Raw genomic sequence first — 112374 nt, 5'->3', positions numbered from 1 at the left:
CAGGCTCGGTGCTTCGCTGGCCATGGTCTGGATCAGGTAGTCGGGGCCGATTTCCGGTTCGTTGCTGCAAGCCAGCACCACGCCGTCAACGCTGAGCAGTTCGGGCAGGCGACGGAGGACTTTCGGGTAATCCTTGCTCAGCACGAAGCTGCCGCGCTGGAAGGACGGCGGGTCGATGATGATCAGGTCGTAGGGGCCGCACTTGGCCACCTTGCCCCAGGACTTGAACAGGTCGTGGCCGAGAAACACCACCTGGCTCAGGTCGTGTTGATTCAACCGGTGATTGTCGCGGCCACGGCTGAGCGCGGCCCTGGCCATATCCAGGTTGACCACCTGGCACGCGCCGCCGGCCAGCGCCGCCACCGAGAAACCGCAGGTGTAGGCGAACAGGTTGAGCACACGTTTGCCCGCCGCTTGCGCCTGTACCCATTGGCGGCCATAGCGCATGTCGAGAAAAAGCCCGCTGTTCTGCTTCTTACCCAGGTCGAGTCGGTAGCGCAGGCCGTGCTCGCAGATATCCCAATGCTCCACCGGCTCGCCGAGCAGCCACTGGGTGGGGCTTTCCGGCAGGTAGCGCTGCTGCAGCAACAGGCTGTGTGCGCCGCTTTGCTGCCAGGCGGCGGATTGGCCGAGGTCGAGCAGCATCTGCTGCAGCGCGGCCAGTTCGGCATCGCTCACCGGCTTGAACAGCGCGACCAGCAGTACGCCTTGCAGCCAGTCCACGGTGATCTGTTCCAGCCCAGGCCAGCAGCGGCCGCGGCCGTGGAACAGGCGACGGGTTTCACTCGGCGTGCTATTCAGGTCGGTGAGCAGGTGTTGCTGCAGGGTGAGAAGGGCGTCTGGGGTCATGAGCGGCGGTCGATTTGGGAGGCGGCGATTTTAACAGGCGAGCACCTGCAATCGCCTGTGTCGATCATTGTTATCGGTAAAGGCGTTTGGCATTCGCGCTGCCGAGTGCCTAGCATTGCCCTCTTTCACGCCCTGCATATAAGGAATCCCCATGCATATCGACGAAGCCATCCGCAGTCGCCGCGCCGTCAAAGGTTATGACCCGGCATTCAGCCTCAGCCCCGCAGAGAAGGACGAGCTGCTGCAACTGACCCTGCTCGCGCCGTCGGCCTTCAACCTGCAGCACGTACGTCTGGTCGAGGTCAGTGACCCGGCGCTGCGTCAGCAACTGCGCGAAGTGGCTTGGGGCCAGGCGCAGGTGACCGATGCCTCGATGCTGGTGGTGGTGTGCGCCAAGCTCGACAGCTGGCAGGAGGATGTCGGTCGCGTCTGGGATGGCGCGCCGCAAGAAGTGCAGGCCTATATGGCCGGTGCCATCGACACCTATTACCGCGACAAACCGCAGGTGCAGCGCGACGAAACCATGCGCAGTTGCGGCCTGATGGCGCAGACCCTGATGCTCGCCGCGCGCGGCAAGGGCCTGGATTCCTGCCCGATGGACGGTTTCGACTTCGATGCCGTGGCCAAGCTGATCAAGCTGCCAGCCAACCACGTGATCGCCCTGATGGTCGCGGTTGGCAAGAAGACCATCGAGCCGAAGCCGCGCATCGGCAAGCTGCCATTCAATGAAGTGGTGCTGCGCAACAGCTTCTGATTGCTGGGCAGGTTTTTGCGCGCTTCGGTCATTCTTCAGCCATAACTGTGGTCAGCCTGCGGCTGTTCACACCACTAAAGGTTGGATGACAAAAGCGCTGTTGGGGGTGAATCTGGCGGGCATTACGGGTCGACACGTGTTGGCCTGCATGCATAAGAAGAAGCCTGAGGAGCCCCCATGTCTGCCGAACATCTGGACGTATTGATCATCGGTGCCGGCCTGTCCGGCATCGGCGCGGCCTATCACCTGATGAAGCATTGCCCCGGTAAGCGCTTCGCCATCCTCGAAGGCCGCGCGGCCCTCGGCGGTACTTGGGATCTATTCCGCTATCCGGGCATTCGTTCCGACTCGGACATGTTCACCCTCGGCTACAACTTCAAACCCTGGACCAACCCGCTGGCGATTGCCGACGGCCCGTCGATCCGCAGCTATATCGAGGAAACCGCGCAGGAAAACGGCATCCAGGAAAAGATTCGTTTTCAGCACAAGGTGCTCAAGGCCGACTGGTGCAGTGAGCGCGCCACCTGGACCCTGCAGGTGCAGCGTGGCGAGGAAGGCGAGCCGATCAAATTGAGCTGCCAGCACCTGCTGATGTGCACCGGCTATTACCGCTACGAAGCGGGCTACACCCCAGAATTCAGAGGCCGTGAGCAGTTCAAGGGTGAATTTATCCACCCGCAGCTGTGGCCGGAGAACTTCGATTACAGTGGCAAGAACGTAGTGGTGATCGGCAGCGGCGCGACGGCGGTGACCCTGGTGCCGGCCATGGCCGATAAGGCCAAGCACGTGACCATGCTGCAACGCTCGCCAAGCTATGTGGTGAGCCTGCCGCAGGGCGATCCGATTTCCGCCTTCCTGCGCCGTTTTCTGCCGGAAACCTGGGTCTATCGCCTGGCGCGTACGCGCAACGTGGCGGTGCAACTGGGCTTCTACAAACTGTCCAAGGCCTTTCCCAGCCTGGTGCGCAAGGCCTTGCTTGGCCTGGCCAAACATCAGCTGGGCAAGGACTTCGATATGCGCCACTTCAGCCCGCGTTACAAACCCTGGGATGAGCGGGTGTGCGCGGTGCCCAATGGCGACCTGTTCAAGGTGCTGCGCCAGGGCAAGGCCTCGGTGGTCACCGAACACATCGACGGCCTGACGGCCAAGGGCATTCGTTTGAAGTCCGGTGAAGAGCTACCGGCCGATGTGATCATCAGCGCCACTGGCCTGGAGTTGCAGCTGTTTGGCGGTATGCAGGTGGCGGTGGATGGGCAGCCGTTCGAGGCGGCCCAGAGCATGGGCTATCGCGGCATCATGCTGCGCGACCTGCCGAACGCCGCGGTAGTACTGGGTTACACCAATGCCAGCTGGACGCTCAAGGCGGACCTTTCCAGCGAATATTTCTGCCGCCTGATCAACCATATGGACGCCATCGGCATGCGCCAGTGCACCCCGCGTGATACGGCGCGGCAGGTCAAGGACGCGCCGTTCCTCGACCTGGCTTCCGGCTATATCAAGCGCGCCGCCGACAAGATCCCCAGCCAGGGCGACCGCGCGCCGTGGAAGCTCTATCAGAACTACCTACTCGACCTGGCGCTGCTGCGTTACGGCAAGGTCGAGGATGGTTATCTGCAGTTCAGTGCGCCGCAGGTCGACGAATCCGCCGCAACGGTTGCGGCGGTCTAAACTGGATGGCGATGTAAGCCAAACGCTATAGCGGCTTGAGGCGTTATGCCTACAGAGATGTGGCCCTTTGCCGCTTTAGAAGCAGGCATAGGGCCACTATGCTTTGTGACAGCTATCACGGATGAATGGGCCAGGTGCCTTTGGCTGCTGCCACAAAGGAGTCCTCTAGAGGATGAACAGAATGGAATCGCTTCAGCAAGAACAACGCTACCTGCCAGAACTGCGGGCGCACATCGACAAACTGCTGGCCAAGGGCTGGGTGATCGCCGAACGCAGCCCACTGACCCTGCAGTCCGGGCGCAAGACCTATATGGTCATGCATGGCATGTTGATTGGTGATGCCGCGTTCTAGAGTTTGCCCCAAGGTTTTCCCGAGGCCGCTGCCGATCACTCCCTGATCGGCAGCGGCCTTTTTTGTGGCGTGTATCAGCCGGTATGGCGCGGCAGTTGCCACTGGGTGGCGGCCAGCCAGTCGGCAAACGCCGTTGGTGGTAGCGGTTTGCTGAGCAGGTAGCCCTGGGCGATATCGCAGCCGAGTTGATCCAGGCGTTCGAGAATGGCCTCGGTCTCCACTCCCTCGGCGACGATCTTCAGGCCCATGTTGTGCCCCAGTTCGATGGTCGAGCGCACGATGATGTCGTCATCGGGGTTGCTCAGTAGCTCCAGAACAAAGGATTTGTCGATCTTCAGCTCATGCACCGGCAGGCGCTTGAGCTGGGCCATGCTCGAATAGCCGGTGCCGTAGTCGTCGATCGACAGTTGTACGCCCAGCTCGCACAGCTGTTGCAGTTGGCCCATGGCCAACTCCGGGTCGGCCATCACCGCGCTCTCAGTGATTTCCACCACCAAACTGCCCGGCGCGACGCCATGTTCATTCAGCTGCGCGGCGATAAAGCCGGCAAAGCCAGGGTCGGCCAGATCCAGTGCTGAAACATTGACCGCAGTTTTCAGGTCCAGGCCCTGTTCCTGCCAGGCGCGGCTTTGCGCCACGGCGGTGCGCACTACCCAGCGGGTCAGGGCGCAGACGTTGCCGGTCTGTTCGGCCAAGGGGATAAATTCATCCGGCGGAATAAAGCCGTGCACCGGGTGAATCCAGCGCACCAGGCATTCCACGCCGTAGAGGCTGCGTTGGCGGATATTTAGCTTGGGCTGGAAGTACAGGCTGAGCTGGCCGCCTTCCACCGCGCCTTTCAGCTCGCTCATCAAGGCCAGGCGCAGCAGGCTGTGGCGATCCAGCTCCGGGCGGTAGAGGGCGTAAGGCGAGCGCTGCTGTTTGCCCAGGTACATCGCCACTTCGGCGTGTTGCAGCAGGCTGCCGGCGCTTTCACCGTGATCCGGGTGCAGGGCGATACCCAGCGTGGCGTTGAGGGTCATGCTGATGCCGCGCACCGCGAACGGCTCATGCAGGGCGGCGCGGTAATGCTCGGCGGCGGGGATCACCTGGCCGGGCTGGCAGTGGCTGATCAGCAGGGCGAACTCGTCGCCACCCAGGCGCGCCAGTTGTTCACCCGGTCGCAACAGCGCGCTCAGGCGTTCGGCCAGTTGGCAGAGCAACTGGTCACCGGCTTCGTGGCCGAGGGTGTCGTTGAGGTCCTTGAAGTTGTCCAGGTCCATCAGCAGCACCGCTACGCCTTCACCAGGCGGGCAGGCGGCTAGAGCCTGTTGCAGCTCGGCGACAAAGCGGTTGCGGTTGGCCAGTTCGGTTAGCGGGTCGCGGTAAGCGAGGAAACTGATGGTGGTTTCGCGTTCGGCGATACCTTGCTGCATGGCGACGAACTCACGCGCCAGCTGGCCGATTTCGCCACTGGCCTGGGTGGTCGGCACCTGCATTGCTACCTGATAGTCGCCGCCGGCGATGCGGCGCACGCTCTCGACCATCTGGCTGAGCGGGCGGCTGACCGTGTTGGCGATCCACAGTGCCCCGAGGCCAGCGAGCAGCAGGGCGATGGCGAAGATCCCCGCCAGTTGCCATTGCAGCGGCTGGTAATCGGCCAGCTCGGCCGACAGCGAGCGCATCAGCAGCACCTGCAAGGCCCCGCTGGTGCCGGCCAATGGCGCGCGCAGGGCGACTTGTTCAAGGCCTTGCAGCTCGAAACGGAACACGCCGTTGGCATTCGGCAGCTGCTGGCCGGCCAGCTCGGCGCGGGGCAGTGCCTCCAGGTTGCTGGCCAGTACCCGATAGGCCCCGGGCCGGCCATCCAGTAGCGCCACATCGGCCCCGCTGAGTTTGGCCAGATGACTGGCGGCCTGGTCGTCCAGCTCGAAGGCCATCAGCAACCAGCCCATCAGGTTCGGCCTGGGGGCAAAGATCGGTGTGGCGTTGATATGCAGCACCCGCTCGCCGAACACCACCAGGCGCTCGGCACTCTGCGGGTCATCTGGGTCGAGCAGGTCGTTCCAGGGCAGCAGGTTGCCCGGCAGCAGTTCAGCGCTGGTGCCGGCGAGGATCAGCCCTTCGGGGGCGCTGACCAGGGCAAAGCTGGCCTGGCTGCGCGAGGTGAAGGATTCCAGCGCGGCGGACAGCGATTGCGCTTCCTGCTGCGGGCTGGCGACCAGGTCGGCGATCTCGCCGAGCAGGGTGAAGTCCTTGGCGATCAGGTCAGCCAGTGCGCTTTGCGCCTGCCGCCGGCTCTGCAACTCGTTGTCCAGCACCACGTGGGCGAAGTCCAGCTGGCCGGCGACCTGACTCAGGGTGTGCTGGTAGGTGGAGCGGTAGACCAGGCCCAGCAACAGCACCATCACTGCCAGCAACAACAGCAGGAAGAAGCCGAGAATCTTGCCGCGCAGGGTCATGGCGTGTGCCTATGCTTGTGGATAGTCGGCTCGCCCATGGCGAAATGCCTTGAGTATAGAAAGACCCCGGGCGGGCGCAGCATCAGGTATGCACAAGGGGGCGGGATGCGGATAGCACGGGCATGGCGCATGCCCTTGAAGCTGATGGTGCTGGCCGCGCTCAGCGTCGCGCTGGTCGAGTGGGCGGGGCACGCGGGCCTGCTCGACGGCAGCGAGCGCCGCTTGCAGGACCTGCAATTCCAGCTGCAGGGTCGGCGCGACGAGCAGCAACAGGTGGCCATCGTGGCCATCGACGAGGACAGCCTGGCCCGCTACCCAGATGACCCCATGCTGTTCTGGACCGACCGCCTGGCTGTGGCAGTTGAGCGCCTGCGCCAGGTCGGGGTGCCGTTGGTGGGGCTGGATATGCTCTACAGCATCAGCCCCGAGCGCTGGCTGAGCAAACTGGACGCTGGTCATTTTCCGGGTGCCCGGGATTATGACCGGGCCTTTCGCGCGCAACTCGCCAGCGGCCAACTGCTGCTGGTGGCCAGCCGCTCCGGAGCAGGGGCGGCGGTGAGCGACTATCTGTTGCCGAGCCCCGATTACTTGCTGGCGTTGCCTGATTATGATTTGCAGGCGCATGTCGGCTTGGCGGATCTGCTGGTCGAGGGCGATGGTCTGGTCCGGCGCTATCGCGTGATGCCAGTAGCAGCTGCGGCGCGGGCCCAGCTGCAGGATGAGTTGCCGCAACTGAGTTTGCCCGCGCTGTTGGCCGTGCGCGCCGGGGGGCAGGATGTGCGTGCCGCCGCCTGGCAACTGGCGGGGCGTAGCGTATGGCCAGATCAGCCGGCGGCGGTCATTCCTTATCTGGGGCCGCCTGGGACCTTCCACAGCGTGCCCCTGCATCGGCTGTTGGCTGACGACGCCCTGAATGATCCCGAGGTGCAGGCCTTGCGCGGCAAGCTGGTGCTGCTCGGTGCCACGGCCGCCGGGCTCAACGATGCCCACTTCACCCCGTTCAGCAGCGACTGGCTGGGTGGCCGCAGCCTGCTGATGAGTGGGGTTGAGGTGCATGCCAATGTGCTGCAGGCACTACTCAGCGGCAGTTATCTGCGTAGTCCTGATAGCGGCTGGCGGGTGCTCGGTCTGCTGTTGCTGAGCACTATTGCGGTGGCGTGTTTGCTGCGCCCGCCAGTGTGGACGACTCTGCTACTGTGGCTGCTGGGTTTGGTGCTGCTGCTGGTGTTGGCGCAGCTGCTGTTTCGCCTGGGCTGGTTAATGCCGCTGAGCGCGGCGGGGCTGGTGCTGTCGCTAAGCTTTTTCGGCGTCCTGGGGCTGCGCCTGACCGGTGAGGAGCGTGAGCGCAACCGCCTGCGGCAGATGTTCGGGCGTTATGTCTCGGAGCAGGTGGTCGAAGCCCTGCTCCGTTCGGGTGAGCGGCCGGAGCTGGGCGGCCAGACACAGCGGGTGACTGTGCTGTTCTCCGATATCCGCAACTTCACCAGCATCAGCGAGCGGCTCACGGCCAAAGAGGTGGTGGAGATGCTCAATGCCTATTTCGCCCGCGCCTGTGAACCCTTGCTGGCTGAGGGCGGCAGCATCGATAAGTTTATTGGTGATGCGGTGATGGTCGAATTTGGCTCCCCCGTACCGTTGGACGACCACGCCCAGCGTGCGGTTCGTGCTGCGCTAGCCTTGAAGAAGGTTGCCGAGGAGTTCGCCGGCTGGATGCAGCAGCGCTTCCCCGGCCGCGACCTGCCAGCCTTTGCTGTCGGCATCGGGTTGCACAGTGGTGAGGCGGTGTTGGGCAATATCGGCTCGCCGGTGCGCATGGAGTTCACCGCCATCGGCGATACGGTCAACCTGGCTTCGCGTTTGGAGGGCATGACCAAGGAGCTTGGCTGCGCAATCCTGGCCAGTGCCGAGTGCATTGCCGAGGCGGGTGAGCGGGTGCGTTGCGGGCGCAGCGAGGTGATCCGGGTCAAGGGCCGCGAGGCACCGATCCAGGTCTTTGAAGTTATCGGTTGGCATCAGGGAGACCCGGAAAATGCTTAGACAATGCTGTCGCGTGGGGCTGTGTGCACTGGTCTGGCTGCCCGGCCTGGCGCTGGCGCTTGAGGTCGGCTTGGTCACTGGTCTGAGCGGCGCGGTCGTGTTGAGTGGCCCGCAGCAGGCTGAAAGCCGGGCACTGCAGGCATTCAGCAAGCTGCATGACGGCGACCGCCTGATCCTGCCGGAGCAAGCTCGCCTGCAGCTGGTGCTCTTCCACAGCGGCGAGGAGCAGGTCTGGCAGGGGCCGGGCGAGCTGCAGGTGCGCAGCGCTGGCATCACCGCCCAGAGCGCGGCATTGCAGCCTCAGGTGCGCCAGCTGCCGAAGGTGTTGGTCAAACAACTGGCCAAGACCCCGGCCCCGGACGGTCAGGTCAAGGCCGGTATGGTGCGGCTGCGCAGCATGCCGAGTGGCGGCACCCTGGAGTCGCTGGAGAAGAATTATGCGCAGCAGCGTAAAGCCGCCTTGGCGACAGATCGAAATCCGGAGCTATACCTGTTGGCAGGGTATTTCGAATTGCGTGAGTTTGATTTGTTGCAGCAGTTGCTGACGCGGATGGAGAAGAAGTCCCCAGGTGATAAGGAAGTGGCGCTGCTCCGCTCCCTTTATCTGCGCGCTGTGAATAACGCCAAGATGGCAGCCGAGCCGTAGCCAGAACAAGAAGAACTGCACTCGTAGGAGATTCTCGATGAAAGTCACCTCCAGGCTGGCCTTGGCCGGCATGTGTCTAGTATTCCCTTTCGCTGCTTCAGCCAACTGCTTATCTGCGTATTCAAACTATCTTTCTGGCGGCATATTCGCCGCAGATGCCTTGTCCAGCCAGCCTGAGTGTTTTGGCGGTGGGGCGACGACCTCCCAGGTGATGGTCAATGCAACCGCGGGTCAACAGTCCTTGGCAATCTCGGACAACCTGGCGCGGCGTTGGACTGTGCCCGGTGCGCCTGCGGTAGCGGGCGGTGCAGCAGGCCGCGGAATGGCCGCAGGTGATGCCCTGCCGGCCTTGAATCTGTGGACCAGCGCGGCGGATGAAGATACTGACCAACGCTTTGGCAACGTTGCCGGCAACACCACGAAGAATGACTTTGATATCCAGAACTACATTGTCGGTGCTGATTTTGGCCTTTCTCCGGCATTGATTCTGGGGGCTTCCCTGGCCATCGACAAAGGGGACATCTCCGGTATCAGCACTGCCGTAGGTGCAGAAGAGAACGAGCTGAGCAGTAGCGGCTTTATGCTCGCGCCTTATCTCGGCTGGCAGTTGAATGAGCAATGGGCGCTGGATGCCAGTGTGGGTATTGGTGAAGGGGAACTCGACGCCAGCGACAGCAGCCGACAGGATGTTGACCGTTGGTATGCCGGTGCGAACCTCAATTACCAGCGTTGGTTAGGCAGCTGGCAGTTCAGTGGGCGGTTCAGTTACCTGCATGCCGAAGAGTCCTATGACGATATTCGTCTGCGCGGCGAAACCCAGCAGCAGCTCGGTGGGCTGCAGAAACTGCAGGACTCTGACGCCACCAATGAGCTTGATCGAATTCAGTTGGGTGGTCAGGTTGGTTACTGGTGGAATGGCTGGCTGCCCTACGCCGGTCTGCACTATATGGACGATGTGCACCGCTCGACCACGCAGGATTTTGCCCCGTCTGATCCGATTGGACGTGAGGCCTGGATCTGGGCACTGGGGGTCAACTACCTCTCCCTGGCTCACGGGGTCAGCGCCGGTCTGGCCTACGAGCAAGAGGAAGGCCGTGGCAATCAGGATCTGAACACCTGGATGGCCAACCTTAACCTGCGTTTCTGAGTGTGGGTGGACGCAGTGCGCTGGCGCTGGGTGCTGTTGGGTGCATGCGTGAGTTGGCTGAGTGGTTGCGCTCAGCCCATTCACCTACAGGGCTCGCGGCCGCAGACCGAGGCCTGGGCAATGGCGCGGGGCTGGTCGCCGGCTGAACTGGCGGCCCAGCCGTTCAACCTGCTGGGTCTGCTGCGGCAGACTGCTGTCTCGCAGACCCTCGCCCTGTATATCGAGGGCGATGGCGCACCTTGGCCTTCCGCCTATCGACCGCCACAGGATCCAACGCCCATTCGGCCGTTGGCGATGTTGCTTGCTGAGCGAGACACAGCCGCGGCCGTTGCCTACCTGGGGCGGCCTTGCCAGTACCTGAGCACGAGCGAGTTGCGCCAGTGTTCGCCTGTGTACTGGACTGATCGGCGCTTCTCAGCCGAAGTCTTGCAGGCCATGGATCGGGCGGTCAGTGAGCTCAAGCATCAGGCGGGAGCCGAGCGGCTGCGCTTAGTTGGTTACTCCGGTGGTGGCGTATTGGCTACCCTGCTGGCGCAACGGCGTGATGATGTCGAGCTCTTGGTGACGCTGGCCGCCCCGCTGGCGCTGAACGAGTGGAGCAGACGCCTGCAGTTGTCGCCTTTGCATGGCTCGCTGGACCCATTGGATGGGCCGCGTCAGCGGGCGCGGGCGCTGCATTTCAGTGGCGCGGCTGACCAGGTGGTGCCCACCGCTGTCGCCGCACATTTCGTCGCCCGGCATGGCGGGCGTCTGGAGCAGGTACCTGGCTTCGACCATGCATGCTGCTGGCTGCAGCGTTGGCCGGCACTGCTGACGGCTCTGGAGAATGGGCAATGAAAACGACCTATTGGTTGGCCTTGTCGCTGCTGGTACTGGTCGAACCGGTGCTGGCCGATTTTCGCCCGCCGGCTTTTGCTGGCGGTATACCCGGACGTGCACAGATGCAGGCCATTGATCTGCAGCGGCACCAAGCCCGCACCTTGCTGTATCGCGAAGCCCTGGAGGAGTTGCGGCGTAATCCGCGGGTGGTGGATGTGCGCGAATGTACGGCAGCCGATGACGACCAGGCCTACTGCCTGCCCAAAGCCGCATTGGGTGGTGTGCCGACAGCAATTGCCGGGCGGCCGATCGAGCGGCGTGTGGCGCTGCTGATCGGCAATAACCAGTACCAGCTGCCCATTCCGTCTCTGCTCACGCCCGTCCACGATGTCGAACGGGTTGCCGCCACGCTCAAGCAGGTACTGGGGTTTGAACTGCGCGTGCTGAACAACGCCAGCAAGGCCGATATTGTCCGCGCGGTGGCCGCCCTGGCGCGGGAGATGACGCCGGCCGATGCGGTGTTCGTTTATTACGCTGGGCATGGCTACCTGATGGATGACACCGAGATGGGTTACTGGATACCCAGCGATGGCTCGGTCAAGACTGCGGCGCAGTGGATCTCCAATCAAGATATCGCCACCCTGCTGCGGGCGATTCCCGCGCGTCAGGTATTGCTGGTCTCGGACAGCTGCTTTTCCGGCACCCTGGTGCGGGGCCAGACTTATCAGGGCGGGCGGATTGCACCTGGCGAGGTGCTGCGCAAACGTAGCGTGCTGGTGCTGTCTTCCGGTGGCGAAGAGCCGGTATCCGATGAAGGCAAGGACGGCCATTCGATATTCGCCTGGCATTTTCTGCGCAGCCTTCAGGGGCTGAATGCCACCGTGCCGGGTTTCAATCTGTATCAGGTGGTGCGCCGCGGGGTGAGTGAGGATTACCCGCAACAGCCGCAATATGGCGCGGTGACGGTCGCCGGGCATGAGGCGGGCGGCGAGTATCTATTCGAGCGTTTGCCGAATTAGTCCATAGCTTCCGCAGTGCCACGCAGAAGACCGCTGGGCTTGACGTTAAGGCACATAGCCGCCTTTACCTTGGGGGCGTGCGGCCGGGGTCTTCGGCCGAGGGTCACGCTTGAGGGGCGCGTCCAGTTGCCAGGTCAGTGGGCTGGCGCTTGGTAGAGCACGGTTCAGCGGTGCGCTGGCGTCACTCAGGCGCGGGTGCCAGAGCTGCAGTTGCTGGCCGTCGGCGGGCTCGAATTCCAGGCGCGCGTGGCCGTTTGCGTCGGTCTGGGTGAACCAGGGGCTGTCCAGCACCAGGATAAAACCGAGCATCCAGTCGTGGATATTGCAGCCCAGGGTGACCAGGCCGGGCTGATCGAAACGTAGCTCCTGCGGGGCGGCGTTCTGCTGGTGCAGGCGCAGCTCGAAGCGCTTGGCCGGGGAGAAGGAGTAGACGTGATGGTTGATCGGGTCGGAGTTGGGGAAGCTCACCGTGGTGCCGACCTGCACCGGCAGGATATAGGGCGTGAACTGGCGTTTCTGCTGGTCCATCACCACGCGCGCGGTGCTCGCTTGGCCGGGCCCCGGGTCGACCCACAGCACCGCTTCGGCGAGTGGTTTGCCCTGGTTGTCGAGCAGTTGGATATCCAGGCTGGCCGCTTCGGCCGCGCCACCCACCAGTACGCTCAGCAGTAGCCAGCCTGACGTGCCCATCGTTGCCCCCAGTACCGCGCAGTCGTAGCGCTGAGTATAGGAAGGCTTTGTTGTGCTGCCCGCTGTGCGAGATCAGCTCTGGCCGATGGCGATGATCTGCTCGATCAGCCATTGCAGCGCCGGGTCGCGCTGGCGCTGGGCCAGGCTGACGGTTTCCAGGTGGAACGGGCCGAGGGCGAAAGGCAGGTCGAACAGTTGCAGCGGCAGCAGGGTGGCGAAGTGGCGTGCCAGCTGGCTGGGCAGCACCGCCGCCAGTTCGCTGCTGGCGACGATATGCGCGGCCTGCAGGTAATTGGGCGTGGTGTAGAGGATGTCGCGGCACAGGCCCTGTTCGCCGAGCCACTGGTCGACCATGCCGCGGGTCTGGCCGCCGTGCACCCAGAGGTGGCGCAGGTGCAGAAAGCGCTCCAGGTCCATCGGCCCGGTGCCCAGCGGATGGTCGCGGCGCAGCGCCAGTTGCAGGGTTTCACTCATCCAGTGACGGCGGGCGAAGCGGGCGGGAATCTCCTCGAAGCGCCCCAGCACCAGGTCCAGCTCGCCTTTGTCGAGCGCCTCGGCGGGCAGGCTCGGGCTCAGGTGATGGATATCGAGGCGAATGCCAGGGGCCTGCTGGCTCAGCTGTTCGAGCAGGCGCGGCATGCAGATCAGCTCCACGTAGTCGGTCAGCGCGATGCTGAAGCGCTGACGGCTGCTGGCCGGGTCGAACGCCTCGCCGGCATGCAGGCTCTGCTCGATCTGCTGCAGGGCGCTGCGAATCGGCGCTTCCAGGGCCTGCGCCCGGGGTGTCGGCTGCATGCTGCGGCCGACCCGCACCAGCAGCGGGTCGTCGAGCAGTTCGCGCAGGCGATTGAGCGCGTTGCTCACTGCCGGCTGGCTGAGCGACAGGCGGGCGGCGGCGCGGGACACATTCTGCTCGCGCATCAGCGCATCGAACACGCGCAGCAGGTTCAGATCGAAGTTTGAGATATTCATTGGCTGAATACGAAGTATCACAAGACTAAATTTCAAAAATAGTAACGCCTTGCTTATGGTGGTTGGCGAATTTTCTTCAGCTGATCAAGAGGCACCTGCATGAGCCACGTTGCTTTCACCATCGAACAAGCCGCCGTCATCGGTGCGGGCACCATGGGCCGCGGTATCGTCATGAGCCTGGCCAACGCCGGGATTCAGGTGCTGTGGCTGGATAACAACCCGCAGATGCTCGAGCAGGCCATGACCGTGGTGGCCGAAACCAACGCGCATAACGTCAAACTGGGCCGTATCAGCGAAGAGCAGGCCGCCGCACGGCTGGCCTGCGTCACCCCGGTGGGCGAGTACGCCGCGCTGGCGGATGTCGACTTGGTGATCGAAGCGGTGTACGAGAACCTCGAACTCAAGCAGCAGATCTTCCGCACGCTCGACGCGACCCTGAAGCCAGGCGCGATCCTCGCCAGCAACACCTCGGCGTTGGATATCGATGCGATTGCCACCGTCACCCAGCGCCCTGAGCAGGTGCTGGGCCTGCACTTCTTCAGCCCGGCGCACATCATGAAACTGCTGGAAATCGTCCGTGGCGAAAAAACCGCCAAGGCTGTGCTGGATGCCGCCGTCGAGCTGGGTCAGCGCATCGGCAAGGTCAGCGTGGTGGCCGGCAATTGCGACGGCTTTATCGGCAACCGCATGCTGCACACCTATGTGCGCGAGGCGCGCATGCTGCTACTCGAAGGCGCGTATCCGCATCAGGTCGACGCTGCACTGCAGGGCTTTGGTTTCGCCATGGGTCCGTTCCGCATGTACGACGTGGTCGGCATCGACCTGGAATGGCGCGCCCGCGAGCTGGCTGGCAAGGGCCAAGATGACCCGGCGGTGCAGGTGGATAACCGCCTCTGCGGCCTCGGCCGTTTTGGCCAGAAGGCGCGCATGGGTTATTACCGCTACGCCGAAGGCAGCCGCCAGGCCAAGCACGACCCCGAGGTCGATGCGCTGGTGCTGCAGGTCTCCGAGCAGCTGGGTTTTGCCCGCCGCGAAATCGGCCCCGAGGAAATCCTTGAGCGCTGTCTGCTGGCGCTGGTCAACGAGGGCGCGAAGATCCTCGAAGAGAATATCGCCGCCAATAGCCACGACATCGACCTGGTCTACCTCAACGGCTATGGCTTCCCCGCTGATAAGGGCGGGCCGATGAGCTGGGCCGACAGCCAGGGCGCGGCCGACATCCTCGGCCGTTTGCAGGATCTGCAAAGCCACTTCGGCAGCCACTGGCAACCGGCGGCACTGATTGAACAACTGGCCAGCAGCGGCCAGCGCTTCGCCGACGTGCAGGAGGGCCGGGTATGAGCTACCAAGCGCCGCTGCGTGATATGCGTTTCGTCCTGCACGAACTGTTCGATATCAGTGCCCATTGCGAACTGCTCGGCAACGGTCTCGACCGCGAGCTGATCGACGGCGTGCTGGAAGAGGGCGCGCGTTACGCCGCCGAGGTAGTGGCACCGCTCAATCGCAACAGTGATGAGCAGGGTTGCCAGCTGAACGATGGCCAGGTAAGCACGCCGGACGGCTTTGCCGAGGCCTATCAGCAGTATGTCGATAACGGCTGGGCGAGCATGACCGGGCCCAGCGAGTACGGCGGCCAGGCACTGCCGCAGATGCTCGCGTGCAACTTCCACGAAATGCTGATGGGCGCTTCGTTGTCGTTCCGGGTGTATTCCGGGCTGACCGAAGGCGCGGTGCTGGCGCTGTACAAACATGGCAGCGAAACGCTGAAAAACACCTATCTGCACAAGCTGGTCAGCGGCCAATGGACCGGCACCATGTGCCTGACCGAACCGCAGGCCGGTACCGACCTGGCGCTGCTGCGCACCAAGGCCGAGCCGCAGGCGGACGGCAGCTTCAAGGTCAGCGGCAGCAAGATTTTTATCAGCGGCGGCGAGCAGGACCTCTCGGAAAACATCATCCACCTGGTGCTGGCGCGCCTGCCGGATGCGCCGGCCGGGGTGAAGGGCATCAGCCTGCTGCTGGTACCGAAATTTATCGCCGCGGCTGATGGCACACCGGGGGCGAAGAACCTCCTGAGCTGCGGCGCGATTGAACACAAGATGGGCATCAAGGGCGCGTCCACCTGCGTGATGAACTTCGACGGTGCCACCGGCTGGTTGCTCGGTGAGGCCAATCAGGGCCTGGCCTGTATGTTCACCATGATGAACGATGCGCGTTTCCAGGTCGGTTTGCAGGGCTTAGGGATAGGCGAAGCGGCGTTCCAGGGCGCGCTGCGTTATGCCCGCGAGCGCTTGCAGTCGCGGGCGCTAAGCGGCGCGGCCGAGCCGACCAAGGCGGCCGATCCGATCATCAATCATCCGGATGTGCGGCGCATGCTGCTGACGCAGAAGAGCCTGGTCGAAGGCAGCCGCATGCTCGCGGCCTACTGCGCACGCCAGCTCGATCTGGAACATGGTCACCCGGACGCAGCGGCGCGCAAGGCCGCCGGCAAGCGCGCGGCGCTGCTTATCCCGATCGTCAAAGCCTTCTTTACCGATATGGGCCAGGAAGTCGCCAGCCATGCCGTGCAGGTGTATGGCGGCCACGGCTTTATCCGCGAGTGGGGCATTGAGCAGCTGATGCGCGACAGCCGCATCACCCAGCTTTATGAAGGCACCAACGGCATTCAGGCGCTGGACTATATCCGCCGCAAGGTGCTCGGCGACGGCGGTACCGAACTGTCGGCGTTGCAGGCGGAGTTCAGCGAACTGTGCGACGCCCAGGCGGGGCGGCCGGCCCTCGCGGCCCTGGCCACGACAGTGCAGGCGCGATTGGGTGAATGGCGCGAGCTGAGCAGCGAGGTGATTGCCGCCAGCCAGCGCGATGTTGAGGAAATCGGCGCGGTGTCGGTGGATTTCCTCCAGTATTCGGCCTATGTGTTGTTAGCCGGCTTCTGGTTGCAAGCGGCGGCGCGCGCTCAGGATGCGCTGGACGCATCCACTGGCGATGCCGCCTTCTACCAGGCCAAGTTGCAGAGTGCCGATTTCTACCTGCGCCGGGTGTTGCCACGGGCCAGCGCACACCGTGAAGCCCTGCTTGGCGGTGCCGCCTGCCTGATGGCGATGGACGAGGCCAGTTTCGCCTTCTAAGCCGCGCAGGATCAGCCAGGCCGTGCACATTTCCCGGATTGAATCCGGGCTACGAAGAATAAGGAGTCAGCATGCAGCCGTTCAGCTTTGCGACCACCGCGCAGATCCTTTGCGAAATTGGCGCATCCCAGCGCCTGGCTGAGCTGTGCCGCGAGCGCGGCGCGCAGCGGGTGCTGATCGTCACCGATCCGGGCATCAGCAAGCTGGGGCTGCTCAACGAGGTACTGCCTGGTTTTGCCCGGGCCGGCTTGAACGTCGAGGTCTTCGATCAGGTGGTCGCCGACCCGCCGGAGGCGATTCTGCTGGCCGCCGTAGCACAGGCCAAGGCGCTCAAGGCCGAGTTAATCATCGGCTTTGGCGGCGGCAGCTCGATGGATGTGGCCAAGCTGGTGGCCTTGCTGGCGCACGCCGATTGCCGGCAGGCGCTGGCGGAGCTCTATGGCGTCGGCAATGCCCGTGGCCAACGCCTGCCGCTGATCCTGGTGCCGACCACCGCCGGCACTGGCTCGGAAGTTACGCAGATTTCCATTATCACCACCGGTGAAACCACCAAGATGGGCGTGGTCTCGCCGTTGTTGCTGCCGGACCTGGCGCTGCTGGATGCCGAGCTGACCCTCGGTCTGCCAGCGGCGGTGACTGCGGCCACCGGCATCGACGCCATGGTCCACGCCATCGAGGCCTACACCAGCAAGATCAAGAAGAACCCGCTGTCCGACCTGCTGGCGCGCGAGGCGCTGCGCCTGCTCGCCGCCAATCTGGATAAGGTGGTGCAGGACGGCGCTGATCGTGAGGCGCGCCAGGCCATGCTGCTGGGTTCATGCCTGGCCGGTCAGGCGTTTGCCAATGCGCCGGTGGCGGCGGTGCACGCGCTGGCCTATCCGCTGGGTGGGCACTTCCATATTCCCCATGGTCTGTCCAATGCCCTGGTGCTGCCGCATGTGTTGGGCTTCAATGCCAGCGCTGCCGCGCCGCTGTACGCCGAGCTGGCCCCGCTGGTGGTGGGTGCCGCGCTGCGCGCCGGCAGCGTGATGGACCAGACCGAGCAGTTCATCATCGCCCTGGCTGATTTCAGCGAACGCAGCGGCCTGCCGACTCGCCTGCGCGATGCCGGGGTGCCGCAGGGCATGCTCGCGCAACTGGCCCGCGATGCCATGTTGCAGCAACGCCTGCTGGTCAATAACCCACGGGAAATGACCGAGGAACATGCCCTGGCGATTTATCAGGTGGCTTATTAAGGCCGTTTCGCGGCTAAAGCCCCTCCCACAGAAGTGTTGTGCCCCGTGGGAGGGGCTTTAGCCGCGACCTTTCTGCTCTGCCGCCCACTCTAAGGACTCCCGATGACCCCCCCTCAACACCTGCGCAGCGACTACCCGCATTTCCGCCCAATCAGCACACGCTGGCATGACAACGACATATACGGCCATGTGAATAACGTCACCTACTACAGCTTCTTCGACAGCGCGGTGAACACCTACCTGATCGAAGTCGGCGGCCTGGATATCCATAACGGCAACGTGGTCGGTTTCGTGGTCAGCTCCAGCTGCGACTACTTCGCCTCCATCGCCTTCCCCGATGCCATCGAGATCGGCCTGCGGGTCGGCAAGCTGGGCAACAGCTCGGTGCAGTATGAGTTGGCGGTGTTCAAGGCCGGTGAAGACGAGGCCTGCGCGGCGGGGCGTTTTGTGCATGTCTTCGTCGACCGCCAGAGCAACCGCCCTGTGCCGATCCCCGAGGGTTTGCGCGCAGCGCTGGTGCCGTTATTGGTACAGCCGGCCTGATTGACGGGCTATAAAAAAGCCGCTGAATCAGCGGCTTTTTTGCATCTGCACTCAGCACTCAGTGGTGTTTGTGCTTCTTATGTTTTTTGTGCTTTTTGCCGTTGTAGTGGTCACGGTCGTTGTCGTCGCGGTCATTGCCGGCAAACTCGTTACCCAGCGCACCACCGGCGGCACCGCCCAGGCCTGCGCCGATGGTCGAACCGGTGCTGCCACCGACCTTGCCACCCAGTACCGAACCGCCGGCAGCACCCAGGCCGCCACCCAGCGCGGCTTCGGTCTTGTTGCCGTCGCGTGCGGTAATCACCCCACCCGCCGCGCCGCCCAGGCCCGCGCCAATCGCCGCACCGGTGCTGCCACCGACCTGCTGGCCGATCACGTTGCCCAGTGCGCCACCAATGCCACCGCCGATGGCAACTTTGCCGGTGTCACCGGCGTGGGCTGCGGGAATCAGCAACACGCTGAGGGTTAATGCGGAGAGAAGCGTACGCATACTGCAAAACCTCTGTAACAGGGGATGGGATGTGGCGATAAACACTTAGAGGGCGATTTTGCGGAAAAATCCCGCCGTCAGTCGGCGCGGCGCAAGGCAACCGCGCGCAGTGTGATGCAGGGCGCAATTGGCGCAGCCATTGGTCGGCTTTACAGACCTTGCAGCAGCGCGCGGTAATCCTCTACCGCGGCGAACTCCTCGGTGTCCTTCAGTCCGGCCTGGCTATCGGGCTGACGCACGGCGAGCAGATGGCCTACGCCGAACTGCCCGGCACTGCGCAGGATCGGCAGGCTGTCGTCGATAAACAGGCTGCGTGCCGGCTCAAAGGCGAAGTCTGCCTGCAGCGCGTGCCAGAACTGCTGGTCTTCCTTGGGGTAGCCATAGTCGTGGGAGCTGATCAGCCGATCGAAGAACGGTGCCAGTTCGATGCGCTCCAGCTTCAGCGACAGTGAGTCGCGGTGCGCGTTGGTGATCAGCACCACGCGTTTGCCGGCGGCGCGGATGGCAGCGAGGAAGGTGTCGGCGTCCGGGCGCAGGGCGATCAAGTGCGCCACTTCACGCTTGAGGTCGCGGATCGACAGGTTCAGCTCGCGGCTCCAGAAGTCCGTGCAATACCAGTTGAGCTGGCCGGCGTGTTGGCGAAACAGCGGCAGCAGCTCGGCCTCGGCCAGCTCGCGGCTGACCCCATGCAGCTCGGCATAGCGCTGCGGCAGATGCTGCAACCAGAAGTGGTTGTCGAAGTGCAGGTCGAGCAGGGTGCCGTCCATATCCAGCAGGACGGTGTCGATGGCGTTCCAGGGCAAGGCGGGCATGCGCAGTTCTTCAGGCTGATGCGCAGGCTGTCGCGATTTGCGCCTTTGGCGTCGTGATCGCGCAATCTCCTACGCAGATAATAGGAAAAGCCGCGCTATGATAACCCGCTATGTCCTGCCCAGGAGCCGTCCCATGCGTCAGAAACCCACCGTGTTGGCCCGCGAAATCGTCGCCAGCAGTCGCCTGTTCCGTGTCGAGGAGCTGCAACTGCGCTTCAGCAATGGCGTGGAGCGCACCTACGAGCGACTGGTGGGCAAGGGCGCGGGTTATGGCGCGGTGATGATCGTGGCGATGATGGATGGCGAGCACGCGCTGCTGGTCGAGGAATACTGCGGCGGCACCGATGACTATCAGCTGTCGCTGCCCAAGGGCCTGATCGAACCGGGCGAGGATGTGCTGGAGGCCGCCAACCGTGAGCTCAAGGAAGAAGCCGGCGTTGGCGCGCGGCACCTGGAGCTGTTGGCCGAGCTGAGTCTGTCGCCGGGTTATATGAGCCAGAAGATTCAGGTGGTGCTGGCCTGGGACCTTTACGAAGAGCGCCTGCCCGGCGATGAGCCGGAGCCGATGCGCGTCGACCAGACCAGCCTGCGCGAGCTGTCGAGCCTGATCCAGCATCCGCAATTTACCGAAGGCCGCGCCCTGGCCGCGCTGTACCTGGCCCGTGATGTGCTGACCCAGCGTGGCGTCTTCAAACTATGAGCCAAACCATGAGTCATCCCCTGATCCCTGCGGTCATCGAACTGGTGCGCCAGGCCGGCGCGGCGATCCTGCCGTACTGGCGCGCCGATGTGGCGGTCAACGAAAAAGCCGATGCCTCGCCCGTGACCGCCGCCGATCTGGCTGCGCACCATATCCTCAACGATGGCCTGCTGGCCCTCGCCTCGGACATCCCGGTGCTGTCCGAAGAGGCTGCCGCTATTGCCCTGAGCGAACGCGCGCAGTGGAGCCGCTGGTGGCTGGTCGACCCGCTGGATGGCACCAAGGAATTTATCGCAGGCAGCGAGGAGTTCACCGTCAACGTCGCGCTGATCGAGCAGGGCCGCGTGGTATTTGGTGTGGTCGGTATTCCGGCCACTGGCCAGTGCTATTACGGCGGGGCCGGCCTGGGTGCCTGGCGCGCCGATGCAGCGGGCAAGGCTGAATCGATTAGCGTGCGCCTGGCCCCGCAGGAGGCCTTTACTCTGGTGGCCAGCCGTCGGCACTCCAGCCCGGCGCAGGAAGCCTTGCTGTCCGGTTTGCGCGAACGCTTTGGTGAGTTGCAACTGGCCAACGTCGGCAGCTCGCTGAAGTTCTGCCTGCTCGCCGAAGGCAACGCCGATTGCTATCCGCGCCTGGCACCCACCTCGCAGTGGGACACCGCAGCGGCTCAGGGCGTGCTCGAAGGTGCCGGCGGCGAGGTGCTGACGCTCAAGGGCGATGCGCTGACCTATGAGGCGCGCGAATCGCTGCTTAATCCGTACTTTCTGGCTCTGCCGGCTGCAGCCGCCTGGCGCGCCGAGCTGATCGAACTGGCCCACGCGCTGGATTGAGCATCGCGGCATTTTGATGGGTATCGCTGCGCTCCACCCATCCTACGTCGCGGAATAGCCCGCGGCGGTCTAAGTCGTAGGATGGGTTAGCCGCAGGCGTAACCCATCACTGGCGCTTAATCGAGCATATCGCCATAGCGTTCGTCCTTCTTGAACACCAGCGGTTGGGCGAAGCCGGGGATGCGGATCTGCTCGCGGCTGATCTCGATTTCCTTATCGTCGATCAGGTCGTTGCCGAAGTTGTAGATGATCCCCAGATCGCCCAGCAGCGCCTGTGCATCGTAGGCCTGAGCGGCAGTGCGCGTGGTTTCGCGGCGCTGTAGGTAGGCGTTAAACGCCGCTTCGCCATGGCGCTTGCGCAACATGCGCAGGGCCACATGCGGTGCCAGCAGCAGGGCGCTGGCGTTGTTGCCGCCAAAACCCTTGGAGTTGATCACGCACAGATCCAGCTGCTCCGGCGCGCGCGTACGGTCGGTGGTGGCGAAGCTTAGGTGCTGCTGATGCACGTCCTCGGCCACCGCGTCGATGGTCTTGATTCCCGGAATGATGCCGTACTTGAAGCTGCCCAGCGCCGAGATCACCTGGTCGCCGCTGGCGGTGGCCAGGGAGTGGCCGACAAAGGCTTTTACTGCGGTCACCGGCCATTGCTCGATGGCGAAGGCACTGGCAACCCGGTCGAGGATTTCCGATTCGGTCACCCGGTTGGCCGGGGTGCTGGAACCGTGGGCATGCACAAAGCTGCGTTCACGTACCGCGTCGATGCCCAGCAGTTGCACGGCGCTGGCCACGGCCTTGGCCACGGTCAGGTAGTTGCCCGGGCCGGGGGCGGAAATGGATTTCTTGAAGCCGTCGGCATTGATAAACACATCCGGCACCGCGCCATGAATATCCGCGCCCAGCTCCAGGGCCAGCTCATCGTCCATCAGCACCACAAACTGGCAGGCCTCGGCCAGGGTAAAGCCGCAGTTGTCGCCGAATGGGCGGCTGGCGCGGCGGAAGTCGACTTGGTCCTTGCCTTCGATCTGGCGCAGGCCATCCTCGGTGGCCAGCGCGCCCATGGCGCCGTAACCCTCGATGCATTCCTGGTTGATCGGTGCTTCGCTGCTGCCGACGATGACCACCCGTGCCTTGCCCGTGGTGATCTGCTCGATGCCTTTCTGCAGGTTATAGAGGAAGGTCGCGCAGGCCCCGGTGATGGCACCGGTGCTGCCGACACTGCCGAGCACATAGGCGTTGATAAAGTCCGCCGGCATGGTGTTGAGGCCCAGGGCCAGCTGCTTGGCGGTGACGCGGCCGCCCTTGAGGCGTGACTGCATCATGCCGCCGAAGCCGTTTTCATCCAGCTGGCTCATGATGCAGCTGGCAAATACCGCCACTTCATCCGGGGCGACGTGCTGCATGATCGCCTGCCAGTCGATGCCAACGGCGCGCAGGGCGTCGGTGACGCCGACGATGGTCATGGCCAGGCCGCGCGGGTGGAACCGCGAGTTGTACAGCTCGCTGGGGTCGAAGCCAGTGGGCAGCTGGCCGGCGGATTTCACCGGCAGGGCGCGGTAGCTGTCGACCTTGAATTCGCAGTTGTCGTGCAGGGTCACCAGCACTTCGCTGGCATTCAGCTCGTCCACCGCCCAGTCCGAGGGCAGCGGGTCGGGCAGGTGCTTGCGCAGGGTGATAAAGCTCAGTGGATGACCGGCGGTGGCGCTGATGTCGATGGTCTTCTGCCAGTGCGCGGCGTCGGGGTCGAGGTGCTGCTTCTCGATGCGGCGCACCAAGGTCGAGGCGAGAATCTGCTCGGCGAAGCGGCTGTCGATCTCGGCCAGGCTCAGGGCGTTGCCCTCGGCGTCCTGGTAAGCGCCATCGATCACCCGCACCAGCTTGATCATCACCGCCAGGCTGGCGAGGGTCTGCTGGCGCGCCAGGGTGTCCATCGATTCGAGTACGGTGCGGCGGAAGCCATGGTGAAACGAGCTGCGGCCGGCTGCGTTGTAGCCACCAAAACCAACGATCACAGGTAAGCGTGAGGTCACTCGATAACTCCTTGAAAAGATAACGCCAGACAAACCGAGATAAGGCTATGGAGGCTTGTCATGCAGGCTGGAGCGCTCTGTTGCGGCCATTGTGCCGCGAACAGGTGCCCAGCATGGCTGTTCGGATGCCTATGCTGACGTGATTGCTGACTTGCAAGTCACGGTTCTGCCCAAGGTAACGCAGCGTGGCAACCGTACAAACACCTGCGAGCGAGGTTGTCCGTCGCCATGGTGCCGGTGAAGTGACTTGTTACAGCTGCGCCGGGCACTCAGGTTGAGAAGCTAAATGACATTAACTATTATTCGCCGCCTCAACTCGCCTACAAGCAAGAGGCAATAACCATGCAGGTCAGCAAACGTTTGTTCGCCGCTCTCACCCTCAGCGCCTTGGCCGGGGCCACCCAGGCCGCCGATGAAGTGGTGGTTTATTCCTCGCGTATCGATGAGCTGATCAAGCCGGTGTTCGATGCCTACACCGCCAAGACCGGGGTCAAGATCAAGTTCATCACCGACAAGGAAGCGCCGCTGATCGCGCGTCTGAAAGCCGAAGGGGCCAACACCCCGGCCGACCTGCTGATCACCGTAGACGCCGGCAACCTCTGGCAAGCCGAGCAGGAAGGCGTGCTGCAGCCGACCAAATCCGAGCGGATCACTGCCAATATCCCGGCCCAGTACCGCTCCAGCACCGACAGCTGGACCGGCCTGTCGCTGCGCGCGCGGACTATCTTCTACTCCACCGAGCGGGTTAAACCGAGCGAGCTGAGCACCTACGAAGCTCTGGCTGACAAAAACTGGGAAGGCCGTCTGTGCCTGCGCACCAGCAAGAAGGTCTACAACCAGTCGCTGACCGCTACCCTGATCGAAACCCATGGCGCGGCCAAGACCGAAGAAATCGTCAAGGGCTGGGTCAACAACCTGGCCACCGACGTATTCGCCGATGACACCGCGCTGCTGCAGGCCATCGACGCCGGTCAGTGCGACGTCGGCATCACCAACACCTACTACTACGGCCGCCTGCACCAGCAGCAGCCTGACCTGAAAGTGAAGCCGTTCTGGCCGAACCAGAACGACCGTGGCGTGCACGTCAACCTCGCCGGTGCCGGCGTGACCAAGCATGCGCCGCACGCCGAAGCCGCCCGCAAGCTGCTGGAGTGGATGACCACCGCCGAAGCGCAGACCATCTTCGCTGGCGTCAACCAGGAGTTCCCGGCCAACCCGGCGGTCGCACCGTCCAAGGAAGTCGCGGCTTGGGGCACCTTCAAGGCTGACTCGATCGCCACCGAAGTAGCCGGTAAGCGCCAGGCCGAAGCCACCATGTTGATGGATCGCGCCGGCTGGAATTGATCGGCACTCGTAGGATGGGTTGAGCGCAGCGATACCCATCGGATCTCGGCGCGATGGGTATCGCCGCTACGCGCCTCAACCCATCCTACGCCGTTATACTCGACGCCCCGGCTCAGTCCGGGGCGTTGTGTTTTCCAGTTTTGAGGAATCTGCGTGGCCCATCCTGCCCAGCGTCGCTGGTACCCCATCGCCTTTGCCGTCGCCTTGCTGGTGCTGCTGCCGTTGACTGTGTTGCTGTTCAGCTGGCACGACATCGACCAACAGATCTGGGCGCACCTGTGGCAAACCCAGCTGCCGCGCCTGCTCGGCAATACCCTGGTGTTGGTGCTCGGTGTGGGTGTTGGCGTCACGCTGCTGGGCGTCAGCCTGGCCTGGCTCACCAGCCTCTGCGAATTCCCTGGGCGGCGCTGGCTGGACTGGGCGCTGATGCTGCCGTTCGCCATCCCTGCTTATGTGTTGGCGTTCGTGTTTGTCGGTCTGCTGGATTTCGCCGGGCCGCTGCAGACCCTGCTGCGTGAATGGTTCGGCAGCGGCGTGCGTTTGCCCAGGGTGCGCTCCACCGGTGGGGTGATCATCGTGCTGGTGCTGGTGTTCTACCCCTATGTCTACCTGCTCGCGCGCAATGCCTTTCTGGCCCAGGGCAAGGGTTTGATGGAGGCCGCGCGGGTGCTCGGCCTGAGCCCCTGGCGGGCGTTCTGGCGGGTGGCGCTGCCGATGGCGCGGCCGGCGATCGGGGCCGGCCTGGCGCTGTCGATCATGGAGACCCTGGCGGATTTCGGCGCGGTCTCGGTGTTCAACTTCGACACCTTCACCACGGCCATCTACAAGACCTGGTACGGCTTCTACAGTCTGACCAGCGCCACCCAGCTGGCCAGCCTGCTGCTGCTGGCGGTGATGCTGGTGCTTTACGGCGAACGCCGCGCCCGCGGTGCGGTGCGCCCGGTCAGCGAACGGCCGCGCGGCAAGGCGTTGTATCACCTCAAGGGCGGTAAAGCGCTGGCGGCCAGCGCCTGGTGCGGCCTGGTGTTCGCCTGTGGCTTTGTGATCCCGGTGCTGCAACTGAGCGTTTGGTTCTGGCAGCGCGGCCGCTTCGATCTGGATGAGCGCTATAGCGCCTTGATCCTGCACACCCTCTATCTCGGCGGCCTGGCGGCGCTGGTCACGGTCGGCGTGGCCTTGCTGCTGGCCTTCGCCCGGCGCCTGACCCCGACCCGGCTGATGCGCGGCACCGTCGGCGTGGCCAACCTCGGTTATGCCTTGCCCGGTTCGATGCTGGCGGTGGCGATCATGCTGGCCTTCAGTTACCTCGACCGCGAGCTGGTGATTCCGCTGTCCAGCTGGCTTGGCGGTGCGGGCAAGCCGGTGCTGCTCGGCAGCCTCTCGGCGCTGCTGCTGGCCTATCTGATCCGCTTTTTGGCGGTGGCCTACGGGCCGCTGGAAAACAGCCTGGCGCGGATTCGTCCCTCACTGCCGGAGGCCTCGCGCAGCCTCGGCGTCGGCGGTGTCGGTCTGTTCTTGCGGGTCTACCTGCCATTGCTGGTGCCGGGCGCGCTGTCGGCGGCGCTGCTGGTGTTCGTCGATGTGCTCAAGGAAATGCCGGCTACCCTGCTGATGCGGCCTTTCGGCTGGGACACGCTGTCGGTGCGGGTGTTCGAAATGACCAGCGAAGGTGAATGGGCACGGGCCGCATTGCCAGCGCTGACCCTGGTGCTGGTCGGTTTGCTGCCGGTGATTCTGCTGATCCGCCGTTCGGCGCGGCGCATCGGCTAGGGTGGCTTAGTACCGCCAAGCGCAAGATGACCGGCCCCGGCGTTGCGGCTACAATGCGCGCCATTCGCAGCGGCCCGTCATTTCGATAGCCCGTGCCAGTGCCCAGTTTCAGGGGTTCAGCCGGGTTGCCGCTGCACTGCCCAGCCCGCAAGGAGACACTTATGGGACAGCGCACACCTCTCTACGACCTGCACCTCGCCTTGGGTGCCAAGATGGTCGACTTCGGCGGTTGGGATATGCCGTTGCACTATGGCTCGCAAGTCGAGGAGCACCATCAGGTGCGCCGTGATTGCGGGGTCTTCGATGTGTCGCACATGACCGTGGTGGATGTCACGGGCAGCCAGGCCAAGGCCTACCTGCAACACCTGCTGGCCAACGATATCGAGCGCCTGCACAGCGTCGGCAAGGCTCTCTACAGCGGCATGCTCAACGAGCAGGGCGGGGTGGTGGATGATCTGATCGCCTACCTTACGGACTTCGGTTACCGCGTGGTGGTGAATGCCTCGACCCGCGACAAGGACCTGGCCTGGATGCGCCTGCAGAGCGTCGACTTTGCGGTCGAGCTGCATGAACGCAGCGAAATGGCCATGCTGGCGATCCAGGGCCCGCAGGCGCGCAACAAGACCGCCGAGCTGGTCAGCCAGTCGCGCGCCAGCCTGATTCAGCAGCTCAAGCCGTTCGAAGGCCAGCCCGATGGCGACTGGTTTATCGCTCGCACCGGCTACACCGGCGAAGACGGTCTGGAAATCATGCTGCCGGCGGACGAGGTTGTGGCCTTCCTTAATGAACTGGTTGGGGCCGGTATTTCGCCGATCGGCCTCGGCGCGCGCGATACCCTGCGCCTGGAAGCCGGGATGAACCTGTACGGCCAGGACATGGACGAAAGCGTCACCCCGCTGGCCGCCAATATGGCCTGGACCATCGCCTGGGAGCCGGTCAGCCGTGGTTTTGTTGGCCGCGCCGCGTTGCAGAAGCAGAAGGCCGAAGGCGTTGCTTCCAAGTTGGTTGGCCTGGTACTGGAAGAGCGCGGCGTGCTGCGTGCGCATCAGGTGGTACGGGTGGCGGGCGTGGGCGAGGGCGAGATCACCAGCGGCAGCTTCTCGCCGACCCTGGGCAAATCCATCGCCCTGGCCCGCGTGCCGGCGGCGACCAGCGAGCGCGCCGAGGTAGAGATTCGTGGCAAGTGGTACCCGGTACGGGTGGTCAAACCGACCTTTGTGCGCCACGGCAAGGCCCTGATCTGACCAAGGATGGTCGTGAACGCCGGTTTTGGCGGCGTTCGCCAGCTTTTCAAAGACTTTCTTTCGGTATGGCTAACGCCTGCTAAATTTTCCTGACGGCGTGGTCGCCGTCATGTCAGATGAGGAACGACACATGAGCACTATCCCCGCCGATCTGCGTTACGCCGCCAGCCACGAGTGGGCGCGCCTGGAAGCCGATGGCAGCGTCACCGTAGGTATTTCCGACCACGCTCAGGAAGCTCTGGGTGATGTGGTGTTTATCGAACTGCCGGAAGTCGGCAAAAGCCTGGCCGCCGGTCAGGAAGCTGGCGTAGTGGAATCGGTCAAGGCTGCGTCCGACATCTACGCACCGGTTTCCGGTGAAGTGATCGCAATCAACGAAGGCCTGGCCGACAGCCCGGAAAGCGTCAACAGCGATCCGTACGGCAGCTGGTTCTTCAAGCTCAAACCAAGCGATGCCAGCGAGCTGGCCAAGCTGCTCGACGCGGCTGCCTACAAGGCCACAGCGGACAGCGACGCTTAAGCCTAACTGGCGCTGCAAACCAAGCCCCGCCCTGTCGGGGCTTGTTTGTTTCTGCACCTGCCCCTCCCAAAAGCCGCCTACGGGCGGTTTTTTATGGCCTGTACTTCTGTTTTAAAGCGGCTATGTTTTAGTGCGTGGACAGACCTAGATTGGTACTTCTGTACTGAAAAACACCCGCAGGTTCAGAAACTTCTGCGATGCGGGGCCAACTTGCCAGGCTGTTGATCTGGGTCAGTCGAATTCTCACCAGCGCGTGCATAGTCCCCGGGCATTTGCTTTGCCGCGCGGCACTGGGCCTTGAGCCCGCTTCACCATGCGGTCATCTGCGTGGCGCAACACTGACAGTCGTACCGCGTTTCCCGCAAAGGATGAGAGGAGGCAGGTTTTATGATTGGACGTACCAACAAACAACTGAAAATGCGCGTGCTGATGGTCGACGACGACCTCGGCAGCCCGAACAGCATTCGTGGCCGGGTGCTCAACGAACTGGTGGACGAGTTCCACAACCGCAACACCGAACTGGTCAAGGCCACGTCCTATGAGGACGGCCTGGCCGCGGTGATCTCCGATGCGGCGCTGCATTGCATCTGCGTCGACTGGACGTTGGGCAAGAACGACGTCCGCAGCCATGCCCAGGCCCTGGAGCTGCTGCGCACCATTCGCCAGCGCAATGAGCATGTGCCGGTGTTTCTGATGGCCGACCGCAATGCCAAGCGCAGCATCACGGTTGAGGCCATGGAGTTGGCCGACGAATTTGTCTGGATGCTCGAGGACACCGCGCCCTTTGTCGCCGGGCGGGTGGTTGCGGCGATCCAGCGTTACCTGGAACACCTGCTGCCGCCGTTCACCGATGCGCTGATTCGCTACACCATGAAGGACGAGCACTCCTGGGCCGCGCCGGGGCACCAGGGCGGTATCGCCTTTACCAAGTCACCGGTGGGCCGGCTGTTCTTCGACTTCTTCGGCGAGAACCTGTTTCGTGCCGACAGCGGCATCGAGCGTGGCAACCTCGGCTCGGTGCTTGACCACAGCGGCCCGGTCGGCGATTCCGAGGCCTATGTGGCGCGGATTTTCGGTTCCCACGCCAGCTATTCGGTGCTCAACGGCACCTCCGGCTCCAACCGCACGATCTTTATGGCCTGCGTCGGCGAGAACCAGTACGCCCTGTGCGACCGCAACTGCCACAAGTCCATCGAGCAGGGCCTGGTGCTGACCGGTGGCTTGCCGCTGTATATGACGCCGACGCGCAACCGCTACGGCATCATCGGCCCGTTGCTGCCGAGTCAGTTCGATCCGCAGCGTATCGAAGCGGCCATCGCCAATTACCCGTTGAAGGCCCAGGCCAAAGGCAACCAGCCGGTGTATGCGGTGGTCACCAACTGCACCTATGACGGCATGTGCCTGCACGCCGAACGTGCGGAAGGCATGCTGGCGCAGAGCAGCGACCGCGTCCATTTCGACGAGGCCTGGTACGGTTACGCGCGGTTCAACCCGCTGTACCAGGGGCGTTTCGCCATGCGCGGCGACCCGGCCAGCCACAAGGCCGATGGGCCCACGGTGTTCGCCACCCATTCCACCCACAAATTGCTGGCGGCGCTGTCACAGTCGTCGTTTATCCATATCCGCAATGGCCGTAATCCGGTCGAGCACAGCCGCTTCAACGAGTCGTTCGTGATCCAGGCCAGCACCTCGCCGCTGTATGCGCTGTTCGCCTCCAACGAGGTGGGCGCGGCGATGATGGATGGCAACGGTGGCCTCAGCCTGACTCAGGACGCCATTCGTGAAGCGGTGGATTTCCGCCAGGCCCTGGCCCGCACCCATCGCGAGTTCGCCGGCCGTGGCGACTGGTTCTTCCAGCCATGGAATGCACCGCAGGTCATCGATGGCAAAACCGGTAAACAGGTCGACTTCGCCGATGCCGATGCCGAGCAGCTGGCCTCCGATCCTGCCTGCTGGGAACTGGAGCCGGGTGCCGAATGGCACGGCTTCGCCGGCTTAGAAAAAGGCTGGTGCATGCTCGACCCGATCAAGGTCGGCATCATGGTGCCGGGCATGGGCGCGGATGGCCATCTGCAGGCCGAAGGCATCCCGGCACCGATCCTCGGGGCCTTTCTCTACCGTAACAACATCGTGCCGTCGCGCATCACCGACTTCATGGTGCTGTGCCTGTTCAGCATCGGCGTGACCAAGGGCAAGTGGGGCACGCTGATCAACGTGCTGCTGGCCTTCAAGCGTCACTACGACGGCAACGTGGCGCTGGAGCGGGTGCTGCCCGATCTGGTTGCCCAGGCCCCCGAGCGCTACAGCGGCCTGGGCCTGCGTGACCTGAGCACGCAGATGTTCGAGTACATGCGCAGCAGCCGCATGGACGCCCTGCAGGCCGAGGCCTTTGGCAACCTACCGCTGATCGAGAAGACTCCACGCGCCGCCTTCCAGGCCCTGCAGGCCGGTGAGGCGGAGTTGCTGCCGCTCAAGCAGGCGGCGGGGCGGGTCACCGGGGTCGGCATCATGCCGTATCCGCCGGGTATCCCGATCGTTATGCCGGGCGAGAACCTGGGGCCGCTGGATGGCCCGTGGCTTCGCTATATCCAGGCACTGCAGGACTGGGGCAACAACTTCCCCGGCTTCGAGAAGGAAGTGGAAGGCACCGTGCATAAGGACGGCGACTACCACTTCTGGTGCCTTAAGCGCTAAGGGCACGTTCGCGGCGGGGGTTGTACCCCGCCCGGGCAGACAACCAGCCGATTTATTACAAGGAGTTAATCATGAGTCACGCGAAAGTACCCTTGCCGGCCTCCCTGGCGCAGCGCTACCCGGTGTTGATCGTGGTCAATGCCCAGGAACACCCAGACAGCATCGTTTTACGCAGTGCCAAGGAAGTCGGGCAGGCCCTGCAGCAGCATGGCCTCGATGTCGAGCGGGTCAGCTCGCTGGATGATGCCGAAATCGCCTTTCGTGCCGACCCGGCCTACTGCTGTGTAATCCTCGGCTGGGGGCTGTGCGAAGAGAACCTGCCGTTGGCGCTGCACCTGGTCCAGCTGATCCGCCGTCGTACCGCGCAGCTGCCGGTCATGCTGGGGATGAGCCACTCACACCAGAGCCAGGTGCCGCTGGAGTTTGTCGAGAATATCGACGGTTTTATCTGGCAGCCGGAAGACAGCCCGGAGTTCGTCGCTGGGCGCATCGCCGCCGCCGCCCGCCGCTATCTGGACAGCATCCTGCCGCCGTTCTTCGGGGCACTGGTCAACTTCGCCGAAACCCACGAATACTCCTGGCACACCCCGGGCCATACCGGCGGCACGGCTTTCATGAAGACTGCGGTGGGGCGCAGTTTTCTCGATTTCTACGGCGAGCAGATGCTGCGCTCCGACCTTAGCGTGTCGGTCGGTGAGCTGGGCTCGCTGAACGACCACTCCGGGCCGATCGCCGAGGCGGAGAAAAACGCCGCGCGGGTATTCGGTGCCGATTACACCTTCTTCTCGGTCGGTGGCAGCTCGGCCAGTAACGAGATCGTCCTGCACTCGGCGGTGACCGATGGCGATTCCGTGCTGGTCGACCGCAACTGCCACAAATCGTTGAACTACGCGTTGAACATGTCTGGCGCGGTGCCGCTGTACCTGCGCCCGCGACGCAATGCGCGCGGCCTGATCGGTCCGGTGCCACGCAGTGAACTGACCCCCGAAGCGGTGGCGCAGAAACTCGCCGAAAGCCCGCTGGTCAGCAACCGCCAGGCCCTGCCGGTGCTGGCGGTACTGACCAACTCGACCTACGACGGCCTCTGCTACAACGTGCAGACCACCACCCGCGAACTGAGCCAGAGCGTCGATCGCATCCATTACGACGAGGCCTGGTACGCCTACGCGCGTTTCAACCCGTTGTACGAGGGCCGTTACGGCATGCACCGCGGCGAGCGGCATGCCGACGACGCCACGGTGACCGTCACCCATTCCACCCACAAGCTGCTGGCGGCGCTGTCGCAGGCCTCGATGATCCACATCCGCTCGGGCAAGGTGCCGATCAAGCCGGTGCTGTTCAACGAAGCCTTTATGATGCACACCTCGACGTCACCGCAGTACAGCATCATCGCCTCCACCGACGTGTCGGCGAAGATGATGGATGACGCGGGTGAGTACCTCACCGACGAATCCATCGGCGAGGCCATCGCGTTCCGCCAGGCCATGGTTCGCCTGGGTGACGAGGTGCGTAAGCGCGACCCGCAGGACTGGTGGTTTGGCGTGTGGCAGCCGGACGAGGTCAATGGCGTACCCTTTGCCGACCTCGACCCGCAGGTGCTGCGCCATGGTGATGCCTGGGTGCTCAAGCCGACGGCCAGCTGGCACGGTTTCGGCGACCTGGGCCGCGATTACTGCATGCTCGACCCGATCAAGGTCACCGTGCTGACGCCGGGGCAGACCCTCGAAGGGCAGATGGAAGGCAGCGGCATTCCGGCACCGCTGGTGTCGTCGTTCCTCTCCAGCCGCGGCATCGTGGTGGAGAAGACCGAGCCATATTCCATCCTGCTGCTGTTCAGCCTGGGCGTGACCAAGGGTAAGTGGGGCTCGCTGGTCGCCGGGCTGATGGAGTTCAAGAAGCACTACGACAACAACGCCTCGCTGGAGCTGGTGATGCCCGAGCTGGTCACCAGCCATGGCGAGCGCTATGCCGGCATGGGCCTCAAGGACCTGGCCGAAGCCATGCACAAGGACATGCTCGCCTCCAAGCTGCTGCACAACATGGATGCCGCCTTCAGCCTGCTGCCGGATGTCGTGGCTTCGCCGCGCGATACCTTCGCCAAGCTGGTGAAAGGCCAGATCGAGCAGATTGCCGTGCGCGACATGCAGGGTCGCACCGTGGCCGTGCAGGTCGTGCCGTATCCGCCGGGCATTCCGCTGATGATGCCGGGCGAGAAGGCCGGCGCGGACAAGAAGGCGATCATCGACTATCTGCTGGCGATGGAGCTGTTCGACAGCCACTTCCCCGGTTTCGAACACGACAACCACGGTGTCGAGATCGAGCGTGATGGTAAGGATGGACTCACCTACAAGGTCTATGTGGTCAAACAGTAACGCTGAGTCACTCCCGTCTGGCGGCAGGTTGTACTCCGCCGGGCGAGGCTGTGGTTTAAACCGAGCAAGGAGAGGTCGATGGCTGAGTCAAGCAAGAAGATGAGCCTGATGGGGCTCACCACACTGGTGTCGGTCAACATGATGGGTTCCGGCATCATCATGTTGCCGTCGAACATGGCCCAGCTGGGGGCCGTATCGCTGCTGTCATGGATCATCACCGCAGTCGGCTCCATGGCCATCGCCTATTGCTTCGCCCAGTGCGGTATCTATGGCCCGCGTACGGGCGGTATGTCGGCCTATACCGAGGAGGCGCACGGCAAGTCGGCGTTCTTCCTCTGCTCGTTCCTCTACTTCCTGTCGCTGGCGATCGGCAACGTGGCCATCGGCATTTCCGCGGTGGGTTACCTGACGCCGTTCTTCCCCTGGCTGGGCAGCGGTGCCATTCCGCTGTTCATCGGCACGGTGGGGCTGCTCTGGCTGACCACCTTTGCCAACTTCGGCGGGCCGAGCATCACCGGCAAGATCGGTGCGATCACCGTCTGGGGGGTGATCATTCCAGTGGCGGGGCTCTGCGTAATCGGCTGGTTCTGGTTCGATCCTGCGGTATTGAAGGATGCCTGGAACCCGCACAACCTGAAGATCAGCGATGCCGTCGCGCAGAGTATTCCGCTGACCCTGTGGGCCTTCCTCGGCATGGAGTCGGCCGCGCAGGCCTCCGATGCGGTGGAGGATCCCAAGCGCAATGTGCCGCTGGCCTGCCTGTTCGGCACCCTCGGCGCGGCGGTGGTCTACGTGCTGTCGACCACGGTGATCCAGGGCATCGTGCCGAACGCCGAGCTGGCCAACTCCAGCGCGCCGTTCGCTTTTGTCTACGCGCAGATGTTCAACCCCTTCGTCGGCAACATCATCATGGCGTTGGCGGTGATGGCCTGCATCGGCTCGCTGCTCGGCTGGCAGTTCACCCTGGCGCAGACCGCCAAGATGACCGCGGACCAGGGGCTGTTCCCGAAACTGTTCAGCAAGGTCAGTGCGATGAATGCGCCGATCATTGGCATGATCGTCTGCGGCGTGCTGCAGACGTTACTGGCCCTGTCGACCATCTCGCCGAATGCTAGTGCGCAGTTCAGCAAGCTGGTCAACCTGGCAGTGGTGACCAACTTGATCCCCTATGTCACAGCACTTTCCGGCCTGCTGGTGATCATGCACAAGGCCCAGGTCAGCCCAGCGATTTTCAGCCGCAACGTGGTGGCCCTGATGGTGGCGATGGCGTATTCGTTCTACGCCCTCTACGCCTCCGGCAAGGATGCGGTGTTCGGCGCGATGATTGTGCTCGCCGTCGGCTACCTGCTCTACGGCTTTATCGCCAAGAACTTTGTCGATAAGCAGCCTGTGTCCGGACGGGCCTAGGCGTGTCTTCAGGATTGCCAAGACATCTGAATGTGGGGAACAGGATATGAACATGCAACTGCCCAAATCCGTACACCTGCTGCTCGCCTGCCTGGTTCTGTTGCCAGGGCTGGCGAGCGCCAGCTCCAGCACCCTGGAGCGCGTGCGCAGCAGCAATACTTTCACCCTCGGTTATCTGCCGGACATGGCACCGTTTAGCAGCCAGCAAGGCGACAAGCCCGTCGGCTATGCCATGGCGCTGTGCCAGAAGATCGCCGAGCGAGTCCAGACCGAGCTGGGTCTGAGTGACTTGCAGGTGCGTTACCAGGCACTTGAGGATGCCGAGAGCATCTCCGCAGTCAGCTCGGGCAAGGTCGACATGCTCTGCACGCCAACCCCGGAGACGCTGGAGCAGCGCAAATCGGTCAGCTTCTCGTTGCCGGTCTACACCGCCGGCCTGGCGGCGCTGGTACGCGACGATGCCTCGGAAACCCTGCTCAGGGTGCTCAATGGCGAGGTGGCGCATGAAGGCCCGACCTGGCGGGCGACCATCAACCGCGGCCTGGCCAATCAAACTTTTGTGGTGACCGAGGGCGGCGTCACCGAGGACTGGGTGCGTGACAAGATGCGCCTGCTGGGTGTGATCGCCACGCTGGTCACGGTCGACAATCACGAAGAGGGTGTGCAGCTGGTGGCCGAGGGCAAGGCCGATGCCTTCTTCTCCGAGCGCATCCTGCTGAAGAACTACCTGGCGAAGAACAAGGATGCCGGCGACATGATGGTGCTGGAGCGCATCTATGAGTTCGCCCCGGTAGCCATGGCGCTGCCACGTAGCGACGAAGACTTCCGCTTGCTGGTGGATACCGCGCTGAGCGAAACCTACCGCTCGGGTGATCTGGAGAAGATCTACAGCCAGTACCTGGGTGAGCCGGGTGAGATGGTCAAGATGCTGTTCAAGGTTTACGCACTGCCGTAAGAACTTGTTTACGATCTGCTGCGCGTCGGCCCTGCTGCGTTAAAAACAGGCTCGGAATGCTCATTTACAGCTCGTAAACTCCGCTTCCTCGCCTGTTTTTGCCTTGCACGGCTCTAGCTCGCGAGATCGTAAACAGGTTCTGAGGCGTGCTGTCCGACGTACAAACAATCAGGCCGCCTACGGGCGGCCTGATTGTTTGTGCCGGTGATAACCGCCGGATGGCTTACTCGGCTGCCGCTTTGCAGCCCTCGGTCGGCAGACTGTCCAGCGCGCGCTCAAGCAGTGCAGTGCTGCGGGCATTGTTCAGGATGCTGGTATGGGTTTCGTCGAGCAGATACAGCCGCTCGGCTTCATCCTGGGCGGCGGCGCGCAGTTCGCTGGCCAATGGCACCACGCCGTCGTTGGGTTCGGCCAGCATGCGCGTGTTGCCGCCGTAGCTGACCAGCAGCCATTGACGCATATGCGTGGGCAACGGCGTGGCGAACAGGCTTTGCAGGTAGCTGCTGCCCGGTGCCATGTCGCGCCACACCGGAATATCCAGCGGCACATCCGCCCCACTGGCCGCCGAGGGATGGCCATCCCAGGGCGTCGACAGGGTGATAAACAGGCAGAGTTTCTGGCCGTCGTCTGCGCTCAACAATTGCACGGCGCGCCGGGCCACCAGGCCGCCCATGCTGTGGGCGAACACATGCATGCGTCGCGGGGCATGGCGCAGCTGCAGATCGCGCATGCCGACACTGAGCATATAGGCGCTGTTGTTCAGTGGCAGGCCACTGGGGTAGTGGAACAGCACCAGTTGGAAGCGCTGCAGGTCGAGGTTGGCGGCCAGTTCCTGCCAGACGCGCGGTGAGGAGTTGATGCCGTGCACCAGGAATATCGGCTCCTTGTCCTTATCCCAGGGCGCGAGCAGGTACAGGCCATAACCCAGCTCGCGCATAAAGGTCAGGGGTTGCCAGGCACCCAGGCGTACGTTGGCTTCGTTGAAGCGCGGGTCGTCGAAGTTGACCGGCTGCAGGTAGTTGCGTTGCAGGCGCGGCTGTTCGCGGTAGAGCAGTGCAAGGCTGAGGTCGAGCGCTGGAGCCGGCTGCAGGTCGGTGGTGGCGAGGCGCAGTGGATTGAGCCGGCCCAGGCGCGCCCGTTCTTCCGGCTCCGGTTGCACACTGATTGGCGCGCCCTGGGCCTTGGGTAGCCAGTGACGGGGCTCGTCGTGATCGAGGATAAAGTTGCCGTTGCGATCATCGAAGGCCAGCAACTGGTAGCTGGCTGGCGCTTCGGTGAAATAGAAAATTTCGCCGGGGGCGGCGATGCGGTAGTTGACCAGCTTGCCCTGTGCGTCGAGCAGGGTGACCAGTGCGCTGCGCCCGGAGTCCGAGGCTTGCAGCTGGCCGGCGATCAGCAGCAGCTCCTGGCGTGCCTGCTGCATTTCCTTATCCAGCTTGAGCAAGCTGCAGCCGCTGCTGGCCAGCAGCAGAATGGCCAGTGATATCCGTATTCCAGTCATCCTGCTACCTCACAGATAGGTCCTAGTTGGCCGGTTCTGCTTCAACCTTTAGCAGCACGCCGTCCTGGCCGATCACGCGCACCTGCGTACCGACGGGCAGGTCGGCCCCGATCACCAGCCACAGGCTGTCGCCGGCCTTGATCTTGCCGCGTCCGCCGCTGATGGCTTCATGCAGGACGAAGGTGCGCCCAAGCAATTCGCTGCCGCGCTGGTTCAACCCCGGTTGATCGGAGGGTTTTGCCGAACTGCGCTGGCGTTGCCACCAGAACACTGCGGTCAGCACCGAGAGCAGGCCGAACAGGATGAACTGCACGGCCCAGGGCAGCTCGGGGAAGACGAAGGTCAGCAGGCCGACGCTGGCGGCGGCCAGGCCGATCCACAGCAGATAGCCGCCGGCACCGAACACTTCGAGGATCAGCAACAGGGTGCCGAAGGCCAGCCAGTTCCAGTACGACAGGTGCTGTAAAAAGTCCCACATGGCTTAACCCTTCTTCTCACCGAAGGTGGCTTTGACGATTTCGCTGATGCCGCCGACCGCACCGATCACCTGGCTGGCTTCCAGTGGCATGAGGATGACCTTGCTGTTGTTGGCACTGGCCAGTTGGCCGAGGGCTTCGATGTATTTCTGCGCGACGAAGTAGTTGACCGCCTGCACGTTACCCTGGGCGATGGCTTCGGACACCATGCGGGTGGCTTCGGCTTCCGCCTGGGCGGCACGCTCGCGGGCTTCGGCTTCGAGGAACGCGGCCTGGCGCTGGCCTTCGGCCTTGAGGATATCGCCCTGCTTCTGCCCTTCGGCGGTAAGAATCGCGGCGGCGCGCAGGCCTTCGGCTTCGAGAATCTGCGCACGCTTGATCCGTTCGGCTTTCATCTGCCCGGACATGGCGGCCATCAGGTCGGCGGGCGGGCTGATGTCCTTGATCTCGATGCGGGTGATCTTGATGCCCCAGGGTGCGGTGGCTTCATCGACGGTGCGCAGCAGCTTCTCGTTGATCGCGTCGCGCTGGCCGAGCATGGCGTCCAGCTCCATGGAACCGAGCACGGTGCGGATATTGGTCATCACCAGGTTGCGGATGGCGTGCTCGAGGTTGTTCACCTCGTAGGCGGCCTGGGCCGAATTGATGATCTGGAAGAAGCAGATGGCGTCGATCTGCACCGTGGCGTTATCGGCGGTGATCACTTCCTGCGGTGGAATATCCAGCACGTTTTCCATCACGTTGAGCTTGCGGCCGACCTTGTCCATCACCGGCACGATGATGTTCAGGCCCGGCTTGAGGGTGTTGGTGTAGCGGCCGAAGCGCTCGACCGTCCATTCGAAACCCTGCGGCACGACCTTGAAGCCCATAAAGACGATGGCGACCGCGAGGCCGACGAAGAGAAAAATGACACTGCCGATTTCCATGTGGTGGAGCTCCTTGAATGATTGGGGTCTGGTAAATGGACGGTTCAGGTATCTAAGCACAGTTGGCCTTGGGGCCGCTGTCGATGGCGTTGCAGACTGCGCCGATCAACGGTCATGGACGAGCCGTTCAGGGCGATCGTGCGGCCAGGGCCTGGATCAGTTTGGCATCCCAGCCATAGATGTCGGGTAGGTAGCGCAGCTGGCCGCTGGCGCTGGCTTCGACTGTCCAGTAGGCAATTAGCAGGGGCGCGGGGCGTGGCAGGCGGTATTGCTGGGTGTCGCCACTGCCGATGCGTGCATGTACGTCCTCCAGTTGCTCCACAGGCAAAAGCCAGGCGAGCAGGCTGTCGACCGCCTCGATCCTGACACAGCCGGAGCTGAAGGGCCGCGGTGCCTTGCTGAACAGCTGCTGGCTTGGCGTGTCGTGCAGGTAGACCGCGAACGGATTGGCGAAGCGCAGCGCGACCCGGCCGAGCGGGTTATGGCTGCCGGCCGACTGACGCAGCTTGATCGCGCCGGGGTTGTCCCAGTCGACGGTCTGCGGGTCGAGTGGCTGGCCGTCCCGGTCGAACACGCTGAATTGGTGGCGGGCGAGGTAGTCGGGGTCGTCGCGGATTTCCGGCAGCTTGTCCTCGCGCAGGATGGTCGGTGGCACGGTCCAGGTCGGGTTGAGCGTCAGCCGCTCGATGCGCGAGGCCAGTAGCGGGGTCTGCCGTTCCGGGCGGCCGACCTGGGTACGGGTGCGCCAGACCTCCTGGCCGTGCTGCGCAACCATCAGCTCGGCGGCGGCCACGTTGATCAGCACCTCGGCGCTGGCCATGTCATCGGCCAGCCAGCGCAGGCGTTCGAGGTTGGCACGCAACTGCTCGCGGCGTGCCAGCGCGCCGAGGTTCAGCTCGTTGAGGCTGGCCGGGCCGAGCATGCCGTCGGGGTTGAGTCCGTGATCGCTCTGGAAGGCCTGCAGGGCGGCGAGGGTCGCCGAGTCGAATTGCGTGCCTGAGTCGTCTGCCGGTGCGCTCAGATAACCCTCGGCCTGCAGCCGTGCGCGCAAGGCCGGCAGGCGCTCATCCTTGCCCTGTGGGCGCAGCAGCGGCCCCCCGGGCAGCGCCGCCCAGTCGCCCAGCGTCTGCTGCCGTCGTTGTGCATAGGCCTGGCGCAACTGCTGATAGGGCAGTGTTGTCGGGCGGGCGCTGGCGAATGCTTGGGCGGGGTTGTGCAGGTGCAGCAAGGCCAGCGACAAAGTGGCCAGCTGCAGGTCGGGCTGGGTCAGCTCCGGCGCGCGCCAGAGCGGCTCCAGGCGTTGCTGCGAGACGCGGCCGCGGCGCAGGTGGAGCAAGGCCTGCAGGTAGCTGTGGCTGGTCAGCAGGTCGGCGCAGTCGTGGCGTTCGACCTGCACCTTGGCCACCAGGGGCAATGGGTATTCGTTGGGGAACAGGCCATCGTCGGCCAGCTGTTCGATCTGCGCGTGCAGCTGCAACAGTTGCGCGCTGTCCTGCCAGGCGGGCTGACCGCTACGCTGGGCATAGAAGCCCAGCAGGAGCTGCCGGGCGTTTTCGTCTAGGCTTGCAGGTAAGGGCGCGCATTGCTCGTTGAGCTGTTCGAGTAGCGGCAGCAGGTCGGTGCTGGTGGCGAACAGCGAGGGGCTGGCATTCGCGACCAGTGGCAAGGTGAGCAGGGCGGCGCTCAGGTAGAGTGTGCGTTTTTTGAACAATCTACTGCTCCAGTCCTTGGCCTTAGAATCTGTTCACGATGTCGCGAGCTAGAGCCATACAAGGCAAAAACAGGCGAGGAGGCGGAGTTTACGAGCTGTAAATGAGCATTCCGAGCCTGTTTTTAACGCAGTAGGGTCGACGCGCAGCAGATCGTGAGTAGGTTCTAAAAGCGGGTTAGCCGCAGCCAGTATAGGCGGGTCGTTGTTGGATCTTATGACAGGATGTCCCGGGGTAGGCACCTAGAGGTAGTTACGCACATGTTTGGACGTATCGGCCGGCTCTGCCTGGCAGGCCTGTGGCTCTTATCTACGCCATTGTTGGCGGCCACTGCGCAGCAGGATGTGTTGCTGCGCGATCTCGCCCGCGTGGCTCCCGGGCTCAATCAGCAGGCGCTGCGGCATGCCTTGGCGGCGATGCAGTGCGCGCTCAATCATGGTGCCGACCCTGCGCGACGGCTGGCGGTCATTGATTACTCGCGCCCCTCCGCCGAGCGCCGCTTGTGGATCTTCGATCTGCAGCGCAAGCGCCTGTTGCTGCGTGATTTCGTCGCCCACGGGCGCGCTTCCGGGGAGCACATCGCCGCACGCTTCTCCAATCGTCTGGGCAGCCACCAGACCAGTCTGGGACTGTTCCGCACCGCCGAGAGCTACCGTGGCAAGCATGGCTATTCGTTACGCATGGATGGCCTGGAACCGGGGCTGAATGATCTGGCCCGCGAGCGGGCCATCGTCATCCACGGTGCGGACTATGTCAGCCCGCGCCTGGTGCGCAGCCATGGGCGTATCGGGCGTAGTCTGGGTTGCCCGGCGGTGCGCCCGGAAGTAGCGCGCATGGTGGTTGATCAGCTCAAAGGCGGGCAGTTTCTGTTTGCCTGGCATCCCGATAAGCGCTGGTTGCAGGCGTCTACCTACCTGGATTGCAAGCCGCAGCGGGTGGCAAACATCCCCGCCCGCCAGCAGCGTTTGCCTCGCAGTTGAGACTCGCGGACTAAGGCTATTTTTGTTCGCTCTGGGGCGTCACTCGTAGTACTTCTTCGATGGTGGTCAGGCCGGCCGCGACTTTCTGTGCGCCGGACAGGCGCAGGCTGCGCATGCCTTCCTTGAACGCATGCCGGCGCAGGGCGATCAGGTCGGTGTCGGCGGTGATCAGCGGCTTGATGCCGTCGTTCAGCTGCATGATCTCGTACACCCCGGCGCGGCCGCGGTAACCAGTGTCGCGGCACTCCAGGCAGCCGACGGCCTTGTGCGCGCCGGTCGGGGGCGGTGAGCTCCAGGGCTTGGTCAGTGCTTGCCAGTCTTCGTCGACAATCTCCACCGGCACCTTGCAGTGCGGGCACAGGGTGCGCACCAGGCGCTGCGCCATGACCCCGAGCAGGGTGGCCTTGAGTAAGTAGTGCGGCACACCCAGTTCCAGCAGGCGGGTAATGGCGCTGGGGGCGTCGTTGGTGTGCAGGGTCGATAGCACCAGGTGCCCGGTCAGCGCCGCCTGGATCGCCATTTCGGCGGTTTCCAGGTCGCGGATTTCGCCGACCATGATGATGTCCGGGTCCTGGCGCATCAGCGCGCGCACGCCACTGGCGAAGGTCAGGTCGATATTGCTCTGCACCTGCATCTGGTTGAAGGCCGGTTCGATCATCTCGATCGGGTCTTCGATGGTGCACAGGTTGACCTCGCTGGTCGCCAGCTGCTTCAGCGTGGTGTACAGCGTGGTGGTCTTGCCCGAGCCGGTCGGGCCGGTGACCAGGATGATGCCGTTGGGCTGCGACGTCATGCTCTGCCAGCGCTTCAGGTCATCGGGAGAAAAGCCCAATTTATCGAAGCTTTTCAGCAGCACTTCCGGGTCGAAGATCCGCATCACCATCTTCTCGCCGAAGGCAGTGGGCAGGGTCGACAAACGCAGCTCCACTTCGCCGCCGTCCGGGGTCTTGGTCTTGACCCGGCCGTCCTGTGGTTTACGTTTTTCCGCGACGTTCATCCGCCCCAGGCTTTTCAGGCGACTGACGATGGCCATGGTGACTTGGGGAGGGAATTGGTAGACGGTGTGCAGCACGCCATCGATGCGAAAGCGCACGCTGCCCTGCTCGCGACGCGGTTCGATATGGATATCACTGGCGCGCTGGGTAAAGGCGTATTGGAACAGCCAGTCGACGATATTGACGATATGCGCGTCGTTGGCGTCCGGCTCCTGATCCTGGGCTCCGAGGTTGAGCAGCTGTTCGAAGTTGCCGGCCCCGCTGATCTTCATGTCGCCGGTCGAGGCCCCGCTAACCGACTTGGCCAGGCGGTAGAACTCCACGGTGAAACGCTGGATATCCGCCGGGCTGGCCACCACGCGCTTGATCGGGCGCTTGAGCACGTGGATCAGGTTGGCTTCCCAGCTGTTGACCAGCGGCTGGCTGCTGGCGATGGTCACGCTGTCGTTGTCCACGGCCACGGCGAGGATCTTGTGGCGCTGGGCGAAGGCGTAGGACATCAGCGGGGTCACGGCGGCAACATTGATCTTCAGCGGATCGATGCGCAGGAAGGGCTGGCCGCATTGCTCTGCCAGCCAACTGGTCAGGCCTTCCAGATCCAGCTTTTTGCCGGGCCTTTTCAGGTCGTCGAGTTGCTGGGCGGCGAGAAACTCCAGCGGGTGCTGCTGGTTGTTTACCGCGCTGCGGCGGATCGCCAGGCATTGCTCGGCATTGTCCTGATTGGTCCGGCCCTGGGCGACCAGCTCACGCAGCAGGTCGCCAAGGTCAAGCTGGCGATCTTGGGCGGACGAGGCGAATGCGGACATAGAACTCCCTGACGATCCTGATAACGGTTTAACGACCTGCTAAGCAATGCCGGCAGCATGACGCCTAGGGCGCGGACTGTCTGCCGACTTGATCCATTTTTGCACAGCCGCCGGTTCTTGCCGCCCCAGGCGTCAGGCGCGCTTGAGCGTCTTCACGCCCTCGCCGGTGCCGAGCAGCAGCAGGTCGGCCGGGCGTGCGGCGAACAGACCGTTGGTGACCACGCCGACGATGGCGTTGATCTGGCTTTCCAGCTCGGCCGGGTTGGTGACCGACAGGTTGAACACGTCGAGGATGATATTGCCGTTATCGGTCACCACGCCTTCGCGGTACACCGGGTCGCCACCGAGCTTGACCAGCTGGCGGGCGACATGGCTGCGCGCCATGGGAATCACTTCCACCGGCAGCGGGAAGGCACCCAGTACCGGCACCAGCTTGCTGGCGTCGGCGATGCAGATAAAGGTCCGCGCCACGGCGGCGACGATTTTTTCGCGGGTCAGGGCCGCGCCGCCGCCCTTGATCAGGTTGAGGTGTTCGTCACTCTCGTCGGCACCGTCGACATAGAACTCCAGGTCGCTGACCGTATTCAGCTCGTACACCGGAATGCCATGGCCCTTGAGGCGTGCGGCGGTGGCTTCGGAGCTGGCGACTGCGCCGTCGAATTCCATCTTGTGCGTGGCCAGAGCGTCGATAAAGCAGTTGGCGGTGGAGCCGGTGCCGACTCCGATCACACTCTTGGCGTCGAGTTTGGGAAGAATAAAGTCGACGGCAGCCTGGGCGACGGCTTGCTTGAGTTGATCCTGGTTCATCATGGGGCCTGGCGTGGGAGTGAGGAAAGGCGCGAATTATAGCGCGGCTGGGCTGGCGACGTTAAAACCCTGCCTGTCAGGCCGCGTGAGAGCGTAGCGAGCGAAGGTCAGGCAAGGAAAAAACAGGCGAGGAAGCGGAGTGTACTTTTGTACATGAGCATTCCGAGTCTGTTTTTAACGCCGCATCACCGAGCGCAGCAGCTCTCGCGTGGTCTGCTTGTGTGGTCGATCGGCGCAACGCTGGGGTAGACTCGCGAACTCCCTGAAAAGCCGCCTGCGATCACGCCATGCTCGAACAGTACGTCAAGAAGATCCTCACCTCGCGCGTCTATGACGTGGCGGTGGAAACTCCGCTGCAAGCTGCCAACCAGCTTTCCGAGCGGCTGGGCAACCAGATTCTGCTCAAGCGCGAAGACCTGCAGCCGGTGTACTCGTTCAAGATTCGCGGCGCCTACAACAAACTGGCGCAGCTCTCCGCTGAGGAGCAGGCGCGCGGCGTGGTCACCGCCTCCGCCGGTAATCATGCCCAGGGCCTGGCGCTGGCGGCCAAGGTGCTGGGCGTTAAAGCCACCATCGTGATGCCCAAGACCACCCCGGAGATCAAGGTGCAAGGCGTACGTTCGCGGGGCGGCAAGGTGGTGCTGCATGGCGACAGCTTCCCCGAAGCGCTGGCCTATTCGCTGAAACTGGTCGACGAGAAGGGCTACATCTATATCCACCCCTACGACGATCCGCACACCATCGCCGGCCAGGGCACCGTGGCCATGGAAATCCTTCGCCAGCAGCCGGGCAAGCTCGACGCGATCTTCGTGCCGGTGGGCGGCGGAGGCCTGATCGCCGGTATCGCGGCCTATGTGAAATACCTGCGCCCGGAGATCAAGATCATCGGCGTTGAGCCGGACGACTCCAACTGCCTGCAGGCCGCCATGGCCGCTGGCGAGCGCGTGGTATTGCCGCAGGTTGGGCTGTTTGCCGATGGTGTGGCCGTGGCGCAGATCGGCCAGCACACCTTTGATGTGTGCAAGGACTATGTCGACGAGGTGATCACCGTCAGCACCGACGAGATCTGCGCGGCGATCAAGGACATCTACGACGACACCCGCTCGATCACCGAGCCGGCCGGCGCACTGAGCGTGGCCGGGATCAAGAAATACGTGGAGCGCGAAGGCTGCAGCGGCCAGGTATTGGTCGGTATCGACTCGGGGGCCAACGTCAACTTCGACCGCCTGCGCCATGTTGCCGAGCGCGCCGAGTTGGGCGAGAAGCGCGAAGCCATTATTGCCGTGACCATCCCCGAGCAGCCGGGCAGCTTCAAGGCGTTCTGCGAGGCCATCGGTAAGCGGCAGATCACCGAGTTCAATTACCGCTACCACGAAGATAAGGAGGCGCACATCTTCGTCGGCGTGCAGACCCACCCGGAAAGCGATCCGCGTGCGGCGCTGGTGCAGGGCCTGCGTGAGCAGGGTTTCCCGGTGCTGGACCTGACCGATAATGAGCTGGCCAAACTGCATATCCGCCATATGGTCGGCGGTCATGCGGCGGCGGTGCCGGATGAGTGCGTCTACCGCTTCGAGTTTCCCGAGCGGCCGGGCGCGCTGTTCAACTTTCTGCAGAAACTCGGCGGGCGCTGGAATATCTCGATGTTCCACTACCGCAACCACGGCGCTGCCGATGGTCGCGTGGTGGCGGGGCTGCAAGTGCCGCAAGCAGAGCGCCATCTGGTGCCGGCGGCGTTGGAGGCGATCGGCTATCCCTATTGGGATGAGAGCGATAACCCGGCGTACAAACTCTTTTTAGGCTAATCGGCAGGAGCTGATCGATGGAACATTACCAACTGCTGAAAATTCTCCACAGTGCACCGGGCGTGCTGTTGCTGCTGGGCGTATTGGCTCATGTATTTATGCTGTGGAAGGCCGTGCGCGGCGGCGATGGCAGCGTGCTGCAACGCAAGCTCAAGCGCACCCGGCTGATCAGCCTGCCGGTGTTCGGCTTGCTGGCATTGAGCCTGCCGGTCAGTGGCTGGTGGCTGGTCAATCTGGCGGGTTTCCCGCTGGGGCAGACTTGGCTGCTGGCCAGCAGCGTGCTGTTCGGCGTGCTGGTGCTGTTCGGCCTGCTGCTCAATGGTCGTTTGGCGGCCTGGCAGGCCTTGGGCGACAGCCCTGCGCCGGCCAAGTTACTGCGCTTCTGCGCGGCATACACCGGGCTGATCGGGTTGCTGTTGCTGGTGATCATGGGGCTGATGGGTGCCAAACCGGCCTGATCAGTTTCTAAGCAAAGTCCCAAATAAAAACGCCGCCTGATCAGGCGGCGTTTTTGTTATCAGCGCAGGGAAATGATTGGCCAGCCACGCTTCTCGGCTTCGGCACGCAGCTTCGGGTCGGGGTCGACGGCGTACGGGCGGGTCACCTGCTCCAGCAGCGGCAGGTCATTCAGCGAGTCGCTGTAGAAGCAGCTGTCGTCCAGGCTCAAACCGGTCTCGCCGAGCCAGCGGTTAAGGCGGGTGACCTTGCCTTCCTTGAAGCACGGCACGTCAGTGGTGCGCCCGGTGTAGCGGCCGTCGGCCATTTCGCATTCGGTGGCCAGCAGGGTGTCGACGCCCAGGCGCGCGGCAATCGGCGCGGTAACAAAACGGTTAGTGGCGGTGATGATCAGCAGCTTGTCGCCGGCCGCGCGGTGTTCGGCCAGCAGCGCTTCGCCCTTGGCGAGGATGATCGGCTCGACGCAATCGCGCATAAATTCGCGGTGCCACTGCTCCAGTTGAGCCATTTCCGTGCGGCCGAGAATCTCCAGGCTGAAATTCAGGTAGTCGGTGATGTTCAGGCGGCCAGCCAGGTAGTCCTGATAGAAGGCGTCGTTGCGCGCCTTGTAGGCGATGCCGTCGAGGATGCCGCGCTCACACAGGTAGTCGCCCCAGGCGTGATCGCTGTCGCCGCCGAGCAGGGTGTTGTCGAGATCGAATAAAGCCAAACGCACGGGAGCACCTTTGATTGCCAGCTATGAAAGGCGGCCAGAATAGCGGCTTTTAGGGGGCATTCCTATTGCGCGGGCCGCTCGCGTTGCTGCTGCCGCGGCCTTTGTGGAACAATGCCCGCATGTCTTAAATTCAGGCGTTTACGAGGTTGTGTGCCGTGATCGATTCCGATGGTTTTCGCCCGAATGTCGGCATCATTTTGACCAATGATGTCGGCCAGGTGCTGTGGGCGCGTCGGATAAACCAGGACGCTTGGCAGTTCCCGCAGGGCGGGATCAATGACCATGAGTCGCCGGAAGAAGCGCTGTACCGCGAATTGAATGAAGAAGTGGGCCTGGAACAGCAGGATGTGAAAATTCTCGCCTGCACCCGGGGCTGGTTGCGTTATCGTCTGCCCCAGCGCCTGGTGCGTACGCACAGCCAGCCGCTGTGCATCGGGCAGAAACAGAAGTGGTTCCTCTTGCGTCTAACTGGCGCGGAGGATCGGGTGCGCATGGACCTGACCGGCAAGCCGGAGTTCGACGGCTGGCGTTGGGTCAGTTATTGGTACCCGCTGGGCCAGGTGGTGACATTCAAGCGCGAGGTTTACCGTCGCGCCCTTAAGGAACTCGCTCCGCGCCTGTTGGCGCGCGACTGACACAGGCTAGAACCCAGCCATGCTCAATACGCTGCGCAAGATTGTCCAGGAAGTAAACGCCGCCAAGGACCTTAAGGCGGCGCTGGGCATTATCGTGCAGCGGGTGCGCGAGGCCATGGGCAGCCAGGTCTGCTCGGTCTACCTGCTCGACCCAGAAACCAATCGCTTTGTGCTGATGGCCACCGAGGGTCTGAACAAGAAGGCCATCGGCAAGGTCAGCATGGCACCCAACGAGGGTCTGGTTGGCCTGGTCGGTACCCGCGAGGAGCCGCTCAACCTCGAACACGCCTCCGAACACCCACGTTATCGCTACTTCGCCGAAACTGGTGAGGAGCGTTATGCCTCCTTCCTCGGTTCACCGATCATCCACCACCGTCGGGTGATGGGCGTGCTGGTGGTGCAGCAAAAGGAGCAGCGCCAGTTCGACGAGGGCGAAGAAGCCTTCCTGGTCACCATGAGCGCGCAGCTCGCCGGTGTTATCGCCCATGCCGAGGCCACCGGCTCGATCCGCGGCCTGGGTCGCCAGGGCAAGGGCATTCAGGAAGCCAAGTTCGTTGGCGTACCGGGTTCGCCAGGCGCGGCGGTGGGCACCGCGGTGGTGGTATTGCCGCCGGCCGACCTGGAAGTGGTGCCGGATAAAACGGTCGATGACATCGCCGCCGAGCTGACCCTGTTCAACAACGCCCTGGAGGGTGTGCGCGGCGATATGCGCGCCCTGTCGGCGAAGATGGCCAGCCAGTTGCGCCCGGAAGAGCGCGCGCTGTTCGACGTTTATCTGATGATGCTGGAAGACGCCGCCCTGGGTAACGAGGTGGTCAAGGTCATCAGGACCGGCCAGTGGGCCCAGGGCGCGTTGCGCCATGTGGTCAGCGAGCACGTCAACCGTTTCGAACTGATGGACGACGCCTACCTGCGCGAGCGCGCCAGCGACGTCAAAGACCTCGGCCGGCGTCTGCTCGCCTATCTGCAGGAGGCGCGCCAGCAGACCTTGGTGTACCCGGACAACTGCATCCTGGTCAGCGAGGAGCTGTCGCCGGCGATGCTCGGCGAGGTGCCGGAAGGCAAGCTGGTCGGCCTGGTTTCGGTGCAGGGCTCGGGCAACTCGCATGTGGCGATCTTCGCCCGCGCCATGGGCATTCCCACGGTGATGGGCGCGGTCGACCTGCCGTATTCGAAGATCGACGGCATCCAGCTGATCGTCGATGGATATCACGGTGAAGTGTTCACCAACCCCAGCGAAGTGCTGCGCAAGCAATACGCCGATGTGGTCGAGGAAGAGCGCCAGCTGGCCCAGGGCCTCGATGCACTGCGTGCCTTGCCCTGTGAAACCCTCGATGGTCACCGCATGCCGCTGTGGGTCAACACCGGCCTGCTCGCCGATGTGAAGCGCGCCCAGGAGCGCGGTGCCGAGGGCGTTGGCCTGTACCGCACCGAAGTGCCGTTCATCATGAAGGAGCGCTTCCCCAGCGAAAAGGAGCAGCTGGCGATCTATCGCGAGCAACTGGCCGCCTTCCATCCGTTGCCGGTGACCATGCGCAGCCTGGATATCGGCGGCGACAAGGCGTTGAGCTATTTCCCGATCAAGGAAGAGAACCCCTTCCTTGGCTGGCGCGGCATCCGCGTGACCCTCGATCACCCGGAAATCTTCCTGGTACAGACCCGTGCCATGCTCAAGGCCAGCGAAGGCCTGGATAACCTGCGCATCCTGCTGCCGATGATCTCCGGGGTGCAGGAGCTGGAAGAGGCGCTGCACCTGATCCACCGCGCCTGGGGTGAAGTGCGTGATGAGGGCACCGACGTGCCCTTGCCGCCGGTTGGGGTGATGATCGAGGTGCCCGCGGCGGTCTACCAGGTCCGCGAGCTGGCGCGCATGGTGGACTTCCTCTCGGTCGGTTCGAACGACCTGACCCAATACCTGTTGGCGGTGGACCGCAACAACCCGCGGGTCGCCGATTTGTATGACTTCCTGCATCCGGCGGTGCTGCAGGCACTGTGCAAGGTGGTCGAGGGCGCGCATGCCGAAGGCAAGCCGGTGAGCATCTGCGGCGAAATGGCCGGTGATCCGGCGTGCGCCGTGTTGCTGATGGCCATGGGTTTCGACGGCCTGTCGATGAACGCCACCAACCTGCCCAAGGTGAAATGGCTGTTGCGCCAGATCAGCCTGGGCAAGGCCAAGGAACTGCTCGCCCAGGTGATGAGCATCGACAACCCGCAGGTGATTCACAGTACCCTGCAACTGGCCCTGCGCAATCTCGGCCTGGGTCGCATGATCAATCCGGCGTCGGATATCCAGGCGTGAGCGTCAGCGGCGCGTGCTGAACCCCGCCGATAATGTCCTGGCGTTGCGCCAACTCGCCACCCTGCGCCTGTCGGCGGCCAGCGCGCTGGTGTGCCAGGGCCAGAGCTTGTGGGTGCTGGCGGACGATGCGCTGGTGCTGCAGCGTTACAGCCTGAGTGGCGACTGGCAGGCCGAGCTAACCCTGCTGCCCGGCGAGTTACCCAGCGATCCGAAACTGCGTAAACGCCTCAAACCCGACTTTGAGGCGTTGTTGCTATTGCCTGAAGGCAGCCTGCTGGCGTTGGGCTCGGGTTCGACCGAGCGGCGCTGTCGCGGTTGCCTGGTCGAGGCTGGCAGCGTGCGCGTGATCGATCTCAGCCCCTTGTACAGTGCACTCACTGGGCACTTCCAGGACCTGAATATCGAAGGCGCGGTGGTCCATCGTGGGCGGTTGCTGCTGGCGCAACGCGGCAATGGCCGCGGCCGGGAGAATGCCCTGGTGCTGCTCGACCTGGCGCAGGCACTCCACGATCTGCAGCAGGGGCAACTGAGCGCCGCCACGCTGCAGCGGATTGTGCCGCTGCAATTGCCGGAGTTGGATGGTGTGCCGTTGAGCCTGACCGATCTCAGCGTGGCTCCCGGTGGTGCGCTGTATTTCAGTGCCACGGCGGAGGCCACCGACTCCAGTTATCTGGACGGTGCCTGCGTCGGCAGCGTGCTCGGACGGCTGGATGCACAGCTGGCCATCGCCGAGCTGAGCCGCCTGACGCCTGTGGTCAAGATTGAGGGGCTGGCCTTCCAGGCCGACGGCCGGCCGTTGCTGGTCGCCGATGCCGACGATCCGACCATCGCGTCGCCGCTGTTTACCCTCGACGCCCTGAGCGCGTCCGCCGGCCGCTAAGCACCTGGCGTCAACATTCCAGATAAACCTCACTCAGCAAGTTGCCATGGGGGCCGAAGCAGCGTTCGGCCAGCAGGCGGCTGCCATTGGCATTGACGATCAGCGCGGTACTGGCGCGGGTGCCGTAGCTGGCACTGGCGATAAAGATGCTCGACAGCAGGCGCTCGCCGGTCAGGCCGATGCCGGTCTGCGGCAGCTGCTCATCTGCGGCTTGGGTGGCGTCGGCCAGTAGCGCAAGCAAGGCCTCGGGCTGTGGGGCATGCAGGGTTTGGCTGAGCGCGTGCTTGGCCCGTTGCAGCTTCGGCCATGGGGTGTCCAGATCGGCATTCGACAGGCCATGGATGCCGGCCGCCAGCGCAGTGGCGCGGCGCTGTGGGGAGTTGTAATGCCAGAGTTGCTGGCGGTCGCCGAGTAGCAGGTTGAAGCCGCTGTAGTCGCTAGGCCGCTCGGCAAGCTGTTGCAGATAGTCTTCTGTGCTCAGCGTGCTGCGCAGAAAGGCCGCCGGTATTTCGCCCCTGGAACGCGCGCCGGTGGCCTGGCCGGGGTCGCGGATATTGGTCAGGGCGGCAAAGCGCCCGTCGCGGCCAGCCCCCAGCCAGGTGCCGCCGGCCTGCAGGTCACGTCCGGCATACAGCCCGGGCGCATCGGCCCACTCGGCCAGAGGCTGGCTTGGGCGGGCGTAGAACTCATCACGGTTGGCCGCCATCAGCAGTGGTTGCGCATGGCCGGGTCGCCAGGCCAGGACGATCAGGCACATGGGTTAGCTCCTTAATTTCGCCAGTACACCGGCGCTGTCCAGCTCAGCGCCCAGATGCAGGCGCACCTTGCGCGCACCGCAGCCCAGGCCAAGTTCCAACAGAATGCGCTCCTCGATCTGCGACAGGCCGCCCTCCAGGCGCTCCAGCGGCTGGATCAGCAATTGCGGCGGCAGGCTTAGGCGCATAAAGCGCTTGGGTAGCAGCTCGGCGATTGCGCGCTGTAACAGTAGCTGCGCCGCAGTAAAGTCCGCCACCAGCAGGCGTTGGTTGCTGAATGCCGGGTCGGCGTGCAGGCGCAGTTCGCGGCCGCTTTGCAGGTGGCTCAGGTGCATCTGGTTACAACTCAGTTTCAGGTACAGAGTCGGGCGCACGGCAGTCAGATCCATGACGAGTCGCTGGCACTTTACGCAAAGCGCAGGCGGACATCCATCGCCCAAAGTAGAGTCCGGGGCGGTGCATCCGTTACCATGCGCCATTGTTTTGGGGGTGCTGATGGAACTGCTGCTGTATTTGCTGCTGGGCGCGGCGGCCGGAACCCTGGCCGGGCTGTTTGGCGTGGGCGGCGGGATCATTATCGTGCCGGTGCTGGTACTGAGCTTCGCCGCTCAGGGCTTCGATCCGACCATTCTGACCCACCTGGCAGTGGGCACTTCGCTGGCGACGATTATCTTCACCTCGATCAATTCGGTGCTGGAGCATCAGCGCAAGGGCGCGGTGTTGTGGCCGGTGTTTGCCTGGATGTGCCTGGGCATTCTGCTCGGTGCCGGGCTGGGGGCGCTGACGGCCGCGTCGATTCAGGGGCCGCTGCTGCAGAAGATCATCGGCGTGTTCGCCATCGTGATTGCCGTGCAGATGGCCCTGGAATTGAAACCCAAGGCCAGCCGCGTGGTCCCAGGCAAGCCGGCGCTGACCCTGGCCGGTGCAGTGATTGGCTGGGCCTCGGCGATTTTCGGGATTGGTGGCGGCTCGCTGACCGTGCCGTTCCTGACCTGGCGCAGTGTGCCGATGCAACAGGCGGTGGCCACCTCCTCGGCCTGCGGCTTGCCGATTGCCCTGGCCAGCGCCCTGAGTTTTATCTGGCTGGGCTGGGACAAACCCGCGCTGCCGGAGTGGAGCCTGGGTTTTGTCTACCTGCCGGCGCTGCTCGGTATTGCCATCACCAGCATGTTTTTTGCCCGCTTCGGCGCGCGCCTGGCGCACAAATTGTCGCCGCGCCTGCTCAAGCGCCTGTTTGCCCTGCTGCTCTTGGTAGTGGGCGTGAATTTCCTGATCTAAGGAGTTTTTGATGCTGCCTTACCCGCAGATCGACCCGGTTGCGCTGGCCCTCGGCCCGCTGAAAATCCATTGGTACGGCCTGATGTACCTGATCGGCATCGGCGGTGCCTGGTGGCTGGCCTCGCGCCGGGTCAACGCCTTCGCGCCGACCTGGAACAAGGAGAAGCTTTCCGATCTGGTGTTCTGGGTGGCCATGGGGGTGATCCTCGGTGGCCGTCTGGGTTACGTGCTGTTCTACGACCTGGCGGCCTATATCGCCGAGCCGGTGCGCATGCTGCGAATCTGGGAAGGCGGCATGTCGTTCCACGGCGGATTGATCGGCGTAATGCTGGCCACCTGGTGGTTCGGTAAGCGCAATAACAAGAGCTTCTTCGAGCTGATGGACTTTATCGCGCCACTGGTGCCGATCGGCCTGGGTGCGGGGCGCATCGGCAACTTTATCAATGCCGAGTTGTGGGGCAAGGCCACCGACGTGCCGTGGGCGATGATCTTCCCCACCGACCCGCAGCAACTGGCGCGCCACCCGTCGCAGCTGTATCAGTTTGCCCTGGAAGGCGTGGCGCTGTTCACCATCCTCTGGTTCTACTCGCGCAAGCCGCGGCCGACCATGGCAGTCTCGGGCATGTTTGCCCTGTGCTACGGCATCTTCCGCTTTATCGTCGAATTCGTCCGCGTGCCGGACGCCCAGCTCGGCTACCTGGCGGGCGGCTGGCTGACCATGGGTCAGGTGCTGTGCCTGCCGATGATCCTCGGCGGCCTGGGCCTGATCGCCTACGCCTACAAACGCCAGGCTGCTCAGGAGGCCGTGTAATGCAGCAATACCTCGACCTGATGCGCCTGGTGCGCGACACCGGCACCTTCAAAAGTGACCGCACCGGCACCGGCACCTACAGCATCTTCGCCCACCAGATGCGCTTTAACCTGGCCGACGGCTTCCCGCTGGTGACCACCAAGAAGTGCCACCTGAAATCGATCATTCACGAGCTGCTGTGGTTCCTCCAGGGCGACACCAATATCAAGTACCTGAAGGACAACGGCGTACGCATCTGGGACGAGTGGGCCGACGAGAACGGCGATCTTGGCCCGGTCTATGGCTACCAGTGGCGCAGCTGGCCGGCGCCGAACGGCGAGTCGATCGACCAGATCAGCAAGCTGGTCGAGATGATCAAGAAGAACCCGGACTCGCGTCGCCTGATCGTCTCCGCCTGGAACCCGGCGCTGGTCGAGCAGATGGCCCTGCCGCCGTGCCACGCGCTGTTCCAGTTCTATGTGGCCGACGGCAAGCTGAGCTGCCAGCTGTACCAGCGTTCGGCCGATATTTTCCTTGGCGTGCCGTTTAATATCGCCAGCTATGCGCTGCTGACCTTGATGGTCGCCCAGGTTTGTGGCCTGCAACCGGGTGATTTCATCTGGACCGGCGGTGATTGCCACCTGTACGCCAACCACCTCGAACAGACCGACCTGCAACTGAGCCGCGAGCCGTTGCCGTTGCCGGTGATGAAGCTCAATCCTGAGGTGAAGGACTTGCTGGCGTTCAAGTTCGAGGACTTCGAACTGCTCGGCTATCAGGCGCATCCGCATATCAGCGCGCCGGTCGCGGTCTAAGCCGTGTGCCGACCACCTGGCCTGATTGGCAGGTGGCTGGCTACTCAACCGCTATGGGTATTGCTGGCTACTGCCATCAGAACTTGTAGGCCAGACCCAGGGTCAGCTTCTGGCTGCCGCTGTCCACTTCGTTTTTGACCCCGAAGGCCTCGAAAGCCTCGGGGCTCATGGCCCAGAACGAGGTGCTTTGGTAATCGCTGTACTGGTATTCGGCGCGAGCCAGCAGATGTTCGCTCAGGCTGGCTTCCAACCCCAGGCCGGCCGTCCAACCCAAGACGATCTCGTCGTGGCTCTCGTGGCGGGCGGAGGAGAAGGGGCTGCAGGCATAATTGTCGCTCGGGCAATAGGTGCTCGATTCCAGGCGGGTGGCGGCTATGCCGGCGGCACCATAGAACAGCACGCTTGGGGTGATCAGGTAGCCGGCCCGGCCGCGCAGGCTGGCGTCCCAGTCGGACTGCAGGGTGACGCTGGTCTGGTCGTCGCCGAAACCATAGATTGGGCTCAGGTCTAGGTGGTGCTTGTCCGTCTGGCCGTCGGCATAGCCCGCACTCAGCTCCAGCCCCAGCAAGACCCGCTCGCTGATTAGCCAGTTGTAGCCGCCATATAGGCTGAAGTAGCCATTGTTGCTTTTCGATGAATCGCTGGCACCGGAAAGGTCGCCGACATTCAAGGTGTCAGTGGATGGGAGGTAGATGTCGCCCTGCTCCCAATCGATTTGCTGCTCACGGTTACCGGCAGCGGCACCCAGATAGAAGCCGCTCCAGGCGTCGTAGTCGGCCGCTTGCGCCGAGACGCAGGCGAGGGCGGCCAGTGTCGCGCTGGTAGCGATGATTGTTCTGGGGATCCCCATGACGTGCTCCTAAATGCTCGGGCTGAATTTTTGTTTAGCGGACGTGGCAGGCGCAGCTCTGCTGGTGTGCGCGGCCGATCGCGGCGCTAGCTGATAGCAAAAAGCCACGCAGTATACGGGGGCGGGGTGTCGAGTGCTTGGCCTTAGCCGATATGCCCTGGCGAACTGTCCAGGGCCGCACTGAGGAGCGCGATCTGCTCCTGGCGCTGCACCTGCTCCAGCTGTGGCCTTGGGTTGAGCGAAGACCACTCGGGGTGGGCGCGGGCCTTGTGCAGGGCGTCCGGCAGTTTGCCTTCGCGCCAGCTGGCGTCCTGTGGCGTGTTTAGGCTGATGGCATCGACTGCTGCATGGCCGCGGGCTTCCAGCGCCTGCAGTAGCCGCTGCTGACGCAGGGCGAGCAGGCGCAGCACGGCGTTGTCCACGGTCAGCTCGCGCTGGCCCTTGAGTTTGCCTTTTAGTCGCACGCCATAGCCGCGCAGGGTCTGGGCACCGCCACCGAGCACGGCACCGATAAGCGCCGCCGCGCCGAGGGTGATGCCGCCAACCAGCAGGTCGACGCCGACGCCGGTGGCCGCTCCCGCAGCCATACCGCCGCCGATATTGATGCCAAGCTGCTTGAGGGTTTCCGGGTTGAACAGGTCGTCGCCCCAGCGCCCGTCGAGCAAGGGCAGCTCGCCGGCCTGGGCGTCGTCCGGGCGGAAGGCATACAGGCGCAGCAGCGCCTCGACGCAGCGCTGTTCACGCTGACGAATGGCCTGATGCAGTTCGCGGATTGCGCCTTGTTCCAGCGTGGCTTGGGTGGACACGCTGCGGCGACAGGCGGCGCAGTCCAGCAGCAGTTCGGCGATCAGCCGCGCGCCGCTGCTTTTGCGCAATTGGCGTTGCGCTTGGTGATCATCGATCAAGCGTTGCAGCTGCGGCCGGGCTTTTTCCAGCAGCAGGGCCAGGCTGTCGTACAGGCGGCGTTCGCCATCCAGCGGCGGCGCGACACTGTCGAAACACACCAGGGCATGCAGGCCGAGACGGGCCAGGGCGTCGCGCCAATCCTGCTCGCGGTGATGGCTGGCGCTGACGAAGTTCAGCACCGGCAGCAGCGGCCGGCCGCACATGGCCAGCACCGCCAGTTCGTCGCGGTACTTGGCCAGCACCGGTTCGCGCGCATCGATCACATAGAGCCCCGCGTCAGACGCCAGCAGCTGGCGCAGCACCTTGGCCTCCTGCTCGAAACGCTGGCGCGCCTCGCTGGTGTCGAGGAAACGCGCCAGCCGTGCCGGGCCGTCCAGGCGTTCACCGGGGCGCTCCAGGCGCTCTAGATAGTCGAGCAGGGCGATGGCGTCTTCCAGGCCAGGGGTGTCGTACAACTCCAGCAGCGCTTCACCGTTAACCGACAGGCGCGCGCCCTCGACATGGCGGGTGGTGCTGGGGCGATGGGAGACCTCGCCGAAGCCGACATCGCGGGTCAGGGTGCGCAGCAGCGAGGTCTTGCCGACATTGGTGTGGCCGACCACGGCCAGTTTGAGTGCTTTAGTCATGGCCATGCTCCAGCCAGCTGAACGGCGCACTGTCGCTGTAGCTCAGTTGCAGTTGCTCCAGTGCACGGTGCCAGTCGCCCAGGCGCGCGCCGTCGAGGGCCTCGCCGGGCGGTGGTGGCAGCAGCCAGATGCGTGTGCTGCCGGTGCAGCGTGCCAGTTCGCCCAGCAGCGCCAGGCTGCCGCGATCCGGTGAGCGCCGCGGGTCGCAGGCGATCAGCAGGCGTGCTGGCGGAAAGCGGGTGAGCTGATCGAGCAGTTGCCGACGCTGTTCACGGCTGTCGATCACCCCCGCGTCGCCAATTCCGGCCGGCAGGGCGGGCGGCCAGACGCGGTGCGGGTCCAGTTCGATGGCCACCAGCAAGGCACCTTGCGGATCTTGCGCCGTGCTGCCGGCCTGCGCCTGATGCAGCTGCGCCGGGGCGGCGTCGCAGATGCCCAGGCGTTCGCTGCTCGGTTGCAGGCGTTCACGCAGCAGGTCGTAGCCCGGCAAATTGAGCTCCAGTTGCAGGCGCGTCTGGCCGCTGTGCCAGCGCCACAGGCTCAGCAGGCCGAGCAGCAGGCGCGGCAGCAGGCCGAACACCAGCAGCACGCCCATCAGCCAGGCGGCCCAGGCGTGGCGTGCGGCTTCGCTGCTCAGGGCGGTCTCGCCACTGGCGCGGATCAGCTCGGCGCTGGGCACGGCAAAGCCGAGCAGCGCCGGGATTGCGCCCAGCGTCTGGGTCAGGGCGACAAAGGTGTCGCTGCCGAGCAGGGTGGTTTCCCAGATAAAGCCATAACGGCGGGCGGCCAGTAGCGCCAGCATCAGCAGCAGCGCGCTGAGCAGCGCAACCAGCCACAGGCCATGCACCAGCAGACCGAGCAGCCAGCGGTTCAGCCCCTGGCGTTGCAGCAGTAGCGCCAGGGCCGGGCCGAGCTGGGCGGCGCGAGCGTCGCGGGCCAGCTTCTCGCTGAGCCACAACCACAGGCGGCCGAGGGCGCTGGTCGAGTTGCCCGTCAGCAGCAGCGACAGCAGCCAGCCGAGCAGGGCAATCAGGTGCAGGCCAAGCAGGCTGCCCAGGGCCCAGAACACATTGACCGGGCGCTGGCCGTCACCCAGTGCGGTCAGCGCCAGGCCCGCGCCACTCAGCGCCGCGAGGATCAGCAGCAGGCCGATGGCCAGGCGTGCGCCTTGCAGCCAGTGCTGTTGCGCCTGTAACTGGCCGTCGCGCTCAGCCAGCCACAGGGCGCGGGCTTCGATGCGCGCGGGCAGTTGCGTGGCGCTGCGCTGCGCGTGGCGGTTGGCTTCGCTGTCTTCCAGCGGGCCGGCGTGCTCTTCACGCAGGCGCAGGGTTTCGCACAGCCAGAGGCGTTGCAGACGGCTTAATTCAGGTTTTCCGGATGGACTCACGCGGCGTTCCGTTAGTGGGGCAAGTTCAGAGCATAACCGCCCTGATTGCGGCATGGCATAACTGCACGCCGTTGTACGGCGCAGGCAGGCCGTCTAGGCTAGTTGCAGTCGCGTGGTTGTCGCCTGTGCATCTGCCGCGTGCCGACGGCTTGATATAAAAATAATAAAGCGGGTGATGCCTTGAAATTACCGCATCTGGAGTGGGTCAATCAGGACTCGCCGTACCTGCGTCAGCATCAGCAGGGTTTTCGTGCGCTGCGCTTTGACGTTGAGCTGGAGCAGGCGTTCAAGCGCTATCACGCCAATGTGTTCCTGCGCCGCATGCGCTGGGCGTTGTTGGTGGCCACGCTGCTGGCGCTGCTGTTTGTGTTGCTGGATGCAATCAACCTGCCGGCCCCCTTGCGCGGTCAGATACTCGCCCTGCGCCTGGGGGTGATTCAGCCGCTGCTGCTGCTGGCCTGGGTGGCCACCTATCGGCCTGGGTTGCGTGATCACCTGCAGCTGATCGGCGGCGTCGTTGCGCTGTTCTCCGGGCTGGCGGTGGCGGGCATTATCGGTTTGGCCCGCTATCACAGCTTTGCGCTGCCCTATGAGGGCATCATCCTGGTCACGGTGTTCTTCTATTTCCTCACCGGCCTGCGCTTTACCACCGCGGTGTTGTGCGGCTGGCTGACTTTCCTGGCGTATCTGGCTATGGAAATGAGCACGGGTCTGTCGGGCGAGGCGCTGCTGAACAATGCCTTGTTTCTGGCCCTGGCCAATATCATCGGCTCGGTAGGCTGTTATTCCCTGGAATATGCCACGCGGCAGAATTTCCTCGCCCATGGCCTGTTGCAGGACCTGGCCGAGAAGGACTTCCTCACCGGGCTGCTCAATCGTCGCGCCTTTACCGAACGGGCCGAGCGCAGCTGGCGTCAGGCACAACGGGAAAAGCAGACCCTGGGCGTGGTGATGATGGATGTGGATTTCTTCAAGCGTTACAACGACCACTATGGCCATGCGGCCGGCGACGAGGCGTTGCTCCAGGTTGCCCGGGTGATTGGTGAACATGCACGGCGGCCGCTGGACTGCACGGCGCGTTACGGCGGTGAGGAGTTTGTCGGCGTCTGGTATGGCCTGGATGAAGCGCAGCTACTGGCGATTCTGCAGGACATCCGCAGTTCTATCGAAGCCCTGGGCCTGGCGCATGCCCATTCGGATGCAGCCGGTGTTGTCACGCTGAGCATCGGCATGGCTTACCTGTCGCCGTATCCCCATCAGAGCCTGGGCGAAGCCTTGCGCCTGGCCGATGTTGCGCTCTACCTGGCCAAGGAGCAGGGGCGCAACCGCGTGGTGGGCAAGCGCCAGGACGGTTAAGCAGACTCAACTGAGGGAAGGCTTCAATGATCGCCACGCAGACGGTATTCTCGCGCCTATGAAAAATTCCCTGCCCCTCTGCCTGATCGCCGCCCTCGCGGAAAACCGCGTGATTGGCCGCGACAACCAACTGCCCTGGCACCTGCCGGCGGACCTCAAGCACTTCAAGGCGCTGACCCTGGGCAAGCCGATCATCATGGGGCGTAAGACCTGGGATTCGCTCGGCCGGCCGTTGCCAGGGCGGCTCAACCTGGTGGTCAGTCGTCAGCCCGGTTTGCAGCTGGAGGGCGCGGAAGTGTTCACCAGCCTCGACGCTGCACTGGAACGTGCGGATGCCTGGGCCCGTGAAGAGGACGCCGAAGAGCTGATGCTGATCGGCGGCGCGCAGTTGTACGAACTGGGCCTGGCCCAGGCCGAGCGCCTGTACCTGACTCGCGTTGGCATCAGCCCGCAGGGCGATGCGCACTTCCCTGAGGTGGAGGAAGCCGATTGGCATCTGTCCTCGGCCATCGAGCATTCGGAAGGGATGGAGACGCCGGGCTATGTGTTTGAGGTGTGGGATCGCCGCTGACTCTGCCAGAACCTGTTCATGATCTGCTGCGCGTCGGCTAAACGGCGTTGAAAACGACCTCGGAATGCTCATTTACAGCTCGTAAACTCCGCTTCCTCGGCCGTTTCGCCGCCGTTTATCTCTAGCTCGCGAGATCGTGAACAGGTTCTGCGACCAATAAAAAAGCCCGGCACTCAGTGCCGGGCTTTTTTATGTGTAGCGACGCCGGTTATGGCATCAGCTTGTCCAGCATGGCCTTGTCGCGTACCGCGCCCTTGTCGGCGCTGGTGGCGAGCAGGGCGTAGGCCTTCAGCGCCGTGGTCACTTTGCGTGGGCGGCTTTCTACTGGCTTCCAGCCCTTCTTGTCCTGCTCGTGGCGGCGATGGGCGATTTCTTCATCGCTGACCAGCAGGTTGATGGTGCGGTTGGGAATGTCGATCAGCACCTTGTCGCCGTCACGTACCAGGCCGATGGCACCGCCGGCGGCGGCTTCCGGCGAAGCGTGGCCGATCGACAGGCCCGAGGTGCCGCCGGAGAAGCGGCCGTCGGTGAGCAGGGCGCAGGCTTTGCCCAGCCCCTTGGATTTCAGGTAGGAAGTCGGATAGAGCATTTCCTGCATACCCGGGCCGCCTTTCGGGCCTTCGTAGCGGATGATGACGATGTCGCCTTCCTTCACTTCGTCGGCGAGGATGCCGCGCACGGCGCTGTCCTGGCTCTCGAAGATCTTCGCGTTGCCTTCGAAGACGTGGATCGACTCATCGACGCCGGCGGTTTTCACCACGCAGCCGTCGAGGGCGATATTGCCGTACAGCACGGCCAGGCCGCCTTCTTGCGAATAAGCATGCTCGACGCTGCGGATGCAGCCGTTTTCGCGGTCGTCATCCACGGTGTCCCAGCGGGTGCTCTGGCTGAACGCGGTCTGGGTCGGGATACCGGCTGGGCCTGCGCGGAAGAAGGTATGCACGGCTTCATCGTCGGTCTGGGTGATGTCCCATTTGGCGATGGCTTCGGCCATGGACTTGCTGTGTACGGTCGGCAGGTCGGTGTGCAACAGACCGCCACGGGCCAGGGAGCCGAGGATGGAGAAGATGCCGCCGGCGCGGTGCACGTCTTCCATGTGGTACTTCTGGATGTTCGGCGCGACTTTGCACAGCTGCGGCACTTTGCGCGACAGACGGTCGATATCACGCAGGTCGAAATCGACTTCGCCTTCCTGGGCGGCGGCTAGCAGGTGGAGGATGGTGTTGGTTGAACCACCCATGGCGATGTCCAGGGTCATGGCGTTCTCGAACGCCTTGAAGTTGGCGATGTTGCGCGGCAGCACCGACTCGTCGCCTTCACCGTAGTAGCGTTTGCACAGCTCGACGGCAGTGCGCCCGGCTTGCAGGAACAGCTGCTCGCGGTCGCTGTGGGTGGCCAGGGTCGAACCGTTGCCCGGCAGGGCCAGGCCCAGTGCTTCCATCAGGCAGTTCATCGAGTTGGCGGTGAACATGCCAGAGCAGCTGCCGCAGGTCGGGCAGGCGCTGCGCTCGTATTCGGCAACTTTCTCGTCAGAGGCTGAATCGTCTGCGGCGATCACCATGGCGTCGACCAGATCCAGGCCGTGGCTGGCCAGTTTGGTTTTGCCTGCTTCCATCGGCCCGCCGGAAACGAAGATCACCGGAATGTTCAGGCGCAGCGAGGCCAGCAACATGCCGGGGGTGATCTTGTCGCAGTTGGAAATACACACGATGGCGTCGGCGCAGTGGGCGTTGACCATGTATTCGACGGAGTCGGCGATGATCTCGCGGCTCGGCAGCGAATAGAGCATGCCGTCGTGGCCCATGGCGATGCCGTCGTCGACTGCGATGGTGTTGAATTCCTTGGCCACGCCGCCGTGTTTCTCGATCTCGCGGGCAACCAGCTGACCCATGTCCTTCAGGTGCACGTGGCCCGGCACGAACTGGGTGAAGGAGTTGGCGATGGCGATGATCGGCTTCTTGAAATCTTCGTCCTTCATCCCTGTGGCGCGCCATAGGGCGCGAGCGCCGGCCATATTGCGGCCGTGGGTGGAGGTCTTCGAGCGGTAATCAGGCATGGCGATAAATCCTGCAAAGGCTATTCAGGTCACGCGTGCACAGGCGAGGGGGCTGTGCGGGCAACGGGCTGTTGGTGCGTATGTTGAGCCGGGTTCAGGCCCAAGGCAAACGCATGTGCGCATTTACCGGGCCGGGGCGCTGCCTGGCGCGGGGTGGGCGCTGGCGTGGCTGGGCTACAAAGTCCGCCTGGATAGGGCAGGAGAGCGCCGATTCTAATCCTTCGGCGCGCTCGCAAGGAAGGCCGGTATGCCCAGCGGTGTGGGTCTTGTCAGTCGCTGGCGGCGATCCGCCAGCGCGCGGCGCTGACGCTGGGTTCCAGGCTGAGGCGGCCGACGCTGCGCTCAAGCAGTTGATCGCTACGCTGTGTCGACAGCAGCAGGGCGCTGACTTCGACGCGCTCGCCGCCTTCGATATCCTGGCTTTCCAGGCGCTGCAGGCGTAATCCACCGCCGCTGGCGCTTTGCAACAACAGCGCGCGGATATGGGCTTCCTGCTCGGCGCGGCAGACCACGGTGATCAGATACTGCTGGTCGTCTTCGCGGTGGGCCTCGGGCTGGCGGTTGATAAACCCCGCCAGTGGCCGTAGCAGCACATTGGCAATGAGGATCAGCGCGCTGACCAGGGCAGCGACCAGCAGCTGCCCTGCGCCGGCCAGCAAGCCGACGGCGGCCGCGCACCAGAGCGTGGCCGCAGTGTTCAGGCCGCGAATATGCAGGCCCTCGCGCATGATCACGCCGGCACCGAGAAAACCGATACCGGAGACCACCTGGGCGGCGACCCGAGAAGGGCTGGCATCGCCCGGGTTAAGACTGGCAAACACCGTAAAGCTGGCAGCGCCCAGGGCCACCAGGGCGTTGGTGCGCAGTACGGCCAGACGCTGACGCCACTGCCGTTCGATGCCGATCAGTGCGCCGAGCAGCAGGGCCGCCAGCAGGTTGGCGACTATAAAAAGGTTGTCCATGCAGTTCTCCCGCATGCCGCAGGGCATGCCAAGGCAGGCGGCCAGCCGATTGCGGCTCACCGCCTGGGGGCTCAGTTGAGGCTCAGCACCTGGCTGGCGATGGCGAAGTACACCAGTACCCCAGCCGCGTCGGCGATCGAGGTGATCAGCGGAGCGCTGGCGGTGGCCGGGTCGAGGCCCAGGCGGTTGAGTACAAAAGGCAGGCTCATGCCGATCAGGCTGCCGATCAGCACAATCACTACCATGCTGCTGGCGACCACCAGGGCGATCTCCGGGCCGCCGCGCAGCAGGCCGAGCAGCGATACGGCAACCGCCATGGTGATGCCCAGGGCCAGGGCCACCAGGCATTCGCGGCGCAGCAGGCCGAGCCAGTCGCGCAGCACCACCTCGCCGGTGGCCAGGGCGCGGACCATCAGGGTGGCCGATTGCGAGCCGGCGTTGCCGCCGCTGTCGACCAGCAGGGGCAGGAAGAACACCAGGGCGATGTGGGCGGCGATCACGTCTTCGAAGGCGGCGATGCCGGCCCCGGAAAACAGGTTGCCGAACACCAGCAGCACCAGCCAGAACACCCGCTTGCGGTAGAGCAGGCCGATGCTGGCGTCCTTCAGGTTGCCGATCAGGGTGCTGACGCCCGCGCCCTTGTGGAAATCCACGGTGGCCTCTGCGGTGACCACGTCCATGGCGTCGTCGTAGGTGACAATGCCGACCAGTTGTGCGCCGCCGTTGGTGATCGGCAGGGCCAGCAGGTCATAACGCTCGATCAGCTTGGCCACTTGCTCCTGGGGCGTATTGACCTGGGCGCTGATCACCTCGCGCACCATCAGCTGGCTGATCGGGGTGTTGGCCGGGGCCAGGATCAGCTGGCGCAGCGAGACGGTGCCGAGCAGCCGCCGCTGGCTGTCGATGACATAGCACTGGTACAGGGTTTCCGCATCCGGCGCGTCAAGGCGCAGGACGTCGATGGCCTGGCCGGCGAGCAGGTCGGCGCTCAGGCTGGCGTAGGCCGAGGTCATCAGTGCTCCGGCGCAACCCTCGGGGTAGTCGGCCAGTTTGCACAGGTCTTCGCGTTCGGCCTGGGCCAGGGCGGGTAGCAAGGCGGCGCGCAGTTCGCTGTCCATCTGGTTGAACAGGTCGGCGCGCTCGTCGGCGGACATGGCAGCGACCAGCGCCACCAGTTCGCTGCGCTGCAGGTGATGGCAGAGGGCAAGCTGCTGGAGTGTGGCGCAGTAGCCGAAGACCTCGGCGCGGCGCTTGGCGGCTAATGGCTTGAGCACTTGCCAGGCCAGATGAGGCTCCAGCAGGTCGAGGGTGTCGGCCAGGTCGGCCGGCCGCAGGTTGCTTACCGCTGCCTGGGCGTTATCTGGATCATTCTGCTGCAGTGCGACGCGCAGGTTCTGCGCAAGGGTGAAGACATTCATTGTTGCTCTCCTGGGTACGCGCCATGCGCGCCTGGAGAGCCGTGATCAGAACATGCCGATACGGGCCTGCAGACGTGCCGCTGACGGGTACGCCGGTTGCCAAGTTGAAGCCGCTAAGGGGCAATAACTGGGAAGGTCCATTGGGTTCTGATCTCTGATACCGCTTATGCGGCGGCGCGATGGTAGGCAGCGAGGGGTAGCCGGTCAACCGGCTGGAGAGGCTTTGGCGCAGTCGTTCAGGTCAGGTTCAGCTGGCCTGAACGACTCGGGGGTAGGGTTTACTCGATCAGCTCAATCCCACGCATGCGTTCGGCGCGGCGGCGCAGCAGCTCGATGGTCACCAGCAGGGCGATGGACACCAGGATCAGCAGGGTGGCGATGGCCAGGATGCTTGGGTTGATCTGTTCGCGCAGGCCCGAGAACATCTGCCGGGGGATGGTGCGCTGCTGGGGGCCGGCCATAAACAGGATCACCACCACCTCGTCGAACGAGGTGATAAAGGCGAACAGCGCGCCGGAAATCACCCCGGGGCGGATCAGCGGCATGATGATGTCGAAGAACACCCGCAGCGGCGTGGCACCCAGGTTCAGCGCGGCGCGCGCCAGGCTGTAGTCGAAGCCGGTGAGGGTGGCGGTCACGGTGATGATCACGAACGGCGTGCCCAGCGCCGCGTGGGCGATGATCACTCCGAGGTAATTGCCAGCCAGGCCCAGGTCCGAATAGAAGAAGAACATCCCGGCGGCGGTGATGATCAGCGGCACGATCATCGGCGACAGCAGCAGCGCGGTAATCAGCCGGCGCATCGGCATATCGTCGCGGGCCAAACCGACCGCCGCGCAAGTACCGAGCACGGTGGCGATCAGGGTGGCGAAGATGCCGATCAGAAAGCTGTTCTGAATCGCCAGGATCCATTTTGCGTCGCCGAAAATCGCCTTGTACCAGCGCAGCGAATAGGCCTCGGGCTGCAGGGTGAGCATGCCCTCGGTAAAGCTGAAGAACGGCTCGACGTTGAACGACAGCGGCACGATGACCAGGATCGGCATGATCAGAAACAACAGCACCAGCCAGGAGCTGGTCTTCAATAACCAGGCCCCGAGGTGGTGCCAGAAACCGTAGTAGGCGGGAATCTTCATCGTCTGTTCCTTAGCCCAGTTTGATATTGCTGGCACCGACGAAGCGGTCGTACAGCCAGTACAGCAGCAGGATCAGGCCGAGCAGCAGGGAGCCCAGCGCGGCGGCCAGTTCCCAGTTGTTCGAGCGCTGCATATGGAAGGCGATGATGTTGCTGATCATCTGCCCGTCCGTGCCGCCGACCAGCGCCGGGGTGATGTAGTAGCCGACCGAGATGATAAACACCAGCAGCGCGCCGGCGCTCAGGCCTGGCAGGGTCATCGGAAAGTAGATGCGCACGAACGCCGGAATCGGCCGAGCGCCCAGCGACAGCGCGGCGCGCAGGTAGCTGGGGTCGATGCCGCGCATCACGCTGTACAGCGGCAGGATCATAAAGGGCAGGAGGATATGGGTCATCGCCACCACGGTGGCGAACGAGGTGTAGAGCATCTCGATGGGCTGGCCGATTACGCCGATGCCGAGCAGGAAGGAGTTGATCACGCCGTTGGTCTGCAGCAGCGCGATCCAGGCCGTGGTGCGCACCAGCAGCGAGGTCCAGAACGGCAGTAGCACCAGTACCAGCAGCAGGTTGGCGCGATTCTCCGGCAGGCCGGCCAGGTAGTAGGCCAGCGGGTAGCCGAGCAGGGCGCAGAACAGGGTGATCACCAGCGCCATGTTCAGGGTCTTGCTGTACAGCTGCAGGTAAATCTGCGTGTCTTCGCGCGCCTGGATGCCTTGCTCGGGGTGCAGTTCCAGATCGAGCGCGGTCAGGTAGTAGTCATAGGTGTAGGGCTTGCCTGCGCGCTGGATGGCGTACCAGAGTTCCGGCTTGCTCCAGTTACGGTGTGACTTGAGCAGGGTTTCGGCCCCCTGCTGCTCGAGTTGTTCGGCCTGTAGCCGGCTGACCTTGCGCGCGCTGGCTTTGACCACGCTGGACATGCCGGTATAGGCGCGATTGAGTTCCTCGGCCAACTTGCCGGACTGGCGCTCTTCGGCCAGTGCATGCAGCTCGCGGGCGAATACGCTCAGGGTTTTCTCATCAGGTATTGCTTTGCCGTCCCAGCGTTGCAGCTCGCTCAGGGTCAGCGGAATCAGGGCGGCCACCGTCGGGTGATGAACACTGCGCCAGAGCATGCTGGCGATGGGCGCGACGAAGGTCAGCAGAATAAAGATCAGCAGCGGCAGCACAAACAGGAAGGCAGTCAGGCGTTTCTTGCGGCGGGCGCTGGCGGCTTGGTTGGCTTCGGTGCTGGTAAGAGAGGACAAGGCGTTACTCCGAAAATGCTGACCCCTCTCCCGCAGGAGAGGGGCTATTGCGGGTTACTTCAACAGCCACTCGTTGAATTTCTCACCGAGGGATTCGCCGTAGTCAGCCCAGAAATCTGAGCCGGCCTGGATGCCTTTATCCAGGTGGGCGGTCGGCAGGTGCGGTGCGGCGCTCTGGTCGGCCAGCGGCATCGACGATTTGCGGGTCGGACCGTAGGCTACGTCCGGCATGCCGGCCAGCGGGGTGGAGCCGGTGGCATAGGCGATAAACTTCAACGCCAGATCCTTTTTCTTCGAGCCTTTGACGATGGCCCAGGCGTCGAGGTCGTAGACGTGACCGTCCCAGACGATGACGAAGGGTTTTTTCTCCTGGCGAATGGCGTCGTAGAAGCGCCCGTTAGCCGATTGCACCAGCACGGCGCCACCATCGTTGAGCAGTTGTGGGGCCTGCGACCAGGAGTCAAACCAGACGATGTCATCCTTGATGGTGGCCAGTTTGTCGAAGGCGCGTTGCTGGCCTTCTGGTGTGGCCAGCACTTCGTAGACGTCTGCCGGCGCTACACCGTCGGCCAGCAGGGCCCATTCCATGTTCACTTGTGGGCGTTTACGCAGGGCGCGCTTGCCGGGGATTTTCTTGGTGTCGAAGAAGTCGGTGATGCTCGCGGCCTTGGTGCCGCCGATGGTTTTCTCGTTGTAGGCGAACACCACCGACCAGACGATATTGCCCACCGCGCACTCACTGGCCAAGGCTTCGGGGATAAAGTCTTTAGCGGCCGGAACGCCGTCGATGCCTGGCGGCAGGATATCGCGCGGGATGCTTTCGAGCAGGCCTTCGGAGCAGGCGCGCTCAAGGTCGATGACCTCGAAGTCGACCACGTCCCACTGGACATTGCCGGATTCAACCTGGGCTTTGATCTCGGCCACGCCGCCGGTGTAGTCCTCGAACAGGACCTTGTTGCCGGTGTCCTTCTGGAAGGGATCGATCACGTGTTTCTGTTGGGCTGCGCCATAGGCACCCCCCCATGACACGACGGTCAGGCTGTCCTCGGCGCTGGCGGCGAAACTCGCCGTACCCAGCGCGGCGGCTAAAGCGAAGGTGGAAAAGCGGGTGGTCAGTGTTCTAGCCATTGCTGTGCTCCATTGCTTCTTATAGGTCAGGGGGTTGTGACGATGGGGCGATCCAGGGCCTGGCTGTCTTGCGGCAGCCAGGCCAGGGCGACTTCTTCCTTGGCACTGAGTTGCGGGGCGCTGCTGTCATTCATGTTCTTTACCACCAGTTCGGTGCCATCGGCGGTCTCGAAGTGGTAGCGGATGTATTCGCCGACGTAGTGGCGGGTGACGAAGCGCGCCATCACCTGGTTGCCGGACGTGCCGAGGCGGTCGGTGAAGCTGAGCTTTTCCGGACGGATCGACACGGTGGTGGGCAGGCCGACCTGGGTGCAGTTGGCTTTCAGCGAACTGACCAGGCCGCCATCCTCCAAGCGCACCTGCACGCTGTCCGCGCCGACGCTTTCGATCACGCCCTTGAGCTTGTTGCTCTCGCCGATAAAGTCGGCGACGAACAGGTTGGCCGGGCGCTCGTAGAGCACATGGGGCGGCGCGCATTGTTGGACGATGCCGTTGTTGAACACGGCGATGCGGTCACTCATGGTCAGGGCTTCGGTCTGGTCGTGGGTCACGTAGATCACGGTGAAGCCGAGCTGTTCGTGCAGGCGCTTGATCTCGAACTGCATCTGCTCGCGCAGCTTCTTGTCGAGGGCACCGAGGGGTTCGTCCATCAGCACGATGTCGGGGGCGAAGATCAGCGCGCGAGCCAGGGCCACGCGCTGGCGCTGACCGCCGGAGAGTTGCCCGGGGAAACGGTTGCCGAAATCCAGCAGTTCGACCAGCGACAGGTACTCGTCGACCTTGGCGCTGATCACCTCTTTGGATTGCTTGCGGATCTTCAGCGGGTAGGCCAGGTTTTCGCGCAGGGTCATGTGCGGGAACAGCGCGTATTGCTGGAACACCATGCCGATATTGCGCTGGTAGGGCGCGATGCTGGTGACCGAGCGGCCGTTGATCAGGATCTCGCCGCTGGTCACGTCCTCGAACCCGGCGAGCATCATCAGGCAGGTGGTCTTGCCGGAGCCGGAAGGGCCGAGCAGGGTGATGAATTCGCCCTTGGCCACATCCAGGTTGAAATCCTTGACCACCAGATTCTTGTGGTCGTAGGTCTTCTTGACGTTGGTGAATTGCAGGAACGGTTTGTCCCCAGCCAGGTCAGCCATACCCCTCCCCAATTGTGCTCTGAGCAGACAGCGGCTTGTGGCCGTTATCTGAATACTTGAATCCGCGCACCCGCTTCTATGCCGTAACGGGTACTTGTTTGAATGATCAAGTTACGCAAGCACTGTGCCAGGCAGCTGCGGCACATCGCGAGCGCTGCGGTGCTGGGGTCTAAGCCTAGCCCAGGCGCGGGGTTGCGCCAGGCGGGTGTGGGGAGTGGTAACAACGGTGGGGGAAGGAAGCACCTGCCGCTACGCTCGCGGCAAGTGCACGTGCTCAACTGTTGGGCAGCAGGCGCACGGTCAGGCTCTTGATATAACGAGTCTCGGCGATGGCTGGATGCACCGGATGATCCGGGCCCTGGGCACCGCGTTCGAGCAGCTGGATATTGCGGTCCAGATGGCGCGCGCTAGTCAGCAGGATGTTCTGCAGGTTGTCTTCTTCCAAGTGCATGGAGCAGCTGGCGCTGATCAGGATGCCGTCCTTGTTGAGCAGGCGCATGGCTTGCTCGTTGAGGCGGCGGTAAGCGCCTTCGCCGTTTTTCTGGTCTTTTTTGCGTTTGATAAAGGCAGGCGGGTCGGCGACGATCACGTCGAAGCGCTCTTCCGAGGCTTTAAGCTGCTTGAGTGCCTCAAACACGTCGCCTTCGACACAGGCGACCTGATCGGTCAGGCCGTTCAGCGCGGCGTTGCGCTCAACCCCATCGAGGGCGAAGCCGGAGGCGTCGACGCACATCACATCACTGGCACCGAACGCCGCAGCCTGCACGCCCCAGCCGCCGATATAGCTGAACAGGTCGAGCACACGCTTGCCTTTGACGTAGGGTGCCAGGCGCGCGCGGTTCATGCGGTGGTCGTAGAACCAGCCGGTCTTCTGTCCTTCGATCACCGGCGCTTCGAACTTCACGCCGTTCTCTTCCAGAGCGACCCACTCCGGCACCACGCCGAACGGGGTTTCCACATAACGCGCCAGGCCTTCGGCGTCGCGGGCGGCGGAGTCGTTCTTGAGCAGGATGCCGCTGGGTTTGCACACCTGGATCAACGCGGCGAGCACGTCGTCCTTATGGCGCTCCATGGTGGCGGAAGCCAGCTGCACCACCAGAATGTCGAAGAAACGGTCGACCACCAGACCCGGCAGTAGATCGGAATCGCCGTACACCAGGCGGTAGCAAGGCTTGTCGAACAGGCGCTCACGCAGCGACAGGGCGACGTTGATGCGGTGCACCAGCAGGGACTTGTCCAGCACGTGTTTGACGTCACGTGACAGCAGGCGCGCGCAGATCAGGTTGTTCGGGCTCATCGCGACGACGCCCAGCGGCTTACCGCCGGTCGCCTCGAGAATGGCCTGGTCGCCGGCGGCGAAACCGCTGAGCGGGGTGGCGGCGACGTCGATTTCGTTGCTGTAGACCCACAGATGGCCGGCGCGCAGGCGTCGATCGGCGTTGGCTTTCAGGCGCAGGCTGGGCAGGGACATGCTGGGGACTCCGAAAAAAGAGCGGAATTATAGCGGGTTCAGTAGCGTCGCGGCGGTTACAAAAGTCGCCTGTGGAAGTGCTGGGGGTTTAGCTAGACTGTGGTTCACGTCTCATTCCGGTTGTTCCCGTCATGTCCCAAGAGCTCTCCGCCGAATATATCCAGCAAGTGCTGCAGGGCATCAGCGTGCCGCCGCAGCCGCAGATCATGGTGGATTTGCAGATGGAACAGGTGATGCCCAACCCGGATCTGCGCGCCATCGCCAAGTTGATCGGTCAGGACCCAGGCCTGTCCGGGGCGCTGCTCAAGGTGGTGAATTCGCCATTTTTCGGCCTGACCAACCGCATCGCCTCGATCCAGCAGGCGGTCAACCTGCTGGGCTGCAACACGGTGATCAACCTGATCAATGCGCAGTCGATCCGCGGCGAGCTGACCGATGAGGCCATCGTCACCCTCAACCGCTTCTGGGACACCGCCCAGGATGTGGCCATGACCTGCCTGACCCTGGCCAAGCGCATCGGCTACCACTCGCCGGATGAGGCCTACACCCTCGGCCTGTTCCACAACTGTGGCATCCCGCTGATGATCAAGCGCTTCAGCAACTATATGGCCGTGCTCGAGGAGGCCTACGCCAGTGCCACCGGCGAGCGCCGGGTGGTGGATACCGAGAACCGTCTGCTCAATACCAACCATGCGGTGGTCGGCTACTTCACCGCCAAGTCGTGGAACCTGCCGTTGCATCTGTGTGAGGCGATTGCCAGCCACCACAACGCCCTGGCGATTTTCACCGAGGATTCCAGCCGTGATGCGCAGCTGAAAACCCTGCTGGCGATTCTGAAAATGGCCGAGCACATCTGCGAAAGCCATCTGGTGCTGGGTAACCAGGCCGAAGACCATGAATGGCAGAGCATCGAGCAGCTGGTGCTGGAGTATGTCGGCCTGTCGGCATATGACTTCGAAAACCTGCGCGAGAGCATTCGCGATCTGGGCGCGAGTTAATAGCCCGCTAGCCTGCCTCGTCCCTCCTGGGGCATTCCTGCTAAGGTAGGCCCCCCGCTTGGATTGCTCAGCTGATCACTCGCTATGCCAGAACTTCCTGAAGTAGAAACCACTCGCCGCGGCATCGCGCCGTTCCTCGAAGGCCAGCGCGTCAGCCGCGTGATTGTGCGCGAACGCCGCTTGCGTTGGCCGATCCCCGAAGACCTGGATATTCAACTGTCCGGGCAGCGTATCGAATGCGTCGAGCGGCGCGCCAAGTACCTGCTGATCAAGGCCGAAACCGGCAGCTTGATCAGCCATCTGGGCATGTCCGGCAGCTTGCGCCTGGTCGAGGCGGGTCTGCCGGCGGCCAAGCATGAGCATGTGGATATCGAGCTGGAGTCCGGTCTGGCCCTGCGTTACACCGACCCACGGCGTTTCGGAGCGCTGCTCTGGAGCAGCGATCCGTGGAGTCATGTGCTGCTGAGCAAGCTGGGGCCGGAGCCCTTGACCGAGCTGTTCGACGGCGATCGGCTGTTTCAGCAGTCCCGTGGCCGGGTGATGGCGGTCAAGCCGTTTATCATGGACAACGCCGTGGTGGTCGGGGTCGGCAATATCTACGCGACCGAGGCGCTGTTCGCCGCCGGTATCGACCCACGCCGCGAGGCCGGTTCGTTGTCGCGGGCGCGCTATCTGAAGCTTGCGGATGAGATCAAACGCATCCTCGCCCACGCCATCGAACGCGGCGGCACCACCCTGCGTGACTTTGTCGGCGGCGACGGCCAGCCGGGCTATTTCCAGCAGGAGCTGTTCGTCTACGGGCGTGGCGGCGAGTTCTGCAAACACTGCGGCAGCACCCTGCGCGAGGTCAAGCTGGGCCAGCGTGCCAGCGTCTATTGTCCGCGCTGCCAACGTTAAGCGTTTTTCGCCGGGCTAGATTGCCCTTCAGGCGCCGATGTCTGAACTGACGACACAACAATAAGAACGGCCGAGGTATTGATGTCCGGTAACTATTTGCCCCGCAACCCTCTAGCCGAGTGGGTTGGCCGTGTGGCACTGAAACTGATGGGCTGGCGCATCGAAGGCCAGCTGCCGAAGCTCGACAAGTTTGTCGTGATTGGCGCGCACCACACCTCCAACTGGGACTTCGTGATCTTTATCGCCGTGAAGTTCGTCCTGCGCCTGAACGCCCGCTGGTTTGGCAAGCACACGATATTCAATTGGCCGTTTGGTGGGCTGATGCGCCAATGGGGCGGCATCCCCATTTTCCGCGAACGCCAGGGCAATACGGTGGAGCAGGCGCTGCAGGCGTTCGCCGAGCACCCGCAATTTATGCTGATCCTCTCGCCGGAAGGCACGCGCAAGAAGGTCGAGCGCTGGAAAATGGGCTTCTATCACATAGCCCTCGGTGCAGGCGTGCCGATCGTGCTGGGCGCGTTGGACTATCAGAACAAACGGGTATTTATCGGCCCGACCTTTATGCCGACGGGGGATGAAACAGCTGATCTCGGGGAAATACTCGAGTTCTTCCGACCATTTATTCCGAAAAAACCTGAATACGCCTTTTATGGCGATTGACGGCCGTCACGCTGACAATTCGCAGAGCGCTGTTATAGTTAGCGTTACCGCCTCCTAATAGCTGAAGGATCGCCCCATGAAACTGTTCCGCTCAACCGCTGCTGCTCTGGCGCTGACCACTGGCTTGCTGGCATTGCCGGCCCATGCTGACGTAGCGCAGCAGAACGGCAGTGGCGATCCGATGTACACCGTTGAAGCACCCAAGGGATACTCAATGATTGGTGATTTGGTTTTTGCGCGGCCATTTCTGATTGCTGCCACGGTGATTGGTGCAGGGGTGTTTGTGGTGACTCTGCCGTTCTCCGCAGCAAGCGGCAGTATCGCTGAGGCTGGCCATGCCCTAGTCGTTGAGCCTGGGAAAGAAGCCTTTGTGCGGTGTCTGGGTTGCACCACCAGCGGTTATCAGAAGAACTGATATTTGCGCCATATCTGGCTCGCCGCAATCTTCTGCAGGGATGGCGGCCTTCGCTAGCCAGAACGTGTTCGGCAGCTGATTAGTTACAGGACATATTGTTCTGCCGCTTAACCAGATCAAGCTGTCACAGCCTCAGCGCGGTATAGGCGCGGTCACCACGGCCGTACCGATGCCGCGTGGATCGCTTGCCGCTTCGACCTTCCCAGCCTGTTTGTTCCAGAGCAGTACCTGCTGATTGCCATACTGCCTGCCTGTTGATTTCAGCTGATGGCCGAGAGCTTGCAACTCGGCAATCTCGGCGGCGCTGAAGGTGTCGGGCTCGTGCTCAATCAGGTCGGGGCGGAGCTGGTGGTGATAACGGCTGACACTGGGCCAGCGCTCGATCGGCTGCTGGTCGAGGTACTCCAGCATCGCCAGCAGCACCATGCTGGGAATGCGGCTGCCGCCAGGTGTGCCGAAGCTGGCGAAATCCTCTGCGCTTTCAATAAAACTCGGACTCATGCTCGACAGCGGTCGTTTGCCGGCGGCAATGGCGTTGGCCTGGCTGCCGCTGAGGCCATAAGTATTGGCACCCGCTGGGTCGGCGGCAAAGTCATCCATCTCATCGTTAAGCAGCACGCCGGTGCCGGGCACGGTAAAGGCCGCGCCGAATGGCAGGTTGACCGAAAGGGTCGCCGCGACGGCATTGCCTTCGCCATCCAGTACCGAGAAGTGGGTGGTGTGGTCGCCTTCCTGCCAGCTGTCCGCCGGCGGCAGGCTGTCGCTGGGCGTGGCCTGTTTTGGATTGATGCTGCTGGCCAGCTGCTGCAGGTAAGCGGGGGCGAGCAGTTTGGCGATGGGGTTGCTGACGAAATCCGGGTCGCCCAGCAGGCCGCGGTCACGGTAGGCGCGGCGTAGCGTCTCGACCACCAGGTGGCTGCGCTGCACCGGTGCGGCTTGCCGCCACGGCAGTTGTTGCAGGATCAGCAGGCTCTGAGCCAACGCTACGCCGCCGGCTGAAGGAGGCGGTGCGCTGATCAGCTTGCGGCCGTCGCTGAGGTCGACCAGCAGGGGTTGGCGCTCGATCAGGCGATAGTCGGCCAGGTCCTTGAGCGACCAGATACCGCCAGCGGCGCGCACTCCTTTGACCAGTTGTGCGGCAATCGGTCCGGCATAAAAGCCCTGATGGCCTTCGCTGGCCAGGCGTTCGAGCGTGCGCGCTAGTTCGGGCTGGCGCAGCAGGGCGAATTCCTCGGGAATCTCGCCCTCAGTGAGAAATATTCGCGCCGTTTCCGGGTCGTCACGCAGGGCGCTCAGCCGCCAGCCGGCGCGCTCGCGGTATACCCGGTCAATGCTCACGCCGCTGCGCGCCAGGCGGATCGCCGGGGCCAGCGAGTCACGCAGCGGCAGGCGACCGTAGCGTTCGGCAAGTGCCACCAGCGCCGCCGGAAGGCCAGGAATGGCGGCGGCCAGCGCGCCGTTCAGGGACAGTTGCGGCTGTACTTTGCCGTCGATTTTGTAGAGACCGGTATGCGCCGCCAGGGGCGCACGCTCACGGGCATCGAGAAAGCGGTAAGTCGGTTGCTCTCCGGCTTCGCGCAGCAGGAAGAAACCGCCGCCGCCCAAGCCCGATCCATACGGCTCGACCACTGCCAGCGCGGCGCTGATGGCCACGGCGGCATCGAAGGCATTGCCGCCCAGTGCCAGGGTTTCCTGGCCGGCGACAGTGGCGGCGGGGTGGGCTGTGGCGACGGCAATCCGGTCCAGTTGTGCGGCTGCTTGTAGCTCAAGGGCACAGAGCAGCGCAAGCGCACCGGCCAGGGCACGCCAGGGTGAGAGGCCGCGGATCAGGCGGCGCACTCTTAAGCTTTGCCTGTGATGATCAGGTACTTCTTCATCAACTCATCCTTGCTCTCGACATGGGTCTCGTCGAGCGGGATGCAATCTACCGGGCAGACCTGCTGGCACTGCGGCTCGTCGTAGTGGCCGACGCACTCGGTGCACAGGTTGGGGTCGATCACATAGATCTCCTCGCCCTGGGAAATCGCGGCGTTGGGGCACTCGGGCTCGCAGACGTCGCAGTTGATGCAGTCGTCGGTGATGATCAGGGACATGAAATAACCACTCCTGCTGCAACGCGGAGTTGCAGCCTTGTAAAGCGCATAGAGGCGATGCTGCAAATTGTGCCGCATCAAGGCCGCGCATGCACGCGGCTTGCCTCGTTGGGTGGCTTAGCGCTTGAAACGTTCGGTCAGCGCGGCGGCCACGGCCGGGTGCACGAAGTTGGAGATATCGCCACCCAGGGCGGCGATTTCGCGCACCAGGGTCGAGGAAATAAAGGAGTATTTTTCCGACGGAGTGAGGAACAGGCTTTCCACGTCCGGTGCCAGTTGGCGGTTCATGTTGGCCAACTGGAACTCGTACTCGAAGTCGGAGACCGCCCGCAAGCCGCGCAGGAAGACATTCGCGCCCTGTTCCTGGGCGAAGTGCGCCAGTAGCGTGGAAAAGCCCACGACCTCGACATTCGGCAGGTGCTGGGTGACTTCCCGGGCCAGCTCCACGCGTTGTTCCAGGCTGAACAGCGGATTCTTCTTCGGGCTGGCGGCGACCGCAATGATCACGCTGTCGAACAGCCGTGCGGCGCGCTCGACCAGGTCGCCGTGCCCCTTGGTGATGGGGTCGAAGGTGCCTGGGTATAACACTCGATTCATCGTGACGTCCTGGCGGGTCCGTTGGGGAGTCGGATGGTAGCGCAGCAAGGCGACGTCGGCCAAGTCAGCGCGGTTGGCTTCAGGCCTTGCGGGGCAGGGCAACCAGCAGCGTGGCAATCAGCAGGCAGGCCAGCGCCAGCCAGTCTGCGATCACCACCCGGCGCAGCGCCTCGTTATAAGCTGGGCTGCTCCAGGCCAGCAGAAGAAAGCTCAGCACGCTGATCAGGCCGCCGATCAGGGCGATTGGCTGCAGTGCTGGGCGAAACGCGGCGTAGACCAAAAAAGCACCGAGCAAGCCGAACAGCACGGCGCGGCTGCGCATCAGCAGGAGCAGATTGGGCTCCTGGAAGGTCAGGCCATAGAGCTGCGCCAGCCGTTCCGCGCCGAGCACACCGCTGAGCGGCAGCAGGTGAATGATGCCGGCGATGATCAGCAGCACGGCAATGGCTTTCTGCAGCATGACCAGGTTCCTCCAGGATGATTTACCCGCGCAGGCGCTCGGCCAGTTTGCTCGCCAGTTGCGCGGTGAGGCTGTAGACCGACAGCTGCGGGTTGGCACCGATGCTGGTGGGGAACAGCGAGCCGTCGTGAATCGACAGGTTTTCCAGCTGGTGATGACGGCCGAGGCTGTCGGTCACGGCCAGCTGCGGGTCTTCGCCCATGGCGCAGCCGCCCATCACATGGGCGCTGCCCAGGCGGGTGCGGTACAGCTCCAGGCTGAGGCTGTCGATCAGGCTCTTGGCTTCGCCCAGGGTCTTCACGTAGCCGGCGTCGGCATGTAGCGGCAGCACGGCCTTGGCCCCGGCGGCGAACTGGATCTCCGCCATTGTGTGGAAGGCCCGGCGCACGCCGTCCCAGGTGTAGTCGGTCATCTGGTAGTCGAGCACCGGGCTGCCATCGCCGCGCAGTTCCACCGTGCCTTCGGCACTCTCTGGGTGGAAGCCGTCGCGCAGCAGCGCCAGCATCACGTTGGTATTGGGCAGTTGCTCCATGCGCATGGCGTTGTCGATGCCGAAGCGGCCGAGCAGGGTGGCGGTCAGCGCCGGTTGCAGCGGCGGTACTTCCAGTTTGTAGGAGAGGCGGCCAGCTGCGCCGTCATTCCACTGGAAATGGTCGGAATAGATCGACTGCGGCGCGCCATAGAAGGGGTTGATCACCTGGTCGAACAGCGCCGCGGAGAAGTTCACCAGATGCAAAAAGGTGCGCTTGCCGGTGCGTGCGTGCGGGTCCGGGGCGTTCGAGCGCAGCAGCAGGCCGGGAGTGTTGATGCCGCCGCCCGCCAGCACATAGTGCTTGGCCTTGACCGTGATCTTGCGGCCGGTAGGGGCCACGCAGCGTTCGTCCATGCCCAGGCATTCGATGCCGCTGACCTTGTCGCCGTCCAGCAGCAGGCGTTCGGCCCGCGCCAGGTAGAGCAGCTCGCCGCCTTTATCCAGGGTCGCCGGGATGGTGGTGACCAGCATCGACTGCTTGGCGTTGGTCGGGCAGCCCATGCCGCAGTAACCCAGGTTCCAGCAGCCGCGCACGTTGCGGGGGATCACGTGCCACTGGTAACCGAGCTTCTCGCAACCGTCGCGGATCACCTGGTTGTTGGCGTTTGGCGGCACGGCCCAGGGCGCGACACCCAGGCGCTGCTCCATCTGCTCGAACCAGGGGGCCATTTCCTCGGGGCTGTGGCCTGTGACGCCGTGTTCCTTGGCCCAGTGTTCGAGGGTTGGCGCGGGGGTGCGAAAGCTTGAGGTCCAGTTGATCAGCGTGGTACCGCCAACCGCACGGCCCTGCATGATGGTGATCGCGCCATCCTTGCTCATACGGCCGATGCCTTCCTGATAGAGGCTGGCGTAGGCCTGGTCCTCCAGCATCTTGAAATCGCTGCTGGTCTTCAGCGGGCCTTCTTCGATCAGCAGCACCTTGAAACCAGCGGCGCTGAGAATTTCCGCGGTGGTACCACCACCCGCACCGCTGCCGACGATGGCGACATCGGCTTCGAGGGTCAGATCGCTGTCCAGGCGCAAACCGTTGTAGGTTTTCCAGCCACGGGCCAGGCCTTCTTTGAAGCTATCGGGTACAGGCATTGCGGATTCTCTTGTTGTTCTGGCCGGCGTGGCGGCTGTGCGATGGGTAGCGCTGCGCTTAACCCATCCTACGGTTTCTTATTCCTGCGGCATGTGTGTCTAGCCTGGCCGACGCGCAGCCAACCGTCAGACAGTCGGCGGGCCGGGGTAGCCGCAGTGTCCCCAGGACTCGGCGCGGCTGTACCAGCTCATCATTACCAGCTGCAGCAGCGAGGCGTGGCCCATTTTCAGCAGGCCGATCGAGCTGTTCTGCCAGCGTTCGAGGAACGCCTGCACATCGGTGCTTGAGGCGTTTTCCCAGCTGCCCCAGACGCCGGTCAGTGGGCCGCGGGTGATCGGCATGGCCAGCACGTCGAACAGCTGCACGGTCAGCTTGAGCAGTTCCGGCGAAACGTGATTAAGGCTGTAGTCGAGGCTGGCGAGGGTGCCGGCCACCGCTTGCGGCATCTTCTCGGTGGGGACTGCGCCGGCCAGCATCACCGGGATCAGGGCCTGCAAAAAGGCCAGGTCGGACTCGCGGATCACCGCAAAGCCGGCTTTCGGCGTACTCGCCGAACAGCCGCTGAGGCTGGCAGTCAGCCCGGCGGTGGCGAGAAAGGCCGAGCCCATCAGACCGACCTTGAGCAGGCCGCGCCGTGATAGGCCGGGTGCTGCGAGAGTGCTGTCGTGCATTATTGTTATCACCCATACAGGCTTCGCAGGAGCGGACATGGCCCGCTCCTGCAGGAAGGGTTAGCGGACGAAGAGCTTGTAAACCAGCTTCTGGATCGACTTGCCGTAAGGCGGGTAGATCAGTTTGGCGGCGTTCAGGCGCTGTTTGATAAACACGCCCTTGGCCTTGCTGAAGGTCAGGAAGCCTTCGTGGCCATGGTAGTGACCCATGCCAGATGGGCCGACACCACCGAATGGCATGTCGTCCTGGGCCACGTGCAGCAGGGTGTCGTTGAGGCACACGCCGCCGGAGTGGGTTTCGTGCAGCACGCGCTGTTGCTCGCGCTTGTCGTAGCCGAAGTAGTACAGCGCCAGCGGGCGATCGCGGCGGTTGATAAAGGCGAAGGCGTCTTCCAGCTTGTCGTAGGGGATGATCGGCAGCAGCGGGCCGAAGATCTCGTCCTGCATGACTTTCATCTCATCCGTCACATTCAGCAGCAGCGCGTGCGGCATGCGCCGGCCTTGGGCTTCGGGGTACAGCGGAATAATGGTCGCGCCCTTGCTCTGCGCATCGGTCAGGTAGCTGCCCAGACGCTGCTGCTGGCGCTCGTTGATGATCGCGGTGTAGTCCGGGTTGTCCGCAAGCGTCGGGTAGAAGCTCTGCACGACAGTGCGGTAGGCCTCGACAAAGCCTTCCACGCGGTCTTTCGGCACCAGCACGTAATCCGGTGCAACGCAGGTCTGGCCAGCGTTCATGGTCTTGCCGAAGGCGATGCGTTCGGCGGCGTCACTCAGTGGCACGTCGGCGGAAACGATGGCCGGCGACTTGCCGCCCAGCTCCAGCGTAACCGGGGTGAGGTTCTCTGCGGCAGCGCGCATCACGTGTTTGCCGATGCTGGTGGCACCGGTGAACAGCAGGTGGTCGAACGGCAGCTTGGAGAAGGCCATGCCGACTTCCGCTTCGCCCAGCACCACGGTCACCAAGTCCTCGGGGAACACCTTGGCCAGCAGGTCCTTGACAAGCTGCGAGGTGGCCGGGGTCGACTCGCTCATCTTGATCATCACCCGGTTGCCGGCGGCCAGCGCGCCGACCAGTGGGCCGATGGCGAGGAACAGCGGGTAGTTCCACGGCACAATGACCCCGACCACGCCTAGCGGCTGGTAGATCACCTTGGCCGAGGCCGGCATAAATTGCATGCCGACGCTGCGCCGCGAAGGCTTCATCCATTTCTTGATGCGTTTGCTGGCGTAATGGATGCCATGCAGGCTGGGCATCAGCTCGGCGAGCAGGGTTTCGTCGGCGCTGCGGTTGCTGAAGTCCTGGGAAATCGCCTGGATCAGCGGTTCTTGGGAGTCGGTGAGCAGCTGGGTGAGCACTTTCAGCCACTGGATGCGCTGTTCCGCCGAGGGCATGGGGTTGGCCATAAAGGCCTGGCGCTGGCGGGCAAAGCTGCTTTCCAGCTGGCTGATCTGCTGCTGGCTGTGTTGCAGGCTTTGTTCCAGATAGGTGACGTCGGCGACCATGATGCGATTCCTCGGCATTCCAGTGGTGCAGTCCCGTCAATCGGCGTGGGCAGGGCTGCAGAAAAGGTGTGCTGGATTTTTAGAGCAATTGCTCTAATCTGTCAAATAGCATCGCTTGTCTGGCCGACCAACGTAGCCCAACGAAAAGTTAGCGCATGTTTCTGCAGTGATTTCCGGTAACACCCAAGTCCTGTCTGGCGGTACCTTTGCCGGGCTTTTTCAGTTGAGATCCATTGCCATGGCAGCCCCGAAAACCCGCGACCGCATCATTCAGGAGAGCCTGGCGCTGTTTAACGCCCAGGGCGAGCGCAGCGTTACCACCAACCATATCGCCGCGCACCTGGGGATTTCACCGGGCAATCTGTATTACCACTTCCGCAACAAGCAGGCGATCATCGCCGAGCTGTTCGCCCAGTATGAAGGCCAGGTGGATGCCTTTCTGCGTCGCCCCGAAGGCCGCGCGCTGACCGTGCAGGACAAGACCTTCTATCTGGAGGCGCTACTGGCGGCGATGTGGCACTACCGGTTCCTGCACCGCGACCTAGAACACCTGCTCGACAGCGATGCCGAACTGGCCGAACGTTATCGGTTGTTTGCCCAGCGCTGTCTGGTGCAGGCACAGAATATCTATCAGGGCTTTGTCGATGCCGGCATCCTGCTGATGGACGCCGCGCAGATCGAGGCGCTGACCCTCAACAGCTGGATCATCATGACCTCCTGGGTGCGCTTCCTCTGCACCACCCGTGGCAACCCCGGCGACCTCAGCCAAGAGATGCTGCGCCGTGGCATCTATCAGGTGCTGGCGCTGGAAGGCGGCTACACCGCCCCGCAGGCGCGCGAAGCGCTGGAGGCGTTGTACGCCAAGCTGCATGTGCCGCTGGATCAGGTGATCTGACCCTACAGTGATTTTGCTGCCTGCTCGGCCAGCCACTGTGGGATGCGCCGCTCCAGGTAGTAACCCGGTTTGCCCAATGAGCCTTCGACAAAGCCGACATGGCCGCCGTGGGCGTGCAGCTCGAATTCGATGTTGGGTGACAGCTCGCTGGTTTCGGGCAGGCTGTGGGCAAACACGAAGGGGTCGTCGGCGGCCTGGATAATCAGCGCCGGTGTCACGATCCGGCCGAGGAAGTAGCGGCTGGACGCACGTCGGTAGTAGTCATCGGCATCGGCATAGCCGTGCAGCGGTGCGGTGATGCGGCCGTCGAAGTCCCAGAAGGTGCGCATCCCGTCCAGAGGGCCGAGTTTCTCCAGGGTCGACAGGCGTTCGGCCTGGCCCTGGTGGGCGAACAGGCGCTGCTTGTCCTTCACGTAGGCCACCATCTCGCGCATAAAGTGGCGCTGGTAAACCCTGGAAAAGCCCAGGCCGATGCGGTCGGCGCACTGGTCCAGGCGAAACGGCACCGACACCGCCGCAGCGCCCTGCAACTGGCTGTCCGCGCCACTTTCCCCAAGGTATTTGAGCAGCACATTGCCGCCCAGCGAGTAACCCACCGCATACAGCGGTGCCATTGGCCGTTGCGCGCGCAGGTGGCGCACGGTTTCCGCCAAATCCTCACTGGCCCCAGAGTGGTAGCCGCGCGCCAGCAGATTGGGCTCGCCGGAACAGCCGCGCCAGTTCAGCGCCACGCTGGCCCAGCCCTGCGCCGCCAGCTTTTGCTGCAAACCCAGTACATACAGCGAGTCGGACGAGCCGGTGAGGCCGTGCAGCACCAGCACCAGCGGCGCATCGGCCTGATGCGGGCCGTGCCAGTCGAGGTCGAGAAAGTCGCCGTCTTCCAGCCACAGCCGCTCGCGTGTGCGCTCAAGTTTCGCCGGTTGGCGACACACCGGGTTCCACAGGGTTTGCAGATGCGGGCCGGGTAGCCACCAGGCGGGTTTGAAGGTCGATGTCATGGAGCGCCTTGATACGAGCGTGGAGCAATAGGCTAGAGGCCCGTGTGATAAAGCAGAAGCACCATCTGTTGGGCGAATAGTGCCACTCCATACCGCTGCCATTCGGGGCTCGGATCAGCGGTTCTTGCGCCTAAGTATCTTGAAGACTGCATAGCTTAGGGCGATGAGGCCAATAAGACGTTGCTCCACTAAACCGATGTGTACCCCTCCGGACTCCCGATAGCTGACCCGGCTCGCCAGACCGAAGCCTATCTCTTTATTGGTAAGCATTAGCCCCAATGCCAGAGACGCTAACAGTAGGTAGGGCAAGTTGTTGTAGATAAAGTCTCTCAAGGCAGGCCTCGGCATAGATCTCGCTGCGCTGTTGCTCGTACTAGGCCGTACGCTGCCATAGCGAGTAATACACCTGGCCGGCCTTTTGTTCGCGGTGCAAGCGCCAGTTGCCGGGCATGCCGAGGCTGGAAGGCGGGTTCTCACTTTCGGTGTAGACCCAGGCATCGGCCGCCAGCCAGCCGTTCTGCTCGAGCAGGGTGCAGGCAGGCAGGAGCAGATTCTGGTTGAACGGCGGGTCGAGAAACACCAGGTCGAACGGCGTGGCGGCCGGCTGTTGCAGGTAGAGCAGGGCGTCGGTCTGCTGCAGTTGGCCGTTATCGCAGTTCAGCGTGTGCAGGTGGCCGCGCAGGCTGGCGATGGCCGCCGGGTTGAGGTCCAGGGCCAGGGCGCTGCCGGCACCGCGCGACAGCGCTTCGAGAAACAGCGCGCCGCTGCCGGCGAACAGGTCGAGCACCTTGGCACCTTCGACATAGGGTGCCAGCCAGTTGAACAGCGTCTCACGCACGCGGTTTGGCGTCGGCCGCAGCCCGGCGGCCATCGGGAAGTTGAACTGGCGCGAGCGCCATTGCCCGGCAATGATCCGCAGTTGGCCATCGCCACCGTGGGCGGGCGCGGTGTTGCGCTGGGTGGGTCGCTTGCTCATCAATGCTCCGGCGCGGCAGAAGGTTGTTCGGTTGGGGTGTTGCTGGGCGGCGGCAGCTCTTTTTGCGCCACGCTCGGGCCGGCGGTGACGATCACCAGGGCCTCGGGATTCAGGTGCTTGGCCATGGCGGCCTTGACCTGTTCCACGTTCAGCGCCTGTACATCGCGCATAAAGTCTTCCAGGTAGCTTAGCGGCAGGTCATAGAAACCCATGGAGCCGAGCTGGCCGACGATCGCGGCGTTGCTCGCGGTGGACAGCGGGAAGCTGCCGGCCAGTTCGCGCTTGGCGTTGTTCAGTTCCTGCTCGGTCGGGCCGTTGGCGATAAAGTCGGCGAGCATGCTTTTGACCAGCTGCAGGGTGCCGGCGCTGAGTTCGGCGCGGGTCTGCAGGTTGATCATGAATGGGCCACGCGCCTGCATGGCGCTGAAACCGGAGTAGACGCCGTAGGTCAGGCCGCGTTTCTCGCGCACTTCCTCCATCAGGCGGGTGCCGAAGCCACCGCCGCCGAACACCTGGTTGCCCAGGTACAGCGCGGCGTAGTCGGGATCGCGGCGGTCGATGCCGAGCTGGGCGATCATCAGGTGGGTCTGCGTCGACGGGAACTCGATGTGCTGCAGCCCCGGCTTGGGTACGTCCGGCTGAGCGATACGTGGCAGCGCCGGGCCTTTCGGCAGGGCGGCGGAGACCTGGCTGGCCAAGGCTTCGGCATCGCTGCGCGAGAGGTCGCCGACCAGCGCGATAATCACGTTGCCGGCGCTGTAGGCCTTGGCGTGGAAGGCCTGTAGCTGTGCACGGCTGATCGCCGGAATCGACTCGGCATTGCCATCGCTGGAGTGCGCGTAAGGGTGCGTGCCGTACAGGCGCTCGAACAGGGCCAGGCCGGCGAGCTTGCCGGGGTTCTGTTTCTGGTACTCGAAGCCGGCCAGCAGCTGGTTCTTGATTCGCGCCAGCGAGTCTTCGGGGAAGGTTGGCTGGCCGAGCACCTGATTGAACAGCTGCATGGCCGGTTCGCGCTGCTCGGCGGCGCTGAGGCTGCGCAGGCTGGCGATGGCCATGTCGCGGAACGCGCCGTTGCCGAAGTTGGCACCGAGGTTTTCGAAGCCGGCGGCAATCGCGCCGACGTCCTTGCCCGGTACGCCCTCGTTGAGCATGGCGTTGGTCAGCATGGCCAGGCCCGGTACGCCGTCGTCATGGCTGCTGCCGGCGGCAAAGGTCAGTTGCAGGTCGAACATCGGCAGCTCGCGGGCTTCGACGAACAGCACCTTGGCCCCTTCGGCGGTTTGCCAGGTCTGGATCTTCAGGTCGCGGCGGCTGGGGGCGTCACCGTTCAGGGCAGCGAGGGATTCGATGCGGTTCGACTCTGTGGCTGGGCTGGGCTCGCTCGCACTATCCGAACGGCTGATCACCAGGGCCAGCAAGGTCAGCAGAACCAGTAGCGCCAAGCCGAGCAGGGCGTAACGCAGGCCATTGCGCTCACTCATCGCGCTTCTCCTCAGGCAGAACATGGGCGACGCTTAGGCGCTCGCGGGTAAAAAAGGTCTTGGCGGCATTCTGGATATCCGCCGGGGTGACGGCTTCCAGTTCGGCCAGCTCCTGGTCGATCAGCTGCCACGACAGGCCGACGGTTTCCAGTTGGCCGATGGCGGTGGCCTGGCTGGTGATCGAGTCGCGCTCGTAGACCAGCCCGGCGATGACCTGGGCGCGCACGCGGGCCAGTTCCTCGACACTCGGCGGGTTGTTCTGCAGATCCTGCAGTTCGCGCCACAGGCCCGCTTCGACCTGCTCCAGGGTCTTGCCGGTCTGCACGTTGGGGGTGGCAGACAACATAAACAGGCTGTCGCCGCGGGCGAAGCCGTCGTACCCGGCCGAGGCTCCGGAGACCAGTTCCTCGCCGCGCTCCAGGCGGGTCGGCAGGCGCGCGCTGTAGCCACCATCGAGCAGGGCGGCGGCCAGGCGCAGGGCATGCACCTGGCGCGGCTGTTCGGCAGTGGCCAGGCCCGGCACGTTGAAGCCCATCAGCAGGCTCGGCAGCTGGGTCTTGACGTGCAGGGTGATGCGCCGCTCGCCGGGGGCGGCCAGTTCGCGCGGGGCTTTTGCTGGTGGTACGGCGCGTTTGGGTATTGCGCCGAAATAACGTTCGGCGAGGATTTTCACCTCGGCCGGGCTGACATCGCCAACCACCACCAGGGTGGCGTTGTTTGGCGTGTACCAGGCCTCGTACCAGGCGCGCAGTTCTTCGACTGTCATGCGTTCGAGGTCGGCCATCCAGCCGATGGTCGGGGTGTGGTAGCCGCTGGCGGGGAAGGCCATGGCCTTGAAACGCTCGTAGGCCAGGCTCGACGGTTTGTCGTCGGTGCGCAGGCGGCGCTCTTCCTTGATCACCTCGATTTCCTTGGCGAACTCATCGGCCGGCAGCTTGAGGCTGGCCAGGCGGTCGGCCTCCAGCTCCAGGGCGATGGCCAGGCGATCGCGGGCCAGCACCTGGTAGTAGGCGGTGTAATCGTCGCTGGTGAAGGCGTTTTCCTCGGCCCCCAGTTCACGCAGGATGCGCGACGCTTCGCCGGGGCCGAGCTTGCGGCTGCCCTTGAACATCATGTGTTCGAGGGCGTGGGACAGGCCGGTCTGGCCGGGCGTCTCGTAGCTGGAGCCGACCTTGTACCAGAGCTGGGAGACCACCACCGGCGCGCGATGGTCTTCGCGCACGATGACCTTGAGGCCGTTGTCCAGGCTGAATTCGTGGGTCGGCTGCGGTGCGCCGGCAAAGGCCAGCAGCGGTGTACAGAGCGCGCCGAGCAGCAGGGCGGCGGCGCGTTGGCTAATCATCTGCATGGGGGCATGTTCACAATAAAGGTGTTTCGCCTGGGCACCGTGGTGCGCCAGGCAGGGCGTGGGACGCAGGTGTTGGCGATGTCCCGGTCTGCTCCCGCGGCACAGTATGGCGCGATCAGGCTGCCAACCCATAGGGCCGCACCGTGAAACGCGCCATCTGCTGCCATTGGTCTTTTGCTGCGTACCCGCTCCGCACCTGCTTCCGTGCGGGTCTTGTGCCTCTTGCGGCGGAGCCGGGCTTATTTACTGTGAACACGAATCGGCTTTCAAGTTTCCTGCGTGGGCACTCGACTCGCGCCGAGGCCCAGGCCGCGGGCGTCGAGGAAGGCGCTCAGGTAGTCGATAAACGCCTGCACCTTGCGCGTGGCGCGGCGGTGGCTGGGGTATACGGCGAGGATCAGTGGGCCGAAGGCGTCCGGGTCGAAGTCATACTCGTCCATCACTTGCACCAGCTGGCCGCTGTCCAGGTAGGGCTGCACGCTCCAGGTCGGGCAGCCGTACAGGCCGGCCCCGCTGAGGGCGTTGGCCAGCAACAGGTCGTAGTTGTCGCTTTCCAGCCGCGCATGCGGCACCGGGATGCGCATGCGCACCCCGTTCAGCGCCAGCCACCAGAAGTGCTGGTCCAGCGCCGGGTGCAGGTAGAGCAGCCACTGATGCTGGCTGAAGTTCTCCGGGCGCACCGGTGTCGGGTTGGCGGCCAGGTAGGCGGGGCTCGCGCACAGCACGATACGGTTGTGCCCCAGGGGTTTGGCAATCAGCCCCGGCAGGTCGCTGCGGCCCTCGCGCAAGGCCAGGTCATAACCGCCCTCGACCAGGTCGACAAAGGCATCGCACAGGTCCACCCGCAGGCGGATCTGTGGGTGAGCGGCGAGAAAGCTACCGCAGGCCTCGTCGAGAAAGGCCCGGCCAAACGCCAGCGGTGCAGTCAGGCGCAGGTTGCCATGCAGGCCGTGTTTGAGCTGGCCGATCTCCTCGCCGGCATCGCGCAGGCGCTGCAAGACCTGGCGCGCGGTATCCAGGTAGAGTCGGCCGGCCTCGGTCAGCCGGGTGCGGCGGGTGCTGCGCTCGAACAGCTGCGCGCCCAGCTCGGCTTCCAGGTGGCTGACCGCCTTGGTCAGCGCCGAGGGGGTTTTGCCAAGCTGCTCGGCGGCGCGGCTGAAACTGCCGTGTTCGGCGGTGGCGACAAACATGCTCAGGGCGCTGAGCTTGTCCATGAGATTTTCCTGATAGGCAAAAAGGTTTTGCTTGGAGGCGCGGTTCTGCCGCCTGACTGCAGGCGCTAGTCTCGCGGCCAGACCAATAAAAACTAGAGGCTGACGCAATGCAACGATTTATTCCAAGCCTGTTGGCCGCCGCCATGGCTTTTTCCTCGATGGAAGCCATGGCCGCCGCTGACTTGCTGCTGTTCAACGGCAAGGTGTTCACCGCCGAGCCTGGCCAGCCCTTGGCCCAGGCCGTGGCGGTAGAGAACGGCAAGATCCTCAAGGTCGGCAGCGATGCCGAGATCAAGGCCCTGGCCGGTGCCAATACGCAGCTGATCGACCTGGCCGGCAAGGTGCTGATGCCGGGCATGATCGACACCCACAGCCACCCGATCATGGGGGCCATGGCCAGCCTGCGCGCCAATCTGTATGACGAGGTGCTGCCCCTGGCCGAGCTGGAGCAGTGGATCATCGAGCAGGACAAGGCCGGTACCGCGCGCATGGGCGACTTGATCGTGATTTCCGGTGCCAGCTCGGCCTATTGGGAGCAGAGCGCAGGTCTCGGCAAGGTCTTCAACCAGGGCCGTTGGGCTGATCAGCCGGTGGTGCTGGATGGCATCGATGGCCATACCGGCTGGGCCAACAATGCCATGCTCAAGCGCCTGAAGATCGACGCCGCTCTGGTGCAAAGCCTGCCAGAGAAGGAGCGCAACTATATCGGCCACGCTGCCGACTTCACCCCCAATGGCTACCTGGCGGAAAACGGCTGGGATCGGGTGCGCAGCCAGTACCCCGCGCCCAGCGAAGCCGACATGCTTGGAGCTGCCCGCGCGGCGGTGAAGATCAACAACCAGGTCGGCGTCACCGCCTGGATGGACGCGGCGGCCAATGCTGGCGACGGCGACAGCCTGTTTGAGTTGCGCCCCACCGAGAAGGATGTCGGCGTGCTGCCGCTGTACCGCAAGCTGGCCGAGAACGGCGAACTCAGTGCCCACGTCGCGGCGCTGCTGATCACTCATCCGCAGAGCAAACCGGCCGACCTCGACGTGCTGGCCAAGGTCATGCAGCAGTTTCATGGCGTACCGAACCTGACGTTTCCCGGCATCAAGATCTTCGCCGACGGGGTGATGGAATTCCCCGGGCAGACCGCCGCGGTGATCGACCCGTTCAAGAACAGCCTCAAACGCGGCGAACTGCTGATCGACCCGAAGAGCTTCGGCCAATTGGCTGTGGCGGCCGAGCAGCATGGCTGGATCATGCACGTGCATGCGGTCGGCGACCGCGCGGTGCGTGAAGCGCTGAATGGCTTCGAGTACGCCCGTTCGCTCAAGCCCGAAGTGGTGCCGCACAGCATCAGCCACCTGCAGCTGGTCAATCCCAAGGAGTTTGCGCGCTTCCAGCAGCTTGGCGTGATCGCCTCGATGCAGCTGCTCTGGGCCACCGCCGAGAGCTACACCGAGGAGCTGGTCAAGCCCTATATCAGCGCCGCGGCCTATCAGTTCCAGTACCCGGCGCGTTCGCTGCATGAAGCCGGCGCGACCATTGCCGGTGCCAGCGACTGGCCGGTGTCCAGTCCCAATCCGTGGAATGCCATCGCCCAGGCCAGCACCCGCAAGGGCCCGCTGGGAGTGCTGAATGCCAAGGAAAGCATCGACCGGCAGACCATGTTCCAGGCCTACACCCTCAATGCTGCCAAGGCCCTGCGCCTGGATAGCCAGATCGGCTCCCTGGCACCCGGCAAGCAGGCCGACCTGATCGTGCTCGACCGCGATGTGTTTAAGGTCAGCGATGAGCAGCTGTTCGACACCCAGGTGCTGCAGACCTTCTTCGCCGGCAAGTCGGTGTACCGCGCCGAGCCGGGCAAGACCGTCGCCCACGCGCAATAAGCCCTCCCCCCGAGCAACACAGTCTGCCCCGCCCAGCCCAACGGTACTGCTCCCCGTTGCGGCTGGGGCCGGGCGCAGCCTTACGCGTCAGCCTATAGCGGTGCCCTATAACAACAAGGAAATGCCCATGCACGCAGTCAAAGCTATAACCCTGGCAGGCCTCACCCTGCTCGCCGTGAACACGGCGCAAGCCATTGAGCTGAACGACCAGTTCGCCCTGACGATCACGCCCATGCTGGCCAGCGATTACCGCTCCAGCGGCATCTCGCAGACCCTAGGCGACCCCGCCGCTCAGCTGGATGTGATGCTCAGTCATGCCAGCGGTGCCTACCTCGGTGCCTGGACCAGCAACGTCGAATTCGGCTACGACTGGGAGAACGACGATGACTACGGCACCCGCCAGGAAATCGACTACTACGCCGGCTACTACTGGCAGATCACCGACGCCATCAGCCTGGACGGCTACTACAACAAGTACACCTACCCGGGTGAAAGCCAGTTCAATGGTGGCGACATCTACCTGACCCTGGACGCCTACGGCTTCTTTATCGGCGGCAAGCACTCGGTCGATACCGACGAGGACTACTTCAACACCTACGTCGGCTACCGCACCCAGCTGCCGCTGGAAATCGGCCTGGAGCTGCGCTACGAGAACGTCGACCAGAAGGACGATGTGTTCTTCAACGCCGACTACACCAAGGCCGAGCAGGACTACAACAACTGGGAAGTCAAACTGACCCGCGACCTGATCGGTGCCACCTGGGGCCTGAGCTATATCGATACCGACCTGTCGGACGCCGAGTGCGCCAGCTTCAGCGGTTATGACGACCTGTGCAGCGCCACTGTGGTGGCCAGCGTCAGCAAGGCCTTCTAAGGGCTGTTGAGGTTTCGTCGCGGCCGCGCAGGCGAGCCGCGACGAAATGCCAATAGATCCGGGTGATGCGTCGGCAGATCCCCGCGCAGTAATAAGGACTGAGTCATGAAGCTTTCACGCAGTGGCGTCCTGCTTGCCGCCTTCAGCCTATGTGCCCTTTCAGGTCAGGCGACGGCGCAGGCCGTGGTGAATATCTACAACTGGACGGACTATATCGCCGCGGGCACCTTGGCGGAGTTCCAGCGCGATACCGGCATCCAGCCGGTGTATGAGGTCTTCGATTCCAACGAAATCCTGGAAGGCAAGCTGCTGGCGGGGAAGACCGGCTACGACGTGGTGGTGCCGAGCAACCACTTCCTCGGCCGGCAGATCAAGGCCGGGGTGTTCCAGAAGCTCGACGTGGCGCAGCTGCCGAACTGGAGCAACCTCGACCAGCGCCTGCTGGATCGGCTGCAGCTCAACGATCCCGGCAACCAGTACGCGGTGCCCTATCTGTGGGGCACCAGCGGTATTGGTTACAACGTCGCCAAGATCAAGGCGGTGCTGGGTGTCGAGAAGATCGACTCGTGGGGCGTGCTGTTCGAGCCGGAGAACCTGCAGAAGCTGCAGGCCTGTGGCGTGTCCTTCTTGGACTCGGCCGACGAGACCTTCCCCGCCATGCTCAATTATTTGGGGCTGGACCCCAATAGCCGGCGCATCAAGGATTACAAGGCGGCCGAGGCCAAGCTCAAGACCTTGCAGCCCTATATTGGCGACTTCCACTCCTCGCGCTATATCAGCGATCTGGCCAACGGCAAGATTTGTATCGCCTTCGGTTTCTCCGGCGACATCATCCAAGCCATCAATCGCGCCGAGGAAGCCGGCAATGGCATTGAGATCGCCTACGTGGTGCCGCGTGAAGGCGGCAACCTCTGGTTCGATATGCTGAGCATTCCGTCCGATGCGCAGAACGTCGAGCAGGCCCATGCCTTTATCAACTACCTGCTGCGCCCGCAGGTGGTGGCCGCAATCAGCGAGTATGTCGGCTACGCCAATGCTAATAGCCAGGCGGATCTGTTGATGGATCAGCAGATCCGGCGCGATCCGGCGATTTATCCCCCGGCCGAGGTACAGGCCAATCTGTATATCTCCGCGGAGCCGCCGGCAGAAGTCATGCGCTGGATGACCCGCTCGTGGGGCCGGCTAAAATCCGGACGCTAACGCCCATGGCTGCGGCTGGCTGCGCTCGTTGGCATGGCTGCTTACGTGCCTGCCGGTGCCCGCGCGGCAGCGCCGGAGCGACCTGTCGGGCGGGGGCGCTTGGCCTTAGCGCCGGCGGGCGCGGAGGTGCTAGGATACGCATCCGTTTTACTGGCGGCCGCGTCTGCTAAGGCGTCCAACTTCTACTGCGCAGTTTCTTCAGCTTTTTCAGCTGCGTGGCGAAGGTCTGGATGCTCCTGCCGGCGTGTCGCATTGCAGAGATAGCCGTCCTCCATGTTTGGTTCCAACGACGACAACAAGACCCCCACCGCGAACACAGCGCCTGCTGCCGAGAAACCCGCCGAGAAGAAAGACCTGTTCGGCTGGTTGCGCAAGAAGCCGCAAGCGCCTGTCGGCGATACGCCGCCGGTTGCGCCTGCAGTCGAGCCAGTGGTTGCCGTCGTTGTGGCCGAACCTGTGCCTGCGGATGTCGCGCCAGTGGCAGAGGTGCCAGTACCGGCTGAGCCCGCGCCAGTTATCGAGACCGCGCCGCTGGCGGCTGCAGCCGTCGAACCGCTTGCTGCACCGCTGGTTGAAGTCGCCGCTGGCGAAGCGACCCCACTGCCACGCCCCTCGCGTTTCCGCATCAATGCCGGCAGCGAAGTGCTGCATGCGCATATCGACACGCCTGCATTGCCCGAACCGATTATCGAGCCGCCGCTGGCGGTCGCCGTTGCCGAGGTAAAGCCTGCCGAGCCCGCACCTGTTGCGAAAGGCAGCGCCGAAGAACAGCGCGCTGGCTTTCTCGAACGCCTCAAGCAAGGCCTGTCGAAGACCAGCGCCAGCCTTGGCGAAGGCATGGCCAGCCTGTTTCTTGGCAAAAAGGCGATCGACGACGACCTGCTGGAAGACCTGGAAACCCGTCTGCTGACCGCCGATGTCGGCGTCGAAGCCACCACGGCGATTATCGGTAACCTGACCAAACGCGTGGCGCGCAAGGAACTGGCGGACAGCGGCGCGCTGTACAAGGCGCTGCAGGGTGAACTGACCGCGCTGCTCAAGCCGGTCGAACAGCCGCTGAAAATCGACAGCAGCAAGCAGCCCTACGTGATTCTGGTAGTCGGCGTAAACGGCGCAGGCAAGACCACCACCATCGGCAAGCTGGCGAAAAAACTGCAGCAGGATGGCAAGAAAGTCATGCTGGCCGCCGGCGATACCTTCCGCGCCGCGGCCGTCGAGCAGCTGCAGGTGTGGGGCGAGCGCAACCAGATTGCGGTCATCGCCCAGCACACCGGCGCGGACTCGGCCTCGGTGATCTTCGATGCGGTGCAGGCGGCCAAGTCGCGCGGCATGGACGTGCTGATCGCCGACACCGCCGGGCGTCTGCACACCAAAGACAACCTGATGGAAGAGTTGAAGAAGGTGCGTCGGGTGATCGGCAAACTGGACGACACCGCGCCGCACGAGGTGCTGCTGGTGCTGGACGCCGGCACCGGGCAGAACGCGATCAACCAGGCCAAGCAATTCAACCAGACGGTGAGTCTCACCGGCCTGGCGCTGACCAAGCTGGACGGCACCGCCAAGGGCGGGGTGATCTTCGCGCTGGCCAAGCAGTTCGCCCTGCCGATCCGCTATATCGGCGTCGGTGAGGGCATCGACGACCTGCGTACGTTCGAGGCCGAGGCGTTTGTTCAGGCGCTGTTCGCGGAGAAATAGGATGATCAAATTCGAGCAGGTCGGTAAACGCTATGCCAACGGGCATGTCGGGCTGCATGAGCTGAGCTTCCGCGTGCGCCGCGGCGAGTTTTTGTTCGTCACCGGGCATTCCGGCGCTGGCAAGAGCACGCTGTTGCGCCTGCTGCTGGCGATGGAGCGGCCGACCAGCGGCAAGCTGTTGCTGGCTGGGCAGGACCTGTCGCAGATCACCAACGCGCAGATTCCCTACCTGCGCCGGCAGATCGGCGTGGTGTTCCAGAATCACCAGCTGCTGTTCGACCGCAGCGTGTTCGATAACGTTGCCCTGCCGCTGCAGATTCTCGGCCTGTCCAAGGCGGAAATCGGCAAGCGAGTTGGCAGCGCACTGGAGCGCGTGTCGCTGTCGGACAAAGCCGAGCAATTCCCCGGCGACCTGTCTACCGGGCAGCAGCAGCGCGTCGGCATCGCCCGCGCGGTGGTGCACCAGCCGGCTCTGCTGCTGGCGGATGAACCGACCGGTAACCTCGACCCGCGTCTGGCGGCGGAGATCATGGGTGTGTTCGAAGACATCAATCGCCTCGGCACCAGCGTGCTGATCGCCAGCCACGACCTGGCGCTGATCGCGCGCATGCGCCATCGCATGCTGACCCTGCAACGTGGCCGCCTGATCGGCGATGGGGAGGCCGTATGAGCGCAACCCGCATGCCGCCACCGCAGCCGGCGCAACGCGTCGGCGCGGCACCGAAGAAAGACGATGCACCGACTCCGGACGACGGCCCGGACCTGCGCAGCCAGTTCAATGCCTGGTTGGAAAGCCATCGCGCCAGCCTGGTCGACAGCCTGCGCCGGCTGGCCCGCCAGCCGATCGGCAGTTTCTTCACCTGCCTGGTGATGGCGGTGGCGCTGAGCCTGCCGATGGGCCTGGCCTTGCTGCTGGATAATGTCGAGCGCTTGGGTGTGTCCTGGCAGCGCGCGGCGCAGATTTCCCTGTTCCTGCAGATCGACGCCAGCGAGGCCCAAGGCCAGGCACTGCGTGAGCAGATCGCGGCGATGGACGACGTGGAAGACGCCGAATGGATCAGCCGCGAGCAGGCCCTGGCCGAGTTCCAGCAGCAGTCGGGCCTCGGTGAGGCGCTGAAAGAGCTGCCGGACAATCCGCTGCCCGGCGTGGTGGTGGTGACCCCGCAGGAAGTCGACAAGATTGCCCTGGAAGCCTTGCGCCTGCGTCTGGCCGAGTTGCCCCAGGTGCAGCAGGCGCAGCTCGATCTGCTCTGGGTCGAACGGCTCAGCGCCATGCTCAAGCTCGGTGAGCGCTTCGTCTTCGGCCTGACTCTGTTGCTGGTACTGGCGCTGCTGCTGGTGATCGGCAATACCATTCGCCTGCATATCGAGAACCGCCGCACCGAGATCGAAGTGATCAAGCTGGTCGGCGGCACCGATAGCTACGTGCGTCGGCCTTTCCTCTATATGGGCACCCTCTATGGTTTGGGTGCCGGGCTGTTGGCCTGGCTGCTGCTGGCCTATGGCCTGGGCTGGCTGAATGGCGCGGTGGTGCGTCTGGCCGGGCTCTACGGCAGCGACTTCGGCCTGGATGGCGTACCGATGGCCGATGGTCTGTCTCTGCTGCTCGGCGCGTTGCTGTTGGGCTATATTGGCGCCTGGCTGGCGGTCGCTCGTCACCTGAACGAACTGGCTCCAAGATAAGTTATTGTTTTCGTTGATATTGACTATGTGTAAGGGAACTTGTACCGCGGTACAAAGTCCCATGGGGCAGTGCTAGACTGCCCCACGATTTCGTAAGTCGGAGGATTCAGATGTCCACTTATTTGCAACCTGTTCATGCTCTGGTTCCGGGTGCCAACCTGGAGGCATACGTGCATGCGGTAAACGGCATCCCGCTGTTGACCCCCGAGCAGGAGCGTGAGCTGGCGGAAAGTCTCTTCTACAAGCAGGACCTCGAAGCCGCCCGGCAGATGGTCCTGGCTCACCTGCGTTTTGTCGTGCATATCGCCCGCAGCTACTCCGGTTATGGCCTGGCCCAGGCTGATCTGATTCAGGAAGGCAACGTCGGCCTGATGAAGGCGGTCAAGCGCTTCAACCCGGAAATGGGTGTGCGCCTGGTGTCGTTCGCCGTGCACTGGATTCGCGCCGAGATCCACGAGTTCATCCTTAAAAACTGGCGCATCGTCAAGGTTGCCACCACCAAGGCGCAGCGCAAGCTGTTCTTCAACCTGCGCAGCCAGAAGAAGCGTCTGGCCTGGTTGAACAACGACGAAGTGCACGCCGTGGCTGAAAGCCTGGGGGTCGAGCCGCGTGAAGTGCGCGAGATGGAAAGCCGCCTGACCGGTCATGACATGGCCTTCGATCCGGCTGCCGAAGCCGATGACGAAAGCGCCTTCCAGTCGCCTGCACATTACCTGGAAGACCACCGCTACGACCCGGCCCGTCAGCTGGAAGATTCCGACTGGAGCGACAGCTCCACCGCCAATCTGCACGAAGCGCTGGAAGGCCTCGACGAGCGCAGCCGTGACATCCTCTACCAGCGCTGGCTGGCCGAGGAGAAGGCCACGCTGCATGACCTGGCGGCCAAGTACAACGTGTCTGCCGAGCGTATTCGTCAGCTGGAAAAGAACGCCATGAACAAGCTCAAGGGCTCGATCGCGGCGTAAGCACCGGGCGTAAAAAAGCCGCACTCAGGTGCGGCTTTTTATTGTCTGCAGGAAAGTGCCGGTGGTTACGGCATCCAGCTTGGCAACCAGTCGGGGCGGCTGGGTTTGAGGCGATTCAGGTAATGGCTGCCGCCCAGCTGCCACATCTGCTGGCGGATCCAGTTGGCGCGGCGGCTGACCCGCGCGCTGGGGCGGCTGGCGCTCCATTCGCGTGGATTGGGCAGCACGGCGGCGAGCAAGCTGCTCTGCTGGCGCGATAGGTAGGGTGCGCCGACCCGGAAATGATGGCGCGCCGCCGCTTCGGCACCGAATACGCCATCGCCCCATTCGACGCTGTTGAGGTACAGCTCAAGAATCCTTTGTTTGGGCAGCAATAATTCGATCAGGCCGGTGAACCACACCTCCATGCCTTTACGCAGCCAGCTGCGCCCGGACCAGAGAAACAGGTTCTTCGCCACCTGCTGGCTAAGCGTGCTGGCACCGCGTAGCGAGCCGCCTTGCTGGTTGTGCGCCATGGCCGCCTGGATGGCCGCGACATCAAAGCCCCAGTGCTCGGCAAACTTCTGATCTTCGCCAGCGATCACTGCCATCTTCAGATCGTCAGGCAGTTCACTCCAGGGTCGCCAGCTGCGCTGCAGGTCAATCGGCGGGCCATCGAGCCAGGATTCGACCTTGCGTTCGGCCATCAGCGCCGTACCGGGTGGCGGCACCCAGCGGAATAACAACACCAGCAAGACCGAGGCGAGCATCAGCCAGAGCAGGAGTTTGAGCAGTCGACGGAAAATGGATCGAAACATGCGGGCTTGGCCGAGGCGGTTTTGCCGGCCATTATAGCCAGCCCTGTTTATATAGCTGGAGTGATGCATGGCGCGTCTGTGGTTATTACTGTCCGCGTTCGCCGGTTTTACCGGCGTCGGCCTTGGCGCATTTGCCGCGCACGGCATGAAAAGCCGGCTCACGCCCGAGTACCTGGCGGTGTTCCAGACCGGCACGCACTATCAGCTGATTCACGCCCTGGCATTGTTTGGCGTGGCCTTGCTGGCCATGCAGCGACCGACGCGGCTGGTCAATGCCGCCGGCGCTCTGTTTGCCCTGGGCATTGCTTTGTTCAGTGGCAGTTTGTACCTGCTGACCCTGACGGGCGTCAGCAAGCTGGGGATGATCACGCCTCTGGGTGGCCTGGCCTTTCTCGCCGGCTGGCTGTGCCTGGGGCTGGTGGCCTGGAAGCGGGTGTAAGCGTTGTCGATTGACTCGTGAGTCAGAATGCAGGACGAGCGGCACCCTTTAGCCTTGGTCATCGCCCATGATCAGGCTAGAATGCCGGCCCTTTTCCCAGTTGTGACCGATCCGTCATGCATATTCAGTTAAACGGTGAAGCATTCGAGTTGCCCGACGGTGAAACCGTCGCCGGGTTGATCGGCCGTCTGGATCTGGCTGGACGCCGCGTGGCGGTTGAACTCAATCTGGATATCGTGCCGCGCAGCCAGCACGCCACCACCGCCTTGCGCGACGGTGACCAAGTTGAAGTCGTCCACGCCATTGGCGGCGGTTGATCCCCGCCCATCGGTTTATTGCGTCCTGACTGCCGCCCACCTTCACGAGGATTACCCATGAGCCATGCGCCCAGCGACAAGCCCTTTACTCTGGCCGGCCGTACTTATCAGTCGCGTCTGCTGGTCGGCACCGGCAAGTACAAGGACCTCGAGGAAACCCGCCTGGCCATCGAGGCTTCGGGTGCCGAGATCGTCACCGTGGCGGTGCGCCGCACCAATATCGGGCAGAACCCGGACGAGCCGAACCTGCTCGACGTGATCCGCCCAGACAAGTACACCATCCTGCCGAACACCGCCGGCTGCTACGACGCCATCGAAGCCGTGCGCACCTGCCGCCTGGCCCGTGAGCTGCTGGACGGCCACAACCTGGTCAAGCTGGAAGTGCTGGCCGACCAGAAGACCCTGTTCCCCAATGTGATCGAAACCCTCAAGGCCGCCGAAGTGCTGGTCAAGGATGGCTTCGACGTGATGGTGTACACCAGCGATGACCCGATCATCGCCCGCGAACTGGCGGCCATGGGCTGCATCGCGGTGATGCCGCTGGCCGGTTTGATCGGCACCGGGCTGGGCATTTGCAACCCTTACAACCTGCGCATCATCCTCGAAGAAGCTACCGTTCCCGTATTGGTCGATGCCGGTGTTGGTACCGCGTCCGATGCCACCATCGCCATGGAGCTGGGCTGCGAAGCGGTGCTGATGAACAGCGCAATTGCCCATGCGCAGAACCCGATTCTGATGGGCGAGGCGATGAAGCACGCGATCATTGCCGGGCGCATGGCCTACCTGGCCGGGCGTATGCCGAAGAAACTCTATGCCAGCGCCTCGTCGCCGCTGGATGGTCTGATCAAGTAAGGACTACGATTTGCTGCGCGTCGGCCCTGCTGCGTTAAGAACAGGCTCGGAATGCTCATTTACAACTCGTAAACTCCGCTTCCTCGCCTGTTCTTGCCTTGCATGGCTCTAGCTCGCGAAATCGTAAAAGTACTTTAAGAGCACAGCATGACCGAATTGCAGCAACAGCCCGAGCCGGCTGAAGACACCTCCAAGCACCGCGCGATCAAAAGTTTCGTGATGCGTGCCGGGCGCATGACCGAAGGCCAGCAGCGCGGCCTCGATCAGGGCTGGCCGAAGTTCGGCCTGCAACTGGAAGACGGTCTGCGCGATTTCGATCAGGTGTTCGGTCGCAGCGCGCCGCGTACCTTCGAGATCGGTTTCGGCATGGGCCATTCCACCCTTGAAATGGCCGCTGCGTCGCCCGAGCAGGACTTTATCGGGGTGGAAGTGCACCGCCCGGGTGTCGGTGCGCTGCTCAATGGCCTGATGACGCAGAACCTCAGCAATATGCGCGTCTACAGCTGCGATGCGCTGGATGTACTGCGCAACTGCGTGGCCGACGCCAGCCTGGATCGGCTGCTGCTATTCTTCCCAGATCCCTGGCATAAGGCCAAGCACAACAAGCGGCGTATCGTGCAGCCGGCGTTTGCCGAGCTGGTGCGGCAGAAGCTCAAGGTTGGCGGTGTGCTGCACATGGCTACCGACTGGCAGCCTTACGCCGAGTACATGCTGGAAGTGATGAGCGTGGCCCCTGGCTACCAGAATCTGGCTGCCGACGGCCAGTACGTGCCACGCCCGCAAGAGCGCCCGACCACCAAATTCGAGCGCCGCGGCGAGCGTTTGGGGCATGGCGTGTGGGATTTGAAATTCCAGCGTAATGCCTGACGGATTACCCCGCGTCGAGTGATCGGCGCAGCAAGACCATAAGCCCAGGGACGATCGCACTAGATCGGAACAATCCGACGCCCAGCCAGGATGGCTCCTCACCAAGACGGCACACAAACCCGGGCACTGACAGCCCGGGTCATAAAAACAGCAGCCCTGCCTCTGGCCAGGTTGCGAGGAGATCGCTGTGTTGAGAACGTTTTCAATTCTGCTGCTGGCTGCCTGCGCGCTGCAGGCCCAGGCCAAAGTCGACAGTACCCAGGCTGCACGTCTGGGCCAGGACCTGACCCCGCTCGGTGGTGAGCGCGCGGCCAACGCGGCGGGCACCATTCCGGCCTGGGACGGTGGTCTGACGCAAGCGCCTGCCAACTACCAGCCGGGCATGCATCACCCGGACCCGTACGCGGCCGATGCGCCGCTGTACCAGGTCAACAGCCAGAACATGGCGCAGTACCAGGCGCAGCTGCCGGCGGGCCTGCAGACCCTGCTGACGAAAAACCCCGATTACTACCTGCGGGTGTTCCCGACCCGTCGCAGTGCTGCCGCGCCGCAGCGCATCTATGACGCCACGCGCTTCAATGCGCAGGCGGCCGAGCTGATTTCTGGCGGTAATGGCGTTGATGGTGCCGCCGCCGGTATCCCATTCCCGCTGCCGAAAACCGGCCAGGAAGCCATCTGGAACCACATCATGCGTTACCGTGGCGACCAGATCAGCTTTGTCACCAACCAGGCTGCGGTGCTGGCCAACGGTGCCTACAACCTGCTCAAGCTGGAACGTGACGTCTACTTCCTCTATGGCCGTGAAGGCGTCAGCCCGCAGGACCTGGACAACACCCTGTTCTACTACAAGTACAAGGTGGTCGCGCCCGCCAAGCTCGCCGGTTCGGCGCTGGTGGTGCAGGAAACCCTCGACCAGGTCCTGGCGATCCGCAAGGCCTGGCGCTTCAACCGTGGCGAGCGCCGCGTGCGTCGTCTGCCGATGCTGGCGTACGACACCCTGCAGCCGGACAGCAACGGCATGGCCACAGCGGACCAGGTCGACTCCTACAACGGTGCGCCGGATCGCTACGATTGGAAGCTGGTTGGCAAGCAGGAAATGCTGGTGCCGTACAACAGCTACGCCGTGCACCAGAAGGGCATCCCTTACGACAGCATTCTCAAGAGCGCCACGGTCAACCCCGAGCTGCTGCGCTATGAGCTGCACCGCGTCTGGGTGGTCGAGGCCGATCTACGCAAGGGCTTCAGCCATCCGTATGCCAAGCGTCGCTTCTATATTGACGAAGACAGCTGGCAGATCCTCGCTGCCGACCTGTATGACAAGAGCGGTGAGCTGAGCGGCGTGCAGGAAAGCCACCCGATCAGCTACTACGACGTGCCGATGTTCGGCAGCACCCTGGAGACCATCTACGACTTCAAGGGCAAGCGCTACTTCGTCGACGGCCTGGATAACAACGAGCCGATGTACAACTTCAATGCCCAGTTGGGCCCGCGTGACTTCACCCCGCAGGCGCTGCGCCGCGAAGGCAACTGACTTTCAGTTGAATTGAAAAAGCCGCCCGATTGGGCGGCTTTTTTATGTTCAGCACATCCATGTGCTTCACCCCTGTGGGGCTTGCGCACAAAAGCGCTCCCGGCGCTTTTGTGGCCTACCATCCATGGCAGCTACCCTTCGGGCCGTCGCTACGCGACGTTAAAAATGGCTCCCGGCCATTTTTTATACGCGGTGCTGGCTGTTTAGTTGCGGTCGGCGAGGATGCCGATGATAAAGAACACCAGAATCAGCACCGGGGCCAGGGTGAAGTTGTTGAAGTAACTCAGGCCCTGGGCCATGTAGGGCGTGGCGAACACCAGCAGCAGGCCATAACCGATGGCGCAGACCAGCACGAAGATCAGCGTGCGCAAAAAGAAGTTCAGGCCGCTGATCGAACGCTGCACCCAGGCGTTGATGCCGGGGCCGAACAGCACCAGCAGGGTGGCCATGATCGCCAGGGAAATATCGTAGAGGTGGCTGCGGCTCCAGCGTGACAGCGTGACGATCAGGTCGAGTAGCAGATCCATCCGGTTTCCTTAGTCTTCTCGAAGGGTTCAGGGCAAAAAGCGGCTCAGGGCAGAAAGTGTTGCAGCAGGTCGTTGAGAAACAGCTGGCCTTCACGGGTGGCGACCAGGCGCTGCGGGTCGGCCAGCATCAGGCCGCGCTGTTGCGCTTCGTTGCGGGCTGCGGCCAGCAGGCTCAGCGGCAGGCCGCAGCGCTGAGTGAACAGCTCGCTGGCGATGCCGTCCGTGAGGCGCAGCACATTCATCAGAAATTCGAAGGGCAACTCATCCGCCCCCAGCGGGCGCACGCCAGCGCTGAAGGCTTTGCTGGCGTCCAGATAGTCCTTGGGCAGGCGGGTCTTCCAGCTGCGGCTGATGCTGCCGTCCGGCTGGCTCAGCTTGGCGTGGGCCCCTGCGCCGATGCCGAGAAAATCGCCGAAGGTCCAGTAGTTGAGGTTGTGCCGCGCCGCCTTGCCGGCTTGCGCATAGGCCGAGACTTCGTACTGTGCGTAGCCTTCGGCGGCGAGCAGCGCCTGGCCGGCCTCCTGGATATCCCACAGCAGGTCGTCTTCCGGCAGCTGCGGCGGCTGGCTCCAGAACACCGTGTTCGGCTCCATGGTCAGCTGGTACCAGGACAGGTGCGTCGGTTGCTGGGCGATGGCGGTGCGCAGGTCGAACAGCGCATCCTCGATCGACTGATCCGGCAGGCCGTGCATCAGGTCGAGGTTGAAGTTGTCGAAGCCGGCAGCGCGCGCCATATCGGCGGCGCGAATCGCCTCGTTGCCGTCGTGGATACGGCCGAGGGCCTTGAGCTTGGCTTCCTGAAAGCTTTGCACACCGATCGACAGGCGGTTGATGCCGAGGCTGCGGTAGTCGCGGAACTTGGCCTGCTCGAAGGTGCCCGGGTTGGCTTCCAGGGTGATTTCGATATCGCTGGCGAATGTCACGCGCCGCTCCACGCCTTGCAGCAGCCGGCCGAGGGCCTTGGCCGAGAACAGACTGGGGGTGCCACCGCCGAAGAAGATCGAGGTCAGCGGGCGGCCATGCACCTGACTGAGGTCGTTATCCAGGTCGGCGAGCAGCGCGTCGACGTATTCTTCTTCCGGCAGCGTCGGACCGGCGGCGTGGGAGTTGAAGTCGCAGTACGGGCACTTCTTCACGCACCAGGGAATGTGCACATAGAGTGCCAGTGGCGGTAGCTCGAAGCCGCCGCCGGGTGCCGTGGTCATACCAAGCCCAGCCGCTGTTTCAACAGGGCCATGGCGCGGGCGCGGTGGCTGATCTGGTTCTTCTCGGCGGCGGGCAGCTCGGCGCTGGAACAGTCGCGCTCGGGCACCCAGAACAGCGGGTCATAGCCAAAACCGTCCACGCCTTGGGCGGCATGCAGGATGCGTCCGTGCCAGAGGCCTTCGCAGATGATCGGCAGCGGATCGTCGGCATGCCGTACCAGCGCCAGGCAGCAGACGAACTGCGCGCCGCGCTCGGCATCCGGCACATTCTTCAGGGCGTCGAGCAGCTTGGCGTTGTTCGCCGCGTCGCCCTGGCCATCGGCGTAGCGCGCGGAGTAGATGCCCGGCGCACCGCCGAGAAAGTCCACCGCCAGGCCGGAATCGTCGGCCAGCGCCGGCAGCCCGGACAGTCGCGCGGCATTGCGCGCCTTGAGGATGGCGTTCTCGATAAACGACAGGCCGGTTTCTTCCGGCTCGACGCTGGAGAACTCGCCCACCGAGCGCACGCGTACGCTGCTGCCGAGCATAGCTTGCAGCTCTTTGAGTTTGCCGGCGTTATGGCTGGCGAGTACAAGCTCGTTGAAGTGGATCATTCGTCTGGGAAAAATTCCTGGTTGAAGTCGAAGCTGTGCGCAACCCCGTCGGCGGCCGTGACACTGATGTTGAAGCGCAGCATCTCGCGCTGGTCGAAGGGGAATTGCGCCAGGTAATAGATGGCCGCGCCTTCGTTGACCTGCTTGAAGCTCAGCGTATGACTGCGCCCGACCAGATCCTTGACGTCGCCGCTGACACTGGCGGCGCTGGCCTTGCCGGCCTTGAGCACGGAGATATTCACCACGCCCTGGCTCTTGCTGCGCACCAGGCCGTTGGCGGCGGCGATATCCGGCTGCAGGAAGCTGGAGTTGAAGGCGATGTAATGCACATCCAGATCGCCAAAGCTGTGCTTGCGCTCGGCCAGCACGGGCAGGCTCAGGCACAGGACGATCAGGGCTAGGACAAGGCGACGCATAAGGGCTCTCCTGATAGCAGGTTTTGCGGGGCAGCCGCCTAGTTGGCGATCTGCACGTCTTCGGCAGTGGGACCGCTGATCCGGTAAATGCCGATCTCACCTAACAGATTAGGCCAGATACGGCTGGCCCAACCGTGCCGATGGTCGCGGTCCACGGCCAGACGATCCATGACCTTGGCACTTTGCGCATGGCACAGGCGCTCGAAGTCTTCGAAGGTGCAGAAGTGGATGTTTGGCGTGTTGAACCAGGTGTACGGCAGAAAGTCCGACACCGGCATGCGACCCTTGGTGGTGAGGTACCAGCGGCAATGCCAGTGGCCGAAGTTGGGGAAGGTGATGATGCAGGTTCTGCCGACCCGGAGCATTTCCGCCAGCACCTTGTCCGGGTAGTGCAGGGCTTGCAGCGACTGGGTCATGACCACCACGTCGAAGCTGTTGCTGGCGAAGTTGCCGAGGCCCTTGTCGAGGTTCTGCTCGATCACGTTGACGCCCTTGCTGACGCATTGGGCGATATTGTCCGCATCGATTTCCAGGCCATAACCGCTGACCTGCTTGTGTTCGGTCAGCCAGGCCAACAATTCGCCATTGCCGCAACCCAGGTCGAGCACCCGACTGCCGGCGGGAATCCACTCTTGGATGATTTCGAGATCCGCGCGCATGGCTACACCTTAATCCGTTTCATATAGCTGTCGAATGCCTGCAAGTAGCGCGGGATTGGCATCAGGAAGGCGTCGTGGCCCTGCGGTGCATCGATCTCCAGGTAGCAGACATTCTTGCGCGCCGCGCTCAGTGCATCGACGATTTCCCGCGAGCGTGCCGGTGAGAAACGCCAGTCGGTGGTGAAGGAAATCACGCAGAAGTTCGCCGTGACATGCGCCAGGGTCTTGGCCAGGTCGCCGTCAAAGGCCGCCGCCGGGTCGAAGTAGTCGAGCGCCTTGGTCATCAGCAGGTAGGTGTTGGCGTCGAAGCGCCCGGAGAATTCCTCGCCCTGATAGCGCAGGTAGCTTTCGACCTGAAACTCGACGCTGTGGAAGTCGTAGTTGAGCTTCTCGCTTTTCAGGCCACGGCCGAATTTCTCACCCATGGCGTCATCCGACAGGTAGGTGATATGGCCGACCATGCGCGCCAGCATCAGCCCGCGCTTGGGGATCACGCCCTGTTCCTGGAAGTGCCCGCCATGGAATTGCGGGTCGGTGAGGATCGCCTGGCGCGCCACTTCGTTGAAGGCGATGTTCTGCGCCGACAGCTTGGGTGCCGAGGCAATCGCCAGGCAATGGAGTACGCGCTCGGGGTAGCTGATGGTCCACTGCATGGCTTGCATGCCGCCCAGACTGCCGCCGATTACCGCGGCCCACTGCTCGATGCCGAGGCGGTCGGCCAGGCGTGCCTGGCTGTGCACCCAGTCTTTCACGGTCATTACCGGGAAGTCTGCGCCGAACGGTTTGCCGGTGGCCGGGTTGGTGCTGCTGGGGCCGGTCGAACCGTTGCAGCCACCGAGGTTGTTCAGGCTGACCACGAAGAACTTGTTGGTGTCGATCGGCTTGCCCGGGCCGATGCAGCTGTCCCACCAGCCGGGCTTGCGTTCATCCGCGCTGTGGTAGCCGGCGGCGTGGTGATGGCCGGAGAGGGCGTGGCAGATCAGCACGGCGTTGCTCGCCGTGGCATTTAGCTCGCCGTAGGTCTCGAAGATCAGTTGGTAGTCGGCCAGGCTGCGCCCGCAGGCCAGCGCCAGAGGCTCTGCGAAGTGCAGAACCTGCGGGGTTACCAGGCCAACAGAGTCTTGGGGAAAGGCAGTCGACATCGACCCTGCTCGCAATAAAGGAAGTGCCGCAGTCTAAAGAGCGCCGCCCCAGGCGGCAAGCGCATGGGGCGGCTGGGCTGCGGCGCGCTGAGGGGGCGTTTGCGGCTATTCGCCCATGCTATGCGGGCGCGCGACTCCCGGCAGGTTGACCACCTTACCCTGGCGCTGCACCGGTGCGGGCCGGCGCAGCACGCGCAGCATCTCGCCGGCGTGGGTCAGTTGCTGCTCCAGTTCGCTGCTGTAGCGTGCCAGTTGCTGGCCGCGCTGGCGCGATTGCTGGGTTTCCTGGGCCAGGGCTTTGAGCCGCAGCATATGGGTTTCCAGCAGCTGTTTGTGTTCCAGGGTGTGCTGCATCAGCGGCATCAGTGCATCGCTGGCCCACTGCTCGGCTTCGCGGCGCATGCGCTGGTGCAGGCCGATGACTTCCTGCACCAGGGTGGCGAAGAAACGTTTGGTCAGGCTGCGTTGCTCGGTCAGCAGGGTCTTCAGTTGCAGACGGAACTGGTCGGCTTTGGTGCGTTGCTGGCTCAGCTCGCGCAGGTAGCGGTTGACGTTGAACTGCGGCGCATCGACGCCGTGCAGCGGGTTCTCTTCGTTGTGCCGGCGGTAGATGGCCGCGACCATCTTGTTGGCCATCTCGGCTTCCTGCGCCAGGTTGTGCAGGTCCTGCTCCACGGAGCGGAAGAAGTGCAGGATGGCCTGGTTGATGCCCAGGGTGGTCCAGCTGCCGGTGAGGTTCCTGCGCACCTTGTTCAGGTGTTCGTCCAGGCGCTCGCTGCGCGAGGCGTGGCGCAGCAGATCGCCCTGGCGCTTGAGCAGGCGCTGGTTGGTCTTCAGTCCGAGCAGGCGTCTGTGGTGCTGGCTGTGATCGTCCTTGGTCTTGGCGGTCAGCTCGAAGAGCATCTGGCCATTGTCGTGCTGGTGGTTGCTGAGCAGCGCTTGCTGTTCGTTGACCTTCTCCAGGCGCAGGTTGAGCACATGCTGGCTGTTCTGCAGCAGGGCCAGTACCTGATTGACCACGCGGTCTTCGAGCAGGCGCTCCTTCTGCGCAATGATGCGTTCGCAGAGCAGGTTTTCCAGATTGCTCATCTGGCTACGGGCCAGCAGTTCCGGGTCCTTGCGCACTTTGGCCAGCATCGCCTGCTTGGCCGACAGCGGCAGCACGTCGGAGGCGTCGATGCCGAGCTGGCGCGCGGTGCTGGTCTGGATCTGGCGGATGGCGTTCTGCACGAAGGCTTCGCCGGCCAGGTCATCCCAGAGCACGTCGATCTTGTTGAGCACGGCGAACAGGCAGGTCTGGGTGTCTTCGTCGAGCTGGCGGATATGTTGCTGCCAGACTGCCATGTCGCTGGCGGTCACGCCGGTGTCGGCGGACAGCAGGAAGATGATCGCCTGGGCGCTGGGCAGCATCGACAGGGTCAGTTCCGGCTCGCTGCCCAGGGCGTTCAGGCCCGGTGTGTCGAGGATGCGCAGACCCTGACGCAGCAGCGGGTGGTCGAAGTTGACCATGGCATGACGCCAGGCCGGTACCAGTACTTCGCCGGGCTTGCCGGTGCTTTCCAGCATGTCCGGGTGAAAGCCCAGGGCAATCGCCTGCTCGACTGGCATCGGTTTGGTGCGGGCGACCTGGACAAAGGCCTGGACCATGTTGTCCGGGTCGCTGAGGTCCAGCGGGATGTTCACCCAGTGCCGCGGAATGCGTTTGAACTGCGCCACGCTGGCCTCGGACACACGGGTCTCGATCGGCAGCAGACGAATATAGGAGCGTTCCGAGCGCGGGTCGAAGAACAGCTCGGTCGGGCACATGGTGGTGCGCCCGGCCTGGGACGGCAGCATGCGCTGGCCGTAGGAGGAGAAGAACAGGCTGTTGATCAGCTCGGTCTTGCCGCGCGAGAACTCGCCGACGAAGGCCAGGGTGATGTGGTCGGTGCGAAGCAGTTTTAGCGCGCGCTCAAGCTTGGCTTCCACCGCGTCGGAGTTCAGCCGGTTGTTCACCAGCCAGCTGCGATAGCGGGTGATCTCGCGCATCAGCTCGCGCTTCCAGGCGACGTAGGCATCGACCTGCTGACTGAGACGTTCCATGCTCATCCTGGGCTTTCCTCCGGTTGGCGCATCCATTGTGGGGCGACTGGGGCTGCACTGCACCCAGGTAACGTCGGGCACACATTGAACGATGCCGCGCGGTGGAGCGGGGCGGCAGGTAACGTTTTAAAAGTCTGTGGAATTACGCCAGATCGACGAAATTCGTGGATTGACCTGCTTGGCATTATGCGGTTCGCGGCAATGGCGTCAATTGCGTGTCGTCGCACACCCGCCTTATGGTCGGTCAGGGTGACTGAGCGGTCAGGTGGGTTGCGCTGGGAGCCGGTCTTCGCCGTCCCAGCGCGAAGGCGTGATCAGATCGCTAGGCTGAGGCCTTTGTACATCCCGGTCATCACTGCCAGGTTGCGGATCACCAGCATGTCGATCAGGTTGAGCAGCAGGAACGCCACGATCGGCGACAGGTCCAGTCCGCCCATGCTCGGCAGGATGCGCCGGATCGGTGCCAGCAGCGGCTCGCAGAGCTGGTTGACCAGCATGGCGCTCGGGTTATGGCTGCCCTGGGCGACCCAGGAGAGGATCACGCTGATGATCAGGGCGAAGAAGAACACCTTGAGGAACAGCGCCGTCACCCCAATGATCGACCAGATCAGCAGCTGCAGCGGGTTGTTCAGCTCGTAGCCGAGCAGCAGCAGGGTCAGCGCCATTAGCACCAGTTGCACCAGGATCGCCAGCACCAGCGACGCGAGGTCGAGCCCGGCGAAACTGGGGATGACCTTGCGCAGTGGCTTCAGCAACGGATGGGTAGCGCGCACGATGAACTGGCTGAGTGGGTTGTAGAAGTCCGCCCGCACCAGTTGCAGGATAAAACGCAGCAGCACGATCAGCAGATACAGGCTGCCAATGGTTTGCAGGATATAAACAGCAGCGGTGTTGAGTCCGATCATGGTGGTTCCTTATTGGCCCAGTTGTTCGGCCAGCTCGGCTGAGCGGTGGGCGGCGGCATTCAGGGCTTTTTCGACCAAGGCCTCAAAGCCGTCAGCCTGGAAGGTTTTGATTGCAGCTTCGGTGGTGCCGGCGGGCGAGGTGACGCGGCGGCGCAGTTCGGCGGCGTCGACATCACTGGCCACGGCCATGCGCGCGGCGCCAAGGGCGGTGTGCAGGGTCAGTTGGGCGGCGGTTTCGCGCGGCAGGCCGAGTTTCTCGCCGGCGGCGGTCATGGCTTCGATCAGCAGGAAGAAGTACGCCGGGCCGCTGCCGGACACTGCGGTGACGGCATCGATCAGCTCTTCCTTGTCCAGCCACAGGGCTAGGCCGACCGCGCTGAGCAGTTGTTCGGCCTGCTTACGCTGATTTGGCGAGACCTGCGCATTGGCATACAGGCCGCTGACGCCTTGGCGCAGCAGTGCCGGCGTGTTGGGCATGCAACGGACGATGGCGCGCGGACCCAGCCACTGCTCTAGGCTGGCGCAGCTGATGCCGGCGGCGATCGACACCACCAACTGCTGTTCACCGATATGCGCGGCCAGGTCCAGGCACACCTCTTTCATCACCTGCGGCTTGATCGACAGCACGATCACGTCCGCATCCTTGATCGCCTCGGCGTTGCTGGCGAAGGTTTCGATGCCGTGCTCGGCGCTGATCTTGCTGCGCTGCTCGGCTCCGCGGTCACTGGCGCGAATGGCGCTGGCGTCGATGCCCTGGGCGCGCAGGCCGCCGATCAGGCTGGCGGCCATATTGCCTGCGCCAATAAAGGCAATGCGGGGAGTGGTCATAACGGGCTTCCTTAATAAGGCTGAAGGCAAACTCAATCAGGTAATGCTGTAGTCACGTGCGCCAAACAGCGCGGTGCCGATACGCACCCAGGTCGCGCCTTCGGCGATGGCGGCTTCGAGGTCATCGCTCATGCCCATGGACAGGGTGTCGAGGTCCAGGTTCAGGCTGTTCTGCAATTCACGCAGGCGGGCAAAGGCGGCGCGTTGTTGCTGCGGGTCGTCAGTCGGTTCGGGGATTGTCATTAATCCACGCAGCTTGATGTTGGGCAGTTGTGTAACCGCTTGTGCCAGTCTCGGCAGTTCATCGGGGTTGCAGCCAGATTTGCTGGCTTCACCGCTGATATTCACCTGCAGGCAGATGTTCAGCGCCGGTAAATGTGCCGGGCGCTGAGCGGACAGGCGTTCGGCGATCTTCAGGCGATCCACCGAATGCACCCAGGCGAAGTGCTCGGCGATTGGCTTGGTCTTGTTCGATTGAATGGGGCCGATGAAGTGCCAGATCAAGGGTAAGTCGGCCAACTCGATCTGCTTTTCCAGGGCTTCCTGCAGGTAGTTTTCGGCAAAATCGCGCGCGCCGGCGGCAAATGCCTGACGAACTGCCTCGGCCGGTTTGGTTTTGCTCACCGCGAGCAGGCCAACGGCCGCAAAATCTCGCTGCGAGGCTTGCGCCGCCTCACGGATGCGCACTCCGACCTTTGCAATATTCTCTGCTATCGTGGACATTACTTGCGCCCGCCGCCTGGGTTTCGCGGCATTCTACCTGCTTGTCTGTCATTAGGGAGTCCCATGGATATCACTGAATTGCTGGCCTTCAGCGCCAAGCAAGGTGCATCGGACCTGCACCTCTCCGCTGGTTTGCCGCCGATGATTCGGGTCGATGGCGATGTGCGCCGGATCAATTTGCCGGCACTGGATCATAAGCAAGTGCACGCGCTGATCTACGACATCATGAACGACAAGCAGCGCAAGGATTTCGAGGAGTTCCTCGAGACCGACTTCTCCTTCGAAGTGCCGGGCGTGGCACGTTTCCGGGTCAACGCCTTTAACCAGAACCGCGGTGCTGGCGCAGTATTCCGGACCATTCCGTCGAAAGTACTGAGCATGGAAGACCTCGGCATGGGCGAGATCTTCAAGAAGATTTCCGATGTGCCGCGTGGCCTGGTGCTGGTGACCGGGCCAACCGGCTCGGGTAAGTCGACCACCCTGGCGGCGATGCTCGACTATATAAACAGCAACAAGTATCACCACATCCTGACGGTCGAAGACCCGATCGAATTCGTTCACGAATCGAAAAAGTGCCTGATCAACCAGCGTGAAGTGCACCGCGACACCCTCGGCTTCTCCGAAGCCCTGCGTTCGGCACTGCGGGAAGACCCGGACATCATTCTGGTCGGCGAGATGCGCGACCTGGAGACCATCCGCCTGGCGCTGACCGCCGCGGAAACCGGGCACCTGGTATTTGGCACCCTGCACACCACCTCGGCGGCCAAGACCATCGACCGCGTGGTTGACGTATTCCCCGCCGAAGAAAAGTCCATGGTGCGCTCCATGCTCTCGGAGTCCTTGCAATCGGTTATCTCGCAGACCCTGCTGAAGAAAGTCGGCGGCGGTCGCGTGGCGGCCCACGAAATCATGATCGGCACCCCAGCGATCCGTAACCTGATCCGCGAAGACAAGGTGGCGCAGATGTATTCGGCGATCCAGACCGGCGGCTCGCTGGGCATGCAGACCCTCGACTCTTGTCTGAAAGGCCTGGTCGCGAAAGGGATTGTCACCCGCGAAAACGCGCGGGAAAAAGCCAAGACGCCAGAAAATTTCTAAACCGATAGTACCCGGCAGGCAATCGCCTGTCGGGTTCAGCCCAGCGGCACTCCACGCACCTGTCGCTGGCTTTCGCATAACCGCGTGATGCACATGGGCGAACGACAATGGAATTCGAAAAACTGCTGCGCCTGATGGTCGAAAAGGGCGGCTCTGACCTGTTTATCACTGCCGGCGTACCGCCGTCGATGAAGGTCAACGGCAAGATCATGCCGATCACCAAGACGCCCATGTCGCCTGAGCAGACGCGCGAAACCGTGCACTCGGTGATGAACGAGCAGCAGCGCCGTGACTTTGCCGAGAACCATGAGTGCAACTTCGCCATCAGCGCCCGTGGTGTCGGCCGTTTCCGCGTCAGCGCCTTCTACCAGCGCAACCTGGCAGGCATGGTGCTGCGCCGCATCGAGACCAATATCCCGACGCTGGATGAGCTGAAGCTGCCGGAAGTGCTGAAGAAGCTGGCCCTGACCAAACGTGGTCTGGTGCTGTTTGTCGGTGCGACCGGCACCGGTAAGTCGACTTCGCTGGCGGCGATGATCGGCTACCGCAACAAGAACAGCAGCGGCCACATCATCTCCATCGAAGACCCGATTGAATATATCCACCAGCACCAGAGCTGCATCGTCACCCAGCGCGAAGTGGGCATCGACACCGAGTCCTTCGAGGTGGCGCTGAAGAACACCCTGCGCCAGGCGCCTGATGTGATCCTGATCGGCGAAGTGCGCACCCGCGAGACAATGGATCACGCCGTGGCCTTCGCCGAAACCGGCCACCTGTGCCTGGCTACCCTGCACGCCAACAACGCCAACCAGGCGCTGGACCGCATCATCAACTTCTTCCCGGCGGATCGGCAGAACCAGGTGTGGATGGACCTGTCGCTCAACCTCAAGGCCATCGTTGCGCAGCAGCTGATTCCGACCCCGGACGGCAAGGGCCGCCGTGCGGTGATCGAGGTGTTGATCAACACCCCGCTGGCTGCCGACCTGATCCGCAAGGGCGAGGTGCACGAGCTCAAGGCGCTGATGAAGCGCTCCACCGAGCTGGGCATGCAGACCTTCGATCAGGCGCTGTACAACCTCTACAGCCAGGGCGAGATCACCTACGAAGACGCGCTGCTGTATGCGGATTCGGCCAACGACCTGCGCCTGTTGATCAAGCTCGGCTCGGAAACCGACGGTGATCACCTGAGCAGCATGACCCAGGGCTTGTCGCTGGAAGTCAGCGAGGAAGATCCGGGTCGGCGTTTCCGCTGAGTTGCCGTTCTCTCGAAAGCCCGCCTAGTGCGGGCTTTTTTGTTGCGGCAGATGTGCCTGGCGCTACGGGCTATGACGGCGTGCTATAAGCCAATCATCACTCTACGGGAGGTCGCTATGCACGCGCGTCAGGACACTCACAGCAAACTTATTGGTTACCTACTCTGGATCTTCGGCTTTCTCGGCGCGCATCGTTTTTATTACGGCAAGCCGGTGACCGGCACTATCTGGTTCTTCACCCTCGGTTTGTTGTTTGTCGGCTGGATCATCGACCTGTTTCTGATCCCGGCCATGGATCGTGAGGCGGATCTGCGCTTTACCGCGGGTGATACCGATTACAACGTGGCCTGGATTCTGCTGACTTTCCTCGGTGTGTTCGGTGTGCACCGCATGTACCAGGGCAAGTGGATCACCGGGATCATCTACCTGTTTACCGGTGGCCTATTCCTGCTCGGTGTGCTGTATGACTTCTGGACGCTGAACACCCAGGTGTCGATCAAGAACGCCGAGCGCGCCTGAGGTTCAGGCAAGAAAAAGCCCGCTAATCGGCGGGCCTTTTTATTGCCTACCATCCCTGGCGGCTACCCTTCGGGCCGTCGCTGGCGCGACGTTTAAAATTGCTCCCTGCAATTTTTTATGGCGCGATGAATCAGGCTTTGTAGCTGACGTGCCCGTCGACCAGGGTGTA

At 63.4% G+C, this 112374-nt stretch carries 104 protein-coding genes (2 of these 104 cut by a window edge); 53 read left to right on the top strand and 51 right to left on the bottom strand.

From position 1 onward, the window contains the following. A protein-coding gene (locus tag WBK23_RS02680; RefSeq protein ID WP_424482444.1) for a class I SAM-dependent methyltransferase crosses the window boundary here: on the bottom strand, positions 1 to 849 show its 5' portion. 90 nt of this gene lie to the left of the window's left edge; only the first 849 of its 939 coding nucleotides appear in the window; the start codon lies at positions 847 to 849; its stop codon lies beyond the left edge, outside the window. 151 nt (positions 850 to 1000) lie between these two features. On the opposite strand from WBK23_RS02680, the gene WBK23_RS02675 reads away from it, so the two are divergent. From WBK23_RS02675 to WBK23_RS02665, 3 genes are all read left to right on the top strand, one after another. Next, positions 1001 to 1603, top strand: coding sequence for a nitroreductase family protein (locus WBK23_RS02675; protein WP_424482443.1), 603 nt, complete (start codon positions 1001 to 1003; stop codon positions 1601 to 1603). 177 nt (positions 1604 to 1780) lie between these two features. After that, a complete protein-coding gene (locus WBK23_RS02670; protein ID WP_424482442.1) occupies positions 1781 to 3271 on the top strand; it encodes a flavin-containing monooxygenase in 1491 nt (496 codons plus the stop codon). A 181-nt stretch (positions 3272 to 3452) separates the two neighbouring features. After that, a complete protein-coding gene (locus WBK23_RS02665) occupies positions 3453 to 3623 on the top strand; it encodes a hypothetical protein (RefSeq protein WP_424482441.1) in 171 nt (56 codons plus the stop codon). Positions 3624 to 3697: 74 nt separating this feature from the next. On the opposite strand, the gene WBK23_RS02660 is transcribed toward WBK23_RS02665, so the two are convergent. Beyond that, positions 3698 to 6064 (bottom strand): putative bifunctional diguanylate cyclase/phosphodiesterase, encoded by a 2367-nt coding sequence (locus tag WBK23_RS02660; protein WP_424482440.1) that lies wholly within the window; start codon positions 6062 to 6064, stop codon positions 3698 to 3700. 129 nt (positions 6065 to 6193) lie between these two features. Between WBK23_RS02660 and WBK23_RS02655 the strand changes: the two genes are divergently transcribed. From WBK23_RS02655 to WBK23_RS02635, 5 genes are read left to right on the top strand one after another with little or no spacing between them, the layout of a single operon-like run. Then, positions 6194 to 8101, top strand: a complete 1908-nt coding sequence (locus WBK23_RS02655) for a CHASE2 domain-containing protein (RefSeq protein ID WP_424482439.1) — start codon at positions 6194 to 6196, stop codon at positions 8099 to 8101. Further along, positions 8094 to 8747, top strand: a complete 654-nt coding sequence (locus WBK23_RS02650) for a hypothetical protein (protein ID WP_424482438.1) — start codon at positions 8094 to 8096, stop codon at positions 8745 to 8747. Before WBK23_RS02655 ends, WBK23_RS02650 begins: the two co-directional genes overlap by 8 nt. Before the next feature lie 37 nt (positions 8748 to 8784). Continuing rightward, entirely contained in the window at positions 8785 to 9894 is a 1110-nt protein-coding gene (locus WBK23_RS02645) for an autotransporter outer membrane beta-barrel domain-containing protein (protein WP_424482437.1), read from the top strand. A 48-nt stretch (positions 9895 to 9942) separates the two neighbouring features. Further along, entirely contained in the window at positions 9943 to 10731 is a 789-nt protein-coding gene (locus WBK23_RS02640; RefSeq protein WP_424482436.1) for an alpha/beta hydrolase, read from the top strand. Beyond that, the gene (locus WBK23_RS02635; RefSeq protein ID WP_424482435.1) at positions 10728 to 11732 is read left to right on the top strand and encodes a caspase family protein; all 1005 of its coding nucleotides are present in this window, start codon (positions 10728 to 10730) and stop codon (positions 11730 to 11732) included. Before WBK23_RS02640 ends, WBK23_RS02635 begins: the two co-directional genes overlap by 4 nt. A gap of 45 nt (positions 11733 to 11777) precedes the next feature. Here the strand turns inward: WBK23_RS02635 and WBK23_RS02630 are convergent, their stop codons facing one another. Both WBK23_RS02630 and WBK23_RS02625 read right to left on the bottom strand, forming a co-directional pair. Further along, complete coding sequence (locus WBK23_RS02630; RefSeq protein WP_424482434.1) at positions 11778 to 12422, bottom strand: methylamine utilization protein; 645 nt, start codon at positions 12420 to 12422, stop codon at positions 11778 to 11780. 72 nt (positions 12423 to 12494) lie between these two features. Further along, positions 12495 to 13394 (bottom strand): LysR family transcriptional regulator, encoded by a 900-nt coding sequence (locus WBK23_RS02625; protein WP_424482433.1) that lies wholly within the window; start codon positions 13392 to 13394, stop codon positions 12495 to 12497. A gap of 99 nt (positions 13395 to 13493) precedes the next feature. On the opposite strand from WBK23_RS02625, the gene WBK23_RS02620 reads away from it, so the two are divergent. From WBK23_RS02620 to WBK23_RS02605, 4 genes are all read left to right on the top strand, one after another. Next, positions 13494 to 14735, top strand: coding sequence for a 3-hydroxyacyl-CoA dehydrogenase NAD-binding domain-containing protein (locus WBK23_RS02620; protein WP_424482432.1), 1242 nt, complete (start codon positions 13494 to 13496; stop codon positions 14733 to 14735). Next, positions 14732 to 16522, top strand: coding sequence for an acyl-CoA dehydrogenase C-terminal domain-containing protein (locus tag WBK23_RS02615; RefSeq protein WP_424482431.1), 1791 nt, complete (start codon positions 14732 to 14734; stop codon positions 16520 to 16522). The genes WBK23_RS02620 and WBK23_RS02615 overlap by 4 nt, the downstream gene beginning before the upstream one ends. A gap of 71 nt (positions 16523 to 16593) precedes the next feature. Beyond that, positions 16594 to 17757: an iron-containing alcohol dehydrogenase gene (locus WBK23_RS02610; RefSeq protein ID WP_424482430.1), complete on the top strand. Its 1164-nt coding sequence runs from the start codon at positions 16594 to 16596 to the stop codon at positions 17755 to 17757. 102 nt (positions 17758 to 17859) lie between these two features. Continuing rightward, positions 17860 to 18300 (top strand): acyl-CoA thioesterase, encoded by a 441-nt coding sequence (locus tag WBK23_RS02605; RefSeq protein WP_424482429.1) that lies wholly within the window; start codon positions 17860 to 17862, stop codon positions 18298 to 18300. Positions 18301 to 18358: 58 nt separating this feature from the next. On the opposite strand, the gene WBK23_RS02600 is transcribed toward WBK23_RS02605, so the two are convergent. Together WBK23_RS02600 and yrfG are read right to left on the bottom strand one after the other, a co-directional pair. Then, positions 18359 to 18790, bottom strand: coding sequence for a glycine zipper domain-containing protein (locus tag WBK23_RS02600; protein WP_424482428.1), 432 nt, complete (start codon positions 18788 to 18790; stop codon positions 18359 to 18361). A gap of 149 nt (positions 18791 to 18939) precedes the next feature. Then, positions 18940 to 19602: a GMP/IMP nucleotidase gene (gene yrfG / locus WBK23_RS02595; protein WP_424482427.1), complete on the bottom strand. Its 663-nt coding sequence runs from the start codon at positions 19600 to 19602 to the stop codon at positions 18940 to 18942. 133 nt (positions 19603 to 19735) lie between these two features. Here yrfG and nudE point away from each other — a divergent pair, with 133 nt between their 5' ends. Both nudE and cysQ read left to right on the top strand, forming a co-directional pair. Further along, positions 19736 to 20302, top strand: coding sequence for an ADP compounds hydrolase NudE (gene nudE / locus WBK23_RS02590; protein ID WP_424482426.1), 567 nt, complete (start codon positions 19736 to 19738; stop codon positions 20300 to 20302). A gap of 8 nt (positions 20303 to 20310) precedes the next feature. Beyond that, entirely contained in the window at positions 20311 to 21132 is an 822-nt protein-coding gene (gene cysQ, locus WBK23_RS02585) for a 3'(2'),5'-bisphosphate nucleotidase CysQ (RefSeq protein ID WP_424482425.1), read from the top strand. A gap of 116 nt (positions 21133 to 21248) precedes the next feature. Here the strand turns inward: cysQ and WBK23_RS02580 are convergent, their stop codons facing one another. Continuing rightward, on the bottom strand, positions 21249 to 23159 hold the full coding sequence (locus WBK23_RS02580; protein ID WP_424482424.1) for a beta-ketoacyl synthase: 1911 nt from the start codon (positions 23157 to 23159) through the stop codon (positions 21249 to 21251). A gap of 342 nt (positions 23160 to 23501) precedes the next feature. Between WBK23_RS02580 and WBK23_RS02575 the strand changes: the two genes are divergently transcribed. From WBK23_RS02575 to WBK23_RS02540, 8 genes are all read left to right on the top strand, one after another. Beyond that, positions 23502 to 24503, top strand: coding sequence for an extracellular solute-binding protein (locus WBK23_RS02575; protein ID WP_424482423.1), 1002 nt, complete (start codon positions 23502 to 23504; stop codon positions 24501 to 24503). 153 nt (positions 24504 to 24656) lie between these two features. Beyond that, positions 24657 to 26273, top strand: a complete 1617-nt coding sequence (locus WBK23_RS02570; protein ID WP_424482422.1) for an ABC transporter permease — start codon at positions 24657 to 24659, stop codon at positions 26271 to 26273. 161 nt (positions 26274 to 26434) lie between these two features. After that, the gene (gcvT, locus tag WBK23_RS02565; RefSeq protein WP_424482421.1) at positions 26435 to 27517 is read left to right on the top strand and encodes a glycine cleavage system aminomethyltransferase GcvT; all 1083 of its coding nucleotides are present in this window, start codon (positions 26435 to 26437) and stop codon (positions 27515 to 27517) included. A gap of 130 nt (positions 27518 to 27647) precedes the next feature. Then, positions 27648 to 28037 carry a glycine cleavage system protein GcvH gene (gcvH, locus tag WBK23_RS02560; RefSeq protein ID WP_424482420.1) on the top strand — a complete coding sequence of 130 codons (390 nt, stop codon included), beginning with the start codon at positions 27648 to 27650 and terminating at the stop codon, positions 28035 to 28037. Between the two features lie 387 nt (positions 28038 to 28424). Continuing rightward, on the top strand, positions 28425 to 30731 hold the full coding sequence (locus WBK23_RS02555) for an Orn/Lys/Arg decarboxylase N-terminal domain-containing protein (protein ID WP_424482419.1): 2307 nt from the start codon (positions 28425 to 28427) through the stop codon (positions 30729 to 30731). A 71-nt stretch (positions 30732 to 30802) separates the two neighbouring features. Beyond that, positions 30803 to 33103 (top strand): Orn/Lys/Arg decarboxylase N-terminal domain-containing protein, encoded by a 2301-nt coding sequence (locus WBK23_RS02550; protein WP_424482418.1) that lies wholly within the window; start codon positions 30803 to 30805, stop codon positions 33101 to 33103. A gap of 78 nt (positions 33104 to 33181) precedes the next feature. Continuing rightward, the gene (gene potE / locus WBK23_RS02545) at positions 33182 to 34510 is read left to right on the top strand and encodes a putrescine-ornithine antiporter (protein ID WP_424482417.1); all 1329 of its coding nucleotides are present in this window, start codon (positions 33182 to 33184) and stop codon (positions 34508 to 34510) included. Positions 34511 to 34556: 46 nt separating this feature from the next. Continuing rightward, positions 34557 to 35465 carry an amino acid ABC transporter substrate-binding protein gene (locus WBK23_RS02540; protein WP_424482416.1) on the top strand — a complete coding sequence of 303 codons (909 nt, stop codon included), beginning with the start codon at positions 34557 to 34559 and terminating at the stop codon, positions 35463 to 35465. 223 nt (positions 35466 to 35688) lie between these two features. Here WBK23_RS02540 and WBK23_RS02535 read toward each other — a convergent pair whose 3' ends face one another. The 4 genes from WBK23_RS02535 to WBK23_RS02520 all read right to left on the bottom strand — a co-directional run bounded on the left by WBK23_RS02535 (position 35689) and on the right by WBK23_RS02520 (position 40079). Beyond that, positions 35689 to 36966 carry an esterase/lipase family protein gene (locus tag WBK23_RS02535; protein ID WP_424482415.1) on the bottom strand — a complete coding sequence of 426 codons (1278 nt, stop codon included), beginning with the start codon at positions 36964 to 36966 and terminating at the stop codon, positions 35689 to 35691. Between the two features lie 22 nt (positions 36967 to 36988). After that, entirely contained in the window at positions 36989 to 37444 is a 456-nt protein-coding gene (locus tag WBK23_RS02530) for an NfeD family protein (protein ID WP_424482414.1), read from the bottom strand. Positions 37445 to 37447: 3 nt separating this feature from the next. Further along, entirely contained in the window at positions 37448 to 38368 is a 921-nt protein-coding gene (locus WBK23_RS02525) for an SPFH domain-containing protein (protein WP_090250305.1), read from the bottom strand. A gap of 127 nt (positions 38369 to 38495) precedes the next feature. Beyond that, positions 38496 to 40079 (bottom strand): L,D-transpeptidase family protein, encoded by a 1584-nt coding sequence (locus tag WBK23_RS02520; RefSeq protein WP_424482413.1) that lies wholly within the window; start codon positions 40077 to 40079, stop codon positions 38496 to 38498. Positions 40080 to 40337: 258 nt separating this feature from the next. Between WBK23_RS02520 and WBK23_RS02515 the strand changes: the two genes are divergently transcribed. Next, positions 40338 to 41057, top strand: a complete 720-nt coding sequence (locus WBK23_RS02515) for a murein L,D-transpeptidase catalytic domain family protein (RefSeq protein ID WP_424482412.1) — start codon at positions 40338 to 40340, stop codon at positions 41055 to 41057. Positions 41058 to 41073: 16 nt separating this feature from the next. Here WBK23_RS02515 and WBK23_RS02510 read toward each other — a convergent pair whose 3' ends face one another. Next, positions 41074 to 42858 carry a GspE/PulE family protein gene (locus tag WBK23_RS02510; RefSeq protein WP_424482411.1) on the bottom strand — a complete coding sequence of 595 codons (1785 nt, stop codon included), beginning with the start codon at positions 42856 to 42858 and terminating at the stop codon, positions 41074 to 41076. A gap of 132 nt (positions 42859 to 42990) precedes the next feature. Further along, entirely contained in the window at positions 42991 to 43665 is a 675-nt protein-coding gene (gene rpiA, locus WBK23_RS02505; RefSeq protein WP_424482410.1) for a ribose-5-phosphate isomerase RpiA, read from the bottom strand. 287 nt (positions 43666 to 43952) lie between these two features. On the opposite strand from rpiA, the gene ilvA reads away from it, so the two are divergent. Further along, the gene (gene ilvA, locus WBK23_RS02500) at positions 43953 to 45467 is read left to right on the top strand and encodes a threonine ammonia-lyase, biosynthetic (protein WP_424482409.1); all 1515 of its coding nucleotides are present in this window, start codon (positions 43953 to 43955) and stop codon (positions 45465 to 45467) included. 17 nt (positions 45468 to 45484) lie between these two features. Next, positions 45485 to 45925 carry a DUF2269 family protein gene (locus WBK23_RS02495; protein ID WP_424482408.1) on the top strand — a complete coding sequence of 147 codons (441 nt, stop codon included), beginning with the start codon at positions 45485 to 45487 and terminating at the stop codon, positions 45923 to 45925. Between the two features lie 59 nt (positions 45926 to 45984). Here WBK23_RS02495 and WBK23_RS02490 read toward each other — a convergent pair whose 3' ends face one another. Beyond that, the gene (locus WBK23_RS02490; RefSeq protein WP_424482407.1) at positions 45985 to 46638 is read right to left on the bottom strand and encodes an HAD family hydrolase; all 654 of its coding nucleotides are present in this window, start codon (positions 46636 to 46638) and stop codon (positions 45985 to 45987) included. A gap of 155 nt (positions 46639 to 46793) precedes the next feature. Here WBK23_RS02490 and WBK23_RS02485 point away from each other — a divergent pair, with 155 nt between their 5' ends. From WBK23_RS02485 to WBK23_RS02475, 3 genes are read left to right on the top strand one after another with little or no spacing between them, the layout of a single operon-like run. Then, a complete protein-coding gene (locus WBK23_RS02485) occupies positions 46794 to 47273 on the top strand; it encodes an RNA pyrophosphohydrolase (protein WP_090251327.1) in 480 nt (159 codons plus the stop codon). Positions 47274 to 47292: 19 nt separating this feature from the next. Further along, positions 47293 to 49572, top strand: a complete 2280-nt coding sequence (gene ptsP, locus WBK23_RS02480; RefSeq protein ID WP_424482406.1) for a phosphoenolpyruvate--protein phosphotransferase — start codon at positions 47293 to 47295, stop codon at positions 49570 to 49572. Positions 49573 to 49585: 13 nt separating this feature from the next. Next, a complete protein-coding gene (locus tag WBK23_RS02475; RefSeq protein WP_424482405.1) occupies positions 49586 to 50452 on the top strand; it encodes a DUF6929 family protein in 867 nt (288 codons plus the stop codon). 10 nt (positions 50453 to 50462) lie between these two features. On the opposite strand, the gene WBK23_RS02470 is transcribed toward WBK23_RS02475, so the two are convergent. After that, positions 50463 to 51209, bottom strand: a complete 747-nt coding sequence (locus tag WBK23_RS02470) for an NRDE family protein (protein ID WP_424482404.1) — start codon at positions 51207 to 51209, stop codon at positions 50463 to 50465. Between the two features lie 3 nt (positions 51210 to 51212). After that, entirely contained in the window at positions 51213 to 51596 is a 384-nt protein-coding gene (locus tag WBK23_RS02465; protein WP_424482403.1) for a hypothetical protein, read from the bottom strand. A 106-nt stretch (positions 51597 to 51702) separates the two neighbouring features. Between WBK23_RS02465 and WBK23_RS02460 the strand changes: the two genes are divergently transcribed. Genes WBK23_RS02460 through WBK23_RS02450 form a run of 3 tightly spaced genes read left to right on the top strand, consistent with a single transcriptional unit; the run spans position 51703 to position 54090 of the window. Next, positions 51703 to 52485, top strand: a complete 783-nt coding sequence (locus WBK23_RS02460; RefSeq protein ID WP_424482402.1) for a sulfite exporter TauE/SafE family protein — start codon at positions 51703 to 51705, stop codon at positions 52483 to 52485. A 10-nt stretch (positions 52486 to 52495) separates the two neighbouring features. Then, positions 52496 to 53296, top strand: coding sequence for a prolipoprotein diacylglyceryl transferase (gene lgt, locus WBK23_RS02455; RefSeq protein ID WP_424482401.1), 801 nt, complete (start codon positions 52496 to 52498; stop codon positions 53294 to 53296). Next, positions 53296 to 54090 (top strand): thymidylate synthase, encoded by a 795-nt coding sequence (locus WBK23_RS02450; protein ID WP_424482400.1) that lies wholly within the window; start codon positions 53296 to 53298, stop codon positions 54088 to 54090. Before lgt ends, WBK23_RS02450 begins: the two co-directional genes overlap by 1 nt. A 76-nt stretch (positions 54091 to 54166) precedes the next feature. Here WBK23_RS02450 and WBK23_RS02445 read toward each other — a convergent pair whose 3' ends face one another. From WBK23_RS02445 to WBK23_RS02435, 3 genes are all read right to left on the bottom strand, one after another. Continuing rightward, positions 54167 to 54940, bottom strand: coding sequence for an outer membrane protein (locus WBK23_RS02445; protein WP_424482399.1), 774 nt, complete (start codon positions 54938 to 54940; stop codon positions 54167 to 54169). A gap of 143 nt (positions 54941 to 55083) precedes the next feature. Further along, on the bottom strand, positions 55084 to 56472 hold the full coding sequence (locus tag WBK23_RS02440) for a DUF3482 domain-containing protein (RefSeq protein WP_424482398.1): 1389 nt from the start codon (positions 56470 to 56472) through the stop codon (positions 55084 to 55086). Next, entirely contained in the window at positions 56465 to 57859 is a 1395-nt protein-coding gene (locus WBK23_RS02435; protein WP_424482397.1) for a DUF2868 domain-containing protein, read from the bottom strand. Before WBK23_RS02435 ends, WBK23_RS02440 begins: the two co-directional genes overlap by 8 nt. A 180-nt stretch (positions 57860 to 58039) precedes the next feature. Between WBK23_RS02435 and WBK23_RS02430 the strand changes: the two genes are divergently transcribed. Then, complete coding sequence (locus WBK23_RS02430; RefSeq protein ID WP_424482396.1) at positions 58040 to 59215, top strand: diguanylate cyclase; 1176 nt, start codon at positions 58040 to 58042, stop codon at positions 59213 to 59215. A gap of 58 nt (positions 59216 to 59273) precedes the next feature. Continuing rightward, positions 59274 to 59786, top strand: a complete 513-nt coding sequence (locus WBK23_RS02425) for a dihydrofolate reductase (RefSeq protein ID WP_424482395.1) — start codon at positions 59274 to 59276, stop codon at positions 59784 to 59786. Positions 59787 to 59994: 208 nt separating this feature from the next. On the opposite strand, the gene ilvD is transcribed toward WBK23_RS02425, so the two are convergent. The 8 genes from ilvD to WBK23_RS02385 all read right to left on the bottom strand — a co-directional run bounded on the left by ilvD (position 59995) and on the right by WBK23_RS02385 (position 70339). Then, the gene (gene ilvD / locus WBK23_RS02420; protein ID WP_424482394.1) at positions 59995 to 61842 is read right to left on the bottom strand and encodes a dihydroxy-acid dehydratase; all 1848 of its coding nucleotides are present in this window, start codon (positions 61840 to 61842) and stop codon (positions 59995 to 59997) included. A gap of 269 nt (positions 61843 to 62111) precedes the next feature. After that, positions 62112 to 62804, bottom strand: coding sequence for an MgtC/SapB family protein (locus WBK23_RS02415; RefSeq protein WP_424482393.1), 693 nt, complete (start codon positions 62802 to 62804; stop codon positions 62112 to 62114). 71 nt (positions 62805 to 62875) lie between these two features. After that, positions 62876 to 64222, bottom strand: a complete 1347-nt coding sequence (mgtE, locus tag WBK23_RS02410; protein WP_424482392.1) for a magnesium transporter — start codon at positions 64220 to 64222, stop codon at positions 62876 to 62878. A 278-nt stretch (positions 64223 to 64500) separates the two neighbouring features. Then, on the bottom strand, positions 64501 to 65355 hold the full coding sequence (locus WBK23_RS02405) for an ABC transporter permease (protein WP_424482391.1): 855 nt from the start codon (positions 65353 to 65355) through the stop codon (positions 64501 to 64503). Positions 65356 to 65365: 10 nt separating this feature from the next. After that, the gene (locus tag WBK23_RS02400) at positions 65366 to 66598 is read right to left on the bottom strand and encodes an ABC transporter permease (protein ID WP_424482390.1); all 1233 of its coding nucleotides are present in this window, start codon (positions 66596 to 66598) and stop codon (positions 65366 to 65368) included. Between the two features lie 54 nt (positions 66599 to 66652). Further along, on the bottom strand, positions 66653 to 67726 hold the full coding sequence (locus WBK23_RS02395) for an ABC transporter substrate-binding protein (protein ID WP_424482389.1): 1074 nt from the start codon (positions 67724 to 67726) through the stop codon (positions 66653 to 66655). Positions 67727 to 67752: 26 nt separating this feature from the next. Next, positions 67753 to 68868, bottom strand: a complete 1116-nt coding sequence (locus tag WBK23_RS02390) for an ABC transporter ATP-binding protein (RefSeq protein WP_424482388.1) — start codon at positions 68866 to 68868, stop codon at positions 67753 to 67755. Between the two features lie 274 nt (positions 68869 to 69142). Then, entirely contained in the window at positions 69143 to 70339 is a 1197-nt protein-coding gene (locus tag WBK23_RS02385; protein ID WP_424482387.1) for a class I SAM-dependent rRNA methyltransferase, read from the bottom strand. A gap of 185 nt (positions 70340 to 70524) precedes the next feature. On the opposite strand from WBK23_RS02385, the gene WBK23_RS02380 reads away from it, so the two are divergent. The 4 genes from WBK23_RS02380 to WBK23_RS02365 all read left to right on the top strand — a co-directional run bounded on the left by WBK23_RS02380 (position 70525) and on the right by WBK23_RS02365 (position 73309). Then, positions 70525 to 71337 carry an HDOD domain-containing protein gene (locus WBK23_RS02380; RefSeq protein WP_424482498.1) on the top strand — a complete coding sequence of 271 codons (813 nt, stop codon included), beginning with the start codon at positions 70525 to 70527 and terminating at the stop codon, positions 71335 to 71337. 84 nt (positions 71338 to 71421) lie between these two features. Continuing rightward, the gene (gene mutM, locus WBK23_RS02375) at positions 71422 to 72234 is read left to right on the top strand and encodes a bifunctional DNA-formamidopyrimidine glycosylase/DNA-(apurinic or apyrimidinic site) lyase (RefSeq protein WP_424482386.1); all 813 of its coding nucleotides are present in this window, start codon (positions 71422 to 71424) and stop codon (positions 72232 to 72234) included. 81 nt (positions 72235 to 72315) lie between these two features. After that, positions 72316 to 72894 (top strand): lysophospholipid acyltransferase family protein, encoded by a 579-nt coding sequence (locus WBK23_RS02370; RefSeq protein WP_424482385.1) that lies wholly within the window; start codon positions 72316 to 72318, stop codon positions 72892 to 72894. 76 nt (positions 72895 to 72970) lie between these two features. Beyond that, on the top strand, positions 72971 to 73309 hold the full coding sequence (locus WBK23_RS02365) for a multidrug transporter (RefSeq protein ID WP_424482384.1): 339 nt from the start codon (positions 72971 to 72973) through the stop codon (positions 73307 to 73309). Between the two features lie 132 nt (positions 73310 to 73441). On the opposite strand, the gene ggt is transcribed toward WBK23_RS02365, so the two are convergent. The 7 genes from ggt to WBK23_RS02330 form a co-directional block, all read right to left on the bottom strand. Further along, entirely contained in the window at positions 73442 to 75148 is a 1707-nt protein-coding gene (gene ggt / locus WBK23_RS02360; RefSeq protein WP_424482383.1) for a gamma-glutamyltransferase, read from the bottom strand. Between the two features lie 2 nt (positions 75149 to 75150). Further along, positions 75151 to 75402, bottom strand: a complete 252-nt coding sequence (locus WBK23_RS02355) for a YfhL family 4Fe-4S dicluster ferredoxin (RefSeq protein WP_424482382.1) — start codon at positions 75400 to 75402, stop codon at positions 75151 to 75153. A gap of 117 nt (positions 75403 to 75519) precedes the next feature. Next, on the bottom strand, positions 75520 to 75999 hold the full coding sequence (gene coaD, locus WBK23_RS02350; RefSeq protein WP_424482381.1) for a pantetheine-phosphate adenylyltransferase: 480 nt from the start codon (positions 75997 to 75999) through the stop codon (positions 75520 to 75522). 79 nt (positions 76000 to 76078) lie between these two features. Beyond that, entirely contained in the window at positions 76079 to 76459 is a 381-nt protein-coding gene (locus tag WBK23_RS02345) for a phosphopantetheine adenylyltransferase (RefSeq protein WP_424482380.1), read from the bottom strand. A 22-nt stretch (positions 76460 to 76481) separates the two neighbouring features. Further along, positions 76482 to 78074 carry a GMC family oxidoreductase N-terminal domain-containing protein gene (locus WBK23_RS02340; RefSeq protein WP_424482379.1) on the bottom strand — a complete coding sequence of 531 codons (1593 nt, stop codon included), beginning with the start codon at positions 78072 to 78074 and terminating at the stop codon, positions 76482 to 76484. A gap of 126 nt (positions 78075 to 78200) precedes the next feature. Next, a complete protein-coding gene (locus tag WBK23_RS02335; RefSeq protein ID WP_424482378.1) occupies positions 78201 to 78746 on the bottom strand; it encodes a twin-arginine translocation pathway signal protein in 546 nt (181 codons plus the stop codon). 60 nt (positions 78747 to 78806) lie between these two features. After that, complete coding sequence (locus WBK23_RS02330; RefSeq protein WP_424482377.1) at positions 78807 to 80249, bottom strand: coniferyl aldehyde dehydrogenase; 1443 nt, start codon at positions 80247 to 80249, stop codon at positions 78807 to 78809. A 238-nt stretch (positions 80250 to 80487) separates the two neighbouring features. Between WBK23_RS02330 and WBK23_RS02325 the strand changes: the two genes are divergently transcribed. Next, on the top strand, positions 80488 to 81144 hold the full coding sequence (locus tag WBK23_RS02325) for a TetR/AcrR family transcriptional regulator (RefSeq protein WP_424482376.1): 657 nt from the start codon (positions 80488 to 80490) through the stop codon (positions 81142 to 81144). Between the two features lie 2 nt (positions 81145 to 81146). On the opposite strand, the gene WBK23_RS02320 is transcribed toward WBK23_RS02325, so the two are convergent. The 5 genes from WBK23_RS02320 to WBK23_RS02300 all read right to left on the bottom strand — a co-directional run bounded on the left by WBK23_RS02320 (position 81147) and on the right by WBK23_RS02300 (position 87161). Continuing rightward, a complete protein-coding gene (locus WBK23_RS02320; protein WP_424482375.1) occupies positions 81147 to 82142 on the bottom strand; it encodes a hydrolase in 996 nt (331 codons plus the stop codon). Between the two features lie 373 nt (positions 82143 to 82515). Then, a complete protein-coding gene (gene rsmD / locus WBK23_RS02315) occupies positions 82516 to 83118 on the bottom strand; it encodes a 16S rRNA (guanine(966)-N(2))-methyltransferase RsmD (protein WP_424482374.1) in 603 nt (200 codons plus the stop codon). Beyond that, complete coding sequence (locus WBK23_RS02310) at positions 83118 to 84599, bottom strand: M16 family metallopeptidase (RefSeq protein ID WP_424482373.1); 1482 nt, start codon at positions 84597 to 84599, stop codon at positions 83118 to 83120. Before WBK23_RS02310 ends, rsmD begins: the two co-directional genes overlap by 1 nt. Continuing rightward, a complete protein-coding gene (locus tag WBK23_RS02305) occupies positions 84592 to 85947 on the bottom strand; it encodes a M16 family metallopeptidase (RefSeq protein WP_424482372.1) in 1356 nt (451 codons plus the stop codon). Before WBK23_RS02305 ends, WBK23_RS02310 begins: the two co-directional genes overlap by 8 nt. A 266-nt stretch (positions 85948 to 86213) precedes the next feature. After that, positions 86214 to 87161 carry a LysR substrate-binding domain-containing protein gene (locus tag WBK23_RS02300; RefSeq protein WP_424482371.1) on the bottom strand — a complete coding sequence of 316 codons (948 nt, stop codon included), beginning with the start codon at positions 87159 to 87161 and terminating at the stop codon, positions 86214 to 86216. Between the two features lie 107 nt (positions 87162 to 87268). On the opposite strand from WBK23_RS02300, the gene WBK23_RS02295 reads away from it, so the two are divergent. From WBK23_RS02295 to rpoH, 7 genes are all read left to right on the top strand, one after another. Next, entirely contained in the window at positions 87269 to 89035 is a 1767-nt protein-coding gene (locus WBK23_RS02295; protein WP_424482370.1) for an amidohydrolase, read from the top strand. A 127-nt stretch (positions 89036 to 89162) separates the two neighbouring features. Then, positions 89163 to 89909 carry a TorF family putative porin gene (locus WBK23_RS02290; RefSeq protein WP_424482369.1) on the top strand — a complete coding sequence of 249 codons (747 nt, stop codon included), beginning with the start codon at positions 89163 to 89165 and terminating at the stop codon, positions 89907 to 89909. A 105-nt stretch (positions 89910 to 90014) separates the two neighbouring features. Beyond that, a complete protein-coding gene (locus WBK23_RS02285; RefSeq protein ID WP_424482368.1) occupies positions 90015 to 91109 on the top strand; it encodes a polyamine ABC transporter substrate-binding protein in 1095 nt (364 codons plus the stop codon). A 273-nt stretch (positions 91110 to 91382) separates the two neighbouring features. After that, positions 91383 to 92804, top strand: a complete 1422-nt coding sequence (gene ftsY, locus WBK23_RS02280) for a signal recognition particle-docking protein FtsY (RefSeq protein WP_424482367.1) — start codon at positions 91383 to 91385, stop codon at positions 92802 to 92804. A gap of 1 nt (position 92805) precedes the next feature. Further along, entirely contained in the window at positions 92806 to 93474 is a 669-nt protein-coding gene (ftsE, locus tag WBK23_RS02275; protein WP_424482366.1) for a cell division ATP-binding protein FtsE, read from the top strand. Next, positions 93471 to 94487, top strand: coding sequence for a permease-like cell division protein FtsX (gene ftsX, locus WBK23_RS02270; protein ID WP_424482365.1), 1017 nt, complete (start codon positions 93471 to 93473; stop codon positions 94485 to 94487). Before ftsE ends, ftsX begins: the two co-directional genes overlap by 4 nt. 110 nt (positions 94488 to 94597) lie before the next feature. Beyond that, the gene (gene rpoH, locus WBK23_RS02265) at positions 94598 to 95452 is read left to right on the top strand and encodes an RNA polymerase sigma factor RpoH (protein WP_424482364.1); all 855 of its coding nucleotides are present in this window, start codon (positions 94598 to 94600) and stop codon (positions 95450 to 95452) included. 65 nt (positions 95453 to 95517) lie between these two features. On the opposite strand, the gene mtgA is transcribed toward rpoH, so the two are convergent. After that, complete coding sequence (gene mtgA, locus WBK23_RS02260) at positions 95518 to 96249, bottom strand: monofunctional biosynthetic peptidoglycan transglycosylase (protein ID WP_424482363.1); 732 nt, start codon at positions 96247 to 96249, stop codon at positions 95518 to 95520. A gap of 67 nt (positions 96250 to 96316) precedes the next feature. On the opposite strand from mtgA, the gene WBK23_RS02255 reads away from it, so the two are divergent. The 5 genes from WBK23_RS02255 to WBK23_RS02235 all read left to right on the top strand — a co-directional run bounded on the left by WBK23_RS02255 (position 96317) and on the right by WBK23_RS02235 (position 100255). Then, a complete protein-coding gene (locus WBK23_RS02255; protein WP_424482362.1) occupies positions 96317 to 96688 on the top strand; it encodes a DUF423 domain-containing protein in 372 nt (123 codons plus the stop codon). A 116-nt stretch (positions 96689 to 96804) separates the two neighbouring features. After that, positions 96805 to 97005, top strand: coding sequence for a sulfur carrier protein ThiS (gene thiS / locus WBK23_RS02250; RefSeq protein WP_424482361.1), 201 nt, complete (start codon positions 96805 to 96807; stop codon positions 97003 to 97005). 57 nt (positions 97006 to 97062) lie between these two features. Continuing rightward, on the top strand, positions 97063 to 97857 hold the full coding sequence (locus WBK23_RS02245; protein WP_424482360.1) for a thiazole synthase: 795 nt from the start codon (positions 97063 to 97065) through the stop codon (positions 97855 to 97857). Between the two features lie 147 nt (positions 97858 to 98004). Further along, positions 98005 to 98724 (top strand): tRNA (guanosine(46)-N7)-methyltransferase TrmB, encoded by a 720-nt coding sequence (gene trmB, locus WBK23_RS02240; RefSeq protein WP_424482359.1) that lies wholly within the window; start codon positions 98005 to 98007, stop codon positions 98722 to 98724. A 187-nt stretch (positions 98725 to 98911) separates the two neighbouring features. Further along, the gene (locus WBK23_RS02235; protein WP_424482358.1) at positions 98912 to 100255 is read left to right on the top strand and encodes a DUF1329 domain-containing protein; all 1344 of its coding nucleotides are present in this window, start codon (positions 98912 to 98914) and stop codon (positions 100253 to 100255) included. Between the two features lie 203 nt (positions 100256 to 100458). Here WBK23_RS02235 and WBK23_RS02230 read toward each other — a convergent pair whose 3' ends face one another. From WBK23_RS02230 to WBK23_RS02185, 10 genes are all read right to left on the bottom strand, one after another. Further along, complete coding sequence (locus tag WBK23_RS02230) at positions 100459 to 100782, bottom strand: DUF3392 domain-containing protein (RefSeq protein ID WP_424482357.1); 324 nt, start codon at positions 100780 to 100782, stop codon at positions 100459 to 100461. A gap of 44 nt (positions 100783 to 100826) precedes the next feature. Beyond that, entirely contained in the window at positions 100827 to 101987 is a 1161-nt protein-coding gene (gene hemW, locus WBK23_RS02225; protein ID WP_424482356.1) for a radical SAM family heme chaperone HemW, read from the bottom strand. After that, complete coding sequence (rdgB, locus tag WBK23_RS02220; RefSeq protein WP_424482355.1) at positions 101984 to 102580, bottom strand: RdgB/HAM1 family non-canonical purine NTP pyrophosphatase; 597 nt, start codon at positions 102578 to 102580, stop codon at positions 101984 to 101986. The genes hemW and rdgB overlap by 4 nt, the downstream gene beginning before the upstream one ends. Further along, the gene (locus WBK23_RS02215; RefSeq protein ID WP_424482354.1) at positions 102577 to 102996 is read right to left on the bottom strand and encodes a DUF4426 domain-containing protein; all 420 of its coding nucleotides are present in this window, start codon (positions 102994 to 102996) and stop codon (positions 102577 to 102579) included. Before WBK23_RS02215 ends, rdgB begins: the two co-directional genes overlap by 4 nt. A gap of 38 nt (positions 102997 to 103034) precedes the next feature. Beyond that, positions 103035 to 103655, bottom strand: a complete 621-nt coding sequence (gene metW, locus WBK23_RS02210; RefSeq protein ID WP_424482353.1) for a methionine biosynthesis protein MetW — start codon at positions 103653 to 103655, stop codon at positions 103035 to 103037. 2 nt (positions 103656 to 103657) lie between these two features. Further along, positions 103658 to 104797 carry a homoserine O-succinyltransferase MetX gene (gene metX / locus WBK23_RS02205; protein WP_424482352.1) on the bottom strand — a complete coding sequence of 380 codons (1140 nt, stop codon included), beginning with the start codon at positions 104795 to 104797 and terminating at the stop codon, positions 103658 to 103660. Positions 104798 to 104902: 105 nt separating this feature from the next. Next, complete coding sequence (locus WBK23_RS02200) at positions 104903 to 106885, bottom strand: dynamin family protein (protein WP_424482351.1); 1983 nt, start codon at positions 106883 to 106885, stop codon at positions 104903 to 104905. Positions 106886 to 107193: 308 nt separating this feature from the next. Beyond that, positions 107194 to 107784 carry a YggT family protein gene (locus tag WBK23_RS02195; RefSeq protein WP_424482350.1) on the bottom strand — a complete coding sequence of 197 codons (591 nt, stop codon included), beginning with the start codon at positions 107782 to 107784 and terminating at the stop codon, positions 107194 to 107196. A gap of 9 nt (positions 107785 to 107793) precedes the next feature. Next, positions 107794 to 108612 carry a pyrroline-5-carboxylate reductase gene (gene proC, locus WBK23_RS02190; protein WP_424482349.1) on the bottom strand — a complete coding sequence of 273 codons (819 nt, stop codon included), beginning with the start codon at positions 108610 to 108612 and terminating at the stop codon, positions 107794 to 107796. Between the two features lie 36 nt (positions 108613 to 108648). Then, positions 108649 to 109335: a YggS family pyridoxal phosphate-dependent enzyme gene (locus tag WBK23_RS02185; protein WP_424482348.1), complete on the bottom strand. Its 687-nt coding sequence runs from the start codon at positions 109333 to 109335 to the stop codon at positions 108649 to 108651. A 63-nt stretch (positions 109336 to 109398) separates the two neighbouring features. Here WBK23_RS02185 and pilT point away from each other — a divergent pair, with 63 nt between their 5' ends. From pilT to WBK23_RS02170, 3 genes are all read left to right on the top strand, one after another. Then, positions 109399 to 110433 carry a type IV pilus twitching motility protein PilT gene (gene pilT, locus WBK23_RS02180; RefSeq protein ID WP_424482347.1) on the top strand — a complete coding sequence of 345 codons (1035 nt, stop codon included), beginning with the start codon at positions 109399 to 109401 and terminating at the stop codon, positions 110431 to 110433. A gap of 107 nt (positions 110434 to 110540) precedes the next feature. Next, complete coding sequence (locus tag WBK23_RS02175) at positions 110541 to 111686, top strand: PilT/PilU family type 4a pilus ATPase (RefSeq protein WP_424482346.1); 1146 nt, start codon at positions 110541 to 110543, stop codon at positions 111684 to 111686. 117 nt (positions 111687 to 111803) lie between these two features. Next, the gene (locus tag WBK23_RS02170) at positions 111804 to 112205 is read left to right on the top strand and encodes an NINE protein (RefSeq protein WP_424482345.1); all 402 of its coding nucleotides are present in this window, start codon (positions 111804 to 111806) and stop codon (positions 112203 to 112205) included. Positions 112206 to 112335: 130 nt separating this feature from the next. Here the strand turns inward: WBK23_RS02170 and WBK23_RS02165 are convergent, their stop codons facing one another. Next, a protein-coding gene (locus WBK23_RS02165) for a dihydroorotase (protein WP_424482344.1) crosses the window boundary here: on the bottom strand, positions 112336 to 112374 show its final stretch. The gene runs 1233 nt beyond the window's last position; 39 of the gene's 1272 nt are visible here — the last part of the coding sequence; its start codon lies off the right edge, out of view; its stop codon occupies positions 112336 to 112338.

The organism is Pseudomonas sp. (genome assembly GCF_049653025.1).
In the GTDB taxonomy this organism is placed as follows: domain Bacteria; phylum Pseudomonadota; class Gammaproteobacteria; order Pseudomonadales; family Pseudomonadaceae; genus Aquipseudomonas.
This window is presented reverse-complemented; position numbering and strand designations above follow the sequence as displayed.

Bases quoted from the DNA above. Each gene is read 5' to 3' on its own strand.
- WBK23_RS02675 (WP_424482443.1), top strand. From the start codon at position 1,001: ATGCATATCGACGAAGCCATCCGCAGTCGCCGCGCCGTCAAAGGTTAT.
- WBK23_RS02670 (WP_424482442.1), top strand. From the start codon at position 1,781: ATGTCTGCCGAACATCTGGACGTATTGATCATCGGTGCCGGCCTGTCC.
- WBK23_RS02665 (WP_424482441.1), top strand. From the start codon at position 3,453: ATGGAATCGCTTCAGCAAGAACAACGCTACCTGCCAGAACTGCGGGCG.
- WBK23_RS02660 (WP_424482440.1), bottom strand. From the start codon at position 6,064: ATGACCCTGCGCGGCAAGATTCTCGGCTTCTTCCTGCTGTTGTTGCTG.
- WBK23_RS02655 (WP_424482439.1), top strand. From the start codon at position 6,194: ATGCCCTTGAAGCTGATGGTGCTGGCCGCGCTCAGCGTCGCGCTGGTC.
- WBK23_RS02650 (WP_424482438.1), top strand. From the start codon at position 8,094: ATGCTTAGACAATGCTGTCGCGTGGGGCTGTGTGCACTGGTCTGGCTG.
- WBK23_RS02645 (WP_424482437.1), top strand. From the start codon at position 8,785: ATGAAAGTCACCTCCAGGCTGGCCTTGGCCGGCATGTGTCTAGTATTC.
- WBK23_RS02635 (WP_424482435.1), top strand. From the start codon at position 10,728: ATGAAAACGACCTATTGGTTGGCCTTGTCGCTGCTGGTACTGGTCGAA.
- WBK23_RS02630 (WP_424482434.1), bottom strand. From the start codon at position 12,422: ATGGGCACGTCAGGCTGGCTACTGCTGAGCGTACTGGTGGGTGGCGCG.
- WBK23_RS02625 (WP_424482433.1), bottom strand. From the start codon at position 13,394: ATGAATATCTCAAACTTCGATCTGAACCTGCTGCGCGTGTTCGATGCG.
- WBK23_RS02620 (WP_424482432.1), top strand. From the start codon at position 13,494: ATGAGCCACGTTGCTTTCACCATCGAACAAGCCGCCGTCATCGGTGCG.
- WBK23_RS02615 (WP_424482431.1), top strand. From the start codon at position 14,732: ATGAGCTACCAAGCGCCGCTGCGTGATATGCGTTTCGTCCTGCACGAA.
- WBK23_RS02610 (WP_424482430.1), top strand. From the start codon at position 16,594: ATGCAGCCGTTCAGCTTTGCGACCACCGCGCAGATCCTTTGCGAAATT.
- WBK23_RS02605 (WP_424482429.1), top strand. From the start codon at position 17,860: ATGACCCCCCCTCAACACCTGCGCAGCGACTACCCGCATTTCCGCCCA.
- WBK23_RS02600 (WP_424482428.1), bottom strand. From the start codon at position 18,790: ATGCGTACGCTTCTCTCCGCATTAACCCTCAGCGTGTTGCTGATTCCC.
- yrfG (WP_424482427.1), bottom strand. From the start codon at position 19,602: ATGCCCGCCTTGCCCTGGAACGCCATCGACACCGTCCTGCTGGATATG.
- nudE (WP_424482426.1), top strand. From the start codon at position 19,736: ATGCGTCAGAAACCCACCGTGTTGGCCCGCGAAATCGTCGCCAGCAGT.
- cysQ (WP_424482425.1), top strand. From the start codon at position 20,311: ATGAGTCATCCCCTGATCCCTGCGGTCATCGAACTGGTGCGCCAGGCC.
- WBK23_RS02575 (WP_424482423.1), top strand. From the start codon at position 23,502: ATGCAGGTCAGCAAACGTTTGTTCGCCGCTCTCACCCTCAGCGCCTTG.
- gcvT (WP_424482421.1), top strand. From the start codon at position 26,435: ATGGGACAGCGCACACCTCTCTACGACCTGCACCTCGCCTTGGGTGCC.
- gcvH (WP_424482420.1), top strand. From the start codon at position 27,648: ATGAGCACTATCCCCGCCGATCTGCGTTACGCCGCCAGCCACGAGTGG.
- WBK23_RS02555 (WP_424482419.1), top strand. From the start codon at position 28,425: ATGATTGGACGTACCAACAAACAACTGAAAATGCGCGTGCTGATGGTC.
- WBK23_RS02550 (WP_424482418.1), top strand. From the start codon at position 30,803: ATGAGTCACGCGAAAGTACCCTTGCCGGCCTCCCTGGCGCAGCGCTAC.
- potE (WP_424482417.1), top strand. From the start codon at position 33,182: ATGGCTGAGTCAAGCAAGAAGATGAGCCTGATGGGGCTCACCACACTG.
- WBK23_RS02540 (WP_424482416.1), top strand. From the start codon at position 34,557: ATGAACATGCAACTGCCCAAATCCGTACACCTGCTGCTCGCCTGCCTG.
- WBK23_RS02535 (WP_424482415.1), bottom strand. From the start codon at position 36,966: ATGACTGGAATACGGATATCACTGGCCATTCTGCTGCTGGCCAGCAGC.
- WBK23_RS02530 (WP_424482414.1), bottom strand. From the start codon at position 37,444: ATGTGGGACTTTTTACAGCACCTGTCGTACTGGAACTGGCTGGCCTTC.
- WBK23_RS02525 (WP_090250305.1), bottom strand. From the start codon at position 38,368: ATGGAAATCGGCAGTGTCATTTTTCTCTTCGTCGGCCTCGCGGTCGCC.
- WBK23_RS02515 (WP_424482412.1), top strand. From the start codon at position 40,338: ATGTTTGGACGTATCGGCCGGCTCTGCCTGGCAGGCCTGTGGCTCTTA.
- WBK23_RS02510 (WP_424482411.1), bottom strand. From the start codon at position 42,858: ATGTCCGCATTCGCCTCGTCCGCCCAAGATCGCCAGCTTGACCTTGGC.
- rpiA (WP_424482410.1), bottom strand. From the start codon at position 43,665: ATGAACCAGGATCAACTCAAGCAAGCCGTCGCCCAGGCTGCCGTCGAC.
- ilvA (WP_424482409.1), top strand. From the start codon at position 43,953: ATGCTCGAACAGTACGTCAAGAAGATCCTCACCTCGCGCGTCTATGAC.
- WBK23_RS02495 (WP_424482408.1), top strand. From the start codon at position 45,485: ATGGAACATTACCAACTGCTGAAAATTCTCCACAGTGCACCGGGCGTG.
- ptsP (WP_424482406.1), top strand. From the start codon at position 47,293: ATGCTCAATACGCTGCGCAAGATTGTCCAGGAAGTAAACGCCGCCAAG.
- WBK23_RS02470 (WP_424482404.1), bottom strand. From the start codon at position 51,209: ATGTGCCTGATCGTCCTGGCCTGGCGACCCGGCCATGCGCAACCACTG.
- WBK23_RS02465 (WP_424482403.1), bottom strand. From the start codon at position 51,596: ATGGATCTGACTGCCGTGCGCCCGACTCTGTACCTGAAACTGAGTTGT.
- WBK23_RS02460 (WP_424482402.1), top strand. From the start codon at position 51,703: ATGGAACTGCTGCTGTATTTGCTGCTGGGCGCGGCGGCCGGAACCCTG.
- lgt (WP_424482401.1), top strand. From the start codon at position 52,496: ATGCTGCCTTACCCGCAGATCGACCCGGTTGCGCTGGCCCTCGGCCCG.
- WBK23_RS02450 (WP_424482400.1), top strand. From the start codon at position 53,296: ATGCAGCAATACCTCGACCTGATGCGCCTGGTGCGCGACACCGGCACC.
- WBK23_RS02445 (WP_424482399.1), bottom strand. From the start codon at position 54,940: ATGGGGATCCCCAGAACAATCATCGCTACCAGCGCGACACTGGCCGCC.
- WBK23_RS02440 (WP_424482398.1), bottom strand. From the start codon at position 56,472: ATGACTAAAGCACTCAAACTGGCCGTGGTCGGCCACACCAATGTCGGC.
- WBK23_RS02425 (WP_424482395.1), top strand. From the start codon at position 59,274: ATGAAAAATTCCCTGCCCCTCTGCCTGATCGCCGCCCTCGCGGAAAAC.
- ilvD (WP_424482394.1), bottom strand. From the start codon at position 61,842: ATGCCTGATTACCGCTCGAAGACCTCCACCCACGGCCGCAATATGGCC.
- WBK23_RS02415 (WP_424482393.1), bottom strand. From the start codon at position 62,804: ATGGACAACCTTTTTATAGTCGCCAACCTGCTGGCGGCCCTGCTGCTC.
- mgtE (WP_424482392.1), bottom strand. From the start codon at position 64,222: ATGAATGTCTTCACCCTTGCGCAGAACCTGCGCGTCGCACTGCAGCAG.
- WBK23_RS02405 (WP_424482391.1), bottom strand. From the start codon at position 65,355: ATGAAGATTCCCGCCTACTACGGTTTCTGGCACCACCTCGGGGCCTGG.
- WBK23_RS02395 (WP_424482389.1), bottom strand. From the start codon at position 67,726: ATGGCTAGAACACTGACCACCCGCTTTTCCACCTTCGCTTTAGCCGCC.
- WBK23_RS02390 (WP_424482388.1), bottom strand. From the start codon at position 68,868: ATGGCTGACCTGGCTGGGGACAAACCGTTCCTGCAATTCACCAACGTC.
- WBK23_RS02385 (WP_424482387.1), bottom strand. From the start codon at position 70,339: ATGTCCCTGCCCAGCCTGCGCCTGAAAGCCAACGCCGATCGACGCCTG.
- mutM (WP_424482386.1), top strand. From the start codon at position 71,422: ATGCCAGAACTTCCTGAAGTAGAAACCACTCGCCGCGGCATCGCGCCG.
- WBK23_RS02370 (WP_424482385.1), top strand. From the start codon at position 72,316: ATGTCCGGTAACTATTTGCCCCGCAACCCTCTAGCCGAGTGGGTTGGC.
- WBK23_RS02365 (WP_424482384.1), top strand. From the start codon at position 72,971: ATGAAACTGTTCCGCTCAACCGCTGCTGCTCTGGCGCTGACCACTGGC.
- WBK23_RS02355 (WP_424482382.1), bottom strand. From the start codon at position 75,402: ATGTCCCTGATCATCACCGACGACTGCATCAACTGCGACGTCTGCGAG.
- coaD (WP_424482381.1), bottom strand. From the start codon at position 75,999: ATGAATCGAGTGTTATACCCAGGCACCTTCGACCCCATCACCAAGGGG.
- WBK23_RS02345 (WP_424482380.1), bottom strand. From the start codon at position 76,459: ATGCTGCAGAAAGCCATTGCCGTGCTGCTGATCATCGCCGGCATCATT.
- WBK23_RS02340 (WP_424482379.1), bottom strand. From the start codon at position 78,074: ATGCCTGTACCCGATAGCTTCAAAGAAGGCCTGGCCCGTGGCTGGAAA.
- WBK23_RS02335 (WP_424482378.1), bottom strand. From the start codon at position 78,746: ATGCACGACAGCACTCTCGCAGCACCCGGCCTATCACGGCGCGGCCTG.
- WBK23_RS02330 (WP_424482377.1), bottom strand. From the start codon at position 80,249: ATGGTCGCCGACGTCACCTATCTGGAACAAAGCCTGCAACACAGCCAG.
- WBK23_RS02325 (WP_424482376.1), top strand. From the start codon at position 80,488: ATGGCAGCCCCGAAAACCCGCGACCGCATCATTCAGGAGAGCCTGGCG.
- WBK23_RS02320 (WP_424482375.1), bottom strand. From the start codon at position 82,142: ATGACATCGACCTTCAAACCCGCCTGGTGGCTACCCGGCCCGCATCTG.
- rsmD (WP_424482374.1), bottom strand. From the start codon at position 83,118: ATGAGCAAGCGACCCACCCAGCGCAACACCGCGCCCGCCCACGGTGGC.
- WBK23_RS02310 (WP_424482373.1), bottom strand. From the start codon at position 84,599: ATGAGTGAGCGCAATGGCCTGCGTTACGCCCTGCTCGGCTTGGCGCTA.
- WBK23_RS02305 (WP_424482372.1), bottom strand. From the start codon at position 85,947: ATGCAGATGATTAGCCAACGCGCCGCCGCCCTGCTGCTCGGCGCGCTC.
- WBK23_RS02300 (WP_424482371.1), bottom strand. From the start codon at position 87,161: ATGGACAAGCTCAGCGCCCTGAGCATGTTTGTCGCCACCGCCGAACAC.
- WBK23_RS02295 (WP_424482370.1), top strand. From the start codon at position 87,269: ATGCAACGATTTATTCCAAGCCTGTTGGCCGCCGCCATGGCTTTTTCC.
- WBK23_RS02290 (WP_424482369.1), top strand. From the start codon at position 89,163: ATGCACGCAGTCAAAGCTATAACCCTGGCAGGCCTCACCCTGCTCGCC.
- WBK23_RS02285 (WP_424482368.1), top strand. From the start codon at position 90,015: ATGAAGCTTTCACGCAGTGGCGTCCTGCTTGCCGCCTTCAGCCTATGT.
- ftsY (WP_424482367.1), top strand. From the start codon at position 91,383: ATGTTTGGTTCCAACGACGACAACAAGACCCCCACCGCGAACACAGCG.
- ftsE (WP_424482366.1), top strand. From the start codon at position 92,806: ATGATCAAATTCGAGCAGGTCGGTAAACGCTATGCCAACGGGCATGTC.
- ftsX (WP_424482365.1), top strand. From the start codon at position 93,471: ATGAGCGCAACCCGCATGCCGCCACCGCAGCCGGCGCAACGCGTCGGC.
- rpoH (WP_424482364.1), top strand. From the start codon at position 94,598: ATGTCCACTTATTTGCAACCTGTTCATGCTCTGGTTCCGGGTGCCAAC.
- mtgA (WP_424482363.1), bottom strand. From the start codon at position 96,249: ATGTTTCGATCCATTTTCCGTCGACTGCTCAAACTCCTGCTCTGGCTG.
- WBK23_RS02255 (WP_424482362.1), top strand. From the start codon at position 96,317: ATGGCGCGTCTGTGGTTATTACTGTCCGCGTTCGCCGGTTTTACCGGC.
- thiS (WP_424482361.1), top strand. From the start codon at position 96,805: ATGCATATTCAGTTAAACGGTGAAGCATTCGAGTTGCCCGACGGTGAA.
- WBK23_RS02245 (WP_424482360.1), top strand. From the start codon at position 97,063: ATGAGCCATGCGCCCAGCGACAAGCCCTTTACTCTGGCCGGCCGTACT.
- trmB (WP_424482359.1), top strand. From the start codon at position 98,005: ATGACCGAATTGCAGCAACAGCCCGAGCCGGCTGAAGACACCTCCAAG.
- WBK23_RS02230 (WP_424482357.1), bottom strand. From the start codon at position 100,782: ATGGATCTGCTACTCGACCTGATCGTCACGCTGTCACGCTGGAGCCGC.
- hemW (WP_424482356.1), bottom strand. From the start codon at position 101,987: ATGACCACGGCACCCGGCGGCGGCTTCGAGCTACCGCCACTGGCACTC.
- rdgB (WP_424482355.1), bottom strand. From the start codon at position 102,580: ATGATCCACTTCAACGAGCTTGTACTCGCCAGCCATAACGCCGGCAAA.
- WBK23_RS02215 (WP_424482354.1), bottom strand. From the start codon at position 102,996: ATGCGTCGCCTTGTCCTAGCCCTGATCGTCCTGTGCCTGAGCCTGCCC.
- metW (WP_424482353.1), bottom strand. From the start codon at position 103,655: ATGCGCGCGGATCTCGAAATCATCCAAGAGTGGATTCCCGCCGGCAGT.
- metX (WP_424482352.1), bottom strand. From the start codon at position 104,797: ATGTCGACTGCCTTTCCCCAAGACTCTGTTGGCCTGGTAACCCCGCAG.
- WBK23_RS02200 (WP_424482351.1), bottom strand. From the start codon at position 106,885: ATGAGCATGGAACGTCTCAGTCAGCAGGTCGATGCCTACGTCGCCTGG.
- WBK23_RS02195 (WP_424482350.1), bottom strand. From the start codon at position 107,784: ATGATCGGACTCAACACCGCTGCTGTTTATATCCTGCAAACCATTGGC.
- proC (WP_424482349.1), bottom strand. From the start codon at position 108,612: ATGACCACTCCCCGCATTGCCTTTATTGGCGCAGGCAATATGGCCGCC.
- WBK23_RS02185 (WP_424482348.1), bottom strand. From the start codon at position 109,335: ATGTCCACGATAGCAGAGAATATTGCAAAGGTCGGAGTGCGCATCCGT.
- pilT (WP_424482347.1), top strand. From the start codon at position 109,399: ATGGATATCACTGAATTGCTGGCCTTCAGCGCCAAGCAAGGTGCATCG.
- WBK23_RS02175 (WP_424482346.1), top strand. From the start codon at position 110,541: ATGGAATTCGAAAAACTGCTGCGCCTGATGGTCGAAAAGGGCGGCTCT.
- WBK23_RS02170 (WP_424482345.1), top strand. From the start codon at position 111,804: ATGCACGCGCGTCAGGACACTCACAGCAAACTTATTGGTTACCTACTC.